We start from the raw sequence: 115,343 nt of genomic DNA, 5'->3' as shown, positions 1-115,343 counted from the left end.
CTCTTTATGAAATAATTATTGTGGATTAAATCATTTTTTTGAAATATTGAAGTGTCGAAATATAAGGAAAAAGCAAATTAAAAAATCACTTACTCAAATATATATTCATATTAAAATATATATATAACAAAGGAGGAGGCAAAATGAATTGTGAATATATTCGTAAGCTTCAAAGAGTATGTGCGTTTATACCGTGTTATCTTAGAAACACAGGAAAAGTTACAAATGTATGCTATAAAGATGGAGGGATTGCACTATAATTAAACAGAGCATTCAGGATAAGGATTATATATAAAAAATACAAATACATGAGCAATCAACTATTTGTATTTTTTATTAGACATTTGTTTCATAGTAAATATAATTAAAGGTGCAATAGTATATTAATAGGGGGAATAAGATGTCACAAAATTTAGCAACATCAAAACAAACATCAAAGAATAAAGCATTGTATGTAATATTACCTGTAGTATTTTTACTTGTAGCAGTTATTGGCCTTTATATAGTAAAATGGAATCCGTATTATTCAAAAGCTTTTAAAGCTGCTTCTGCGCATTCTATTGGAGACTCTATTTTAAGTGGAAAAAAACAAGCAGCGCCAGTACCTTCCTGGGCAGCAGCTTGGGGATATACAGTTACTTATTTTAATGCTGTATGGAAAGCGGTAGTACTTGGATTATTATTAGGTTCTTTAATTCAGGTTGCTATTCCTAGAAAGTGGATAAAAAAGGCACTTGGAGGAGATGGATTTGGAAGTACTGCAGTAGCTGCAGGAGCATCGCTGCCAGGCATGATGTGTTCTTGTTGTGCATCACCAGTTGCAGTAGGACTTAGAAAAAGCTCAGCCTCAATTAGTGCTGCGCTTGCATTTTTGCTTGGAAATCCAACTTTAAATCCAGCAACAATAATTTTTATGGGTTTTGTACTTGGATGGAAGTTTTCTATATTTAGAATTGTAATGGGACTAATTTTGGTATTTGGTATTTCTACATTGGCATCGAAATATGCTAAAGAAGATATAATCAAAGAAGATGTTATAAGCAGCCTAGATGAATCTGACGAAGAAGGAAATATTTTTGTAAGATGGATTAAGGCTTTAATTCAGTTAGTGATAGATACAATTCCGGCTTATATCATTGTTGTTACGCTGCTTGGAGCTGCTAGAGCCTGGTTGTTCCCAGTCATAGGAACTACGTGGTCTAACAGTATTTTAACTATAGTATTGCTTGCTATAACTGGAACGTTATTTGTTATTCCTACTGCTGCAGAGATTCCGATAATTCAGACACTAATGCATTTTGGATTAGGAGTTGGGCCTGCAGGGGCACTGCTTATGACATTACCATCAACAAGCCTGCCTTCATTACTTTTAGTAAAACGAGTTTTCCCAAAGAAGGTTTTGGCATTTGTAGGTTGCTCAGTTGTTGTTTTAGGTATAGTAAGTGGACTTTTAGCAATGATAGTTTTATAAGATAGAATAATTAAAAAGTTGTCGCGATATCTAGATAAGAAGATATCGCGATGGCTTTTTTTCTTAGTTTTAATTTATGTTATTTTTAGAAAAATATAGTATAATAGTAATAAAATAAGACAAACTCTTGGGGGATATAATTATGAAAAAAAGACTAGTGATATTTTTTACAATAATAGTTCTAATTTTGGAGATTTCTATGCATTATGTTATAAATCTTAATGAAATTAAAAAATCTCCTTCAGACTCTTGGGGTAAAGAAGTGCTGCTTGATACAGCAGATATACAATATGTGCCGAAAATAGTAAAATTTAAAAGTAATTATGTTGTTGCATATAATGACGGACAAGCTATAAAGCTAATTACTACAGATAATTATGGCAAAAAGTTAAACGAGAAAAGCTTTCAGATTAAAAATCAAATACCATATAATATAACATTGATTACAGACGATAATAAGATTTATTTAAGCTATATAAAATATGACAATACAAAAAATATAGAAACAATGACATTAGATGATAAGTTTAATATAGAAAAAAATAGTGAAATTAAGAATGTAACTGATTTAATACAAATAGATGAAAAGGTTATGTTAATATCATATGAGGACAGAATAGAAATTAAAGATATAAGAAATAATTCTACAGCCACTATTAAGGAATCAAATACTAAGTTTCTTATGGGAACTAAATATAATGACAAATATGTAGTAGCATATGGGAAGCAGGATGGAAGTTATTTATACTCATTTGTAAGAGATGGGAAGGCAGATGTGCCAAAACTCGCCGGAAAATTAGATGAAACAAGTAAGGTGACTTTTTTCAATGCAGCAATTTCTGTAGATGAGACTACCGGGTATATTCTGGCAGAGTACAGAGTAAGCGGTGAATTTGGTGGGGCAAGAGAAATAAAGTTCTCTCTTTCAGATAAGAGTTATGAAACCGGTGAGTTTATGATTAATGGTGAAAAAACTTTTATATCTAATGTAATTCCATATTCTAATGGAAAAGATGCAGGTATATTGGCAAGTACATACATAAGCAGAGGAAAAAAGAATGAATATTTAAATCTGGCGTCAATAAATTTAAGTGGAGACAGAAAAGTTATACCGGTTTCTAGAGTAAGAGGATCTGTTGTTTATGAAGAGGCTCATGATGATAAAGTAGTATTTTGTCAAGCTATAGAAAAGGGTAAGACAAATCTTTATATGACCTCAAGTAATGCTGAATTTATAAAAGCAAACAATGATTTAAGAAATGATGAGTATAAGGTGGCTTTCTTTGAAACACTGGAAAAAGTGCTTTATGGATTTACCTATATATTTGTTTATGGTATTTTGTGGTTTGTGCCTGCAGTTATTTTTAATGCTTTTTCATTTTTGTTTGCATATAAGTGTAAGCCTATTATATCAAAAATTTGGTTTATATTAAGCTATATAATTGCAATAGGTCTAAAATGTTATTTTATAAGCGATGTATCCTATGGGAAATTTAAAAGTTTTATGCCTAATGCTTTAAGTTTTCCGGTAGGTATGGCATTCTGTGTATTGCTAAGTATAGTATATGGTATCTATGGGTATGTAAGATTTAACAAGGACACAGAGAATAACATGATGATACTTGATTTCTCGGTAGCCTTATTTCTAGATACTATAGTCACATTAATTTTCTTTGTTCCGTTTTTTGTATAAAATAAAAAGTTCAATATAGGTTTTTATAAAATCCTATATTGAACTTTTTATTTGAATTTATAATAATCATTGCAAAGATCAAAAAAAGCCTTAGCTGATGGTGTTAAAGTTCTTCGAGAACTAGTAATTAGATACATATACCTTTTTAAAGATATGTCTTCAATTTTGCTGAATTTTATACTTCCAGAAAGTATATAATCTTCACATACCTTTTTTGACACTATAGAAACGCCCACTCCTCTTTTGACTAGCTGAAGCAGAGCATCTAAGCTATTAACCTCACAGTATATATTTAAGTTTTCAAGATCCAGCTCAGATTCTAAAATGGCTTTTTCAAAATTCTTGCGAGTAGCAGAATTTATTTCCCTAAAAATAAATTTGCAATCTAACAGCTTGTTTATAGAAATTGTATCGGGTAGATTCAAGGAAGGTTTTGATATAAGTACTAGCTCATCTTCAGTAAGCTTATAACAGTCTATTTTTTCATCTTTGATGAAGCTTCCTATTATACCTATTTCACAATTGAATTTTAAAATATCTTCAATAATCTCACCAGAAGGCTGCTCAATTATATTAAAACTTACATCAGGGTATTTTGATGAGAACTTATCAATCAGTAAGGGTACTATAGAATTACAGGGAGTACTGCTTGCCTCTAAAGTAAATCTTCCTGAAATACTGTTATTAAAGCTTGAAAGATGTGAAACAGCAGTGTTTCTTGTATTAATTAAGTCTAAAGCGTATTCTAAAAAAGTCTCACCATAGGAGGTTAAAGAAACTTCTTTAGATGTTCTATCAAAAAGCTGTACATCAAGTTCTTTTTCAAGAGCTGAAATCTGAGCACTTATTGTAGGTTGGGATAAAAATATAGTATTTGCTGCCTTTGAAAAGCTTTTATATTTAGCAACAGTGATAAAGGCTTCAATCTGTTTAAAGTCCATTGTAAACATATCCTCTCTAAAAACTGATATAATATATTATATCAGTTTATGTAATATATCTATAGAGAAATGTTTAAAACATTGCTATAATATATGTAAGTTTGTTTCGTAAAACATAATATATTATAAAATTAACTTACAGGTGGTGGATTTATGGAAAAGTACATAGTCGGTTTAATGTCTGGTACATCTTTAGATGGTATAGACTCTGCTTTAGTAAAAATAAGCGGTTCAGGAGAAAATACAAATGTAGAGCTTATTGATTTTATAAACAAAGAAATACCAGAAGATATTAAAAATGAAATTATGGATTGTTTTAGTGTTACAAAGTCTAACGTTGAACTTATTTGCAGCGTAAATTTTAAACTTGGATATTTATTTGCGCAGGCAGTAAAAGAGGTTTGCAGTAAAGCAAATTTTGATATTAGTAAACTTGATTTAATAGGTTCTCATGGTCAGACAGTTTATCATGTTCCGAAAGGTCATGATAATATTATTGAATCTACACTTCAAATTGGAGAGCCTGCAGTAATAGCTTATGAAACAGGAGTAACCGTAGTTTCTAATTTTAGAACAATGGATATGGCAGCAGGGGGACAGGGAGCGCCTTTAGTTCCTTATACAGAGTACCTTCTATATAGAACTGATAAAAATAGAGCTCTTCAAAATATTGGAGGTATAGGCAACGTAACTGTTATACCTAAAAAATGCAGTATGGAGCAAATGTATGCTTTTGATACCGGTCCAGGAAATATGATTATGGATGAGGTAACTAAAAGACTTCAGGGACAAAAGTATGATAAAGGCGGCTATTTTGCTTCTTTGGGAAAAGTAAACGAGGATATGCTTAAAGAACTTATGAGTATTGAATATATTAATGCAGAGCCGCCGAAGACAACAGGAAGAGAATTTTTTGGCAGCCAATTTGTAGATAGACTTCTTGAAAAGTGGGGTAATCTCGAAGCTAATGATATTATAGCAACAGTTACTATGTTTACTGCCAAGTCTATTGCTTTAAACTACAGGGAGTTTGTGTTTAACGCATATCCTATTGAAGAAGTTATTCTTGGAGGCGGGGGAAGTTATAATAATACGTTAGTTAGTATGATAAAAGAACTTCTTCCGGAGTGTAAGGTTATGATACAGGAGGATTTAGGATATTCCTCTGATGCTAAAGAAGCAATAGCTTTTGCAGTTTTAGCTAATGAAACTATAAATGGTAATGCAGGTAATGTATTAGGGGCTACTGGAGCTAAAGAGAGGGTTATTTTAGGGAATATTACACCTGTTCCATATAAAAGATAGAAAACTCTTATTTATTTAGGAAAGGAATGAAATTATATGAATTATATTATAGGTATTGATGGTGGGGGCACAAAAACAGCACTTAAGCTTGCAGATGTTGATGGAAAACTAATATTATCAAATGAAGGCGGACCTTGCAATATTAATTCTATGGGTAAAGAATATGTTCAAAAAATGCTCAAAGAACTTTTAGAAGATACTTTGAGCAAAGCAGAAATATCCATGGAAGATGTAAAGACACTTTGTATAGGGACAGCCGGAGTTGACAGGCCTGATGATAAAAAGATAATGGAAGATATAATTAGAGGGACAGGCTATAGTGGAAGAACTATAATTACTAATGATGCTGAAACAGCCCTTTATGGAGGAGTTGGAGGAGCTGAAGGAGTTATACTTATTTCAGGAACGGGCTCTATATGCTTTGGAAGAAACAGCGAAGGCGAAACTAAAAGAGCTGGAGGCTGGGGACATATTATTGGTGATGAGGGCAGCGGTTACTATATAGGAATTAATGCAATTAATCGAATTGCTAAAGGTTATGATGGAATAGAAGAAAAAACTGCAATGACAGACTTAATATTAGAACATTTAAACTTAAAAAGTCCTCAAGGCCTAATTGAATTTGTTTATAGAAGCGGTGCTGGAAAAAGTGAAATTGCTTCTTTGGCAAAATTAGTTGATGAGGCCTATAAGCAAGGAGATACTCTTGCAGAAGAAATACTTTTAAGGGCAGCTTTTGAACTTTTCTTAACTGCAAAGGCAGTTATTGATTATTTAAAACTTAACAGAAAAGAAGCTTTTTTAGCGGTTAACGGAAGCGTTATTGAAAAAAACGAATGTGTATCAAATGAGTTTAAGAGACTTATGAATAAAAACTATCCCCTCATAAAGGTTACAAGCATGAAAAATGATGCTGCCTGGGGAGCGGTTTTAATGGGAATGAAGAATTAAGAATGAAAAGTTATGGAAGAAAGCCCTTAGGGGCTTTCTTTAATTTATAAATTTAAAAAACTCCTAAGGGATTTTTATCAATCATTGTACATTTTACATTCTAAACTCTATATTGATCAGCATTTCCACTTAAAAATCAAAATCCCTGCAATCATTATGATTACTCCTATTATCTTGGTTGTTCCAAAGGCTACCTTTGCGGAATCAAATAGTCCGAAGGCATCAATTATTGCAGCAGCTGTGAGTTGTGCTACTAATATAATAGATATGGCGCAAGTTGGTCCAAGAGATTTTATGCCGGTCATAACTGTTATAATTATTATAACACCAAGTGCTCCACCCAATAAGTATAATTTGTTTGCATCCTTTATGTTTTTAAAACTACCACTGCCAGCAATAAAAAGTGCAATTAAGCTTAATATTAAACCTGTAGCCTGCACTATTACATTTGTTTCCCAGGTTCCTATCTTATCTCCAAGTCTTGTATTAAATACACCTTGAAGGCTCATAGCAACTCCTGCCACTATGGATAAAATAACTCCAAGCATAAAAAATCACCTTCCAAGTATAGAATTTATAAAGCTTTATATCTTATTTTTAGCATAAAAATAAAAAATATTTTATGCTATTAAAGCCTTATAATCCATAAATTGAAGGTGGTAGTTACATTAAGCGCTATAAAATTCTTTACTGTTTTTTACAATATCACTTTCACTAAAGCCTAAAGTGAGGCTTAAACTTAGTAAATCCTCCATCAAAGTAATGTAAGAATCCTTAGAGGAATATACCATAAAATCATTCATATCAATAAATAAATTAAGGAATTGCTCTGTTAAGTTATACTCAACCTGTTTAATTTCGAATTCGGTTTCTGTATAGTTTTTCTCAACTCCAATACTTAGAACAAGATATAAACATTCAATATATTTTTCTAAAGTTTTTCTTTTAACTGGTGATTTTTTAGATAACCAAAATTTGAAGCATTGAGTTTCTGTTGCTAATTCTCCGATTTTAGCTTGAAATGCTAAAAGTTTTTTAGGAAGCAGAGATTTTTCGGTATCACTTAACTTGTCCTTAATTTCTCCATCTAGCTTTTTTTGAAACTCATATAATCTTTCTAAATTCATAAAAAAGATCCGCCTTTCTTTTTGCGAGTTTTGTATAACCAGTAAATTTGTCCTATTTTATATTTTACCTAATATTAATGAATTTTAAAAGTTGTGAAAACTATTACAAAAAAATATTTTTTTGAAGTTTTTAAAATTTTTCGATATGTGTGATAATATGGAAAATAGTAATAAAAAAGGAAACTTGTAAAAGTTTCCTTTTTTATTAAGCTTGCGCCTTTTGCTGTCTATATTTTTTGGCTTGTTCTCTTTCTTCCATTAGGTGTTCTACAAGATAGTGAAATTCCCAGTCTATTGAAGTAGGAGTAACTATTGCGAGTATTGGTTTCATATCTTTATTTGTTCTAATAGTTCTTACAGCTTTGTCAAGCTCATAGTCTGCAAAATTATTGAACATGATAATTTTTTCATCCGGAAGCTCTTTATCATAAGTATCCACTTTAAGACCTTGTATTATATCTCGTATTTTCATGTTGGCCATGTTTTTTTCTATTACTCTATAGTGCGGAAGATCAAGCTCTTCAATCATTTTATTTAGAAAATTTGTATCTTCTTCACTAAGACCAAATACAAGCATTAGCTTGTTATTATCCAATACCATACATCTCCCTTCCTTTGAGAATTTACAGTATTACGCCTTTTCAGGTTCGCTATATTCAACTCCGAAGGTATCTACTGTAACTTCTGTCATTACTTGATCCTCATAGGGTTTATCTCTAAAATCTCTTTTTACGCTAACTATTTTTTTTGCAACATCTAGTCCTTCGATTAGTTTTCCAAAGGAGGCATATTGGCCATCTAAGTGAGGAGCATCAGCTACCATTAAAAAGAACTGACTTCCAGCAGAATTTGGACTTGAAGATCTTGCCATAGATAGAACACCTTCAGTATGCTTTAAATTATTTTTGAACTTATTTGAAGTGAATTCTCCTCTAATAGAATATCCAGGTCCTCCTGTTCCATTTCCATCAGGATCTCCTCCTTGAATCATAAAGCCCGGTATTACTCTATGAAATATTACTCCATTGTAAAAACCTTTATTTATAAGACTTACAAAATTTTTAACGGTATTTGGAGCTATCTCTGGATAGAGTTCAGCCTTCATAATTTCGCCATCTTGCATTTTAATAGTAACTATAGGGTTTGTCATTTTTATCTCTCCAATCTAATGTTTAGTTCTTTATACTATTTAGTAGTTATTACCATAGTAAATATTATTATACAATATTTAATTTAAAATATGAACAATCCCAGCAAATAATATTTGCTGGGATCAAAAAATCTATAAGATCAAAAAAGCTAAGTGCTAAATAAATATTAATTGTTTAGCACTATTTAGGAATATTATATGGAATATATTAAAAGTTTTCTAAGTTATAAGTAATGCTTAGATGTGTTTCGTTAACGCTTTCCTGAAAGCTTAGTATAAGAGTACCCCCTGGAACAAGAATAATATAATTATCCTCTAATAAGTTATCTTTATTTATAATAGTACTAAGTTCCATGAATTTAGAATCAATATTATCCTTAAAATCATAACCTATTTTCAAAATATCATTTTTTAGCTCTTTGCTACAATTTATTTTTTGATCATTCATAAGAAGTATAAGTGATTTTTTATCATTAGATTTAAGCTGAAGGCTGTGCAGTGTGCAGATACAGTTGCTGTCACTTGGATTTGTTATTGATAAGTAATTAAAGGGAGATTCTTCTTTTATATCTATTTTAGATACATATTTTATCTCCGTAGATCCTCTGAAAAGAAAAATTTCTCTTTCGTCTATTGACTTTTTTAGCAAAAAAACCTTCAAATTAATCACCTTATTTCTACTGTATAGTTATACTTCAATGTATTCAAGTAATATAAAATCTGTTCATTAAGAAAGTGCTTACAAATAAAAAAAGCCCTTTAAGGGCTAAAGATTTAATAATTTGTAGGAAAGTTCTATTATGCTTTTGTCATTAAGTGAATTTATAATTTCTATTGAACCTTTGTTTGTACTAGAATTCAATGCATTCATATTTTCAAGCTGTCTCTTAAGCTGCTTTGAAGTACCAGCACTGCCGTCAATTATGGTTGTGTCTGTACTTAATATTTTTTCAAGCTCATTTTTTATAAATGGATAATGGGTACAACCTAGTACAATAGAACTTATAGATTCACTCAAATAAGGTTTTAGCTTATCTTTAAGATAAGAATTTACTATATTACCTTCAACTACCCCTCTTTCAATTAACTCAACAAGACCAGCACAAGGTAGAGGAATTATATCTCGGGTATCAGCATAACTTTTCATTAAGTTGTTAAATTTTGATTCTATGAGAGTCATAGGTGTAGCCATTATAATAATTTTTCCATCTTTATCAAGTTCTACAGCCGGCTTTAAAGCAGGCTCTATACCTATTATAGGAATATTTTTATAAAAAGTTCTTAAATCTTCAATGGCTGCACTAGTTGCAGTATTGCAAGCAATAACAATAGATTTAACATTTTTAGATAATAAAAAATCAACTGCATTAAAAGTAAGTTCCTTAACTTCATCAACGGCCTTAGTACCATAAGGTGCGTTTTTAGAATCCCCGAAATATATAAAGTCTTCATTAGGTAAAAGCTTAATAGCTTCTTTAAGTACACTTAATCCGCCAACACCGGAATCAAAAAAACCGATGGGGAGGTTATTTAAGCTTAATGTATCACTCAAGACAAATTCACCTCCAATAAAATAGATAAATATATTTTATATTATACTCCAATAATTTTTCTTTGTGTATTAAAAAAATAATTAATAGATATAAAGATGCAGGATAAAATTCGTTGAAATAAATTTGCGAATGAAATTATTAATTTGTAAACTTTCATTTTTGTTATTGACATAGACATACCCCTATAATAAAATTTTATTTATGATTTAAAAAATATATAAATATTTAAATGGAATTTAACAAATCAAACAATCACAATACCTTGATTTAATTACTATAATATCAGTATTAAGAAAATATGAAAATTAATAATTGGTATAGGAGGAAGATTTATGTACAAAGACTTGGTTTATGTTATTCCAAAGGAAAAGTGTTCAGAAGAAAGTTTAAAAAAAATACTTGCAGAACACCCCGAAATTAAATTTGTCTCTCTGGTAGGTATAGACCTTTCCGGAAATGATACTGACGAAAAAATCCCTGTCAAACTTTTCTTAGAAGATATTAATACATTTCTTAACGGAGCGGTTCAAACCGATGGCTCTTCCGTTGTTCTCCCTGGAATTGCTAGTTTAAATAATGCAAAAGTAGATATAGTTGCTGACCATGAAGTTAATTGGTTTGTTGACTATAATTATGAATTTATAGATCCATTTACAAATAAACCTGTAGGAACATTAAGAATACCAAGCTTCTTATTTCATGAAGGCAGAGCTGTGGATTCAAGATATATATTAAAAAATTCTATAAGACATTTCAAAAATACCCTTTTAGATTTATTTAAGAAGTACCCAGGGTCTTTAGCCGCTTATGGAATTAAATATGAGGATATTGATGATTTGGTTCCAACTTCAGCCACAGAGTTAGAGTTTTGGGTAAAAACCCCGGATGAAAAGGCTGTTGTAGAAGAGCTTTCTACTTCGCAGGTTCTTCAAGAGCAGTATTGGACAAGAACTAAAGGAGCAGTACGTACTGCTATGGAACAAAGCTTATTATTGATGGAAGAATATGATTTAGAGCCTGAAATGGGGCACAAAGAGGTTGGAGGAGTAAAAGCCAAAATGGATGAGTCTGGAAGGCTTACTCATATAATGGAGCAGCTCGAAATAGATTGGAAATATTCAACTTCTATCCAAGCAGCAGATAATGAGCTTTTAGCAAGAACCATAATAAAAGAAACCTTTAGACGAAATGGTCTTGATGTAACATTTCAAGCCAAACCAATAGATGGTGTAGCAGGAAGCGGAGAGCATACTCATATTGGTATGGCTATTAAACTTAAAAATGGTAAGAGAATAAACCTATTCACAGCAACAAAGGAACATTACCTAAGTGTTATTGGATATGCTTCCGTAATGGGCGTACTTAAAAACTATGAGGTTATAAATCCGTTTGTATCTGCAACTAATGATTCCTTAAGAAGATTGAAGCCTGGATTTGAAGCACCAGTATGTATAGTTACATCATTAGGACACAGCGTGGATATGCCTTCAAGAAATAGAACAATATTGATGGGTCTTATAAGAGACTTGGAGAATCCATTAGCAACAAGATTTGAACTTAGAGCACCAAATCCGTATACTAACACTTATTTATGCTTAGCCACTCTCTACATGGCTATGATAGATGGAATTACTTATGCTATAACCAAAGAAAAAGATGAGGATGCTCTTTTAGATGAGCTTTCTAAAAAACCTGGCAAGGAGACGGATTATCTAGAAAAAGATAGAGCGTATAGAACTGAAGAAGATGTATTCGAAGACTTTAATGACGAAGAAAGAGTAAAATATTTTGGTAAAGCTCCTGCAACAGTTTATGAAAATCTTTCAGCTTTTGATAAGTATTCCAATAAACTAAAGATATTTAAAGCTGGAGATGTTTTAAATGATAAGCTTATAGAAAGTTTTAAGCTTGCAGTAACAAAAAGATGGATTACTGAAATAACCGGAAGGATAATACCAAACTACAGTGATGAAATAAGAAGCTATAAAATGCTCCATTCCTTAGATAAGGCTCTAGATTTGGATGTATCAAACTGGATGGCAATTAATAATATAAGATATTATCTAATGAAGGATACCTACACTTCAAAAGGATTATTTACTAGAATAAAAGAAGCTATTGAAGCTAAGGATTACAGTAAGGTTTCTATGCTTCAACTAGAGCTTGATGCCAAAATGAAAGAATTAAGAGAGCTTTATGCTAGTTACAAGAAAAACTTATTAGATATATAACTATAAAGCACAGCACAAGCTGTGCTTTTCAAGTGTTCCAATACTATATCTTCTTCATATACTGAAACTATAACAAGTTATAGAGGTGATTAAGATGCCGCTTAAAGATAACTTATCCAAGATAGGAAAGTATATAGAAGAGGGAGTCTCAAATGTTGCTTATAAGTCAGAGAATTTGATTGAAATCTCTAAGCTTAATATGGCTATTTCTTCAGAGGAGAAGATGATTGAAGATATATATATTAAGATCGGGCAAAGGATTTATAAGGATTTTAGAGAGAACAAGATTACAGATAAAAGCTTAAAAGATAAATGTGAAGAAATAGCTGAAATAGAGAAGGATATAAATTCTATAAGAAAGAAACTATTGAAGCTTAAAGATAAAAAAGCATGTAAAAAGTGCGGTGCAGAAATGGATAGAAATGCAGAGTTTTGTCCTAAATGTGGTAAAGAACAAAAAAACTGAAGCTTTACGCTTCAGTTTTTACTTTGAGGAAGTTTTACGCTTTTTAGTTCTTTCATACTGAGTAGGTCATTTGCTTTTATTGATGAATTTGACACAGTATATAAGGTGTTATTTATATAAAGGATTCTGTTTACCTGTGTTGAAAAGTTGTGTCCTATATTTTTATCAGAGGGCTTATTTTTGCTGACATCATCATGAGTGATTTGTCCTTTTAATATAAATCCTTTTTCCGGATCTATGCTGTAGACGTAAGCACCGCTAAATACTATACTTCCATAAGCGTGAACGTTAGAGTTTTTTACTTTATCTGTTAGCTTTGCCACGTTTACAGGAAAAGCAAGCAGATTTTTTTCTTTTGAGAATAGAAGGGCTTTGTGATTTCTCAGAAGTTCTGAATCCGTTCCTCTATCCCCTATGGTAGTTGAAAATTGCACCGTAGGATTATTTACATCCGATACGTCAAATAATGCAACCTTCATGCCTTGATGATAAGCTGTTCCGTTAGCTTCAACAGCATCTTTTCCAAAACCTATTATATGACTTTCATCATAAGGTTCTAGATAATTACTAAAGCCAGGTATCTTAAGTTCGCCAAGAATTTTAGGGCTGCTAGGAGTTTTTAAATCTATAACAAATAAAGGATCTGTTAGCTTAAAAGTTACCATATAAGCTCTGTCACCCATAAATCTCGTCGAATATATCAATTCACCCTGTGCTAAGTCTTCTATCTTCCCAATTGTGTTCATATTTTTATCTAGTATATAGATATTATTTTTTGGAACTGTATCTTTTTTAGTAGTGGTAATTCTGAAATTTCCATTGTATTCATCCATAGAAAATTGATTTAATATAGTTCCATTTACCTCAGCTTTTCCAAGATATTTTGGGTTACCATTATAGAGTGAGAATTTATATATAGAGGTTTTGTCTCTTCCGATTCCAGATACATAAAGATTATTCTCTGATACATATATATTATTTGCTGATCCCAAGTAGGAGGATACATTAAAGCTGCTTTCAATATTATTTAAGTCTAGAGAGCATATATTTATAAAGCTATCTGACATTGAATCAGGGAAATACTTAATATCTTTTAAGTCTTCGTTGATTATATTATTACTTTTACAATTATTATTATAAAACGGAAAACTATATGGAGTAGTATTATTCCTTAATAATTCTCCATAGATATATTGACTTGATACAAGGTAAAGTCTTGAGTCTATTTTTCTTGCAGAAATATATCTTCCTGAAGCTTCCAAAGTTCTCAGTTCCTTAGCTGTTTTTTTATCTGTAATATCATAAACTATAACCTTAGTAGAAGAAACATCAGGGAGAATTGATTTTTTAGCTGTAGATTGTCTCTTAGTGGCATCTTCCATAGGAAAGTTTTGCTGTACCCGTGAGTTTCCAACTAAAACTAAATGCTTATCATCAACGAACAGTTCTGAAGGATAAAAGTTATTTGGTAAATCTAGATTTTGTATAACTTCCATGTTTTCAGCAGGATATGCTTTAGTAATTATAAGTTTATTTGAATTAATGCTGTAGATATACTGTCCATCTGTTTGAACTATATCGCCTTCAGCAACTCCTTGAACCTGATTGTTAGTTGAAGAATAGGATTTTGAATCATTCTTTACACTAGAAAGCTCTTTGTTTGAATTAAATCTATCACCTGCTGAAAGATTATCATTTCCGTAACCTAAATATTGTGAATTTGAAGAAACAATAAGATTATATAAGTTTTCTATCGAATCAACAGAAGGAAGAGGAGTAATATCTGCAGCTGCTAAAATTTTTTCTTCTACCGCTGAATTTTTTGCTGAACTATTATTGCTCAAGTTTGAATGATTTATAACTGATGAGTTTAAGCCAAGTGTAATTGCAGCTATGCACGCAGCGGCTATAAGAGGCTTAGTAAATCTTAAAACCTTTTTTCTTTCAGCTTTTTCTATAGCTTGATCAATAATACTATCTAAATTTTCAGGTATAGGTATATTTTCATAGTTCTTTTTAAAATCATCCATTACTAATCCTCCTCTTTTAATTCTAATCTTAATTCTTTTAATGCTTTATGAAGATGGTTCTTTACCTTACTTACAGAACAATTTAAAATTTCAGCTATATTATTTATGGTTAAGCCCTCAAAATATTTTAAAATAACAATGGTTTTTGAATTGCCTTTAAGCTTGTCTATGGCATTGTATAAATCAATGAGTTCTTCTTTATTATCAGCATTATATTCGCCGCTGCTAATATTTTCTTCAAGGAATACAAGCTTTTTTCTTTTCCTTATATAGTCAAGAGAACAGTTAATTACTATTCTAGTAACCCAAGTATTAAAATATTTTAAGTCCTTAAGCTTTTCAAAGGATAAATAAGCTTTATATATAGCTTCCTGTACTATCTCTAAAGCATCATCACTGTTTTTAACATGCATATAAGCCATTCTATAGAGGCTTTCTTTTTTTTCATTGATAAGAATACAAAAGGTATTTTTATCTAGACAGTTATCCAACATTAATTCTTCCCCCACATTTAGTGCACCGCCTTTGTTTTATTTTTTATAACTATTAGACGTAAATAAAAGGCAGTTAGTTTTTTGTTTTCGAAAAATAGTAAAAAATCCGGCTGATAATCAGCCGGACTTAAAAGTCTCTAAGAGGGAAGCTTTTTACAAGCATTTCTTTTCTATTGTTAATAGGCTTCCAAAGCTCTATTCTTTCTATTTTTGCTAATCTATAAAAACCTTCCTGTTTCGCAGAATTGCAGGCTGCAACATATTCTCGGCCCGACCATTCTCTTACAGCATAATTTGTATTAGCAAGAGAAACATGAAGATCCCAGTTATCTATATTTTCTCTAACATTAAAACCGTGCAGCTTTAATGTATCATTTATAGTTCTTGCAAGCCTTATAATGTATCCTTTATTTTCAATTTTTAAGTTAACTGATTTATAAGGCGGGTCAAAACAAACGATTCCATTCGTTTCAACTTTAAACTTTTTATATGGTTTTAATATATCTGTTATAACCTTAGATAGTTTTTCAATATCTGGATCATCAATTACTTCTAAAGTTATGTGCAGCATAGGAATGTTTTTATAAGTCTTATACTTTTTGCAGATACTTTTTTGAATAACTTCCATAGCGTTGTAAGATTCTGTATCAAATAAAGCAACTAAATAATACTTCATATAAGTCCCCCGTAAACCCAAAACAAATTAAGAATTTAATTTAAAATTTTATATTAAAAATTTTTATAATTCTTTATTTTACATTTTTTTATTTTTCAGTACCTATTATAGCATATTTATGGCAAGTATAATACATCATATTTCTTCTCATACTAAACTTGTGTACATTGTACGCATAGATAATGTATATGAAGTTTTATAGAAAATAATACAGTTACAGGAGGAAAGAGTATGAAACACAGATTAGAATCAATGGAGCACAACGCAAGCATAGGATGCACAGTTACAGAATGCAAGTATCATTGTAAAGATGATAATTATTGTACACTTGAGCAAATTCAAGTAGTTAAACATGAACCTCAAGCAAGTACAGTTCAATGTACAGACTGTGGAAGTTTTGAAATAAGGTAGAAAAACAAAAATGAAGAATTGAAATGTTATAATTTCAATTCTTCATTTTTATTTTATTGTTATTATTTCCATGGAAAATATATATTACCATAGAAAGTAAACTGTTTTTAATATATAATATATAAATATAAACTGGAAATGTATGTTTTTAGTTGAATGTGGCAAAATATTCCTATGGATACTTTCTATAAAATTTTATGTTAAATTATATATATTGTGTTATAATAAAATTTGTAATTTATTCTGAACATAGCATAAAAATTAAGAAGTTGACATATAAATTAAATTTGGTAAGGATGGGTGCTGGCATGGAAAAGCTAGTTATAAATGGTGGAAGAAAATTATTTGGAAAAATTGATATAAGTGGAGCTAAAAATGCTGCTGTAGCTATACTTCCAGCAGCTGTAATGGCGAGCCAAGGTGTTTCTATAATTGATAATATTCCTGATATTGAAGATGTTCAATGTATAGAAAGAATTATAGAAAGCCTTAATTGTAAGCTTATTAGAGGAAACAATACTGTAACTATAGATAGTACTACTATAAATAATGTTTTTGCAAATACAGATGATGTTAGAAGAATGAGAGCGTCTTATTATTTAATTGGGGCTCTTCTTGGAAGATTTAAAGAAGCCCATGTAGACCTCCCAGGAGGCTGTGCTATAGGGGTAAGACCTATAGATCAGCACATTAAGGGCTTTGAAGCGCTAGGAGCAACAGTTAATATTGAACATGGCGTAGTAACAGCAAAGGCAGAGAGATTAGTTGGAGCTAATATCTTTTTTGATGTAGTCAGTGTTGGGGCTACTATTAACGTAATGCTTGCAGCAACTCTTGCAGAAGGGACGACTACTCTTGAAAATGTAGCAAAGGAACCTCATGTTGTAGATGTTGCCAATTTTATGAACTCAATGGGTGCCAATATAAAGGGTGCCGGAACTGATGTTATTAGAATTACAGGAGTAAAGGAACTTAAGGGTTGTAATTATAGTGTAATTCCTGACCAGATTGAGGCGGGTACATATATGATAGCTACTGCTGCTTGTGGAGGAGAAGTTGTAGTCGGCAACATAATTCCAAAGCATATGGAGTCCATATCAGCAAAGCTTATAGAAATGGGAGTAGAAGTCATTGAAAATGAAGATTCTTTACTTATTAGATCTGATAGAAATTTAAAAGGAGCTAATATAAAGACACTTCCTTATCCTGGTTTTCCAACAGATGTTCAGCAGCCGATGACTACTCTTCTATCGGTATCTAGAGGTAGAAGTATAGTTAATGAAAGTGTTTGGGAAAGCAGATTTAAATTTGTTGATGAACTTAAGAAAATGGGAGCCAGCGTAAAGGTTGAAGGAAGAACTGCAATTATAGATGGAGTTTCAAAGCTTACAGGAGCTGTTTTAAAAGCAACAGATTTAAGAGCTGGAGCAGCAATGATTATCGCGGGTCTTATGGCGGAGGGAACTACAGAGGTAACTTGTATAGATCATGTAGATAGAGGATATCCACATATAGAAGAAAAGTTTAAGATGTTAGGTGCAGATATAAGAAGGATAAAGACAGAAGACTGCTAATTGTTTATAGACTTAGGAGGATTAAAGTATGATATTTTGTTCTTTATATAGTGGCAGCAGTGGTAACAGCATGTTTGTATCCTCCGGAAATGCTAATATACTTATAGATGCAGGAATGGCAGGTAAAAACATTGAGAAAGCTCTTAGTGATATAGGGCAAAATCCTGCTGAATTAGATGGTATTTTTGTAACTCATGAACATTCTGATCATGTAAAAGGTGTTGGAGTTTTATCAAGAAAATACAATGTTCCTGTGTATACTAATGAACTTACTTGGAAAGCTATGCAGAATATTGTTGGAAACATTAAGGAACATAATATAAGATTAATAGATGAAGGTACTGTAACAATTAAGGATTTGGATATATTAAGTTATAAAATACCTCATGATGCTGCAGCACCTCAGGGTTATGCAATATACAATGGAAACAAGAAGATATCTATAGCCACAGATTTGGGGCATTATTCTGAAGAAGTTAGAAAAAATATTGAGGATGCTGATGTGGTGCTGCTGGAAAGTAATCACGATGTTGAGATGCTAAAGTTTGGACCTTATCCATATACTTTAAAGAGAAGAGTTTTAAGTGATGTTGGTCATTTGTCTAATGAAGATTGTGGAAGAGCCATAGCTAACCTTGTAGATGGAACTAGAAGGAAGCGGGTTATACTTGGACACTTAAGTGAAACAAATAACTATCCAGAACTTGCATATCAAACTGTTGTTAATATACTAAGGGAAAGCAAAATAGATTTAACTAAAGATATAGGTTTAACTGTGGCCAGAAGGGACATGCCGAGTAATTATGTTGAGTTTTAATAAAGAGGTGAAAAGTATGAAAAAAGCAGTATTGGCTTTTCTTATTAGCGGAGTTGTTGTTTCAACTTTAGGTTTTACTGGGTGTGAAAAGAAAGATAAACTCAGTATAAATAATAACGAGAAGATAAAAAACCTTGCATTACCAAAAGAAAAAGACAATAGCGTTAATTTAGACTTGTACTTTGATTCATCTCAAAGCAAAGACAAGGTTGAAATGTCTAAGGAAGAAAGGCTTATTAATAAGGAAGAACTCTTAGGCGAAATAATTATGCAGGAACTTTTAAAAGGACCGTCGAAGGCTACGAGTAACTTAAAGCCTATTTTGCCAAAGGAAACAAGACTTATAAGCTTTTCTATAAAGGATGGAATTGCTTATGTGAGCTTAAGTGGTGAAGCAAGAATCACTATGACTCCTTCAAAGGAGGAAGCATGCTTAAGAAGTATTCTTAATTCCTTAACTCAACTGCCTTCTATAACAAAAGTGAAAATCCTGATTGATAATAGTGATGTTAAAACTATTGGTGGAAACTTTGATATTTCAAAGCCTTTTGGAAAAGAAGATTTAGAGCAAATAATTAAAAAGTAACTTGCAGCAGAGATGTAATTTACAAATATTGAAAATGGTTATAATTTCAATTATAATATATATAAAACATTAAGGATTTGAAAAGATTTTACAAAAGGAGATAATAAACATGAGCCTATACAAACAATGGACAGATATGGTTGTAGACTATGTTAAAACAAAGGGAGAAGCTGCTTTCTGGAGAGAATATGGAACTGTAGAAAAAAGCATATATACTAAGCTTTTAGCTAATCATAAAAATGAAGTAAAAGGTACTATAAAGAATTTAGGTGAAGAGTATGGAACAAGCAGTATATTCTTTATGGGATTCTTAGATGGAATAAATGAAAGTCTTATAGCGCCTATTGATCTTGAGAAGTTAGATGAAAATTCAGAAATAGAATTAAAAATAGACTTTGAGAAATTATATTTTAATATGCTCGATGCAAAAGCTGATTATTTATATGAGCTTCCACAATGGGAAGGTATATTCTCAAAGGAAAAGAGAAGAGAGATTCAAGTTAACTGGAGAGAAACCAAAACTATAGTAAATGAAAATAGAGTTGGAAGAAATGATCCATGTCCATGCGGCAGTGGAAAGAAGTATAAAAAGTGTTGCGGAGTAAATGCTTAAATTTTAAATAAAAATCTCAGCTGAAAAATTAGTTTCAGCTGAGATTTTTATTTACAGGGTTCTTCCTAGCATAAAAGCTTTTTTATTTAAGTCTACAGTGCTAGGAGGAACATTTTTTTCTATAACCTTTTCCCAAGTACTTAAACTAAGTGAAAGAAATGTTGAAAGTTTGCCTAATAGCACCAAATTTACTACCTTTATATTGTTTAATCCTTTAGCAGCTTTATTAGCGTTAACTGAAAAAATCTCAAAGCCTTTATTTACTAAGGTTTCATTAATAGACTCCGGATATTCTTCTTTTTCTATTAAAATTCTGTTAGGAAAGGTTTTATGTTCATTCAATATAACTTTTCCTCCTGTTTTTAGTGAACTTGACCAGCGAAGTCCTTCAAGTTCTTCCATAGCAAGCAGTATATCAGCCTCACCATCAGGTATTAGAGCAGAGTAAATTTTTTTGCCAAAACGCACGCTTCCCCAAACCATACCACCCCTTTGAGAAAGGCCGATTACATCGCTGGTTTTTAAATCATAATCTTCTTCAAAGGCTGCTTCTGCTAATATTTTTGTTGTAAGGACTAGTCCTTGACCTCCAACACCGCATATAAGTATATTTGTTGTATCCAAAATAAATTTCTCCTTCCTCGAAATACTGGGCAGCTTATTAGTACTCGTTTCCACTCGCAAGCTGCCCCAAAAGCCCATTTAGGGCTTTTGCCTCCTATTCAGCTCTTTCAGAGCTTCTTTTTATGGCCCCTACAGGACAAACTTGAGAACAAACAGAGCAGCCTACACACATATCAGGATCTATAAAAGAATTCTTTTTATTTTTACCTTCATAAAGCTTCATAGAAATTGGAGGACAGTTTACTTTTATACAGCTTCTGCAGCCTATGCATATATTCTCATCAACATAAAAATAAGGTTCTCTAATTTTATAATTAAGAGCGCAGGGTCTTGTGGCTATTATTACTGATAAACCTTCTCTTTTCATAGAAGCAAGTATAGTTTCTTTTGTTTCTTTATATTTAAACTGATCGATCTCAGTTATGTCTGTTATTCCAAAGGAATGCAGAACTTCAAATATATTTAATGAATATAAGTTTTCTTCTTTAAAGTAGTCCCCTGTTGTCGGAGTTATTTGCCCTCCCGTCATTGCTGTAGTCCTATTATCCAGTACAATCACTGTTATGTTTTCTTTTGACTGTGCAAGCTGCACAAAGCCAGTCATACCGGAATGAAAAAAGGTGCCATCTCCTATGGTTGCAACTATAGGTTTATCTATCCCCATTCTTTTATAAACCTTTGCCATTCCTAGTGCCGAGCCTAAAGAAGCACCCATGCTTATGTTTGTTTTATGAACCTCAAAAGGTTCTTGAACTGCTAGAGAATAACAGCCTATATCTCCCATAACAACAGCCTTAGCGGCTTTAAGTATGCTGTAAATTGGTCTATGGGGACATCCAGCACAAAGCATAGGAGGTCTGGGAATAATTGGTGTTTTCTCTGAGACTTCACCCTTTAAAGGTCTAATAATTCCGGCTTTGCTCAAACCCTCTTCAATTACTTCTACAGTAAATTCTCCTGTAAAAGGAAAATAGGCTTTCCCTTGGGCTGAAATACCATTTATTCTTAAGGCTTCTTCAATTAAAGGCATCATTTCTTCTATAACAAGTACATTTTTGTATTTAGAAACTATATTTTTTATTTTATCAATAGGAAGAGGCCATACCATGGCAAGCTTAAGTATAGATGCTTTAGGACTTAACTCCTTAAGCACTTCGTACGGCATACCACTTGTAATTATAAGAGTATCAGCATCAGCTTCTTCAACGATATTTAAGGAAAAGTCATTATTAAAGTCTTCAAGCTTTTCCATTCTTTCTTTCATGAAATATTGTTGGGCATTTGAATAAGGTGGAAGCATACAGTATTTTTTCTGATCTTCCTTAAAGCCATATGGCTTTACTTCCTTTCTATCAGAAAGTTCAACAACTCCTCTGCAATGGCATAGTCTGCTTGTAAGCCTTAAAAGTACTGGTGTATGAAATCTTTCACTTAGCTCAAGACCTATTTTTGTAAAGTCTTTTACCTCTTGAGGTGTGGACGGATCAAGAACCGGAACATTAGCAAACTTCCCCCAAAATCTGCTATCCTGCTCGTTTTGTGAACTTGTTAGGCCGGGATCATCACCAACAACAAGAAGAAAACCCCCGTTAGTTTCAGTTTCAGTAAATGTCATAAAGGGATCTGAAGCTATATTAACTCCAACATGCTTCATTGAAACTAATGTTCTTGCACCTGCAAAGCTTGCCCCCATACCAATTTCGAAAGCTACTTTTTCATTAGTCGCCCATTCGCTGTCTATTTCTTCATATTTCTTCAGTGATTCTAAGATGTCAACTGTAGGAGAGCCAGGATAACTTGAGGCTATAATTCCTCCATGTTCCCAAAAGCCTCTGCTTACGGCTTCATTGCCTGTAAGTACAGCTTTATTGTTCAAAGTAACACCCCCATGTTAATTTAATAGTTCATAAGCATAGTTTTAATTTTAATTAAAATAAGCTAAAATAATTTTATGATTTAAAAATAAAATTAAGAACTAGAGTATATGGTATTTCCTGGGTAATAATTACTATTAACTAATCTTTTAAAAGGAGAAATAAATGAACATTACACTTATAACTGTTGGAAAAATTAAAGAAAAGTACCTAAAAGATGCAATAGATGAGTATTCAAAAAGGTTAAAAAGATATTGTAAATTAGATATAGTAGAGGTTTCTGATGAAAAAACCCCTGACAATGCTTCCGAAAAAGAGGAAATTCAAATTAAAACTAAAGAGGGGGAAGCTATTTTAAAGTATATTAAAGACAATATGTATGTAATAGTACTAGCTATAGAAGGAAAAATGCTTTCTTCAGAAGAACTTGCTTATCTTATAAAGGACTTGGGAGTAAAAGGTGATAGTAATATTGCTTTTGTAATTGGGGGCTCTTTAGGAATATCAAAGGAAGTTCTAAATAGAGCTGACTATAAGCTGTCTTTTTCAAAGATGACTTTTCCTCATCAGATGATGAGAGTTATACTTCTTGAGCAGATATATAGAGGATTTAGGATTAATTACGGAGAACCGTATCATAAGTAATGGAGGTTTTTGATAAAGTTAAGGAATGTAAGTAAATAGTTAGATATTTCCATATTATTGTAATATAATTATATGTATAAATATTTAATATTTGGGTTCTTTGGGGGGATAGGGTTGTATAAGAGAATATTAAGCTTGTTTGTTTTGTTTTTTGTAGTGGTTAGCAACTTTACTAATGTATCTGCAGCTGCTGACGTAACACCACCTATAATAAAGAATATGACGTGGTCAGCTACCGAATTGCAGGTAGGTGATAAGCTGTTGGTGGAAATAGATGCAACTGATATAGAGTCTGGAATAAATTTTGGTAGCTTTGACACAAGTGTTTATATAAAGCATAAGATAACGGGTGCGTATAAGGCACAGCAATTAGCTTATGATGAATCCAGTAAGAAATTAAAAGCAACATTTAATATAACTACAGATATGCAAGCCGGAGAATGGGCATTATACTTTGTTAGCTTAAAAGATAATGCAGGTAATCAAAAATATTATCATCAATCTGATTTCAGCCAGGAATATAAAGTTAATATAATTAGTAGTGTTACTGATATAACTCCACCAAGCATATCAGGTATGACATGGTTGTCTAATGAATTACAGGCAGGCGATAAGATGTTGGTGGAAATAGATGCAACTGATACAGAGTCTGGAATAAATTTTGGGAGCTTAGACACAAGTATTTATATAAAGCATAAGATAACGGGTGTGTATAAGGCACAGCAATTAGCTTATGATGAATCCAGTAAGAAATTAAAAGCAACATTTAATATAACTACAGATATGCAAGCCGGAGAATGGGTATTATACTTTGTTAGCTTAAAAGATAATGCAGGTAATCAAAAATATTATCATCAATCTGATTTCAGCCAGGAATACAAATTTGATCTGAAATCAGTTTTTCAGGGGACTGAAAATTTGTCCATTGAAAAAGGAGCACAATTTAGCCCTCTTAACGGGGTAAAAGCTATATGTTCATTTGAAGGTGATTTTACAGACAAAATCACCTTCACAGGGATAGTAGATTCCAATGCTGAAGGCATATATCTTCTTAAATATGAGGCAATAGGTAAAAATGGAGATGTATATAGAGATTATCGTTGGGTATCGGTAGTTAGTAATCTAGCGTATAATGAAAATGGTGAAATGGAAGGAACCTTCTTTAATAAGGAGATATCATTAAATTTGTCTAATCTAGTTAATTTAAATTCAATAAATTTAACAAGGAACGGTAATAGTTATGTTCTTAGTGATAATAGTACTATCTCTGAGGAAGGAAAATATATATTATCATTCAATAGTAACGTAAATCAGGTAAATCCTATGAAACGCTCATTAAAAGCATCTTCAGCTGTCTTAAGTGAGAGTCCAACGAATATCCAACCATCTAATTTTGAATTTATGATAGATAAAACAAGTCCTGAGGTGTTGGAATGCTACCCTCAAACAATAGATGAAGGTGCACAAATTAGTCCAAATAAATTTGTAAAAGTTTCAGATAATAATAAGCTAAGCTATGAGTATTTAACCGAACCTATATGGACTAAGATAGGTGAACAAAGTGTTGAAGTTTTAGTTAAGGACTTAGCTGGAAATCAGGTTACTCAAGAGGCTAAGCTAACTATCATAGATAAATGTGATATTGACAGAGATGGTAAGATAAGTATAATAGATTTAGCATCTGTAGCCCAAAATTATAATGTTAAAAGTACTCAGGTAAACTGGAACCTACGATTTGATTTTAATAAGGATAATATCATTGATATATTTGATTTGGTAACCTGTTCAAGAAGATTAAATTAGATTGATCTTAGGTCCTCCATTAATGTTTTGGAGGACTTTTTTCTAGCATTATAATATATAAAAAACCTCCCTTATACCTGATACGGTTCACCGTATCAGGTATAAGGGAGGTTTTTTAATAAACTTATGTTTATCGGTAGTAAAAAAGAAATTAAAGAAATAAATGAAAAATACGATTATAGTAATAGCTTTATCTAATAATAGAAAAAATAAAAGTATTTTTATTTTTGATAGGAGAATGTAGATGAAAAACAGAAAAAGGAAGATGATTTCTTTAATACTTGTGTTGATAAGTTTATATGTAGGCTTTAGAGTCATGCCTATTTTTGCAACTACAACAGGTGCAGATGCAAATGGTTTTACTTGGAAGTCTGATGATGGAGTAACATATTCCATAACAGGTTATAATGGTAGTGATACAAATATTACAATACCAAGTACCATAGATGGACATACTGTTACGAGTATAGGAACTAATGCCTTTAATGGAAATAATGCTATAAAATACAAATCATTAACCAGTGTAACTATTCCGAATACTGTTACAAGTATAGGCAGTTTTGCATTTTATTATTGCTCAGCTCTTGTAAACATATCAATACCAGATAGTGTAACAAGCATAGGTGAGAGTGCATTTGCATATTGTATATCGCTTCCGAATATAACACTTCCAGCTAATCTTATTAGTGTAGAAAACTTTACCTTTCAAGATTGTAAAGCATTAACAGGAATAACAATTCCCAATAGTGTAACAAGTATTGGAAGTTATGCATTTTTCGAGTGCATTTCTCTTACGAGTATAACAATTCCTAATAGTGTCACAAGCATCGGAGACAGTGCTTTTCAAGAGTGTAAGGTGCTTAATAATGTGGAAATGCCTGATAGCATTATAAGTGTAGGAGATTATTTGTTTTATGATTGTTGGGATTTAACAAATGTAAGATTATCAAATAATATAACAAAAATTAGCGATTTTATGTTTTACCGATGTTGGAAACTTGCTGGTATAGCACTTCCAAATGGTATTACAAGTATTGGGTATCGTGCTTTTGAAGAGTGTGAAGTTCTATCAAACATTACAATTCCAAGTAGTGTCACAGAAATTAAAGGTCGTGCTTTTCTGATGTGCAAAGTTCTGTCAAACATAACAATTCCAAACAGTGTTAAAAGCATAGATTTTAATGCATTTGCCCATTGTTATGCTTTTACAAATATAATAATTCCAGACAGTGTTACAAGTATTGGTGATTATGCATTTTATTATTGTACATCTTTAACAGAAATAACCATTCCCAAAAGTGTTACTGATATTGGCTTTTTAACATTCAGTAGTTGTAATTCAAATTTTCAAATTAATGGATTTGGAGGTTCTTACGCACAGATTTATGCAGGTAATAACTCTATAACATTCAAAGAACTGCCTACAATAAATTATACAGTAACATTTAACAGTGAAGGTGGAAGTACAGTAGATAGTGTACAAACAGATAATGATACTTTAATAACAGCACCGATAGAACCTACAAAAGCAGGATACACTTTTGAGGGATGGTACAAAGAAGCAGATTGCATAAATGTATGGAACTTTACAACAGATAAAGTAACAACACATACAGTATTGTATGCAAAATGGACAGATATTTATGACCTTGATAGAGATGGAGCTGTCAGTATATTAGATTTAACATCAGTTGCAAAGAATTATAATACAAAGCATACAGACGGGAAATGGAATTCAAACTTTGACTTTAATAAAGATGGTATAGTTGATATATTTGATTTGGTACTAATATCTAAAAAGTTATAACTACAGTTGTCTATAAGAAACGGTTATCTTAGATTCCTTTTGTAATCTAAGATATTCGTTGTACAGAGTATATGAATGTTCATGTTCCATATCTTTAATATATCCAATCTCATGAATAATACAAAACAATAGAATCTCCTCAGGAACGCATCCTAGCATAGGTTCTATAATCCATGCGTTTAGGCATGTACACTTTAAGTTCATTAGTAATAGGAGCATACTTAAAAGGTATAAATGATAGTTTGATTAGGTTTGAAGGTTAATATATTGTGATTAAGGTATAAAAGGCTATTACTTAACAAAAGTAATAGCCTTTGAAAAACCTCCGATAGACTAGTTACAGTGAACCGTATCATAGTTAACTAATGAAGAACTTAATTTATATTTAAAAGAGAATTTAAGCGACCTTTTAGCTTTTATATAGTCTACAGTCTTATCTTTTATATAACCTATATCTCCTCCCAATGCAGCTTATGCTCTTTCAGTAAATATAAACTTTCTATTATTCTTTTCTAAATACCCTTCATCAACTAAATCATTTTGTATTACTAACAACAATAATTACCAAATGACATTAGAGAAATTTCAGTTTTCTTATCAGCAAATTTATTCATGGGTAAAAAATATGAAAAGTGATCTTTTATAATTGAATAGTAACTATTCAGGCATAGACAATTTGCATTGAGTTTTCCGATATATATTCAATTTAATCATTGTTATAAACACCATTTCATTATTTTTTTGAGATTTTTTCTATAAGTAACACCTTTCTTCATAGAAGAGATGAGTGATACTAGTATACCAAGACAAATATTAAAGTGTACTTTAGACTTATACCATAATTATGTAGTATATATACACAAAAATAAAATGGGAAGACCTCACTTGCAATAATTACGGTGAACCGTATCATAAATGAAGTAGACTTTATTAAAACGGAAAAAATGTGCAATCTATATAATAATAAACTGCAGCAGAAAAAGGCAAGCCCACCTTGTATTTAGGTGGGCTTAAATTTACTATGTTTATACTATGTTGTCAATAATTGAAGAATCAATTAATATCGTTAGTCCGATATATTACATCCACTATCTAAGTGAGAATAATATTTAATAGACCAAGCCTCAATTTCCTTAATGATTTTAGTAAGATCTCTTCCCTTTTCAGTAAGGTAATATTCAACTCTTGGTGGAATTTCAGGATAAATCTGCTTATTTATTAAATCTTCATTTTCTAGTTCTTTAAGCTTCTCATTTAATACTTTTTGACTTATTCCTATAGTTATTCGTTGAAGCTCTAAAAATCTTCTGGGTTCATCATATAAATGACATAATAAGACTGCTTTCCATTTACCTCTGATAAAATCCATTGCAAAATCTAATAAACATATATAGTGTCTACCATTATAATTTATCATTTGCTTACCTGCCTTTAATCTTTTATATTTAACAAAACTTGATTAACTATGCATTAGAATTACAGTATATACCAAGTAACTTTATAATATCAAATCCAGAGATTAAAATAAATAAATATATATTATTATCAAGAAAAATTTTTTATATCTGCCAGTAGATATTACAATAAATCTTACCTAGAGGTAAGTAAGCTTACGAAAAAGTGCGTACTTGTAACTTGCATTTTCGAGCCATATAATGAACTCATATTTGAAACTAAATTATACGGAGGTATATATGAAAGTAGTTGCTTTTAATGGAAGTCCTAAAAAGAATGGAAACACTTATGAGGCAATAAAGGCTGTAGCAGCAGAGCTCGAGAAAGAAAATATAGAGGTAGAGATTGTTCATGTGGGAAATAAGGTAATACGCGGATGTATGGATTGCGGTGGATGCAGCAGAAACATGAATGAAAGATGCGTTATGCAGAATGATGAAGTTAATGAATGGATTCAAAAGATGAAGGAAGCTGACGGAATTATTTTAGGTTCTCCAGTGCATTATTCAGCTATTGGAGGAACAATGAAATCATTTTTGGATCGTGCATTTTTAGTTACATCTGTGAATAATGGAATGCTTAGACATAAGGTAGGGGCTAGTGTGGTGGCAGTAAGAAGATCCGGTGGCGTTCCAACATTTGAACAATTGAATAACTATATCAATTATTCAGAGATGGTAATGCCATCATCAAATTATTGGAATGTAATTCATGGTACAACACCTGGAGAGGCTATGCAAGATGAAGAAGGAATGCAAATTATGAGTGTTCTAGGAAAGAATATGGCATGGTTATTGAAGGTTATTGATTCTGGCAAAAACAATGTAAAGGAAAATGAAAGAGAAGATAAAATATTTACCAACTTTATAAGATAGGCTTTGAAGGTAAAGGTATTAAAATAAATTATAAGGAGAGAAATAATATGATAAACAATTTAAAAAACACAGTAACTTTAAACAATGGTGTAAAAATGCCATGGCTAGGGCTTGGCGTTTTTAGAGTAGAGGATAGCCAAAATTTAGTTGATGCAGTAAAGGCTGCAATAAAAAATGGTTATAGAAGCATAGATGGAGCAGCTATTTATGGTAATGAAGTAAGTATGGGAAAGGGTATAGCTGAAGGAATAAAGGCAGCAGGTATTTCAAGAGAAGATCTATTTATAACATCTAAGGTTTGGAATGCTGACTTAGGATACGAATCTACAATAAAGGCTTATGAAACAAGTTTAAAGAAACTTGGACTTGATTATTTAGATTTATATCTTGTACATTGGCCTGTAGAAGGTAAGTATAAAGATGCTTGGAGAGCATTGGAGTATTTATATAAACAAGGCCGTGTAAAAGCAATCGGAGTAAGTAATTTTCAAGTACATCATCTTGAAAATTTAATGAAGGATGCAGAGATTAAGCCAATGATAAACCAAGTAGAATTTCATCCACGTTTAACACAGGGGAAGGTTAGAGCATTCTGTAAACAAAATGATATTCAAGTTGAAGCATGGTCACCACTTATGGTTGGTCAATTATTTGATAATGAAATATTGAAGGAAATTGCTCATAATCATAATAAATCTATTGCTCAAATTATATTACGCTGGGATATACAAAATGGAGTGATAACTATTCCTAAGTCCACAAATGAAGGCAGAATAATAGAAAATTCACAGATATTTGATTTTGAATTAACTAATGAAGAAGTAGAGAAGATAAATTCTTTAAATCAAGATTTGAGAGTAGGACCTGATCCAGATAATTTTGATTTTTAATTAATGTTTAAACTCATTAAATGACGTATTATTCTATATTTTAAACCTTGTTAAGTATATTTAATTAAGGCAGATAAAGCACATAATAAGTTGTTCTTGAGGATAATTTATAAATAACAGTGAAGATAAAACAAAGGCTTACATGGTATGTTGTAAGTCTTAGTTTTATGCTCTTATATTCAACTAATTTTCTTCTTTAGTTATAATCGTAGTCTTTTCTATGGCTTCAGCACTTAAAAAATCAATTTTGTCTTCTTTATTCATGACAGTACCACACATGGTTATATAACCAGCTATACTAGCAGTTATATAGTATGCCAAAATTAATCGATGGGCAAAAGCTAATGACACTATGAAGCTTATCAAATCAAATTATCTAAACCATTAACTGTAGTTTGCTCATTCTCGTCAATGGGAATAACTATGCATTTTTGTCCATCAATTATTTGAGATTTTATTTGAGATATTTTTTCGGGTTTTACTTGAAGTATAATATCATATTGGGTATCAATGCTACTATCTTCTGAATCTATATCTTGAACTTTCTTCAAATCAGTTTCTGAAGTTTCTTCTAAAACTATATCATCATCTGCGGCTTCTTCAGGTTGGATTGCATCGTTATCTACAGCAACCTCTTGCTTGATTTGCTCAAGCCTGGTTTGAAGGAATTCTACCTGTCTCTGAAGATGTTCCTCCTTTTTTCTTTGGATATTTGCCTTAAGTGCTTTTGAGTCAATTAAGTTTTCTGCTAAGGGAAGATCATCAGCAAAGTTGTCCACATAAGACTCTTCAATCTTAGTAATAATTTCTTCAGGAACTTCGCTTTCGATTAAAAGATTTTGTATAACCTTTTTTGTTAAGGTTATAGGTTCACAATCCGTATCCTCATAGGTAGCATTGTATTCCTCTATCATATTATTCAGGTTGTCCTGTATTTCCATAAAGGTTTTATCAGCTGTGTCTTCATCAGCACCTAGAGAATCTTTAATAATAGATTCAAAGGTTTCCTTTTGCACGGCTGCAGTTTGCCTTGAATAACAGCCTAAAGCATTTTCCATTAACTCAGGATGTGTATCCTTTGGATTTTTAGTGTAATACATAATAGAGTTCACATTTGTACTTCGATCAATGAAAGCGGGAAAAACAAAGCCATTAGCAGGTGCTTCAACCACCCAGTCTCTAATGCGCGCCTTTATTGCATTTTCCTCTTCAAAGTATCGAAGACCAGGCTCTGAAAGTGAAACAGGGCATATTGCACATAGCACATATTCATATACTTCTTCAGACTCGTCTATTTTTGAATTATCAGTAGTCTTGGTAATAACATCATAAGCATCATGGAAAAGGAGTATTAAAAAATTGCCAGTAAAATTATAATTATCTATAATGGATTGATAAAAACTATCTAAAAGAGCGTCATCCTTTAAACCACTGCTTTTAAGCTGCATAAGGGAAATTTGGCTTTCATTTATAAGCTCATCATTAAGTGGAAAGTTAAGCTCTAAAATATTATTACCAATAGTTCCAGACAGTACTTTTTTAGCTATTTCCATGAACTTAAAATATTCTTCCTCCTCTAGATTAAGGAAGGTTTCTCTAAATTTTAAAATAATATGTTTTTCTCCGTTAACGTAGCAGCCACACATCTTGGTGAAGGTGCAATAATCTTTCTTTAAACGCTTTTTTAATTCAAGTATATCTTTTTTTCTCATATATAAACTCCTCAACTTAATTGTTTGTATTTGCAGATATTAATCAATAATTATCATTATTAAGTATATTATTTTTTTTATATTAATTAAAGACTTTATTGAGTGAACTTAAGACTGGCAATATAAAAATGAACATATTTATAAGAGATAAAGACATAAAAGAGAAATATTATAATAGACAATAAAAAATCCGCTGAAATATCATTCGGATATTTCAGCGGATTTTTTAAATTAATTTCTTATTAAATAATCAAATGCACCTAAGGCTGCACTAGCACCTGAACCCATAGAGATGATAATTTGTTTAAATGGGCTATTTGTACAGTCTCCTGCAGCAAATACTCCAGGTATATTTGTAGCACCGCGGTTATCTACTATGATCTCACCCATGCGGTTACGCTCAATAGTGTCTTCCAGCCATTCTGTATTTGGTACAAGTCCTATTTGAACGAATACACCCTGAAGTTCAATATGCTTAACTTCACCGTTACTACGATCAATATAGGAAATCCCATTTACTTTATCAGTACCTGTAATCTCTTTTGTTTGAACATTTTTCAATACAGTTACGTTAGGAAGGCTGTAAAGACGTTTTTGAAGTACTGCGTCAGCCTTAAGCTCAGGCATAAATTCAAGAACAGTTACATGCTTTACAATACCTGCAAGATCAATAGCTGCCTCGATTCCGGAATTGCCGCCTCCAATAACAGCCACATCTTTTCCTTTAAATAAAGGACCATCGCAGTGAGGACAGTAAGCTACACCTTTAGTTTTTAATTCAGCTTCACCGGGTACACCTACATTTCTCCAGCGAGCACCTGTTGAAAGTATTACAGTTTTACTCTTTAAAATAGCTCCATTTTCAAGTTCAACTTCAATTAAATCTTTTTTCTCTAAGCGTTTTACACGCTGAGAACTCATAATATCAACATTATAATTTCTAACATGCTCTTCAAGACTAGCTGCAAGCTTAGGACCTTCAGTATATTTTACGCTGATAAAGTTTTCTATACCCATAGTATCCATTACCTGGCCACCAAAACGTTCCGCAACTATTCCTGTTCGAATACCCTTACGTGCTGCGTAGACAGCTGCACTTGATCCAGCTGGGCCGCCTCCAATAACAAGCACATCAAAAGGTTCTTTATCGTTAAACTCTGATATATCTGCTGAGCTCCCCAGCTTTGTAAGAATTTCTTCCAAAGTCATACGACCGCTGGCAAAAAATTCTCCATTTAAATAAACTGTAGGCACTGCCATAATATTTTTGCTTTCAACTTCTTCTTTAAATGCTGCACCGTCAATCATTGTATGAGTAATACCAGGATTAAGAATACTCATTAAGTTAAGCGACTGAACAACTTCAGGACAGTTATGGCAGCTTAGGCTTATATAAGATTCAAAATGATATTCACCTTTAATATTCTTTATTTGGTCAATTAGCTTTTGTTCAACCTTTGGGGCTCTTCCGCTTACCTGCAATAGAGCTAATACCAAGGAAGTGAACTCGTGACCTAAAGGTATTCCAGCAAAGGTTACTCCTGTATCTTCACCAATACGATTTACACTAAAGCTTGGAGTTCTGGATAATTGACTGTTTTGTATTTTTATTTTAGAGGACATGGCAGCTATTTCATCCACTAGAGCTACCATGTCCTTAGATATATCATCAGATTCAGCACTAAGTTTTATTAATATATCACCCTCCATCAATTGAAGATATTGGGCTAACTGTTGTTTTATATCTGTATCTAGTAGCATAATTTTCTCCTTTCACTCGAAACACTGGGTAGTTTAGAGCGCTCATTCCCACTCGCAAACTACCCGTACAAGGTCATTTAGACCTTGTACCTCCTTTCATTCGAAACACTGAGCAGTTTAGAGCACTCACTTTTTTACTTAAAGCAATGGGTAGCTTAGAGCTTCTGTTAACACTCGTAAACTACCCGCTGTAAGTTGTTTAGATATTCAACCTATTAAATTTTTCCTACAAGGTCAAGACTTGGCTTTAATGTAGCTGAGCCTTCTTTCCATTTAGCTGGGCAAACTTCACCAGGATTATTTCTAACATATTGAGCTGCTTTAATCTTATTTATAAGAATGCTTGCATCACGTCCGATACCACCAGCATTGATTTCAACTGCTTGAACTACACCGTCCGGGTCGATAATGAATGTACCACGATCTGCAGCACCTTCTGACTCGATTAAAACATCAAAATTTCTTGATAGTGTGTGTGAAGGATCACCGATCATAACATAAGTAATTTTGCTTATTGCTTCTGAGCTATCGTGCCATGCTTTATGAGTATAATGAGTATCTGTTGAAACAGAGTAAACTTCAACTCCAAGCTTCTTTAATTCTTCATAGTTGTTTTGTAGATCTTCTAATTCAGTTGGGCATACAAATGTGAAGTCTGCTGGATAAAAGCAAACTACACTCCACTTACCTTTGAAATCTGCTTCTGTAACTTCAATAAACTTTCCGTTTTGATAAGCCTCAGCCTTAAATGGTTTTACTTCACTTCCGATTAATGACATAATAAAATTACCTCCTAAGATTTGTTTTTTAATTTTTTATAACGATTAGCTTTTTAGAATATGTATATCAGATACAAGCCAATTAATAATTATTATTATCTAATACCTATTATATAACAGTTATATTATTTGTCAATAAGTTTATGTTAAATTTCCATAATTTATTTATGTAATTTAATATGGCTGCCATAATTTCTATATAAAATAAGCAGCCTTGAATTATGCATGAGTGCTATGGTAGAATTTAGAAAAGAATAGAGATAAAGACAAGCTTTTAATGAGGGAGAAATTTATGAAGCACAATGCTAAAACTGAAATAATTGATTCATTTAAAGAGTTATTAAATAAAAAATCTATAGATAAGATTACGGTCAAGGGTATTTGTGAGCATTGCGATGTAAATAGGCAAACTTTTTATAATCATTTTACAGATATTATGGATGTATTTAAATTTGTATTTTATGATGAATTATCGAAAGATATTGCACAAAATAGAACCTTTCAAACTTGGACTGGCGGTTTTTTAGCTACTATGAATTATCTCAAAAAAAATTCAAAGATGATTCTGCATGTATATAATTCTTCTTACTGGCCTGAAGTAAACAGATATCTTACAAATCTTTCTACTATATTGTTAGAAGATGTGGTTGATGAATGTATTAAAAGAACAAATTCTTCTATAAACGATAAAGATAAAAATTTTATAGTCAATTTTTATAGGCATGTATTTAATGGACTCATAATAGATTGGGTAAGTGAAGGAATGGAGGAGGAACCGGAATATATTCTTAATAAACTTTTAATTATGATAACAGGAAGTATTCCACGTTCTGTAGATGCTTTTATCAAGGAAGAAACAAGAGAATAGCTTTAAAATTATGTGAAAGTGTCTAAAATAGACACTTTCATTTTTCTGTCTATTGAAAAAAGTTTGATAAAAATTATACAATATATATATAACTAAAAATGTATTTTAGGGGGTATATTATGTTTGTTTTCAATTATGCAGGCGGAGCATCAGCATTGAGCGTATGGGGTGTTTGGATAATTATTTTCGCAGCACTCTTTGGCTTTAATGAAGTGGCTCGCAGATGGAAGTATGTTGGCTTTTTTAGTTTTGTTGTTTTACCTATAGTATTGTCTATATTATGGTTTACTGTATTAAGAGATACAACTTATACAGATTGGTTCCATTTAGCAAAAGTATATTCTTCTACTGCCGGATGTATAGGCTTTTGGTGTATTAGACATGTTACATGGAAGAATAAGTCCACCGGAAAAGTATGGAGGCTGTCAGATAAAAAATGGGCACTTTGCTTTCCACCATTAATTCTTGCCATAAATATTTTAGAGGCAGTAACTCGTGATTTTCAAGTTGGTATTCAATACGCTGGCGGAGGAACTTTAGCTGATGAAGCTATGTATGTGCTTGGCGGTCCATGGAATTTTATGAATGGTATTGCAGGTATATTAAATATTATAACTATAACTGGATGGCTTGGAATTTGTATTAAAAAGCAGACAAATAAAGATGGCAGCAAAGATATGCTGTGGCCTGATATGTTATGGTTTTGGATTATAGCATATGATTTATGGAATTTCACTTATACCTATAACTGTCTTCCAGGTCATTCCTGGTACTGCGGTTTTGCACTATTATTAGCACCAACACTTTGCGCATTTACAGTAGGAAAGGGAGCATGGCTTCAGCATCGCGCGCAAACTTTGGCTATATGGTGTATGTTTGCTCAGACCTTCCCGTCATTTATTGATAAAGGAGCCTTTGCAGTTGCTTCATCCTATAATAAGGTACCGCTATTTATATTTGGTCTAGCATCATTATTAGCAAATATAGCAGTTCTTGTTTATATGATTTATAAGGTTGTTAAAACTAAGAGAAATCCTTATCTTGGTGAACTTTATACAGATTTAAAGGAATATAAAGAAATTAAAGCGCTTTCAGATCAAGTGTCATTACACCAAGGTAAAGGTTATAGTATATCAAATTAAAAAGAATTAAGTAGGGCTTTCAACTTAACTAGTAACTTATACATGCTCAAAAAATACTCTATATGTATTATTTTGAGTCATGTATAAGTTAAGTTTTGTAATAAGAAGCTTGTAGTTTATTTAAGTAATAAGAATGTTTAAAGGATACAATTTAATATAATATAACAATAATAACGGAGATGAGGATAATATGGATAAATTTAAAGTTCTGGAGATTAAGCAAAGTGTTTTTGAAGATAACGATAGACAAGCCGAGTTATTGAGAGAGGAATTGAAAAGGGATAAAACCTTCTTACTTAATCTGATGTCCTCACCGGGCTCAGGTAAAACTACAACAATAGTAAAAACTATTGAGGCTCTAAAAAATGAAATGAGTATTGGAGTTATGGAAGCTGATATTGATTCTGATGTGGATGCAGACACCGTTTCTAAAACCGGTGCAAAGGTAATTCAGCTGCATACAGGCGGTATGTGTCATTTGGATTCAGATATGACTAAGCAAGGACTTATGGGACTAGGAACAACGGGAATTGACTTAGTAATATTAGAGAATGTAGGCAATTTAGTGTGTCCAGCAGAGTTTGATACCGGAGCATCAAAAAATGCTATGATTTTAAGTGTACCGGAGGGAGACGATAAACCTCTAAAGTATCCTTTAATATTCTCAATAGTAGATGTTGTATTAATTAATAAGATTGATGCAATAGCTAATTTTGATTTTAATTTTGATAAGTTTAAAGAACGTGTAAAAAAAATAAATCCTAATATTAAAGTTATTCCTATATCGGCTAAAACTGGTGAGGGAATTGATGAGTGGGTTGAATGGATACGTACTGAAGTTAAAGAATGGAAGGCTCAATAATACCTTAATAAGTTTTGTAGGGGGATAACAAATATGGTTAAGAAAAAAGTACTTGAATTAGCGAATAAAATTGCTGCCGGTATTACTGGAGGAATAGTAAAGGTAAAGCCAACAGACCCAGAATATAGAATCCTAGAGCCGGTTGTTACGGATGAAATGGCTGAAGTTGCACTTTGCCTCGAAATTCGAAAACTAGAAAGTGCAGATGTAGTTGCAAAACGCTGTGGCAAATCGGTTGAAGAAGTAGTAAGAATCTTAGATCAGATGGCAGACGATGGAGTTATAAAATCAGAAAAAGAGCATGGGGTCATCAAATATTGTCTTGAACTTTATGTTCCTGGTGTTATGGAATATATGGTTGATAATAAGGCTAATTTAGAAAAGTATCCTGTAATTGGTGAGTGCTTTGAAGAATATACAAGAAAATTAGGCGCATTAATGGCAGGAAACATTCCAATTGGACTAGGTGTAATGAGAGTTATTCCTGTTCAAGCTGCTATTGACGGAGATACAAGAAAGGCTTCCTATGAGGAAATAGAATACCTCCTTAATAAACATGATCTTTTTGCTGTTACAGATTGTGCATGCCGTGCATCAATGAGAATTATCGGAGAGGGCTGTGGACATAGAGTTGAGGATATATGTCTTAGACTTGGATCAGCCGCTGAATACTATATTCGTACAGGAAAAGGCAGACAAGTTACAAGGGAAGAAGCAAGAGAGATTTGTATTCAGGCTGAAAAAGAAGGACTTATGCATCAAATACCTAATTTATCTGGACCAGGAAATGCTCTTGCTATCTGTAACTGCTGTGGATGTTCCTGTTTTGGACTAAGAAATGCAAATCTTTATAGAAATCCTGATTGGTCTAGATCAAATTATGTTTCACAAGTGGATAAAGATAAATGTGTTGCTTGCGGAGAGTGTGTTGAGAATTGTCCATCAAATGCGTTAACATTGGGGCAAAAATTATGTTCAAAGAAACCTGTTGAAACTCCTAAAGAGAAAGACACTCCATATGATACTAAATGGGGAAAAGATAAATGGAACTTTGACTATCGTCACCGTAAGGTTGTAGACGAGAGTGGAACAAGTCCTTGCAAATCTGAATGTCCTGCTCATATAGCAGTTCAAGGATATATAAAGCTGGCTTCTCAAGGAAGATATAGAGAGGCACTGGAGCTTATAAAGAAAGAAAATCCATTACCAGCAATTTGTGGTCGTATATGTCCAAGAAAGTGTGAAGATGCCTGCACAAGAGGAGATATGGATGAACCATTAGCTGTTGATGAAGTTAAAAAATTTATTGCTGATCAAGATATGAAAGCTAAGCATCGCTATGTGCCAGAAAAGATGGTAAAAAGATCAGGTAAGATTGCTGTAATTGGTGCTGGCCCTGCAGGACTTTCTTGTGCTTATTTCTTAGCTGTTGATGGTTATGAGGTAACAGTATTTGAAAAGCAAAAGAGGCTTGGAGGTATGTTAACACTTGGGATTCCTTCTTTTAGGCTTGAAAAAGACGTAGTAGAGTCAGAAATAGATGTACTTAAAGAATTAGGAGTAGAATTTAAAACAGGAGTCGAGGTTGGCAAGGATGTAACAATTCCTAAACTTAGAGAGCAGGGTTATAATGCGTTCTATATAGCAATAGGCGCTCAAGCTGGTAGAGGACTAGGACTTGAAGGTGAAAATTCTGAAGGTGTAATAACAGGTGTAGAATTCTTGCGCAGGGTAAACCTAGGTGAAAACTTGAAATTAGAAGGACCAGCAGTTGTTATTGGTGGAGGAAATGTTGCAATAGATGTTGCTAGAACTGCTGAGAGAATAGGCGCTTCAGCAGTAGATATGTTCTGCTTAGAAAGTAGAGAAGAAATGCCTGCCCTTGATGAGGAAATTGAAGAAGCAGAGGCAGAAGGAATTGTTATAAACAATTCATGGGGCCCGAAGAGAATTATAGTAGAAGATGGTCATGTTGTAGGAGTAGAATTTAAAAAGTGTATTTCTGTTTTTGATGAAAATAAGAGATTTAGTCCTAAATTCGATGAAAATGAAACAAAGATAGTAAAAGCGAGCCATGTACTCATATCAGTTGGTCAAGGAATAGATTGGGGTAAATTATTAGAAGGCTCAAAGATTGAATTAAATCCAAATAAGACAATAAAAGCTGACCCATTAACTTATCAAACAGGCGAAGAAGATGTATTTGCAGGTGGAGATGCTTTAACTGGACCAAAGTTTGCTATCGATGCAATTGCACTTGGAAAGCAAGGGTATATTTCAATTCATCGATATGTTCATGGAGACAGTTTGACATTAGTAAGAGAAAGAGAATACCATGCTCTTGATAAAGAAAACTTAAGTCTGGCTGGATATGATCGCTTACCTAGACAAAGAGCGCTTCATGTAGAAGGAAATACATCAAAAGAAACATTTAAGGATACGCGTGTTACATTTACTGAAGAACAAGTTAAGAAGGAAACTCAGCGTTGCCTTGGTTGTGGTGCTACAGTTGTGGATCAATACCAATGTGTAGGCTGCGGAGTTTGTACTACTAAATGTAAATTTGATGCAATTTCATTGGTTAGAAAATATGATGCAGCTGGTACAGATATCGACCATATGAAACCTATAGTTATAAAACACGTTATTAAACGTCAAGGAAGAATTGCGATGAAAAATGTAAAGAGACTTTTTGTAAAGTAATGATTAAGCAATACGGGGGAGCAGAAGTTCTCCCGTTCTTTGATAAGTGAGGTGATTTAATTTGCATGAAGTGGGAGTTATGATTGAGGTCGTTAAAATAGTTGAAAATTTTGCGAGAGATAATGGAGTAAGCAAAATTCAAAAGGTAGTTCTTCAAATAGGTGAATTATCATCTATGATTCCAAGATATATTGAGGCCTGCTATCCAGCTGCGATAGATGGAACTATGCTGCAGGATACGAAACTAGAAATTGAGGTTATGCCAGGCAATGGTTTGTGTAAAAAATGTAAGAAGGTTTTTAATGTTATTGAAAATAATAGTACTTGTCCTAAGTGTGAAAGTAAGGATTGGGAATTATTATGTGGAAGAGAATTTATGATTAAGGAAATTGTTGCTTGTTAAAATAACTATTATTTATATTAGCAATTAATTTTTTTAAAGCAGCATAAAAACGTATTTTAAGGAGCATTAAGTCTCGAAGGTAAAGAATTTTATAAGCAGGTGAAAATTGTGTGCAAAGTTTATCATATCTGTTGGCTGTACAACTTAGTATGATAAACTTTGCATTTTTATTTTGTATGCAAGTTTTAAAGGCTACAAAAATATTCAAATATAAACCTATAAAAATATTTAAATATATAAATATTTACTGCAACTATGCTGGTTTGCAGTAGATTTGCTTTATATAATATCAAAGAACATATTTATATCAACACTATTATTAAACAGGGACGAAATAAAATGGAATGCAAGGAAAGTTTGAAACTTAGAATGAGTATATTGACAACCAGTATATAAAGTGGTAATATTTTATAAAACCTTTAAGAATAGTCCTGTGAGGCTAGGAAGGATATAAAGACAATAGTTTTGTATTTTTTTTAGGGTACAACTATGCCTTCCTGCTTAAAGGAAGGCATTTTTTAATGCGCGGAGATTTTACTAAGAAATAATACTCCGTGTTCACAATGTTTATAAAATGAAAATCAAATATCTCTACTTTAAATTTAACCCTGAGAGGTTAAGAAGGAGGAAATTTTTATGTTAAAGGGAAAACACCTAATTGACCCAATGGATTTCTCTGTGGAGGAATTCGATAAAATTTTTGAGCTTGCAGATCAAATCATTTCAGATCCAGGAGCTTTTTCACATGTTTGTGAAGGTAAGCTTTTAGCCACTCTATTCTATGAACCTAGTACAAGAACTCGATTCAGCTTTGAAGCAGCTATGCTTAGACTTGGCGGCAAGGTATTAGGATTTTCAGAACCAAATTCCAGTTCAGCGGCAAAGGGAGAAAGTGTTGCAGATACTATAAGAACAGTTGCCTGCTATTCAGATATTGCAGTTATAAGACACCCAATGGAAGGAGCACCTAAGGTTGCCTCCATGTATTCTTCAATTCCTGTCATAAATGCAGGTGACGGAGGTCATCAGCATCCTACTCAAACCCTAACTGATCTTTTAACTATCAAAAATCTTAAAAAAAGCTTTGAAAACCATACAATAGGCTTGTGCGGCGACTTAAAGTTTGGAAGGACTACACACTCGCTTGTCAAAGCTTTATCCAGATATAAAGGTAATAAATTCATATTAATTTCCCCAGAAGAATTAAGAATTCCTGATTATATAAAAAAAGAAATATTAGAAAAGCATAATATTGAGTTTGAAGAAGCTGAAAGACTAGAAGATGTTATTGATAAGCTTGATATACTTTATATGACTAGAGTGCAAAGAGAGAGATTCGCAAATGTAGAAGATTATTTGAGGCTTAAGGACAGCTACATTTTAGATTCAGATAAACTAAGAAATGCAAATAAAGACATGATAATACTTCATCCTCTTCCAAGAGTAAATGAAATAGCTTATGAAGTTGATGAAGATGTAAGAGCACATTACTTTGATCAAGCAAAATACGGTATGTTTGTAAGAATGGCATTAATAGTTAATCTTCTAGGACTAAACCTTTCGGAAGCAGCCTTTGATAAGGATGAAGATACAGTTAAAAGAACTGGTACAAAGATTAAAGCAATTAAGAATGAATTTAGAAAATGCACTAACTCAAAATGTATAACCTCCATTGAAGAAAATATTCCTCAGAGCTTTTATACCTCAAATGGTGAAAAGAACACATGCAGATGTTCATATTGTGACCATGAATATAAAATACAATCTGGAGGGGATTTTGATGGAACTATTGATAAAGAATGCGAGAATAATAGACTCATCTCAGGATTTTAAAGGAGATGTTTATATAAAGTTTGGAGTTATAGAGGAGCTTGGATTAAACCTAAATAAAGACTGTGAAGCCATAGATGCAGAAGGATTAGTTCTTATGCCTTCCTTCATAGATTTGCACAGCCATTTTAGAGATCCGGGTTTAACTTATAAGGAAGATATATATACAGGAAGCCTAGCTGCAGTGAGAGGCGGCTATACAGCGGTTAATCTTATGGCAAATACAGTGCCTATTTGCAGCGACATGGAAACAGTTAATTATGTTTTAAATAAATGTGAAACAGTTAATCTTATTGATATACACCAATCAGTATCTATAACTAAGGATTTAAGGGGTGAAGATATATCACATTTAGATAAATTAGACTCTTCTGTAAAGATGATTTCAGATGATGGCAGGGGAGTTTCAAACAGCAAGGTAATGCTTGAGGCTATGTTTAAGGCAAAAGAAAAAAACCTCATGGTTATAAGCCATGCTGAAAGTGAAGAATTATCATCATTTGATACGAGACTGGCAGAAAACACAATGACATGGCGAGATATAGCTCTCTCTAAGTTTACAGGATGCCATTTGCATGTAGCACATGTAAGTACTAAAGAAGCTATGAAAGATATTATAAGAGCTAAAAAAGAAGGAGTTAGTGTAACCTGCGAAGTAGCTCCTCATCATTTAACTTTAACAAGCAAAGTTCAATATAAAGTTAACCCGCCTTTAAGAGAGACTGAGGATATAAATTATCTAGTTAATGCGATTAAAGAAGGATGGGTAGATGCAATAGCTACTGATCATGCACCTCACAGCAGCGAAGATAAGCTTAAAGGCGCAAATGGAATTTCAGGATTGGAAACAGCCTTTTCATTGTGCTATACAAAACTTGTTGATGAAGGGCATATAAGTATAAACAAATTGTCTGAGCTTATGTCTAAAAAACCAGCAAATCTTATGAAGCTTAAAAAGGGTGAAATAAAAATAGGCTATGATGGGGATTTGGTGCTTATTGATTTAGATAAAGAATATAAAATTGATGCAGAAAACTTTAGATCAAAGGGAAGGAATTCTCCTTTCGATGGCTTAAGTACTAAAGGTATGATTGTGAATACCATTAAAGCCGGAAGAGTTGTCTATAGTTTATAAGAAAAGGTAGGGATTGAAATGATTATAGATAAATTATATGAAAGTGTAGATAAAAAGGGACCGGTTTGCATAGGACTTGATACTGCAATGGAGTATATACCAAAACAACTTTTAGATAAATATAGTTTTGAAGACCAGGCACTGTTTAGATTTAATCAAAAAATTATAGATGCTACCTTTGATACAGCAGCCTGCTACAAACTTCAGATAGCTTATTATGAAGCATTAGGTATTAGCGGACTAAATGTTTATAAAAGAACTTTAGAATATATTAAAAGTTTAGGCGGTATTGCCATAGGAGACATAAAAAGAGGTGATATTGCCAAGACCGCTGAAATGTACGCCAAGGCTCATTTTACAGGAGATTTTGAATGTGATTTTGTAACTTTAAATCCTTATATGGGCATGGACAGCATAGAGCCTTATTTAAAATATGTCAGCAGCGGGGAAAAGGGATTATTTATCCTAATGAGAACCTCTAACTCCGGAGCAAAGGATATACAGTATATCGGAGACCATAAAGGCAGAAAAGTGTACGAAACAGTAGCAGAGAAGATAGAAAAATCAGGAAGAGAATATGTAGGAAACTGTGGATACAGCAGCATAGGTGCGGTAGTAGGCTGTACACATGTAGAAGAAGGAAAACAAATAAGAGATAAATTTAATAAAATGTTCTTCCTTATTCCGGGCTACGGTGCCCAAGGCGGAACAGCTAAAGATGTAGCACTTTACTTAAACAATGGAAATGGCGGTATAGTGAACTCTTCTAGAGGAATTCTTTTAGCATATAAGGGTCAGGAAGGAAGAGAAGCTGAATTTGATCTTTGTGCAAGAGAAGAGGCTTTAGCTATAAGGAGAGATATCGATGAATTTAAATTATCTATCAGCAAAAGTGCTTAGTAACAAGGAGATAAAAAGCGGAATATATAGGCTTCATATAGAAGGAAATTATAAGGCTAAGCCTGGACAATTTTTTATGCTAAGTGCCTGGGAGGGGCAGACTCTCCTTCCAAGGCCTATAAGCATAGAGGATATAGACGATAAAGGAATATATTTTTTATATCAGGTTAAAGGCAAGGGAACAAAAATATTAAGCAGGTTAAATGAAGGCGAAAACATAAAGCTATTAGGGCCTTTAGGGAATGGTTTTGATACAGAATGTATTAAGGGAAGAGTAGCCATAGTAGCAGGAGGCATAGGAATTGCGCCTATGAAATACCTCGTGAAAAATTTAAGCAGCAGTGCAGATATCTATTGCGGTTTTAGAGATGAAGTTTACGGTATAGACAGCATGGAAGAATATATAGGCAAAGTTTATATATCCACAGATGATGGAAGTCACGGACATAAAGGCTTTATAACAGATATTTTTGAGGCGGATAAATATGATACTGTTATTTGCTGCGGGCCGGAAGTTATGATGAACAAGGTCGTTAAAAAATGCAGAGAAGCTTCAGTGTCTGTGTATGTGTCTACGGAAAAATATATGGCTTGCGGCTTAGGTGCATGCCTTGTATGCACCTGTAATACTATAAAAGGAAATAAGAGAGCTTGTACTGATGGGCCGGTATTTCTAGGAGAGGAACTGATTTTAGATGCTTAGCGTAAATTTCTGCGGATTAGATTTTAAGAATCCTATAATAGCTGCTTCAGGAACCTTTGGATTTGGACAAGAGTTTAATAAGTTATATGACGTAGGAATACTTGGAGGAATATGCTCAAAAGGACTAACTCTTAATAAAAGAGAAGGAAATAGCGGAATAAGAGTATATGAAACAGACTCAGGCATGATGAACAGCGTAGGTCTTCAAAATCCAGGAGTTGATAGCTTTATTAAAGAAGAGCTGCCTAAGATGCAGGAGTTTGATACAAATATAATTGCCAATATAGGAGGAAGCACTTTAGAGGAATATTTAGAAGCCATAGAAAAGGTTAACCTCACAAACATAGACATGGTTGAGCTAAATATATCATGTCCTAATGTAAAATGCGGTGGGATGGCTTTTGGAATTAAGTCAAATATTGCTTACGGTATAGTTAAAGAAGTAAAGGCAATTTGTAAAAAGCCTTTAATAGTCAAGCTTTCACCTAATGCAGAAGACATAGTTGATATGGCATATAAGTGTACAGAGGCTGGGGCAGATGCACTTTCGCTTATAAATACTCTAAAGGGAATGGCAATTGACATAAATAAAAGAAAACCTGTTTTTAATAATATATTTGCAGGGTTATCAGGTCCTGCAGTAAAGCCTATTGCTCTTAGAATGGTGTACGAGGTTTGCAAATCAGTTGATATACCTGTTGTAGGAATAGGCGGGATTATGAGTGCTGAAGATGTACTGGAATTTATAATGGCTGGGGCGCATGCAGTGCAAATAGGTACTGTCAATTTTATAAAGCCTGATGCTGCTGTAGAAATTATACAAGGATTAGAAAAGTTTATGAAAAGAAACGGGATTAATAGCTTGGATGAAATTAGAGGAATTCTATAGGAATATAGAATGTAAAATGAAGGGAGAAACTTATATGGAGAATAGAGTTTTAAATATATTAAGAGAAGTTGGAGCACTTTTAGAAGGACATTTTCTTTTATCATCAGGGAAGCACAGCAATAGGTATTGTCAATGTGCAAAGCTTTTAATGTATCCGGATAAAGCAGAAGAAGTTTTAAAGGAAGCTGCTGATAAAATTAAAGATTTAGATTTTGATATAGCCGTTGGACCTGCTATGGGAGGGATTGTAGCAGCATACGAGTTAGCAAGGCAGCTTAAAAAGCCTGCAATATTCACTGAAAGAGTAGATGGCGAAATGATGCTTAGAAGGGGTTTTGAGATATTGCCCGGGCAAAAGGTGCTGATAGTAGAAGATGTAGTAACAACAGCAAAGTCTTCCTTAGAAGTAGCAGAAGTTATAAAAAGTCTAGGTGGAGAAGTGGTCGGAATTGCTTGTATAGTTGATAGAAGCAGCAGCAAAATAGATTACCCTATTTACAGTTCCATAAAGCTTCAAATTGAAACTTATGAAAAAGAAGAATGTCCATTATGCAAAGAAGAATTGCCTTGTGTAAAGCCAGGAAGCAGAAACATAAAATAGCTAAATAAATGTTTATTACTTGTGAGGTGGGACGGATGAGAGCAAAACTTATTTTAGAAAATGGAATAGTATTTGAAGGGAAGGCTTTTGGATATGTAAAGGAAACAGTTGGAGAGGTTGTTTTTAATACAGGAATGACCGGATATCAACAAGTCCTAACAGATCCATCCTATTATGGTCAAATCGTGACCATGACCTATCCTCTTATAGGAAACTATGGCATTAATCTTGAGGATGGAGAATCGGAGTGCCCAAAGGTTAAGGGCTTTATAGTTAGAGAAGCTGCAAGCATGCCTAATAATTTCAGATGCGAGATTAAGCTAAGTGATTATTTAAAAAGTCATAAGATAATAGCTTTAGAAGGAATTGATACAAGAGCGCTTACAAAGGTTCTAAGAAACAACGGAACAATGAGAGGAATAATAACAACTGAGGAGCTTAGTGAAGGCTATATAAATAAAAGGCTTAATGAGTTCAGTAATGTAGAAGCGGTTAAAAATGTTACTACTGATAAGGTCTATAATATAGAGGGAAATGGACAGCATATAGCGGTTTTAGATTTTGGAACTAAGTCTAATATACTTAGGTCCTTTAAAAATAGAGGCTGCAAGCTAACAGTATTTCCGGCTCATACATCTTACGAGGATATTTTAAAGGTTAATCCTGATAAGATATTTTTATCAAATGGGCCCGGAGACCCAGAGGATTTGCCTGAGGTAATAGAAAATATAAAAAAGCTTATAAACAAAAAACCTATAGTTGGAATATGTCTTGGACATCAGCTTCTGGCACTAGCTTTAGGAGGCATTACTGCAAAGCTTAAATTTGGACACAGGGGCTGTAATCATCCGGTAAAGGACCTTGAGGAGAATAGAGTTTTCATAACTTCTCAAAACCATGGATATTACGTTAAAGAGCTTCCAAAGGATGTTGTAGCTACACATATAAGCATGAATGATGGAACTATAGAGGGAATGAGACATAAAACACTTCCAATATACAGCGTTCAATATCATCCAGAGGCATGTCCAGGACCAAAGGATGCAGATTATATATTTGATAAATTCTTACAAGTATAAGGACTAGGTGGTAAAAATCCTAAATGAACTTTTACGGGTAACTTGTGAGCGGAAGCGAACATCTTAAGTTACCCAGTGCCCGAAGGGGAGCGAGTATGATAGACTGTCCAGGTTTCCGACTAAAAGGAGGTTAAAGCCCTAAATGGGCTTTAACGGGTAGCCTGTGAACGTGAGCGAACAAGTCTAGGATACCCAGTGTTTCGACTAATAAGGAGGAATTTCATAATGCCAAAGAATAATGACATAAAAAAAGTTTTAGTAATAGGTTCTGGTCCTATAGTTATTGGCCAAGCAGCTGAATTTGATTATTCTGGTACACAAGCTTGTGAAGCGCTTAAAGAAGAAGGCGTAGAGGTTGTACTTGTAAACAGCAACCCGGCAACTATTATGACTGATAAGGATACGGCAGATAAAATATATATTGAGCCCTTAACTGTAGATTTTCTTGAAAAAATAATAGCTAAAGAAAGGCCGGACAGCATAATTGCTGGAATGGGCGGGCAAACAGGTCTTAATCTTTCAGTAGAGCTTTATGAAAAAGGTATTCTAGATAAATACAATGTAAAAGTTATTGGAACATCAATAGAAGCTATTAAAAAGGGAGAAGACAGAGAACTTTTTAGGAATGAGATGCAAAATATAGGCCAGCCGTGTATAGCAAGTGAAATAATTACGGATATGGAAAGCGGCAAAAAATTTAGCGGAAAAATTGGGTATCCTGTAATAGTAAGACCTGCTTATACTCTTGGAGGAAGCGGCGGAGGAATAGCAGAAAATGAAGAAGAACTTGAAGTAATTTTAGCTCAAGGATTGCAATTAAGTACTATTGGACAGGTACTTGTTGAAAAGAGCATTAAGGGTTGGAAGGAAATTGAGTACGAGGTTATAAGGGACAGTTTTGGAAACTGTATTACTGTGTGCAATATGGAAAATATAGATCCGGTAGGCATACATACAGGCGATAGTATAGTAGTTGCCCCTAGCCAGACATTGTCAGATAGTGAATACCAGATGCTAAGAAGTGCATCAATAGACATAATAAATACAATAGGTATTGAAGGAGGCTGCAATGTACAATTAGCACTAAATCCAAATAGCTTTGAATATGCAGTAATAGAAATAAACCCTAGGGTTAGCCGTTCTTCAGCACTTGCATCTAAAGCCACTGGGTATCCAATAGCCAAGGTTGCCGCTAAAATAGCACTAGGCTATGGCTTGGACGAAATAAAAAATGCAGTTACGGAGAAGACCTTTGCCTGCTTCGAACCATCACTTGACTATGTAGTAGTTAAGATTCCAAAATGGCCTTTTGATAAGTTTTATGACGCAAACAGGCAGCTTGGCACCAAGATGATGGCTACCGGAGAAGTTATGGCTATTGGCAATACCTTTGAGGCAGCATTTTTAAAGGCAATACGTTCATTAGAGCTTGGAAAGTTTACTTTAGAGCATAAGAAAATGAAAAAGTTAAGCCTAGAAGAACTTAAACATAGAGTAATGTCTCCTGATGATGAACGAATTTTTGCTTTAGCTGAAATGATAAGAAGAAATTATAGAATCGAAATGATATCTCAGATAACAGGCATAGACAGCTTCTTCGTAAACAAAATTAAAGGCATTGTTGATAAAGAGGAAGAACTAAAGCAATTAGATTTAAATGATGTATCAAGAGAACTACTAATTGAGTTAAAGAAAAAAGGTTTTTCAGATAAAGGAATAGGAAATCTTTTAAAGGTGAGTCCTGATGAAATTTATAAGCTAAGATTAAAGTGGGATATAACACCGGTATACAAGATGGTTGATACTTGTGCCGGAGAATTTGAAGCATTGTCACCATATTATTATTCAACTTATGATACATATGACGAGGTACAGGTTTGCAAAAAAAAGAAAGTAGTTGTTATTGGCTCAGGTCCTATAAGAATTGGGCAGGGAATTGAATTTGACTATGCTTCTGTGCATGCTGTTAAGGCTTTAAGAAAAATGGGTATAGAAACAATAATTATAAATAACAATCCTGAAACAGTAAGTACAGATTTTGATATATCGGATAAGCTCTATTTTGAACCTCTCACAGAAGAGGATGTTTTAAGTATAATAGATAAGGAAAAGCCATACGGAGTAATACTGCAATTTGGTGGACAGACAGCTATTAAGCTTGCTAAATTCTTAAAAGAAAAAGATATATACATTTTAGGAACTACTTCTGAACAAATTGATGCTGCAGAGGATAGAGAAAAGTTTGATGCTATTCTTGAAGAGCTTGATATTAAAAGGCCTAAGGGAAAAGCTGTATGGAGTTTAAAAGAAGGCTTAAAGGAAGCTGAAATTTTAGGCTATCCTGTACTAGTAAGGCCTTCCTTCGTTCTAGGTGGACAGGGCATGGAGATAACTTATAGTGAAGAAGAACTTAAATATTATCTTGAAAATGCCTTTGAAAAAGACAAGAAAAATCCTATACTAATTGATAAGTACCTTATGGGAAGAGAAATAGAAGTTGATGCTATATGTGACGGGGAAAATGTGCTTATCCCCGGAGTTATGGAGCACCTTGAAAGGGCTGGAATTCATTCTGGAGACAGTATAACATTGTATCCAACACAAAATGTATCAGCTGATATAAAGGCCAAGATACTTGATTACACTAAAAAACTTGCCTCTTATATAGGCATAAAGGGCATGATTAATATTCAATTTATTGAATATCGGGGTGAACTTTATGTAATAGAAGTTAATCCAAGAGCCAGCAGAACAGTACCATATATAAGTAAAGTAAGCAAAGTACCTATAGTTGAGCTTGCGACAAGAATTATGATGGGAGAAAAAATAGAAAACCTAGGCTACGGCATATACATATATAAAGAGCCGGATATTGTAGCTGTAAAGGTACCAGTTTTCTCAACACAAAAGCTTCCTAATGTGGAGGTATCCTTAGGACCTGAGATGAAATCAACAGGTGAGGTTTTGGGGGTAGGAAAAAATGTATACGAAGCAATTTATAAAGGCTTTGTTGCGGCAGGCATGCAGTTTAAAAATGAAAAGAAAACCGTACTTGTTACATTAAACAATCATGATAAAAAAGAATTCTCTGATATTGCAAAGAAGCTTAGTGAAATGGGATATGCTTTTATAGCTACAGGTGGTACCGCTGAATTTTTAAGGAATGAAGGCTTAGAAGTTAAAGAAGTCATGAAGCTAAAAGAAGGAGAGCCCAATATACTGGATGTAATAAAGAATAGAGAAATAGATATTGTTATAAATACTCCAACTAAAGGTAATGATTCTCATAGGGATGGATTTGTTATAAGAAGAACTGCCATTGAAAATAATATTGAAATATTAACCTCTATTGATACAGTCAGGGCATTGGTTGAGGTAAGCAGCAGAGTTAATATAAATAATGGTCAAGATTGTATGAATGTTTACAATATGGGTCATAATCTAAATTAAAATGAACTAAGGGATGTGAGTAAAAGTGAATTGGATAAATTCTATAAAAAACTACAAACCCTATAATGAGCAGGAAAAAAAGGATAAAGAAATAATCTTAAACTGCATTAATATTTTTGATGATGTGCTAACTAGAAATAATGAAATAGCACATATTACAAGCTCAGCTTTCGTTGTAAATAAAAATAAAGATAAAGTTCTAATGGTACATCATAATATATATAACTCATGGTCGTGGACAGGAGGACATGCTGATGGAGAAGAAGACCTTTTAACTGTAGCAATTAGAGAAGTTAGAGAAGAAACCGGAGTTAAAAGTGTATATCCTGTAACTAAAGACATATTTTCTATAGATATACTAACTGTGGTGGGTCATATAAAAAAGGGCAACTATGTAGCACCGCATCTTCACTTATCTATAGCTTATTTGCTTGAAGCTGATGAACAAGAAGCTTTAACTATAAAAGAAGATGAAAACAGCGGTGTAAGATGGGTTCCTATTGATAAAGTCAATGAATACAGTAATGAGGCACATATGCAGAAAGTATACGAAAAGCTTATTAGTAAGATTAAAGAATTATAAAAATAGCGCAAATATATTTGGAGAAGTCTAAATATATTTGCGCTATTTTTATAGAGCTTTAGAGTCAATAAAATAATATTTTAAAATACATATAAAAGAATTAATCACATTCATGTCATAAAAGAAGTATATAATATAAGAGTGGTTTAAAAAAGGGAGATGTTATAATGGAAGAAAAGTTCGACTTGTCAGAATATATGAGCAGCGGAATTGAAAATATAGTAAAAAATATAGTGAAAGCATCATTAAAAAACCCTAAGGAAACAGCTTTTGTCATGAAATATATGCTTGCAAGCAAAGAAGCCCAAAGAAAAAGGACCTTGCTTTCAAACAAAGGACAAGATATACCGCCATTTTTAATCTCAAGTATAACCAGCAGGTGCAATTTATTTTGTAAAGGCTGTTATGCAAGAGCAAATAAGTCCTGTGGAGAAAACTTAGATATAAATCAATTATCAACAGAAAGATGGGGAGAAATTTTTAGAGAGTCTGGGGATTTAGGAGTTTCATTTATACTGCTTGCTGGAGGAGAGCCATTAATGAGAAAAGATGTAATGGAGGAGGCGGCAAAAGTAAAAGAAGTTATATTTCCTATCTTTACAAATGGGACAATTATTGATAATAATTATGTAAAATTATTTGATTCCAATAGAAATCTTATACCGATGATTAGTATAGAAGGAAATGAAGAGCAAACGGACAAAAGGAGAGGAAAGGGTACTTATAATTCTATAATTAAAGTTATGAAGACTTTAAAAGAAAAAGGGATATTATTTGGAGCGTCTATAACAGTTACAACTGAAAATACTGAGATAGTTACAAGCAAGACATTTTTTGATGAGCTGTATCGTTTGGGCTGTAAGGGTATAATATTTGTAGAGTATGTTCCGGTAACTGAGGTAACTAAAGAACTTGCACCTACTGATAAAGAACGTGTAATACTTGAAAATAACCAAGAGCAGCTTAGGAAAGAATATGAAGATGCTATTTTTCTATCATTTCCTGGAGATGAAAAATATACAGGAGGATGTCTTGCTGCTGGAAGAGGCTTTTTCCATATTAGTGTAAACGGTGGGGCAGAGCCATGCCCGTTCTCGCCATATTCAGATACTAATATAAAAGACTGCACTCTCCTTGAAGCTCTTCAATCACCTTTATTCAAAAGGTTGAAGGAAACGGGAATGCTATTAGGGGAACATGCTGGAGGTTGTTTGCTATTTGAGAAAGAGCTTCAGGTTAAGGGACTCTTAGATAATTGTTCATAAAGGATGAAGGGCTTCATGGAAGGCTTATGAGAAAGATGATACAATGATTGTTTTAAATATAAAAGACAGTAAACAAAGCTTTAGAACTTTGCTTGCTGTCTTTTTTGCTCTTATTCCATTCTAGATTTTAAGGCCTCAGCCATGGAAATCCTATTTACTTTCTTTCTACTCAAAAGTTTTGATAGTTCATAGGTTAAAAATATTATTATAAACCCTGCAATAAGATAGCCATAACCAATAGTTACAGGAAAGGAGATACTCATATCTTTTGTTACTGATGCAAACATTGCTTTTAAGGATACTAGAAGAAGAGGTACCCCTAAAATGTAGCCAGCTATAACTATGAAAGAAGAGCTGTTCAAAATGAGGGAATATACTTCATTTTTCCTATAACCTAATACCTTCATAAGTGATATATTTTCCTTATTTTCCTCTATTGTAAGTGAAGTAACAACATATATCACTATGAGCCCGATTATAAAGGACATAAAGGCTATAGTTCCTATAGAAGCTTGAAGAGGCTGTGTCATAGTATCGAAGGCTTTCCTCATGTCATCAACTGTCACAGAAGCTAAAAGCTTGTTTTCAGGAATGTCAAGCTTTTCTGTGCTCCATAGTCCCATGTAGCTTCCGGCTGGGTAATCAAACATATCATTTAGTTTATCAAGAGGTATATAAACATACTGACCTACGTAGGTTTCGGCGATACTATCCACCGTTACGTTATATGCTTTTGAGTCAAGCCTGTTAACAAATTGAATAATATCTCCCTGTTTTATATTTAGTTTATCAGCAAGTGGTCTTGTAATAATAATTTTATCTGATTTTAAAGTAGTGCCTGATTTATCTTTGAAGGTAATATATTTAGAATCAGGGGTTACTCCGTATATTGTAAAGGTTGCTTTGTTATCTGACTTTAATGCTGCCGGTATTTCAGAAAAAGCTTCACCACCATTTGAAACTCCATTCTGAATAGAATTAAACACGTATTGATAGTTGTACTTAAAGGCTTCACTAAAGGAATCCTTCATTAGATAATCAATAGAGCTTTTTGCTGCAAAGCCCATTAATAGCATCATGGTAGCTATTATAATACCAAGCAAAAGGAATAAACTTCTTGGTATGCTTCTTAGCTGCTCCCTTATTTTAAACTTAGTATTAAATTTTAACTTATCAAGCTTTATCTTTCTCTCTAAGAATCCAACTTTATTGTTTTCTTTACCGCCTCTCATAAGCTCAACAGGTGAGCTTTTAAGCGCTTTATTTACTACAAAGTAACTGCAAATTACTAAAAATATTAATGGAAGAAGAACGCTTATTATAATATAGTTTATATTGAAACTTACTGAGCCAACGGGCATATTAAAGTATGACACCATAAAGTTAAGCATAGGCTTTAGTGTTAATGCACCTAGAATTGTACCAACAATACCTCCAAGCAAAGCAATTGAGAGAGGATACATAAGATAATGCTTCACAATCTCTCTTTTTTTATAGCCTAAAGCATAGAGAGTTCCTATAATAACTGCTTCTCTTTTTAGCATTCTCCACATCACTATACCTGTCAGTATACAGGTAAGAATAAGTATAGCTATTGGCGCAGAAGAACTCATTTGATCGATTCCTTTAAGCTTAGCAGTGACATAAGTAACTCTAACATTATCAGTAATATTCATCCATCCGAGGATAATAAAATTATTACTTCTTAAGAAGTCTTTAAATTGAGTGATACTATTATCAATATTGCTTCTATCACCATTAAATCTAATAGTATAAAAACTATTTCCCTTGTTAAGTGCATTAAAGTCTTCTTTTCCTATTACGGCTATTCCAAAATTATTAGGATCATTCATCAAATCTGATTCTGTTCTTAGTGGGTATATATAATTTGGAAGAGACATAAATCCGGATATTTTAAAGTTTTTATCATATAACTTTATGCTATCTCCAACTTTTAACTTATTTGCTTTAGCATAGCTTGGATCAATAATAATGTTACCAGCGCTTAAGGAAGTTCCTTCGATTATCGCAGGTACATTAACTTTGGTATTTTCACTGAATATCCTTAGGGTCTTATCTTTTGATATAGAATAATCAACTGATTTGCTCTCTTCTATACTCATATTGAAATTTTGTTCTAAAGCGGATATGTTATTGAGTTTTTTATCCAGTATAAAGTTTGCGTCTTCCTGCTTATAATTTTTTTCAAAGGAAGAAGACAATCCAGCCATATTAGTTGAAAGCAAATTAAACATAGTATAAAGAAGGCAGCTTAAGATAATGAGTACTAAGGAACCAAGATATTGAGACTTGCTTTCCAGCATGGTACACTTTATTTTTTTATTAATAATCATTACCATTCAATCCTTTCTGCAGGCATAATTGTGCTATTAATTATGCTCTCAACAATTTCTCCGCTTCTAACCTTATAAACTCTATTAGCCATAGCGCTAATTGCACTATTATGAGTTATCATTAATATAGTTGTACCAAAATCCTTATTAATCTGCTGAAGAAGCTTTAATATTTCTCTGGAGGTTACAAAGTCAAGAGCCCCTGTTGGTTCATCACAAAGTAAAAGCTTTGGATTTTTTACTATGGCTCTTGCAATGGAAACTCTTTGCTGCTCTCCTCCGCTTAACTCTTTAGGAAATCTGTGTTTCTTATCAAGCATTCCTACAGCCTTTAAAACTTCATCAGTATTTAAAGGGGTTTTGCTTATATTCGAAACAACTTCAATATTTTCTCCCACTGTTAAATTAGGAATTAAGTTATAAAACTGAAATATGAAGCCTATATTTTCTCTTCTATAGTCAGTAAGCTTATTGTCATTTAATTTTGTAATTTCAATATTGTCTACTAAAACAGTGCCTGAATCGCATCTGTCAATTCCTCCTATTATATTGAGAAGAGTAGATTTTCCAGAACCTGAAGGCCCGAGTATAACTCCAATTTCCCCTTTGCTTAAATCCATACCAACGCCTTTTAGAACTTGTGTAGTAATATCTCCGGTTTTATAACTCTTTTTTAAATTTTCTACTTTTAAAAACATTATTTTGTTCCTCCCATACCGTTTTTGATTAATTCAATCATAGCTTTTAATTCCTTTTCAACACGTTCAAAAGGCTCATCTATAATATCTTCTCCTAGGATTCTTGCTCTGTTCATCATGTATTCTTTAAATTTTAGGGATGTTCCTGTAATATAAAGAGATAGAAGATTATCATCTATGTCCTTTCTAATATGACCATTATCTTTACCTTGACGTATAAGCTGAAGAGTATATTCATTCGAAACTTTCATCATATATGACATAGATTCATCCGTTAAAGTGTTATATTTACCTAGGAATACATCTTGAATGAAGATAATAGACTCTCTTTCTTCTCTCATTTGTATCCAAAGTTCTTTTGAACTTTCATACAAAAAATCAAAAATATTAATATCTTTATTAGTAACCACCATGTATTTGCCGTATTTTTTCATAAGCAATTCAACACACCATTGTTCGGAATATAAAAAGAGCTCTCTTTTGTTCTCGAAATACTGATACATACTTCCTTTTGCAACTCCTGCATTCTTAGCAATATCTCCAATATTTCCTTTTTCAAAACCGTGCTTTACAAATTCACTTATGGCTGCTCTCATTATCTTCTCTTGTTTTTCTTCATTAAGATTTAAAAAAGTTTCTTTTGGCATTTCTATAGTTCCTTTCTGTAATGCTTGCTGGTTTTATAAAAATTTGAAGTTAAGTTAGTATAGATATAATTGGTATTAAAATTCTTAATACGTGTGACTTTTGGGTCATATGACTTTATAGTCATATTATATGACTGGTGAGTCACAAAGTCAAGATGTATTTTAATAAGTTTTGAATAATTTTAGACTCAATTTTATAAAGGGTATACTTATGATTGGACTCTAAAAAACTAAGCGAAGGAGATTGTATCCATCGCTTAGTTAGGACTTATGATATATAAAGATAATTATTAAAAACCACAAAAATCTGCAGCTTTCAAAACTTAATTGCAAGCAGGTTCCACACTTGATAAAGTACAGTCATTATCATGTGGTCGAACACCATATGAATATCTTCAGTAATTTGCATATTATTAATCGGTACATGAAGTGAGACATCAACTATCTGTTTTACTTTCCCGCCATTAAATCCAGTTATGCCGAGAGTTCTAATTCCTTCTTGTTTTGCATATTCAATAGCATTTACCACATTCTTGCTATTTCCGCTCCCACTAATTCCTATTACTAAATCCTCATGCTTTAACTTTCCAAGCAGTTGGAATCTAAATATCTCATCATAGCTAATATCATTGGCTACAGCCATAACAGTAGGCACATTGTCATTCAAACAGATAAATCTAAACTTTTTCTTAGTATATTCTGAAATACCCTTATTAAAATCATTTGCAAAATGTGAAGCTGTAGCTGCACTTCCGCCATTCCCAAAAATATAGATATTACCTTCTCTCTCGAATGCAGCTACAATTTCATTTATTGCTAAATTGATGGTATCAATGTCCAGCATATTGAGAACTTCAATTTCCTTGGCAATATAAGCTTTAATATTTTTGCTGTAATCCATTTTATTCCTCCTTCCAGTCGTCACACTGGGTAATTTAGAGTACTCACTCCGTTCGCAAATTACCCGTTAAAGTCCATTTAGGACTTTAACCTCCTAATAAACACCGTACATAATTTTTTTGCTGCTCCAATCCAATTTTGCCTTTTCATAATTTTCTAGCGTACCGATATCTATGAGATAGTCCTGTATCTCCCAGCCATACATATGCCCAGCAAGCTGCGGCAATATATCATTACCAAAATCAATAAACTTCCTATTGGGGAAAAAATCAAATATTTCTTTCCTTGCCGCATATATGCCGGCATTGGCTAAATTGCTTGTTGGATTTTGTGGTTTTTCAATAAATTCAACTATCTTTCTATTTTTATCAACTTGTGCGATGCCGCACTGCTTGGGGTTATTTGCATGAAAAAGTGCCATTGTTAATATTCCATCATGAGAATTGTGAAACTCAATCATGGAGCCTATATTGACATCAGTTAGATTATCAGCATAGCAAATCAAAAAGCTTTCTTCCTTTGATACAAAACTTTTGTTTGCTGCTACTGTCCCGCCGCTTCCTAAAAGAACTGGTTCATAAAATTCGTGGACATATAGTTTCCCTTTTTTATTGTAATAATTGATATACTGGCGAACTTGTCCAAATAAATAATGCGTATTGATTAGTACTTCAGTTACTCCATGACGTTCTAAGAGCTGAAACCACCAAAACAGCAAAGGCTGCCCGGCTATAGGCACCAAACATTTTGGTGTAATATCCGTTAGCGGCTTCAGTCGTGTTCCAAAGCCTGCTGCTAATAGAAAAGCTTTCAATTTATCACCTCAAATTCTTCTGCCTCAAGCACTAATATCGTTTATTGGTTTGCCATTTCCAAGCATCTCTTATTATTGCTGATATATCATTCTTAGGTTCCCAGCCAAGTATCTTTTTTGCTTTTTCATTCGAAGCTACGAGACTTGCAGGATCCCCTGGACGCCTTCCGACAACTTTGTATTTTATTTTTTTTCCTGTAATCTTTTCACATTCATTGATTATCTCCAATACCGTAAATCCGTTATTGCTTCCTAAGTTAAAGGCTTCAGATACATTATGCTGTATTATATGCATAAGACCTCTATAGTGAGCGTCAGCTAAATCATCCACATGAATATAGTCTCTTAGACAACTTCCATCTCGTGTAGGGTAGTCACTTCCAAACACTTTCAATTCAGCTGCCCCATCCATGGCTGCATGGAGTATCAAAGGAATAATATGATGTTCAGGATTGTGAGCTTCGCCTATCATTCCATCCTTAGAATCACCAGCTGCATTGAAATATCTGAACGCGCAAAACTTTATACCATATGCATGGTCATAGTCCTCTAGAATCTTTTCTCCGATTAATTTAGTCAATCCATATGGGTTAATTGGCTGCTGCTGATGCTTTTCATCAATGGGCAAATATTGCGGCTCTCCAAAAGTAGCTGCTGAAGATGAAAAAACAAAATACTTAACATTATTGGCCACTGCGGCGTCAAGCAATGTAATCATTTTTGACACATTGTTTTCATAGTACTTTGCCGGATTTGCAACGGAATCCGCTACATCAGCAAAAGCGGCAAAGTGAACTATGGCATCAAAATCACCAGAAGATAATATATTATTGATTAGTAATTTATCGCCGAAATCTCCCTCTACAAGCTTTCCAGAAGTAACAGCTTCTTTGTGACCATTAATTAAATTATCGATAATAACCGTTTCAATCCCTTTTTGGTTGAAATAACGATTAGTATGACTTCCAATATAACCTGCTCCACCAGTAATCAAGACTTTCATTTTAAACACATCTCCCTATTCCTAAAATTATCTGAACAGCTTCGTATAGGCTTTTGCAACATATATCCGCTAAATTGTTATAGTCGCCGATAAATATTGTTTTTACTCCAAAATTATGACCGGCAGCAATATCGCTATCACTATCGCCTATCATATATGAATGTGACTTATCAACATTAAATAATTTCTCTGCTGCCAGGAATAAGCCTATTCCTGGTTTTCTACAATTGCATTCACCAATTTCATGGGGACAATAAAGAAACAAATCAATGTTCGTATCTTTGCTATTTAGGTATTCATTGACTCTTTTATGAAGTTCATCAACTTCATTCTTAGTCATAACACCTCTTGCAATTCCTCGTTGATTGCTTATAACAACAATCTTGTATTTTGCATCGGTAAGCAATTTTATTGCTTTTGGAACATTTTCAAGGAACTCAAAGTTTTCCCACTGGGTAATATATTCGTGTTCTTTTGCGCATTTATTAATTACACCGTCACGGTCTAAAAAAATAACCTTTACCATATAAATTCCCTCTATACATGCTTAAGTTTCTGAAAAATAAACAACTCTACTGCCATGACAAGTAATTTTAAAAGGCATTTTAGTTAATCCAAGAGCAGCACTTAAATTATCATGCTTTTCAGCATCGCAATACAGAAGAAGAAATCCGCCGCCACCTGCCCCTAAGATTTTGCCGCCTTTGGCTCCGTTTAAAAGAGCAATCTCGTATAAATTATCAATATTGTTATTACTGATTGATTTTGTTATTGACTTTTTCTTTATCCAACCTTCATGAAGCACTTTTGCCAATGATTCAGTAAAACCGTGTTTATTCAAGTTCTCTGCCAGATCGTCAGCTTGATTTCTCATAAAATCAAGTACATCAAGCTTTTTTAAGGTATCATTATTCTGCTGGTTTAAAATACTATCTGCACTTCTGCTTATTCCCGTATACCACATGGAAAGTTTGCTATTCATAGCTTCTAAATCCTTTAAAGATAAATTAATTGGCTTGTAGGTCACGCTGCCATCTGCATTAAATCTGAAGTAATTCGTTCCGCCGTATGCAGCAGCAAATTGGTCCTGCTTCCCGATTGGATGTTTAAGCATATCTATTTCTAAATAACATGCCTTTTGTGCAAGTTCATGTGCTGAACACTGTTTACCTATATACATATAAAGAGCATTTAGCAATCCAACAGTGAAACTGCTGGATGATCCAAGTCCTGTGCCTGCTGGTATATCGGAAATGGAGGTTATCTCAATACCTTTTGAAATACCTACCATCCTTAAGGCGGCTTTTACAATATCATGCTGTAGTTCATCAAGATTATCTACAATTTCAGTCTTTGAATAGCTAACCCTAATGCTGTCATCAAAGCGTTTGTTGATAGTTATATACATATACTTATCAATGGTTGTGCTGACTACCGCTCCATATCCTGTTTTATAGTAACTCGCGAGATCTGTACCGCCACCGGCGAAGCTTATTCTAAAAGGTGTTCTTGTAATAATCATTTCATTTTTATACCCTCACTTTTTAATAATTAATAGGTTATAAATATAGGCTCTATGGCTAAACCTTATATTAAGTGTAATAACAAAAAAGATGGACTAGCCTCATACCTGGTTTATAATATGCAAGTAATCTAAAGAGGTTACAAAAGAAACTAAAAGGTCTGACACCTATGAATATAGTTGTCAGACCTACAATAATGGTTTAACTGGGACGAAACCATTCACCTACAGATGCATTTTTACCGTGGATGTGCCAGATGATATTATTGGAATTATCAACATTATCGTCTTTTAATCCGCAGTTGCTCCAAGCAGTCCTCCATTGTAAATCATCATGATCATAATTATCTTTAATGCCAAGTATAATTTCATAGGCTTTATGACTGAAGGCAAAAGTCATAGGCATCAGATAATTATTATTGGGATAATCACCACCAAGACTTCTATAATTACCTTTTGATAGAAAATAGTTATTTAGCTGACTGCTAATATGCGAGCTTAAGATATCACATTCATGTGTTTCAAAATATTCCACAATTGTTTTTACATAATCTTTTTTATGAATGTCATCGTCATCGATTTTTATATATATATCATAGGGCTCCGGACTTTGCGATAATGCAGCAATATATCTTCCAAATGAACTGTTATTTTTATTGAACCCTATAATAAACCTGTCATCAATTATATCGTCAAACAAGTATTGGTAATTTTCAATTTCAGATTTATCGTCATACATAATGCTGATAGTATGGGTGAAATCCGTATATGACTGGTTTTTTATATTCAGTATGCATTCACGCAGCATATACGGACGTCTATAGGTCGGTGTAAATAATAGAACTTTCATTTCGGCTATCCTCCTCTATCGTTAAGCTGATTGATTTAATATAGCATTAAGATACAATTTATGAAGCTTTAACTGCATAACTTTTTAGCTGGGACGAAACCAGTGAGGTATCGACGTATTTCTACCGTGAATATGCCAGATTATATTATTAGCGTTGTCTACATTTTGAGATTCTAATCCAGCTGCGGGCCAGGCAGCCATCCACTGACGGCTTTCATCATCATAGTTATCTATAATATCAAACAAAACTTGATATGCTTTGTGACTAAATGCGAAAGTCGGAGCCATCAGAAAATTATTTACAGGAGGATCCCCACAAAAGGTGTAATGATAACCTTTGGATAGAAAATAATTATTTAGATCATAGCCAACCGGCGAGCTTAGAACATCACACTCATGAGTCTCGAAATATTCCACGATTGTCTTCACATAATCTTTTTTATATATATCATCATCATCGATTTTAATATATATATCATAGGGTTGTGAACTTTGTGATAGTGTAGTCATATACCTTTCATGAGAGGTACCATTTTTATTGAATCCGATTATAAATCTGTCATCAAGGATGTCATCAAACAGGCATTCATAATTTGCAATTTCAGACTTATCATCATACATAATGCTAATTGTATGGGTGAAATCTGTATAGGATTGGTTTTTTATATTTAGTATACATTGTCGAAGCATGTATGGCCGTTTGTAAGAAGGTGTAAATAATAGAACTTTCATTGCCTTGTTCCTCCACTATTATAAAACTATATTAATTTCATATAGGTTGTCCCAGTTGCATTATATGTTAACAATAGGAGATATGTTACTTTTATAAAAAAATATTCAAGGGCAAAATGAAAAGCTCGGATATTAGATATGAAATCTTCAATGCTGGAAAGGGTCAAACAAAATTTTATAATTTTCGTTCATTTGTTTAACTCTGCAAGTGCGAAGAGCCTGACATATTAAATGTCAGGCTCTTCATTAGAGGTATATTTTAACAAGGATCTGATTGTATAATAGTACCAGCATCACCTACGGCAACAAAGGTATCAACTCCAAATGCTACTGAGGTAAGCTCATTCATTGTAGGTGAGGTTTGGGGAGTCCAATTAACTCCGTCAGGTGAGGTCACAATAGCACCTCCATCTCCTACTGCAACAAATAAGTTATTAGCAAAGGTAACACCTCTAAGATTTGACGCTGCAGGTACAGTAGTCACAAATTGCGCTGTCCAGACTATCCCGTCAGTCGAGTTAAGAACCTCTCCGAAAAAACCTACTGCAACAAACAAGTTATTTCCAAAGGTTACGTCTATGATATTGACATTAGTAAATGGAGCATTAAGAGGAGGCTGTACCGTCCAGGTAATGCCATCAGGTGAGGTTAGTCTTGTTCCGTTGAATCCCACAGCAACGAATTGAGCATTACCAAAGGTCACTGAGGACAACTGCTGCGTAGTATTTGAGGTTTGCGGAGTCCATGTCACTCCGTCTGGTGATGTGAAAATAGAACCATTAGATCCTACAGCCACGAATTTATTATCGGCAAACACTAATCTTATTAGATTCTGGTTTGTTGGAGGTGGCTGCACAGTCCAAGTAATTCCGTCAGGTGAAGTAGCAACGGTTCCTAAATCACCCACTGCTACAAACTTATTAGCACCAAATGTTACACCTTCAAAATTATTCGTTGTCATCACAGATTGCACAGTCCATGATACCCCATCAGGTGAAGCAACAATCCTACCTACACTTCCAACTGCAACGAATTTGCTGTCTCCAAATGTTACAGTATTGAGCAGGTTCGCAGTATTTGAAGTCCTCACATTCCAATGACTGGCACATCTGCCTGTGGTCGTACTGGCAGTTGATGTTCTACTTGTTGTGGTACTAGTTGTTGATGCACTTGAAGTTGTCCTGGTGGTTGTAGTTGATAAAGTTGTAGTACTTCTTGTTGCAGTTGTTGTAGTCGTAGTCGATGCCGTAGTTGTTGTAGTAGTACTGCTTGAGCTGCTTAAGAAATCAAGTATATCCTCCAATTCAAATTCTAATATAATCTCTTCCTTAATTATTGCTCTTAATATCCTTTCAACAGCCTTATCAATTCTTACAAGTTCATCAACACTTGGGTTTTTTATGGTTTGACCAGGTAAGATACCTAAAACAGACTTGATTTTATTGGATTCACTACCTATTAGGTCAGCTAGACTTAGTTCTTCAGCTGCTATAGCAGCGAGAAGTAGTCTGAATACTTCATCTGTACTTGGTATTTGTTGTGAATTTATCACAGTATCACCTCATTATTATATTTTAGTAAATTTAAGTTCATCATGATAATGCTTTTTTCGGTATATACTATGAAGGGTTGTCCATATGGTGAATATTTCAAATAAAATGTAAATTAAATTTCTAGTAAATAAACATATAAGTGTATTAATGAAAGTAAGTGTAAAAGTGTTGATGCCTAGATGGGAAAAGTTACCTTTGCTAAAATTACAGATAATGAGAATAGGAGGCAATCTGTAATGGTAAAGATTTTTAATGATAAACTTTGATGTCTGTAGTAGCATTTTAACCTATTCGAGCATAGTATTTAATGACCACTAAGTAACGGAGGTACAAAAATATGAAAGTAGCCATATTGACTATGTTTAACGGTCTAGAAAGGACTTATTCTCTTGTAAATGTTGTTGCAGAACACTTAAGAATGCTTCTTGATAATAATATTCCTGTAAAAATGCTGGTATGTGAAAACTGCCCAGATGAACAAAGAAGTGGAATATTTTTAGATGAACGAATTGAATGGGTTAAAGTTAGGAATACACTAAATGGAAAACAGATACACTGGCACGACTATTCTCAGCCAGAAGGAAAAGTACATGACACATTTTTTGAAGAGGCAGAAGCAATAGCAGAAGATTTAATAGATAAACTCTCGGATGTTGATATATGCATGATGCATGATATTCACTATCAAGGATGGCATCTAGTTCATAATGTGGCAGTTAGAAAAGCTCAAGAAAAGCTTCCTAATGTAAGATTTATTGCTGTTACTCATTCGGCTCCAAACAACAAAGCAATAAATTCAAAGTGGCCTTTCTCTGCACGATATACACCAATGCCAAACACAATCTATGTTTATCCTACAGCTTCGGGAATACCTGCTTTGGCAAAGCAATACAATGTACCGGAAGGGAAATGCAGAGTAATAAATAACAGCCTTGATTTGACTGCAAACTTTGGGGAAGACGTAAGGTCCATCTGTAAAAAGATTGACTTATTTTCTCCAGATATACTTATGGTATATCCAGGCAGGTTAACTCAGGGAAAGAAGTTTGAAAAAGTTGCAGCCTTTGCCGGTGCAATTAAGAAGAAAACTGAAAGAACAGTGAAAATTATTTTTTGCGACTTTGCATCAATGGATATAGATCCTAATATATATAAGGCTATTATAAGAAGAATTGGGTGTAAGTTTGGACTTGATGATGGAGATATGTATTTTACATCAGATTTAGGATATCCAAACGGTTTTCCAAGAGAAGGAGTTTTAGAGTTATTTATATTATCTAATCTTTTTGTTTGTCCATCATTCTCAGAATCTTTTGGACTAACTGTACTTGAAGCCGCAAGTAGAGGAAATTTTATAATATTGAATGAGGCAGTTCCAGCTCTAGAGGAACTGGGAAAACAGATTGGAGCATATTTTATGCGCTGGGATGCCAGAAACTTTGGTTATGATACAAAAGAAAATTATAATCCATCTGAGAAGGTTTACCTTGAAAATAATGCAGATATGGTTGTAAACATGATGAGGGAAAATCAAGTTATATTATCAAAAACTCTGGTGAGACAAAGATATAGTCCTCAATGGATATGCGAAAATCAGCTTCTTCCACTTCTGGATAAGTAATCCAGAATAAAGTTAAAAGAACTTTAACAAACCTTTTATTAAGGCGTTAAAGTTCTTTACCTTTAGCAGCATTTTTATAGCTTATAAATAAATTTAGCACTTAGATTTTGTATAGCGTAAGTCATTTTTACAGGGATCATTTTTGCCGCAATTACTTTTGTGGTAGTGATCTTCTTCACAATTCTCATGATGGCAGCAATCGTGATTACAATCATTTTTACTTGCTATACAAATCAATAAAAGCATAATTTTTCCTACGGTCAACCATTTACACCTACTGTGCTTTGTTGTTGTAAAGGATGTACAGGTTCGTGAAGTAGTTGTGGAAGTTGAAGTTGTAGTAGTGGTAGACCTAGTAGTGGTTGTTGCAGTTGAAGTGGTAGTGGTAGTTGTTGTTGAAGTAGTCGAGCTTGTACTTGTTTTAGGGATAAAATCAATAAGATCATCAAGTTCAAACTCAAGAAGCATTTCTTTTTTTATTATCGCCTTTAATACCTTAAATGCACTGTCATTAATTTCTCTAACTTCATCAAGCGTTGCCAAACCTCTTTCGCTTAAGGAAACAGCATGGTTAATCTTATCTGCTTCTGCATCAATTATATTTCCTAGCGCATATTGTTCATGAGCTATTGAGGCAAGGAGCAGTTCAATTGCCTTGTCTGTAGTAAGATTTTTGGGTAATAGATTTTTAAAGTCCTCAGAAAACTCCATAAGTTAACACCCCTAATTATTAATATAGGTATATTTTTGTAATACATTATATTAATGCATGTCCAGGTTTGACACTTATATTTACAAGGAAGTAATAATATTATTTCCATATATAAATGTAGCATATGGTTTAGGAAATTAGAGTTAGTATTGATAGTATGCACTTTTTAATTTTATTTATCATAAAAAATTAATTTATTATTTATCTAAAGTATTCACCATATGGATAATACTTCATACTATATATCGAGAAAAGTACCACCATGAGTGGTACAAGCCTTCTCAAAAAATATTATTGAGGTGATACTATGCTTTATTCAAACAACAGTAATTTAATCCCGCAACAAATACCAAGCACAGATGAAATAGTTAGACTTCTTCTTGCCGCTATAGCAGCTGAAGAACTAAGTCTAGCTGACTTAATAAATAGTGAAGCTAATAAAATCAAATCTATTCTAGGGATTTTACCTGGACAAGCAGTAAAAAACCCAGGTATTGATGAATTAGAGAGAATTGATAGAGCTGTCGAAAAGGTTTTAAGAGCAATAATCAAGAAAGAGATTATACTAGAATTTGAACTGGAGGATATACTTGACTTCTTAAGTACCTCAAGCAGCACTACTACAACTACAGCATCAACTACTACAACTACAACATCTACAACTACAACTACTAGATCAACAACCACAAGCACTGCATCTACGACTACAACCACAAGATCAACTACTACAACTACAAGGTCAACAACCACAAGCACTGCATCAACAACCACAACTACTAGATCAACTACTACAACCACAAGGTCAACTACTAGCACAACTCGCACATCGACAACTACAACAGAAGATATACGTTGAGCAGGATTATGTGGTGTAACTGGTTCAGCTACCATAATACAAGGTAATAGTATATTTAATCTAATTGCTAACGTATGTGCAAACTGTGGGTTTATTGAAGATAGTAATATAAGTTTTAGTGAGACTGCAATGCAATCACAGAATTCAATAACTATTGATGGCATACCATCTTCATTCCAAATTATTTGTGACACTGATAGAATAGTAATATCTGGAGATGCTACTATTACAGATACTGATGGTACTGGCACAGGAACATTTGCGCTAGAAATAAGAGACAACCAGCCTAATGGTAATGATGCTTTTCAAATAAAGGCAAGAAGACCTGTTCCATTTAGAGAGTATAGCAGTCCTCTGTTAAATGTTTCTAACGACTCCTTTATTATTAATCAATGTCAATTATAAATAACATCTAGAAAATAAAGGTCTGGAGCTCAAGAGTTTCAGGCCTTTTATACTTTAAGAATTAAATATAAAAGGAATATAGTGTAATGATGAGAAGCTTTAGGAAGTATGTGCTTTGTAGTGAATAATTCCGTTTATTGAAATTTAGAAAGACAATGATATGGACATATGATAATATAATTTATAATAAGATACGATAATAAATACAATAATGGAGAGAAGAAAATGAAAAGTCTATTTTTTTATCAAACTGATATTGGAGAAATAGGAATAGCAGAAAATGGACAGGCGATTACAAATATATATTTTCAGGGAGAAAGTGTCCCAAAGGATATGGTTTTAAATGAAACAAATCTTATTAAAGAAGCTGCAAAGCAGCTAAATAGTTATTTTGCAGGAGAATTAAGGACATTTGAACTTCCGCTTGCGCTTGAAGGAACAGAGTTTATGAGAAGTGTTTGGAAGGCTTTATGTGAAATTCCTTATGGAAAGACATTCAGTTATAAAGATGTTGCGCAGAGCATTGGAAACCCAAAGGCTGTCAGGGCTGTAGGAAATGCAAACAATAGAAATCCTATTCCTATTATTATTCCTTGTCACAGGGTTATTGGTTCAAATGGAAAGCTAGTCGGATATGGCGGAGGCCTTGAGATTAAAAAATATCTTTTAGAATTGGAGAAAGGACTAAGCTGACATAGGGATTTGAACTGTTGTTGAATATGCTGCTGTAAATAAGTAAAGATGAAAAAACGATTAGGTTTGACCAATCGTTTTTTTATTTTTTATAATCAATTACTAATTAATAGCAAAACTTAAGATAATCTTAAGATATTTCTAATGGGTTTTTAAACTTTAAAATGTATAATGAATATTATAATAAAAATGTAGAACGGAAGTGATTATTATATGATAAATTATCTTCAAAATATTGATATAAAAATGCTAAATATGATAAATAAAAAATTTCACTACAGAATTCTTGATAAAATTATGCCTTTAGTTACCGCACTGGGTAATGGTGGCATAGTTTGGCTTGCAATATCTATATATTTAATGGGCAGTGAGAATCATAGAACTGAAGGGTATATGGTACTTGTCTCAATTGTTATTGCTGCAGTCATAGGGGAAGGTATAATAAAGCATTTAATAAAGAGAACGCGTCCTTTTGTCAATATGTTGGAATGCAAACTTTTAATATCAAAGCCTATAACGTATTCCTTTCCCTCAGGGCATACGGCATCTTCTTTTGCAGCAGCTGGCATATTTGCTGCGTATGGTAGTAAATATAGTGTTTTAATGCTTATACTGGCTTCGTTAATTGCCTTTTCCAGGATTTATTTAAGCGTTCATTATCCGACGGATGTTTTAATGGGAATTATTTTAGGACTTATATGTTCTAGAATAGCTATATTATTATTTCACAGCAAAATTATAAGCTGTTTAGGATTATACAGCTACTAGGTTCACAATAAAAAGGCTTATCTTACAGCTTTGTAAGATAAGCCTTTTTATTGTAAGACTTCTGACATGGAGTGGCAGAGAATATGTGGCTATAATGAAAATATAGTAATCACGAAGATAAAGGAGATAGAGTGTATGGAAATATTAAAGGTTGAAAATTTAAATAAAACTTATGGAAAAGGAGATAACAAGGTAGAAGCACTTAAAGACGTAAATATATCAATAAACAAAGGAGAGTTTGTGGCTATAGTAGGGGCATCCGGTTCAGGGAAAAGTACACTTCTTCATTTACTAGGAGGATTAGATAGACCGACAAACGGTAAGGTAGTTATTGATGGAGAGAGCATCTATAACTATAAAGAAGAAAAGCTTGCTATTTTTAGGAGAAGAAAAATAGGATTTATATTTCAGTTTTTTAACTTGATACCTGTTCTTGATGTAGAGGAAAATATAGCTTTGCCTGCATTATTAGATAACGATAAAGTAGATAAAGCTTATTTAGAAGAGATAATTGAAATATTAGGACTTAAAGAAAGAAAAAATCATCTTCCTTCTGAGCTTTCAGGGGGACAGCAGCAAAGGGTATCAATTGGAAGAGCTCTTCTAAACAAGCCATCAATAATACTTGCAGACGAGCCTACTGGAAACCTTGACAGCAAGAATTCAAAAGAGGTAATTGAACTTTTAAAGTATACTGCAAGAAAGTACAATCAGACACTTATACTTATTACACATGATGTTAATATTGCTTCTATGGCAGATAGAGTAATTACTATAGAAGATGGAGAGATAGTTTCGGATAAGCATATGAAGAATAGTTAAGATTAATGGAGAATGGAGGTGCAAAAATGATAAGTAGTTACAAACAGCTTACAGGAAGATATTTGAAATCAAACAAAAAGAGAAGTGCATTAACTATAATAGGAATAATACTATCAGTAGCGCTTATATCCTCTATAGGACTTTTCTTTAAAGGAATACAAGTTGCTGAAATAGATCAGGCAAAAAATGATTATGGTGCTTGGCACGTAATGTACAAGAAGGTAGATAGTGGTTTATTATCTAAAGTAGCAAATAATCCTAAGGTCTCCCGATATGGATTTTATACTAGAGGAAAAGAAGTTCAACTTTCAGGAAAGCTTTCTGCGTTTGAAGAGATTGCAACGGATAAAGCTATAGATTTATTTCCATATAGAGTTAAGACAGGAAGACTTCCTCAAAATGAGAATGAAGTTTCTATAGAAAAGTGGGCGCTAAAATATATAGATAGCAATGCAAAAGTTGGAGATAAAATTAACTTCGATAATAAGCAGTACACACTTGTAGGAATCTTAGAAGATATAATAGAAAATCAAATTGATAATAAAGTTATGCTGTTAACTAAAAACAATAATGTCAATAAAGAAAACTCAATATTATTAGTAGAAGTTAGTTCCAAAACAAAGCTGGGAACAGCAGTAACTGAGCTAAAGCAGTTAACTTCACAAGATAACGTACAGGAAAATACAAGCCTACTTTTTGCACAAGGAGTAAGCGGAAATAACGATGGATTAAGAGGTTTGCTTGTAACTATTGGAATAATAGTGGGCATAGTTATGGTAGCAACTATAGCAGTAATATATAACTCTTTCCAGATAAGTGTTGTTGAAAGAATCAAACAGTTTGGACTTTTAAGAGCTGTGGGAACAACTCCAAAACAAATTAGAAAAATAGTATTGAGAGAGGCTTCGGTTTTAGCCGCTATAGCAGTGCCTTTAGGATTATTATTTGGCGTTGTTGCCATTTACGGAATAAGTTTTGTTTTTAAATTAATTGGTGGAGATACAGTTATACCTATGAGGGCATCAGTAGATTTTCAAATACTTGGTATAAGTGCTGTGGTAGGTCTTATATCAATATATTTATCTGCATTAATTCCGGCCTTCTTTGCAGGAAGAATATCCCCATTAGTTGCTATAAGCAGCAGAACCTCAATAACTAAAGAAAAAATAAAGAGAAGAAAAAATAGAATTGTACAAAAGTTGTTTGGATTTGAAGGAGCTATGGCTGCTAAAAATATAAAAAGAAACAGAAAGAGATACAGGATAACCGTTTTCTCTATAGTAATAAGCGTAGTACTTTTTGTAACTTTCAAATCTTTTATGGATATGTCACTAACTGTAACTACTGCTCCTAACGAGTCAAAAAATATGCATTTTTCAATTGTAAGAGATAACCAAGCTACGGAGCAAAACTTAGCAATTGGAGATAATGTTATAAATAATATAAAGTCCTTAAAGTCAGTAGATAAAGTATACAAAATATATGATCCTTATTTCTTTGATACTGCTATTAATCCAAATAAAGAAGTTAAAGAAGTGCAGGATATAGGAAATATATATAATAGGGCAAAAGTAAGTGGGAACGATAAAACTATTATTGAAAGCTCAATGGTAATTTATGATGATTCAGCTATGGGGGCAGCTAAAAAGTATATAGAGTCAGGAAACATAAATGTTGAAGATTTAAATAAAGAAAATGGAATTATCCTTATAAGAAAAAATAGAATTTTTGATCAAAAAACAAAAAAAGAATATTTTGGACAGATTGCTGATCTAAAGGTAGGAGATGAAATAGAGCTTCAATATAAAGAAACCTCAGATCAAGAAAAGCCAAAGCTAGAGTTTGGAAAAGGAAAAGTTAACAAGGTTAAGATTATGGCTATAGTTGATAATGAACCATTTAACTTTAGAGGCAGCAGCAGAGGAATAAAAATGATTACTACTGAACAGGTAGTTAAAAATATATCAGGAAAATCTGAAGTAAAGCCTGTTAATCTAAATGTATCAATTAAAGATGTAAAAAATGAAGATGCCGCAAAATCAGAGATTGAAGGAGTTATAAAATCGGATCCATCTTTAGAGCTTATAAATAATATAGATCAAAATAGAAGATCAAAAACTTCTATGCTTATGGTTCAGATATTAATGTACGGTTTTGTTGTAGTTGTATCCTTAATAGGAAGTGTTAATATTATAAATACATTAACAACAAACATTATATTGAGAAAAAGAGAGTTTGCAGCATTAAAATCCATAGGGTTAACTCAAAAGGGCTTAAGGAAGATGATAGTGCTTGAAGGGCTTTTATATGGAATAATGGGAACTATTTATGGCTCAATCATAGGCTGCGGATTATCCTATGTTATCTATGGAGGCATAAACGGAGTAAGAGGACTTGGCTATAAAATACCTTGGGATGCAGTGGCAATAGCCGGAGCTGCAGCATTAATAATTGGATATTTATCTGTACTTTCACCTCTTTCAAGAATTAAAAAGGAAAACTTAATTGAAGCTATAAGAGAAGATTTTTAAGAATTACTTAAGAAAATATTTAATTAGTTGTAAGAGTATTATGATACACTTGTCTTATTAATAATGTAAGGCAAGTGTTTTTTTGTAGAAATTTAAATTTTGATTGTTAAAAAGTATACAATTATACTATGCTTGAATAAACTTAGCGGGTATAATATTGTTGTAGTATTTAAAAATGTGAATTGGGGGTTAACGAAAGATGAGTAAGCTAGGAGCGAAAATATTAAAGGTAATTGGCTCAATATCTGTTGGTTCTATGATTATACTGGTAGCTTTAAATATTGTTATTTTCAACAGGCAATTTTCTAAATTGCAAATAGATGCCCAAAAATCGGTAGTTGATGCGGCTAAAGCTGTTGACGGAGATAAGCTTGAGAAGATTATAAACAGTAAATCAATGGATTCGAGTGATTATAAAGAAATTCAAGATGCAATGATTAAGTTTAAAAATGATAAAGATATAAGATATGTTTATACTTTGGCTAAGGAGAATGATAGTAAAGCATATTTTGTGGTGGATGGATCTTTGATTAATGAGAGCAAAATTGGTGACCCCTATAATCTTGAGAAAGAGATGAAAGATGCTTTTGATGGTCAGACTAAATATACTGATAAACCTGTTACCGACGAGGATGGGACGTTTATTTCAGCCTATGCACCAATAAAAAATTCTTCAGGCAAGATAATATCTATTGTTGGAGTAGACAAGGATGTTGCTGCATTTGTTAATATCAGAAGTGAGCTTTTAATGTCTATGGCTGTAGCTTCAGTTATTATTATAATATTATCAGTGCTGAGCAGTATTGCATTTTCAAAAAGAATAACCTTTAATGTGGGAAAAATTAAAGAAGTCTTAAAAAATATGTCAGAAGGAAATTTAGCTATTGATTTAAAAATAAAAAGCAAAGATGAATTTGAAGATATAGCTGATTCAATTAATAATTTCAATAAAAAGCTAAAAGGCGCTATAGAAATTATAAAAGATAATTCTAATGCTGTAATGATAGATTCAAATTGTTTAGCTTCTGTATCAGAAGAAATGGCGTCATCTTCAGAAGTAGTTGCAAGTTCTATACAAGACTTAGCTAGAAGCTCTGCCAGCCAGACTGAGGAAATTGAAAGCATAAGCAGTATATTAAAAGGCTTTGGAGAAAAGCTGGATAATGCCACAGATTCTATTAAAAATGTCAATTCAAAAATAGATTTAATTAAATCTAAGGCTAATGCAAGTAATGAGGATATGGTAGCTTTAGATAATACTATTAGAGAGACAGTCTTAGCTTTTTATAATGTAAGTGAAAAAATAAAGGGGCTTGGTATACAATTATCTCAAGTCAATGTAATTACTAATTTGATAAATGATATATCAGATCAAACAAACCTTCTTGCGCTTAATGCAGCTATTGAGGCAGCTAGTGCAGGGGAAGCTGGCAGGGGCTTTTCTGTTGTAGCTGAAGAGATAAGAAAGCTTGCAGAACAATCAAAAGAATCATCTTTAAGTATTAATAATCTGATTCAAAATATTTCAAAAGAAAGCAATTTGGTTGTAGAGACATCCAACAATATGAATAATGTACTAAACAATCAGACTGCAACAATTGAGAATTCACTAGATTCTTTTAAGGATATCATTACCTACATTGAAGAGATTTTCCCAAGAATAAGCAGAATTAGTGATAGTATTGTTATTATAGATAAGGAAAAGGAAAGCATACTAAGGAGTGTGGGCAGTGTTGAACAGATGTCCGAAGAAGTTTTAGCCTCAACTGAGGAGATTTCAGCATCTATACAAGAATTGAGTGCTTCTTCACAGGAGGTTGCTGCCTCATCAGAAGGTCTAAATGGAAAAGCTGAAAAGATGATAGAGTCAACTAATATGTTTAAAATATAATGCTTTGTATGGGTTCAATAGGTATAATACTTATTGAACCCATAATAATATAGGTGAAAAAGGTGATAAATATGAGTAGATTATTATTGGTAGAAGATGATGAAGCTCTAGCTTTAGGTATAGAATTTACATTAAAAGATGAAGGATACGATGTTATAAAAGCTAATACAATAGAAAAGGGAAAAGAAGCCTTTCAAGCAGAAAGCATTGATCTTGTAATATTAGATATAAATTTGCCGGACGGAAGCGGATATGAGCTTTGTAAATATATAAGAGAGAAAAGCGATGTTCCTGTTATGTTCTTAACAGCTCTTGATGAAGAAGTTAATGTAGTGCTTGGACTTGAAATTGGAGGAGACGATTATATTACAAAGCCTTTTAGAGTAAGAGAATTACTATCAAGGATTAAAGCATTGTTAAGGCGTAACTTAAGGAACACTTCTGCAGGAAATAAGCTGAAAAGTGGAGATATAACAGTAGATATATCAGCTGCGTCAGTAAAGAAAAATGATAGAGATATCATCCTTACTGCTCAAGAATACAAGCTGCTATTAATATTTATGAAAAAGCCTTGTGAAATCGTAAAAAGGGATGAAATATTGAAGGAACTTATTGAAGCTGAAGAGGTGTTCTTTGATGAAAACACCCTGTCAGTTTATATAAAGAGGATAAGAGAAAAGCTAGAGGATAATCCAAGGGAACCTGAATACATAATTACACAAAGAGGACTTGGATACAAGTGGAATAAGGAGGTCGCTTCACAGTGATTTCAAAGAAATATTTTAGTAATCCTGAATTAAAGATAAGCTCATTCACTCTTTTATTTACTGTTGCTTTATTTCTAGCTATTACATCTACTGTCCTAAAGTCATACACTGATGGCTTAAAAAGAGATTATACAAGAAGTTTAGGAGCTGTTACAGCAAGAATTATAGAAAAAAATCCTGAATTAGAGGGAGAAATAGTTCCTTTAATTACAAAAGAGATTTCTAAAGAGGAAGCTGCAAAAGGAGAAGATACATTAAAACAATATGGAATAACAAAGGATCTGGAAAATGAACTTTTCCCATATATTAATACAATCAGCTTTCAAAATAAAACCTTTATTATTTGTATCTTTACAATATTGGCATTTATACTTTTTATGTTTAATTATATTCAGTATGGATATTTTTATAGCAGAATAAGAAGATTAACGTTAGCTGCGAAAAAGGTTGTTGATGGGAATTATGATATAGTGATTAATGAAAATAAAGAGGGGGACTTTTCAAAGCTTGCGGTTTCCTTTAATTCTATGAGAGAGATAATAAGAAATAATATAAGCCAGCTTAAAAAGGAAAAACAGTTTTTAGTTGATTTATTATCCGATATATCTCATCAGCTAAAGACTCCTTTATCTTCCATGATTGTGTACAATGATATTATGCTTACTAAGGAATTAGATAAAGAGCAAAGACAAACTTTTTTGTTAAGTAATCAAAATCAGCTCAGTAGAATGAATTGGCTTATACAAAGTATGTTAAAACTTGCAAAGCTTGATGCTAAGGCAATAGAACTGCACAAAGAGAATCAGAGTTTAAATGAAACTGTTGAAGAGGCTGTAGATGCATTAGACAGCAGAGCATCAAAAAATAATGTTAAAATAATTTGTAAAGGTAATTATGATATATATTTAGAACATGATAGATTATGGCTTGAAGAAGCTCTTATAAATATTATTAAAAATGGTATTGAGCATACTTCTAGCGGAGGGATAATAACTATAGACCTAATAGAAAATCCTGTCTATAGAAGAGTAATAATAGAGGACACTGGAGAAGGCATAGATGAAAGAGATCTGCCTAATATATTTAAGAGATTTTATAAAGCTAAAACCTCAAGAAAAACAGATTCGGTTGGAATTGGATTAGCTTTAGCTAAATCTATTGTAGAAGCACACAATGGTTTGATTGAAGCGCAAAGCAAGGTAGGTTTAGGGACTAAGTTTATAATTACTTTTCTTAGGTATTAAACATATATTGATTATAATAGTAAATTATGGTACGATGATTGAGATATATAAATTTAGTTTAGTAAGGAGGTTAAGTAAATGTCAGTTGTTATCAGGTTAAGCATGCTTGAATATATGGCTAATGCTCATGCTATTACAGGTAATTTTGGGACACATGGGGAAAGTGCGTCCAAAATTAAATATAATTAGCCTGATAATGTAGAAATTTACTTTCAAACCTATATTTTTAGATAATATTCACCTCTAAGTAAAATTCTGCTTAGGGGTATTTTTATGCCTTTTGAACGCGCTGTGGTGGGTGGGAGCTTTATCAAAAATCACAGTTTAAAAGGAGAATAGTTATGGAAAATAATATTAGATTGAAGAGAAATGTTTATAAAAATTATATATTCACACTGCTGCAAAGCTTAGACTTTACAAGAGGAATTTGGATGATATACCTTGCAAGTAAAGGTATGAGCCTCACGCAGCTTGGCCTTTTAGAAACCATATTTCATACAACATCTTTCTTAATGGAAGTACCAACGGGAGCTGTTGCAGATTTGTTTGGCAGAAAAATCAGCAGAATAATGGGAAGAGTTTTTTCCTTGATAAGCGTTATATTACTTCTATCTGCAAATAGTTTTTTATGGTTTGCAATATCTTTTGTGTTTACGGCGTTATCATATAATCTTGAATCTGGTGCAGGAGATGCTTTGATTTATGATTCTTTAAAGGAGATAGGTGAGGAAGAAACCTACATGAAGGTAAATGGCAAAAAGGAACTTTTTTATCAAGCTGCAGGTATTATATCCTTCTTTGTTGGTGGATACCTTGCAACAAAGAGCTATAATATTGCCTTTCTTCTTACAGTTGTTATCGGAATAATAACTATAGTTCAGTCTTTAACTTTTAAAGAGCCAAATATAGGAAGGATTAATTCTAAAGAAGAGAAAGAAAATATTTTTGTAAACCAATTAAAGGAAAGCATAAAGGTTGTTATAAGCAAGCCTAAAGTAGGGTTTTTGATTTTGTTTACTCAGGTTATTATGGCCTTTTGTACATGTATTTTCTTTTATCTTCAGAATTATCTTAAAGGAAATGGATATACCGAATGGACAATAGGAATAATCTATGCGATCTCTTCATTGACTGTTGCTTTGTTGGCAACCCAGGTCCATAGCATAGAAAAAAAGATCAAAGAGCAGGGACTGCTTCTTATAGTTCCATTTTTGACTGTTGCATGTATATGGGGAGTAGCACTAAGTAAATATAGTTATGTGTTTTTTATACTCTTGATGATCACAGAAGAAATTATATATGTTTCCATGAGTGACTATATAAATAAGATGATTCCAAGCGAGAATCGAGCGACTATACTTTCTTTTGCAAGCATGGTGTTCAGCTTTTTTATGATAACTTTATTTCCTTTCATTGGGCTTATCGGGGATAAATTTAACTTAACTACAGCCTTCAAGTGCTTAGCAATGCTCGGAAGTATATTAGTAATTGCAAATGCAGCTTTATTGATTTCCAGAAAAAGAACTCATACTAAATAATTTAAAGTAGCTTACAAAATATATAAAAGCAATATAAAGTATTACTATAATGAAACGATAAATTAGTAAAATACTAATTAACATACTTTAACAATTAGGGGGGCATCATGAATCAAAATTTTATTAAATCTGCAAATAGAAACCTGTTAGTACTTTGTTCTGTACTTTGTGCATTTTCTGCTTTTACGGCTTTTACTGTAAAGAATGTGCCATACATAGTATATATCTTTATAGCCATTTCAGTAGTAACTCTTATATTTTCAATAATACAATACAAAAAAAATCCCTATGATACAAAGATTAAATATTTTTTAGCAGCTACATTTATGGCTACTAACTTTTTTACAACCATATCAACTGAGGATTCACTTGCTTTTACTTTCGCATTCCCTCTCTTGGTTATGTTTGGCATTTATGGAGAGATTAAGCTTACTACCTTTACTGTTGCAGTTGTTCTAGCGTCTAATAGCATCAATGTTATAAATGGAAAGCTCCATGATTCACAGTTAGTAGTAACTATAGTAGTAGTTTTAATTACCTCTATAGTTCAGTATATAAATACCTATATTATTGGAAGATCAAATAAAGAAAATAGTGATTATATAAGTAAAATAAAAGCAAACGAAGAAAGCAGCAGAAAGCTCTTAGAGGCTTTAGTAAAAACTGCAGAGGAGTTGGCTGGTTCTGCTGTTATCCTTAATGAAGCAACAAAAGAGGTGGCTGTTTCTTCAGAAGAAGTTTCAAATGTAATTGAAGAAATAGCAAAGGGTGCTTCTGTTCAGGCAGAGGATACAGAGTCAGGTGCTAGAGATTCTGAGGAGATTGCAAAAGATATAGAAGTAATGGTTCAATCCTCAGCAGAATTGAGAACTGTTACCGACAAAACTGAAGAGCTGAAAAATAAGGGAGTCAATATACTTTCAGATTTAATGCATAATACCAACGAAAGTAATGAGGCTATAAAATCACTTGAAAATATAATAGAGAATACAAATGTTAGTGCCGGAGAAATAAACGCTGCTAGTAATGTTATTGTTTCTATAGCAGAGCAGACAAATTTATTAGCATTAAATGCAGCCATAGAAGCTGCAAGAGCTGGCGAATCAGGAAAAGGATTTGCTGTAGTAGCAGATGAAATCAGAAAGCTTGCAGAACAATCATCTTTATCATCAAAAAAAATAAATGAAATAATTGAAGAGCTTCAAAACAATATGAAATCTGCTTTTAATAGTATGGAAAATACAACTAGGATTATAGAATCTCAAACTGACTCTATACAGAGTACACAAAGCATATTTGACAGCCTTGCAATGGCCGTTGAAGATATACGTATAAAGGTTGGGGACCTAAATAAATCCGGGGAAGTTATGAATAAGAAAAAAGATAATATTATCAATATTCTTCAGAGCCTGTCAGCATCCGCTCAGGAAAGTGCTGCAAGCACGGAGCAGGTTGCAGCCTCAGTTGAACAACAGACTTCTTCTATGAATAACATTTCTTCTATAAACAATAACTTGCTTAATTTGGCCGAAAAGCTTAAAGACATGGCAAAAAATTTATAAAATAAAAAAACCTCAGCTTTGAGGTTTTTTTTATTTTATTCAAGTGCCTTATCAAAAACATTTTTAATTATTTCTTTTGTAGGAACTCCTTCATGAACCTTTGTTTCACCAACATAATATGTAGGTACATAATAGTAGTCATATTTTTTAGCTGCTTCAGGTTCTTTCTCCTCGTCGATTACTCTGATTTCAACTTTAGAGTATTCAGGATTTTCTTTAATTAATTCCTCCATCCAGGAGTCAGCTTTTTTGCAGTATGGTCACCAATCAGTAATAAGCATAACTACAGTTTTCATTAATATCACTCTCCTATAATTTATATATAATATATTGTATCCTAATAATACAAATTTCATAGTAACTAATTGTAAAATATTATATAATTTTCATATAATGCTTAATTGGGGGTGTAATATATGGGGATTTACAAGCTTTCACTTAAGATGCTTAAGTTGGATTTTAGAAAGTGTATTTTCTTTATAGCAGCAATAGTTTTTTCAACTGCTATAGTATTTAATTTTTTTAACGTTACCTTTAGTAAAAACTTTACTTCATCGCAAAATGATGATGCTGTTATATACGAAATTATAGCGTTGGTAGTAATCGTAATAGCGGCATTGTTTGTATTCTTTGCTAACACATATTTTATTATGTCAAAAACTAAAGAGATAGCTATTGCAGCATTAGGTGGAATAAATGTGTATAAGCTTTCACAGTATTTGTTCTATCAAACTTTAATGATCATATTAATAGCATTTCCAATAGGGTTGGTATTGGGTACAGCTATAATGCCGATTTTTACAGCTATAATGCATAAGGCTTTAGATATGAAAGGAAGCTTATGGGAGTTTTCCGGGATGGGCTTTGTTTGTACTGTATGCGTCATAGCTATACAGTTTATATTTTTACTGCTTGTAAACACCGGTTATGCCTATAGAAAAGAAATTAAAGAACTGCTGACTATAGAAAAACAAGTTTATGAACCGGATAGGAGAACAATGAAAATCCCAAGGGTTATATATCTAATTATCTACTTATTACCTATACTTCTAATCTTTTTAGATTTAGGTAAAGATAATCCTTCCTTCACGGTTTGTTATGCCATAATCTTGTCTACTTATGGAACTCAGGGAGTTATAAGATATTTCTTACCTAATTTAGTGCTTAAACTGAAAAAGAAAAGATATATACACAATAAAATAAAGTTAGTAGCTCTAAGTAATCTGCATTATTCTCTTAGAAAGGCTAATTATTTGATAGTTCTGTTAGCAGTTTCTATAGTAATTCTTATATCATTTATTTGCGGATACAGTTCCTCTCCTAGAGTAAAGTTGGTTTGTATATTTTCATATGTTGTTATACTGTTTTTAATATCTATGAGTATGATATACAAGGTTTTAATTGAGGCTTTTAATAGAAAAACTAGCTTTAAACAGCTAAAGCTGATTGGATATACTTCAGATCAAATTGTAAAGATTATAAAACAAGAGAATTTTATGTTTTTTTCTGTTGTTTTAGGAGTGCCTCTTATTCATGTGATTATTCTGCTTTTTACTCATTTAAAGATAGGGGCTATAGGAATTACATTAGCTTTATTCCTAGCAGGAGCATTTGTAATTGTATTACTTATTACGTCACTAGCTTCTTATAAAATCTATAAAAATATGATTTTTAAATTTATTTGATAGGGGGAGAACTAATTTGAGCGAAGTAGTAGCTGCTAAAAATTTGATAAAGTTTTATGGAGATAAAAACAAATTTAAGGCCTTAGATGGTATAAATTTATCTATAAATGAAGGGGATTATATATGCATTATGGGTCCTTCAGGCTCCGGAAAAACAACTCTTTTAAACAACCTATCAACAATTGATATGCCTACCTCCGGAACAGTTAAAATAAACAATATTAATGTGCGATCTATGAATGAGTTTGATTTAGGAAAGTTCAGATATGAAAACTTAGGTTTTATATTCCAGGAGTTTAATCTTATTGATTCACTTACCATAAGAGAAAACATAGGAATACCTTTGGCTTTAGCAGAAAAGCCTGAAAGAGAGATAAATGAAAGGGTTGCTGTTATAGCTGAGAAACTTGGCATTTCTGATATCTTGGATAAGTTCCCAGTTGAATGCTCAGGTGGCCAAAGACAGAGGGCTGCTTCTGCTAGGGCATTAGTTGCAGAGCCTAAGATGGTAGTAGCAGATGAGCCTACAGGAAACCTTGATACAAAGAACTCACATGAGTTGTTAAAGATATTAAGGGAGCTTAACGAAAATGAGGGAATAACAATATTGATGGTTACTCATGATGCGATGATAGCTAGCTATGCTAAAAAACTTATACTATTAAGAGACGGGAAGATTGAAGAGACAATTGAAAGAGAAGGTTTAACTCAAAGAGAATTTTTTTATAGAATAGTTGAAGCTGCTACAAAAGAGTCTCAAGACTTATTTGAAGCTATGAAGGGGTAGGCCGTATTTGTATACGGCCTATCATTTATATATTCCCAAGAGAAACCCTGTTAAGATATTTTTTAGCTGTTTCTTCAGCCTTATACATAAAGTCTATGTCTGTAGGCGGACTCTTCATCTTATATCTAGGAAAGTATCTTGTAAGATGAAGAGGGATATCTTTATTTATATTGCTCAGAAAGCTTGATAATTCTCCTATTTCATCTATGTTGTCATTTTCACCGCTTACAACTAAGGTTGTTATCTCTACATGACAGGACTTTGCAGAAAGCTCTATGGTCTTAAGGACAGGCTTTAGGCTGCCGCCGCATATATCATTATAATACCTGTTACTGAAAGCTTTAAGGTCTATATTCATAGCATCTACATAGGGAAGAAGCGCCTTCAAAGGTTCTTCACTTATATATCCATTTGTGACTAAGACTACAGATTTATTTTTATCAGTTTCCTTTAATAATTTTGCAGTATCATAGACATATTCATACCATATACTGGGCTCATTATAGGTAAAAGCTATTCCTATATTATCCTCTGCATTAAGTATAGTTTCTACTAAGTCTTCTTTAGACATAAACTGGCTCGGAGGGATATATTGTGAAATAGTATAGTTTTGGCAGAAGCTGCAGGTGAAGTTGCAGCCAAAGCTTCCAACAGACAATATATAGCTGTTTGGCTTAAAATAATGCAAGGGCTTTTTCTCAATGGGATCTAGCGCCATTGAAGTAATCATACCGTAGTTTATACTGAACAGTTCTCCGTTTTCATGCAGTCTGACTTGACACTTTCCAACATGACCATCTTCAATTACACAATTATGAGGGCAAAGATAACAATGTATTTTATCTTTTAGTTTTTCAAAAAACATAGCTTTTTCTTTCATAAATATCACATCCTTAAGCCTTAGTCTTCTTTGTGTCTTATAACTCTGAATTTTTCCAGAGTATAATCATCATAAAGGTCTATACCTGCCTTACTAAGGGCAATGGAAATTTGCTCATCTACAGAGTCTACTCCTTCCAAGTCCGGAAGTAAAAGTCCTGAGCGGCCTCTGCTTCTTACTATAACTCCATATTCCTTTGGATTAAGCTCTTCTTTTTTTGCTGGTTCAGGCTCTGTCAAAACATCTACAGAAAAGTCTATATCTAAAAGTTCATCTTCTTCAACCTCACTGAATCTTGGGTCATTTACTCCAGCCTCAATAGCATTTCTTATTATTTCTTCTGCAACAGAATTTGTTGTTGGCAGGATTGTTCCTATACATCCTCTAAGCTCGCCATACTTTTTTAGAGAGACAAAAACTCCTCTTCTTATATTCTTCATTTCCTCGGGAATATAGTCAGGAATAGTTTTAAGCTCTATGCCCTTAGTTAAATAAGTTGTAAGGCTTTCACGTGCAAGTCTTACATAGGGATCAGTCTGTTGAAGCTTTTTCTTATGGTTAAGTTTTCTTAGATTTTCTATATCTTTAAGCTTTGAGGAATCTTCTGATAGAACATTAAATTTCATTACGCCGTAGCCTACTCCAAAGGTTCCTTCATAGCTTAATAAGTTGCCGTTAAACCTCTTTCCTTCCAGAGCTCCAAGCATTATGAATACAGAACGCCTTCCGCATTCTCCCGAATTACATACCGTTTCTCTATCCATGCCAAATAGTTTTAATATATCACCTTTTTCTAAAAGCTCAAGAAACTCCTTATCAAATTTTTCTCCATAAGGGCTGTAAGCATAAGGACCTTCTTCTTTTAACCTATGAGACAAATCACCACTTGCTATAAATACTACTTTTTCATTTACTTCCTCTACAGCTTTAGTTATCATCATACCAAATTTGTATAGCTCAATATCGCTAAAAGGAGCGTAGGTAATGTGAACAAGCTTAAAATCTTTATAATGCTCATTAATAAAATATAAAGGAACTAAAGCTCCATGGTCTATTGTAACTGAAGTTTCATACATCTCTAACAGTTCATTATTAGCCATAACAACAGGAATATTATTTTCAGCTGCTATTTGATGAATTTTGTTAGTAAGCTTCTTATCTAAAGAGAGTTCTAGTGTGACATTAGGCACTCCAAAATTTATAAGGCTTCCACGAAGCTTCTCTTCGTAAGCAAGTGCTATGGCGTCTTGAAACATTGTACCGTGAGGTGTAACAACAATAATTGTATCTGGAGCTATTTCTTTGATTTCTTTTCCGAGCTCGTGCATGCTTTGACCTGTAGCAGATATTTTTTCTTCTTCTCCTTTGCCTACTTCAGGAACAACAATTGGTGGATGAGGCATTAAATAAAATCCTTCTATACTCATAAGTTTTCTCCTTCGTAATATTATTTACCAATCTTATTTTTACCTATTTTTTTAATAAAATTAACTTATATAAAAATAGAGTGTCTTACTAAAAAGACACTCAAATATTTAGAACTATTTATTTATTGTTTTACCGCTTGTATTTACTGTATTACCCTTAAGAAATTTAAATCCTCCATTTTTAGAGTAAAGCACTGAAACAATTACTATTACAGAACAGATAACTAAGGTAGTTATCATTCCCCAATCCGAAGCTTTATACTGCACAAGCACTGGAGCAGCAAGCAAGGATACAAGGTTCATAACCTTTATCATAGGGTTTAGTGCAGGACCAGCAGTATCTTTGAGAGGATCGCCTACTGTGTCGCCTACAACGGCAGCCTTATGAGCTTCTGAGCCTTTGCCTCCATAAAGTCCATCCTCTATAGTCTTTTTAGCATTATCCCAAGAGCCGCCTGTATTAGCCATAAATACTGCAAGTAGCTGTCCTGAAACTATAACTCCAGCTAAGAAGCCGCCTAGAGATTCAACGCCAAGCAAAATTCCCACTACAAGAGGGCTTAATATACCTATTAGAGCAAGCCCTATAAGCTCTCTTTGAGCTGAAACTGTGCATATATCAACTGCATTTTGATAATCTGGCTTAACCTTGCCTTCCATAAGGCCTGGTATTTTAAATTGTCTTCTGACTTCCTCAACAATTTTTGAAGCAGCACGGGTTACTGCATTAATTATCAAGGAAGAGAAAAGCCAAGGTATACAAGCTCCGATTAATACTCCTATAAAAACTATGGGCTCGGATACACGAATTCCTGTAGATGCAAGCCTTAAGGCTTCACTAACCTTCATCTGACCTTGTATTTTAGTTACATCAGTTAAGAAAGAGCCAAACAAGGAAACAGCGGCAATAACAGCTGAACCTATAGCTACACCTTTAGTAATAGCTTTTGTTGTATTTCCTGTTGCATCGAGATGATCCATAACCTTTCTTGCTTTTTTATCAAGTCCGGCAAGTTCACCTATCCCATTTGCATTGTCAGAAATCGGCCCAAAAGAGTCCATGGCTACATTGTTTCCTGTAAGAGTAAGCATACCTATACCGGTCATAGCAACACCATATAAGACATAAGTTATTCCCATTCCATTATATATAAGCAGTGAAGTTAGTATTGTAATAGCGATAACTATTGTCTGCCAAACAGCACTTTCAAAGCCTTCAGCAAGACCTCTTAAGATAAGCGTTGCTGAACCTGTTTTTGAAGCAGCTGCAATATCTTTAACTGGTCTATAGTGAGTATCAGTAAAGTATTTTGTGATTTCATCAAGTACTAGTGCAAGTACAATACCTACACCAACTGAGAAGAAAGCTTTCCATTCATTCATGTAGAAGTGTGCCAGTAAAGCAAAAGAAGCTAAGCTAATTATTGCAGACACATGAAAGCCTTTATTTATAGAATCCATTGCATTATTATTTTTTAAGTCCTTAGAACCTTTTACAATATAAGTACCAATTATTGAAGAAAGAACACCGATACCTCTAACTAGTAGAGGGAAAACAATCCATTTTAACTCACCATGATTAAGGTTCATAAGTGCTAGACCTAGTATAAGACCTGAAACTATTGTTACCTCATAAGATTCAAAAATGTCTGCTGCCATACCGGCACAGTCGCCAACGTTATCACCAACAAGGTCAGCTATAACGGCTGCATTTCTTTCATCATCCTCTGGAATACCAGCTTCAACCTTTCCAACAAGATCCGCACCTACGTCAGCAGCTTTTGTATAAATACCCCCGCCTACTCTCATGAAAAGAGCCAGGAGGGTTCCGCCAAAGCCAAAGCCTAAGAGAGCGTCAGGAGCAGAAACACCAAATACCATAAATATTAAGGTTCCACCAAGAAGTCCAAGACCATCTGTAAGCATCCCTGTAATAGTGCCAGTTCTATAAGCAATTTTAAGAGCTTCACCAAAATTTCTGGTGGAAGCAGAAGCAACACGTACATTTCCCTCAACAGCCATTCTCATACCGAACTGTCCAACCATTAGTGAGAAACAGGCACCCATAACAAAAGCGATTGCACGCCCAACACCTATAATGATTTTTACAGAAGCTTCAGATTTGCCGGCAAAGCGGGTCATAGCTTCTTCTGAAGGAGGAACTACATAAACAGAAAGAAATAAAATGAAAGTAAGTACAATAATTAGAGGCACAATAGTTCTTAACTGTCTTTTAAGATAAGCATCAGCACCTTCCTTAATTGCGCCCCAAACTTCCTGCATTTTAGCGGTACCTTTATCATACTTGAGAATCTGACTTCTAAGCATTAAAGCGTAACCTAAGCCTAAAAATGCTATAAGTAAAACACACCAAATAGCAACTATCTCAAAGGTAGTCGCGTTAGTAAGACTAAACATTAAGACCAACTCCTTCGTCAAAAATATAAAAATTTTTCCCACTATATTATTATGTAAACGATTGTTAAAATCCTCTAAAAAATTACAATTTTGTATAATCATACAACAATGCTGTATAAATTTATAAAAAGTTTTGAAAAGCATTAAATAGTATATTATATTGAAGGTATGTGATATATTTTTGCAGCCAATTATGGAGGTTTTAAATGAAAAAGGATATAACTATTGTTTTAGCTCCGGATTCCTTCAAAGAGAGTATGACAGCAAAGCAGGCTTGTGAAGCTATGGAAAGAGGCATAAAAAAGGCTTCGGATAAAATAAATTGTGTTCATGTTCCAATGGCCGATGGTGGTGAAGGTACAATGCAGGCATTAGTTGATGCAACTAATGGAAAAGCATATTCCATTAAGGTAATTGGTCCTCTAGGTAATGAAGTTGAAGCACGATATGGTATTCTAGGAGATGAAGAAACGGGTGTATTTGAGATGGCAAGTTCAAGTGGAATTCAGCTGGTACCTTTAGAAAAAAGAAATCCGCTTATTACAACAACCTATGGAACAGGCCAGCTAATTAAAGCTTGTTTAGATAAAGGAGTAAAAAAGCTTTTAATCGGAATAGGAGGAAGTGCTACGAATGACGGTGGAGCTGGGATGATTCAGGCATTAGGAGGAAGGCTTCTAGATAGGGCTGGTAATGAAATAGGGTATGGAGGCGGAGAACTTGGGAAGCTTTCAAAAATAGATTTATCGAATTTTGATATTAGACTAAGTGAAATCTTAATTGATGTAGCTTGCGATGTTACAAACCCTTTGTGCGGACAAAGAGGAGCAGCTAACATATTTGGAATGCAGAAGGGGGCTGACCATGAAATGATTAAAATTCTGGATAATAATCTATATCATTATTCTCGTATAATAAAAGAACAGCTGGGAAAAGATGTACTAGAAGTGCCGGGAGCAGGAGCGGCTGGAGGTCTCGGAGCAGGACTTATGGCCTTTTTAAATGGAAATTTGAAAAAGGGAATAGATATGGTAATAGAGTATTCACATCTCGAAGAAAAAATTAAAGAGGCTGATATGGTTTGGACTGGCGAAGGAAGTATTGACTTTCAAACTCACTATGGAAAGGTACCAATAGGTGTAGCAGCTACTGCAAAAAAATATAATAAACCAGTAATAGCTTTAGCAGGCAGAGTTTCAGATGACATAGATATTCTCTATGAAAAAGGTATTGATGCTGTATTTGGGATAATGAAAGGTGTAACCTCTTTAGAAGAAGCTTTAATGAAAGGGCAAGAAAATCTAGAAAAAACTTCAGAAAATATTATCAGAGTGTTTAATTTGTTATAATATATATACAATGCAATAAAGTAATATTAATTTAATTTTAATAAAAGCGAGGGAAAAAATATGAATAATATGTTTGATAAAGTTATGGAATCAGTTAAATACATAGAAAGTAAAGTAAGTTTAAAGCCAGAGATAGCTGTTATACTTGGCTCAGGGCTTGGAAACTTAGTTGATGTAGTAGAAAACAAGCAATACATAGATTATAAGGATATACCAAATTTTCCACAGTCAACAGTAGCAGGTCATGAAGGAAGATTAGTTTTTGGAGATATTAAAGGGAAAACAGTACTTATAATGCAGGGAAGATTTCACTATTACGAGGGCTATACAATGAAGGAAGTTACTTATCCTGTTTATGTAATGCAGAAGCTTGGTATTAAAAAGCTTGTCGTAACAAATGCCTGCGGTGGTATAAATACAAGCTTTAAGCCAGGCACATTAATGCTTATTAAAGATTTTATAAACTTAATGGGAGATAATCCTTTGATGGGAGCTAATGATGAAAGATTTGGAGTAAGATTCCCTGACATGTCAGAGCCTTATAAGCTTAACTTTATAGACAAGGCAAAAGGTATAGCTGAAGAGCTAAATATTGAGCACGCTGTAGGTGTTTATGCAGGATTCTCAGGACCATATTATGAGACAGCTTCTGAAATAACCATGATTGGAAGAATGGGAGCTGATGCGGTAGGAATGTCTACTGTTCCGGAAACTATTGCAGCTAATTATTTAGGTATAGATGTACTTGGAATAGCCTGTATAACAAATATGGCAACAGGGATACAGAAAGTAAAACATTCACATGAAAGAGTAGTAGAAACAGCAAATAGAATTGCAACAGATTTATGTAGATGGGTACAAGAGATAATTAATGCATTATAATTTGTTTATAATAGCAGCTCAAGTGTATTGTAGGTGATAAAAGTGGAATACAACATTCTAGATATAATAAAAGCTGAAGATAAGAAAAATCCATTAACTGATGAAGAGATAGCAAATAAACTTGGTGTCTTAAGAGAAACTGTAACGGAATATAGAAAGGAATATGATATTCCAGATTCAAGACAGAGAAGAAAAGAATTTATAGTTAAAGATGCTTTAGAGATCTTACGAAAAGATATCAAGCTTTCTGATAGGGCATTTGCAAAAGAGTTAAATGAAAAAGGATATAATTTAGCAAGATATGCAGCAGCAAGTGTTAAAAAGGAAGTTATAGATATTTTAGAAAAAGAAAATATAAATAAAAGCTCAGATGTTAGTGAACTTCAGACAGAGCAAGTGATTGAATCAAAAAATTCTGATGATCCTTTTTCGGTTATAATAGGCCATGAGGGCAGTTTAAAGCTTCAGATTAATCAGGCGAAAGCTGCAATTTTATACCCTCCTCATGGTCTTCATACATTATTATTAGGACCTTCTGGAGTAGGAAAGAGTTACATGGCTGAAGTTATGTATGAGTTTGCCAAAACTACTAAAAACTTTTCAGAGGATGCTCCTTTTATGTTATTTAATTGTGCTGATTATGCAGATAATCCTCAGCTGCTTTTATCTCAGCTTTTTGGTTATGCAAAAGGAGCTTTTACAGGAGCAAATGAAAATAAAAAGGGAATTGTTGAGCTTTGTAATGGGGGAATACTATTTTTAGATGAAATCCACAGACTTCCTTCTGAAGGGCAGGAAATCCTTTTCTATCTAATAGATAGAGGAAAATTTAGAAGACTTGGAGAAACAGAAGTAACTAGAGAAAGCAAACTAATGATTATAGCAGCAACCACTGAGAGTCCGGAGAGCTCACTTCTTTTAACCTTCAGAAGAAGAATTCCTATGGTTATTGAAATACCTTCTGTAAAAGATAGGGCTTATGATGAAAGATTTCATATAGTGAAAAATTTCTTTTTAAATGAAAGTGTACGGCTTGGCAAAGATATCTTTGTAGGAAGAGATGTTATTAAAGCATTTATGACCTATGACTGTCCCGGAAATATAGGACAGCTCAAAAGTGATATTCAGGTTTGCTGTGCTAGAGGTTTCTTGCATTCTACTTTAAATAATAAAGAAAATGTAAGAGTAAACTTTCAGCATGTGCCTGATCATGTAAAAGAACAGGTCTTAACTGCCACCATAAATAGTAAAGAGCTTGAGCGATTTACTAAAGAGAATATTATAGTATCTTCTAAAGGTGTAGAGATTTTATATAAAGACCAGTATAGCTCGGTTGAAAGGGATAATATATATCAGTTTATTGAAGATAAATACAAGGAGCTTAAATCTGATGGCTATAGTGATAAGGATATTAATAAGGTAATAGGTCAACAAGTAGAGGATGAACTTATGAGATTTGCATCTTCTATTAATTTAGCAGCTTCAAATACCCAAGAAATTGTGAATATTATTGGCGAAGATATGCTTAAAATTACTGAGGATGTTTATAAGTTAGCTAAAAAATATATAAATGGCCTACAAAGAAAAGTTATTTATCCTCTTGCAATCCATTTAAGTTCAACCTATGACAGGATATTGAATAGGAGAGAAATAGTAAATCCTAATTTAAATATGGTTAAAGATAAGTACAGCAATGAGTATAAAGCTTCTGAGAAGGCTGGAGAACTGATCAACAATAGACTAAAGATAGAACTGCCAGAAGATGAAATTGGCTTTATTGCAATGTATCTAAAGCATTTTCAGGAAGAAAGCAAGCTAGAGGAAGGGCGAGTTGGAGTAATAGTTTTATCTCATGGAAGGGTAGCCTGTGGAATGGCAGAGGTAGCTAACAGACTGCTTGGGGTTAATCATGCTGTGGGGCTTGAAATGGACCTTAGTGATTCACCAAATATAATGCTTGAGAGAACTACTAAGCTTGTTCAAAAGATTAACCAAGGTAAAGGATGCATTATACTTGTAGATATGGGTTCCTTAACAACTTTTGGAGACATAATAACTGCCAAAACAGGAATTCCAACCAGAGTAATTGGACGAGTAGATACTCTGATGGTATTAGAATGTGTAAGGAGAGCCATTCTTCCTGAGGATACTTTAGACAGTATCGCAGATGAAATAGATAATAAAGATAATCCTTATAGGTATTCTAAAGTTGATATGCAGGATAAAGGCAAGGCTATAATTACCTTATGTATAACGGGTGAAGGTTCAGCAGCGAAGGTTAAGGAATATATTGAGAATTCTTTAGGTGAAAGTGTCAGAGATGTTGATATAATACCTTTAGGATATATGAATAATGATGATATTGCAGCTACTATTGATAGAATTTCGAGAACAAAGCAGGTGCTTGCAATAGTAGGAACTATAAATCCAGAACTTAAGGATATTCCTTTTATATCTGTTGAGGGACTAATAACAGGTAAGTTGATTGGCAGGCTTAAAAAAGTAATAAGAAATGAAAACATATTTATCAACAGATTATCAGAGGTAATACCACCAGATGTTATTCTTCCTGAAGAAAATTATAAATATAAGGATGAAGTTATAGATAAGATAGCAGAGAATTTAATCACAGAAGGTTATGTAGAAGAAGGTTTTCTTTTAAGTGTCTACAGAAGAGAGGCTTTAGGCACTACCTATCTAAAAGGGGGTATAGCTATCCCGCATGGAGATAGCAAGTATGTTACAAAACCAACCATTGCTATTACAAAACTGGCCAATCCTATAAATTGGGATGGGGTTAATAATGTGGATTTAATTTTTATGATTGCTCTAAAAGAAGATTCTAAAGATTATTTTGAGCAGTTATACAGGATAATATCTAGTGTTGACGCACTCAAAAGGATAAGGGAAGCAAAAGATAAAGAGGAAATATCAAATATTTTATTTAAAAATACAATACCAGCCAAATAAGTTGGCATCATAATTGCTATTTATAATAGTGACAATAAGGAGGTTGATAAAATGGATATCAAAAACTTCCCAAAGGTCACTATTATTTTGCGTGGATACAATTATAATCAAGCAAGAACAGTTATGAAAGCATTAGTTCAAAGTAATATCAGAGCTGTAGAGATAACAATGAATACTGAAGGCGCAGTAGAAACAATTAGTAAGCTTTCAAAAGAATTTGGAGACACTATGTATGTTGGTGCGGGAACTGTAACAACAGTTAAACAGGCAGAAGCAGCAATAAATGCAGGTGCAAAATTCATTCTTTCTCCAGTAATGCTTTCTAAAGAAATAATAGACCTTTGCAGGGAAAATTCAGTTATATCAGTACCAGGAGCAATGACTCCTACGGAAATATATAAATCTTTTGAATATGGAGCAGATATAGTTAAGGTGTTTCCAGCAATAAGCTGTGGAACAAAATTTTTTAAAGATGTAAAAGCTCCACTCGGAGAACTTTCATTGATGGCTGTGGGCGGTGTCTCAAAGGAAAATGCAAAAGATTTCTTTAGAGACGGAGCAGATTTCTTAGGAATAGGCTCAGGTGTCTTTAATAAAGAAGATATTGAAAATGAAAACCTTGAAGGATTAATTAATTCCCTTAAAGAGTTTGAAGAAAAAATAAACTAGGAGATATAGACATGAGCGCAGGAATAGATTTTGCAAAAGATTTAGTTTTTAAGGATTTAGAGTTTTCAAGTAATACAGAAGTATTAAAGTTTTTATCCTCAAAACTTCAAGAAAAAGGATATGTTAAGGAAGGGTATCAAAAAGCTATTTTAGATAGAGAAGAAGAATATCCAACAGGACTTCCATCAGCAGATATAAAAATAGCAATACCTCATGCGGATCACAATTTAGTAAACAAGGCGACCTTGGCCATTGGAGTTTTAAGGAAGCCGGTAGAATTTAAATCCATGGAGGATCCAGATAAATCTTTAGATGTTAGTGTAATTATAATGCTTGCATTAAGTGAACCTCATGGGCACATTGAAATGCTTCAAAGGGTTGTTAAATTAATTCAAAATCCAGAAGTACTAAGGGAAATTGTTGAAGCACCTTCAACAGATGAAGTAATAAATAAGCTGGAACCTTATTTAATAGCTTAAGAAGATAAGAAGATAAGAAGAAAAGAATATAAAAATATAAATATACGGAGGTTAAAGTCCTAAATGGACTTTAACGAGTAATTTGCGAGCGGGAGCGAGTGATTTAAACTACTCAGTGCTTCCGACTATAAGGAGGAAATAAAAAATGAAAAAAGTATTAGTAGCATGTGGAAACGGAATCGCAACATCAACAGTTGTGGCAATGAAAATCAGAGAGGCTTGTGAAGAGAATGGAATAAACGTAAACGTTAACCAGTGTAAGCTTTTAGAAGTATCATCAAAGGTTTCAGACTATGATCTTTTAGTTACTACAGGAAAGTTTACAGGAGCAGAAGTTAATATTCCTGTAATAGGAGCTATATCATTATTAACTGGTATAGGTGAAGAGGAAACAATAAAAGAAATTATTAATGCCTTAAAATAATAATATTTTAATAATAAAAGGGGGATTTACAAATGCAGGAACTTTATAAAATATTTCAGGTAGTGCTAAATGACGCAGGCCCTACTGTAATGCTTCCAGTAATCATATTAATTATAGGACTTATCTTCAGAGTTAAGCCAGGAAAGGCTTTTAGATCCGGTTTATTAGTTGGAATAGGTTTTGCAGGTATCAAACTTGTTATAAATTTACTTTCCTCAAACCTTGGACCAGCTGCTCAGGCAATGGTTAAAAACTTCGGTATAAAACTAGATACACTTGATATAGGCTGGGGAGCTATAGCAGCAGTAACTTGGTCATCACCAATAATACCAATATTAATATTTGCAATATTACTTACTAACATCGTAATGCTTGTTCTTAAGAAGACAAACACACTAGACGTTGATATTTGGAATTATCACCATATGGCTATAGTTGGTATAATGACTTACTTTGTAACAAAGAACGTTATTCTTGGTATAGCTGCAGCAATAACAATGGCAGTTATAGCATTTAAAATGTCAGACTGGTCAGAAAACCTTGTTAGTGACTACTTTGGACTTCCTGGAGTATCACTTCCAACAATGTCTGCACTTTCATCTTTAGTAATTGCAGCACCATTAAACTGGTTATTAGATAGAATTCCAGGAATAAATAAATTAAACTTCAGCGTTAAAGATGCTAAGAAGTATTTAGGATTATTCGGAGAACCAATGATGATGGGACTTATCCTTGGAGGAGTTATTGGAGCTCTAGCTAAATACAACACTACAAAAGTTCTTAATATAGCAGTTAACATGGCAGCAGTAATGGTTCTTATACCAAAAATGACTTCCTTATTCATGGAAGGTTTAATGCCAATATCAGAAGCAGCTAAGAAGTTTACAAAAGAAAAATTCAAGGGAAGAAAATTCTTAATAGGATTAGACGCAGCAGTTGTAGTTGGAAATCCAGAAGTTATAACAACTTCTTTAATAGTAATACCTTTAACAATAGCTATGGCAGTTATCCTTCCAGGAAACAGAATGCTTCCATTTGCTGACTTGGCAGTTGTTCCATTCAGAGTAGCAATGGTAGTTGCATTAACAGAAGGAAATCTTGTAAAGAACATTATCATAGGTCTTGCATGTACAGGAGCAATACTTCTTGCGGGTACTAACACAGCACCAGTATTAACAAATCTTGCAAAATCTACAGGTATAGATTTAGGAATGGCAGGAGGAGCGCTTATTTCTTCCTTCGCAGCAACAAGCTTAACAGTAAGCTTTATAGTTTATAAGGTGTTTACAGGAAACTTAATTATAACCCTACCAGTATTCTTTGCAGCATTTATAGCAATTTGGGTTTACATTGAAGTTATAAAGAAGAAAAAACAAGCTAAAAACGAAGTAGTAGAAGAAGCAGTATAAGATAAATTCGAGGTGATATAAGTGAAAATAACAGCAGTTAAAGTATACAAAATAAAACCAAGATGGATATTTATAAAAATTAGTACAGACGAAGGAATAGATGGATGGGGCGAGCTTATATCAGGAACAAAGACAGAAACAGTTGTTGCTGGTGCCAATGAAATGGGTAAATACCTTATAGGAAGAAATCCTTTTGAAATAGAAAGACTCTGGCAGGAGCTTTACCGCTCCTTCTTCAGAGGCGGCCCAATCAACATGACTGTAATCTCCGGAATTGAAATGGCACTTTGGGATATAAAAGGAAAGGCCTTCAATATTCCTGTGTATGAATTTCTAGGGGGAGCAGCTAGAGACAGGATAATGGTTTATTCCTGGATTGGCGGAGACAGACCTTCAGAGGTTGTTAAAGAAGCTCTTGATAGAAAAGAAAGAGGTTTCCAGGCAATTAAAATGAATGCAACTGAAGAGCTTCACTATATAGATTCCTTCAAGAAGGTTCAGGCAGTTGTAGATAGAGTTGCATCAATTAGAGAAGCAGTAGGTTATGACTTAAATATAGGTGTAGACTTCCATGGAAGAGTTCATAAGCCAATGGCAAAGGTTCTTGCAAAAGAACTTGATCCATATAAATTAATGTTCCTTGAAGAGGTTGTACTTCCAGAAAATGAAGAAGCTTTTGCTGAAGTAGCAAAATATACTTCGACACCTCTTGCAACAGGTGAAAGACTGTACACTAGATGGGAGTTTAAAAATATTCTTAAGAATGGTGTTATAGATATAATTCAGCCAGACTTAGCTTTAACAGGCGGTATACTTGAAGGAAGAAAAATTGCAGCAATGGCCGAAGCTTTTGATATTGCGGTAGCACCTCATGCACCATACGGGCCAATAGCTCTTGCAGCAACACTGCAAATGGATGTATGTACTCCAAACGTATTTATTCAAGAGCAAAGCTTAGGGATACACTATAATAAAGGTTTCGATCTTCTAGACTTTGTTAAGAATAAAGAGATATTTGAATACAAGGATGGTTATGTAAATATCCCAACTAAGCCAGGCCTTGGACTAGAAATTGATGAAGATTTCGTTGAAAAAGTTGCACTTGAAGGTCTTAACTGGACTAATCCTAAGTGGAAAAACTACGACGGAACTATTGCGGAATGGTAACATTTTGCTTCGCAAAATAATGTAGAATGTAAAATGTAGAATTTAGAATGAAGGAAGCTTTGCAAGCAAAGCTTAATTAAATATCGGTGCGAAGCACCTTCTGATTTGAAAATCCCTGTAAAGGGATTTTCTTCATTCATTCTATATTCTTAATTCTACATTCTACATTAAATTTAGGGGGTGTTTTTTTGAACTATAAGCTAATCTGCATTGATTTAGACGGAACTTTATTGGATAATGATTGTCAGATATCAGAAAAAAACAAGGCAGCTCTAAAAGCAGCAGTAGATAAAGGTATTCGCATAGCTTTCACAACCGGAAGAATGTTTACTTCCGCAAGGCTTCACGCCAGTAAAGCTGGGATTAATGTGTCTATTATCGGCTCTAATGGAGCATATATTAGAGAAATAGATGGAGAAAAAGCAATTTTTGAGCGTCCATTAGATAGACAAGGCTTTGATAAGATTTGCGATGTTATTGAAAGATATAAATTAGATATAAATTTTAATACTTTTGACAGAGTTATTACAGATTATGAGCTTCCTCCAACGAATAATCATGTTTTGGCAAATAAAACCGTTTCTGAGGAACTTAAGATTAAGTTTGGAGTTCATAAAAATCTTAGGGAAATTTATGATATCTATGAGGAAGGTTTGCTTAAAGTTTTAATGTTTTCTAAAAATGGTAAAGAAACAATTAAAAAAGCCAGAAAGGAGCTTGAGGAATTTGACGGACTTGAGATATCAAGCTCAAAGGCAGATAACCTTGAAGTAATGACTAAAGGAATGACAAAGGGAACTGGTATTAGAGCTCTTGCCAGAATATTAGGAATAAGTCAGGAAGAGATAATGTGTATTGGGGACAGCGAAAATGATATCTCCATGTTTAACGCGGCAGGACTGAAGGTAGCGATGGGAAATGCAACGGAAGAATTAAAAGCTATGGCTGATTATGTAACTGATACCAATATTAACTCAGGAGTCGGCAAGGCTATTGAAAAGTTTATATTATAATTAAAGACTCAGTGAAAAAGGTGTTGTCTATTAGAAGACAGCACCTTTAATAATTACAATAAAAATTTTATACATACAGGACTTGGCATTGAAATTGAATGTCCAGTTTTGTTGAGCCTTCCTGTATTTTTATCTATCCTGAATACTACGATATTATTTGTATTCATATTTGCAGCAAGTAGGAAGTTTCCGCTTGGATCTATTTCAAAGTCGCGAGGATGATCTCCTTCTGTAGGAACATGTTCAATCAGTGAAAGTTTTCCCGAACCGGCATCTATTTTAAATATTGCAATACTGTTGTGCCCTCTATTTGAGGCATATAGATAATTTCCATCAGGAGATATATGGATTGCAGCTCCGATACTTTCTCCGCTAAAATCCTCTGGTAAAGCATTAAAATATCCAATTTCTTTAAAGTTTCCATTGGAAGAATTATATTGAAGAGCTAAAACTTCAGAACTAAGCTCAGTTAAGACATAGGCAAATTTTCCATTAGGATGAAATGACATATGTCTTGGGCCAGAGCCAGGTTTGAAGATTATTTCATTAGACTTTGTTAAAGTTCCTTTATTAAAATCATAAATGACAACTTTATCAATCCCGAGATCTACTACACACAAATATTTGTCATCAGGTGTGAGCTGTGCAAAATGAGCATGTGCCTTTTCTTGTCTGTCTTTATTTGGACCTGATCCTTCATGCTGAACTTTACAAGAATAAGATTGTATACTTCCGTCCTCATTAATTGGAAAAGCTTCTGCAGTTCCCATATGATAGTTTGCTGATAAAACATAGTTATCCTTGCTGTCTAAGCTTACATAGCAAGGTGAGCTGCCTAGCTCTATTTCATAGTTTAAGAAATTAAGTTTTCCTGTATTATCATCAATAGAATATGCAGCTGTACCGCCCTTATCATTTACTTTGATAACAGAATATAAATATTTGTTATTCTTAGAAATGTTTAAGTATGTAGGATTAGAAGCTTCCGCTGCTAATGATATATTATCAATTTTTCCGGTATTAGAATCAAATGAAAAGGTATAAATGCCTTTACTCTCTCCTTTAGTATAAGTTCCGATGTAGGCTCTAAATTTTTTATTATTCATATGAAATTCCTCCTTTTAGTGGGAAACACTGAGTAATTTAAAACTCTCGCTCCCGCTCGAAAATTGGTCGTTAAAGTTCATTTAGACCTTCAACCTCTGTATGACTTTCGTTATTATAGTTAAAATATATCATAAAACAATACAAATAACTTAGTTTAATAAATGTTTTCACAAAATATTTATTATTTATAAGTTGAGTTCATTTTCTGTATATTACTTATTAAATACTGTGCAGTAATTTCCCTCAGGGGTTCTGCATCTTGAACAACTTACACATATGGCTCTTTTTCTATCCCCTGTTTTCCACCTTTTGATTAAGTCAGGTTCAGCAAGCAATGGTCTTGATAAAGCAAAATATGTAATATTAGTTTCATTTAGAACTTTTTCTATAGAATTAATATCTCTAAAGCCACCAACTGTGATTATAGGTATTTTAAGCTCATCACTTATTATTTTTGCATATTCAGTAAAATAGCCTTCCTTTTGTATGGCGTAATTATCATAAACTTCTCCTGCCATATTTCTTGCTTTACCATGCACATTTCCTGAAAGCTCTATTGCATCAACTCCGGCCTCTTCAAGCTTTCTGCAAATTTCCTTGGTTTCTTCAAAGTTTAGTCCGCCTTCAAAAAATTCAGTTGCAGTAAGCTTAACTAAAATAGTGAAATCCTTCCCTACCTTTTCTCTCATTTTATAATAAATTTCTAATAAAAATCTCATTCTATTTTCTAAGCTGCCGCCATATTCATCAGTTCGTCTATTATAATAAGGACTTAAAAATTGATTTATAAGATAAGTATGAGCACCATGTATCTCTACCCCGTCAAAACCAGATTCTTTTGCACGTCTTCCTGCTTCTGCAAAAGCATTAACTATATAGTCTATTTCTTCCTTAGTCATAGTTTTGCCTGTGACCTTTGTTCCTATTTCAGGTACCTCACTTGGAGCATAAATAATTCTTTCACCTACATTATAGGTAGTTTTTGTTCCGCCATAAGCAATTTGAAGAACTATTTTTGAACCGCCCGTATGAACGATATTTGTAAGCTTTTTATATTCAGAAATAAAGGAATCATTATAGATGCCCATCATTCCAGGATTAGGCTGTTCTTCCTTTACGATATTAGCATATCCTGTAATAATAAGACCAAGCTCATTGCAAGCTAAGACTTTATAAGTATCATAAAGCTTCTCTGTAAGATGGCCGTCTTTATCAGCCATGTTCTCCCATGTAGCACTTCTGATAAATCTATTTTTTATTGCTATGTTTCCTAACTTGGTTTCCTCAAATAATCTTTTCATTTATTAAGTCCTTTCTGTATAATTATTGTGGTTAACACAACAATAATTATATAAAAATATAAATGAATGAACAATAAGACAAATAAATTTAGCTGGCTAACAAAATATTTTCTTGATCAAAATATTCATGTAAACGAATAACTAGGATGTAATAAATTTAAAGAATGTAGTGATATCAATACTTATACTTATTTTATTAACAAATATTAAATATAATTAGACAACTATTGACTAAAAAATATAGTGGTGATAATATAATAACATGTTTAGGCGACTAACTAAATTGAGGAGAGATTGATAAATGATTTCATGGGATAAGGATTCACTGTTTGCATTGTTTTTTCAAGTAATCAAGTTACAGCACAAAAGAATGCATACATATCTTGAAAAAATAAATATTTACCCAGGTCAGCCGCCGCTTCTTATGGCTCTGAATTTTAAAGACGGTCAAAGTCAGAAAGAGTTAGCAGAAAAGCTGGCTATAAAGCCTGCAACAATTACAGTTATGATTGGAAGAATGGAGAAGGCTGAACTTATTACCAGAAAACAGGATTCTGAGGATCAACGTATTTCCAGGGTCTACATAACTGAAAAAGGCAGAGAGATTTGCAAGCAGTCAATGGAGATTGTAAACAGTATAAGTGATGAATGCTTCAGCAACTTTACAGAAGAAGAAAAGGCACTACTTCGAAGAATGTTCATGCAGATGCGTGATAATCTTATTGAAGCGAGCAATAAAAAAGAAAATGTATAACTAGATATTAAGGACAAGGAGATGATTATTTGTGGCTAAACTATTTAGATTTTTAAAGCCGTACTCAAGTTATATCGGCGCTATTTTAGTGCTTTTGTTTTTTCAAGCAATGGCAGATTTATACTTACCTACATTAATGTCTGATATCATTAATAACGGTGTAGTTAATGGTGACTCAGTCTATATTATGAAAATAGGTGGTTTTATGCTTCTTGTAGCACTTGGAGGGGCGGTATGCATGATTTCAGCAAGCTATCTTTCTTCTAGAACAGCTACTGGTTTTGCAAATGATTTGAGGAAGAATATTTTTACAAGAGCAGAAAGCTTTTCGCTACATGAGTTTGATAAAGTAGGAACTTCATCAATGATAACAAGAACCACAAACGATGTTACTCAAATTCAGCAGGTAACAGTAATGGCGCTCAGAATGATGATTTATGCCCCTATAATGGCAATTGGTGGTATTATAATGGCTATAACAAAGGATAAGCAATTAACGTGGGTGCTCGCTGTTGCTATTCCTCTTTTAGGGCTTGTAATATTTTTTGTAGCTAAAACAGCAATACCTTTATTTAAGTTAATGCAGAAGAAAATTGATAAAATAAATCTTGTTTTACGTGAAAATCTTACAGGTATTAGAGTAATACGTGCTTTTAATAGACAAGAGGATGAAAAAGTACGCTTTGAGGAAGCAAGTATTGATTTAACTAACACAGCTATTAAGGTTAACAAAATGATGGCTGTTGTTATGCCAATTATGATGCTTATTATGAACCTTACAAGTGTATCTATTATTTGGTTCGGGGGCATTCGTATAGACAATGGCGATATGCAGGTTGGAGATATGATGGCTTTTATACAATATGCTATGCAGATTATGTTCTCATTCCTAATGCTTGCTATGATGTTTGTACTAATTCCTCGTGCTGAAGCTTCAGCTGAAAGAATTAATGAAGTACTTGATATGGAACCAGAAATCGTTGATCCTAAGAGTGCTGATAAAGCAGATAAAGAAAGAGGCTATATAGAATTTAAGAATGTTAACTTTAGTTATCCTGGTGCAGAGCAGCCAGCTATAGAGGATATAACCTTTAGCGCAAGGCCGGGAGAAACAACCGCTATAATTGGCGGTACTGGTTCAGGTAAATCTACTCTTATAAGTTTAATACCACGCTTTTATGATGTTCAAAGCGGAAGTATTTTAGTTGATGGGGTAGATATTCGTGAGATGACACAAGAGAATTTAAGAAGCAAGATAGGTTTTGTGCCTCAAAAGGCCGTACTTTTTACAGGAACCATAGCCGAAAATATTAAGTATGGTAAAGAAGATGCTACAGATGAAGAAGTAAAACATGCATCAGAAGTTGCTCAAGCAGCAGACTTTGTTTCTAAAATAAAAGAAGGCTACGAATCGGTTATTGCTCAAGGTGGTAATAATGTTTCTGGAGGACAAAAGCAGAGACTTTCAATAGCAAGAGCACTTGTTAGAAAACCGGAAATATATATCTTTGACGATAGCTTCTCAGCTCTAGATTTTAAAACGGATGCAAAGCTTAGAAGAGCGCTAAAGGATGAAACTAAAGACGCTACAGTTATAATAGTTGCACAAAGAGTAAGTACAGTAATGGATGCAGATAGAATTATAGTTTTAGATGAAGGTAAGATTGCAGGAATCGGAAATCATAAAGAACTTTTAGCCAGCAATGAAATTTATCGTGAAATTGTATCTTCACAGCTTAGTGAAGAGGAATTAGCTTAAGAGCAGAAGGGAGGCTAAAATATGAGTGAGAATAATAAGCAAAGACCAGCAGGCAGAGGTCCTATGGGCGGTGGACCACCAATGGGCCGAGCAGTTGAAAAAGCGAAGGACTTTAAAGGGACAATAAGAAGACTTATGAAATACTTGCTGCCTCGTAAGTTTAACCTTATAGCGGTATTTATTACTGCTATTATAAGTACAGTATTCAGTATAGTAAGCCCTAAGGTTATGGGTAAAGCGACAACAAAGCTTTTTGAGGGCCTAATGGGAAGATATATGTATTATGCTCAGATATCAAAGGCGGCAGAAGCAGTAAAAAAAGGAGCAGACCCAAGCATATTAAACAAGCTAAAGCAAATGGAAGTTCCTAAGGTGGATTTTGATTATATAGGGAAAATAGTAGTTATATTAATAGGATTATATTTAATAAGCTCGTTATTTAATTATATTCAGCAGTACATTATGTCTAGTGTTGCGCAAAATACCGTATTTGATATGCGTAAGGATGTTAATGACAAGCTAAATAAACTTCCTCTTAAATATTTCGATGCCCGTACTCATGGTGAAATATTAAGTCGTGTTACTAATGACTTAGATACGGTTGCTTCAACTCTTCAGCAGAGTTTAACTCAGCTTATAACTTCTGTAGTAACAATAGTAGGTATAATAGTAATGATGCTTACAATAAGTCCAGTACTCACACTTGTTACTATAACTACACTGCCGATATCTGTTTTAATAACAATAACTATAGCCAAGAATTCACAAAAGTTTTTTGCAGAGCAGCAAAAAATTATTGGAGAATTAAATGGCCATGTTGAAGAAATGTATACTGGGCATAAAATTGTAAAGGCCTTTGGTCATGAAGATAAGGCTATTAAAGAATTTGATGATATAAATGATAGATTGTTTAATGTAGGCTGGAAGGCACAGTTTGTTTCGGGTATTATAATGCCTATGATGAACTTTGTTAACAACATTGGATATGTACTTGTAGCAGTAGTTGGTGGTATATATGTAACCAAAGGTAAAATTACCGTTGGTGATATTCAAGCATTTATTCAATATTCAAGACAGTTTGGTCAGCCTATAGTTCAAACTGCAAATATAGCTAATATCCTTCAATCAACAGTTGCAGCTGCTGAACGTGTTTTTGAAGTTTTAGATGAAATTGAAGAAGTTCCCGAAAAGGAAAATTCTAAATTAATTAAAGCTCCAAAGGGTGAAGTTAGATTTGAGCATGTTAAATTTGGTTACAAAGAGACAGTTACTCTTATGGAAGATATGAATATAGAAGTTAAACCTGGTCAAACTGTTGCTATTGTTGGGCCAACTGGAGCAGGTAAAACTACAATGGTAAATCTTCTTATGCGTTTCTATGAAATTCAAGGCGGAAGGATTACTATTGATGGATTAGATATAAGAGATATGAAGCGTGGTGACCTACGTACAATGTTTGGTATGGTACTTCAGGATACTTGGTCCTTTAATGGAACTATTAAAGATAATATAGCTTATGGACGTAAGGGTGCTAGCTTTGAAGATGTTGTTAAAGCAGCTAAGGCAGCTCATGCAGACCACTTTATAAGAACTCTTCCTGAAGGCTATAATACAGTATTAGATGAAGAGGCTTCCAATATATCACAAGGTCAGAAGCAGCTTTTAACAATAGCTCGTGCAATACTTGCAGACCCTGCTATATTAATACTTGATGAAGCTACCTCTTCAGTTGATACAAGAACAGAAGTTCAAATACAAAAGGCTATGAATAACCTAATGCAAGGAAGAACTTCCTTTGTTATAGCACATAGACTTTCAACTATTCGTGATGCTGATTTAATCCTTGTTATGAATAATGGAACAATTATTGAGCAGGGAAATCACCATGAGCTTCTTGAAAAAGGCGGATTTTACGCTGATTTATATAACAGTCAGTTTACTGGTGCTAATTTAGATAGCGAAGCAGTATAATAAATAATAGTAATAATAGTGGAACTTTCGGCAGAAAATAGCTGAGAGTTCCATTTTATAATATTTTTTATAAAACCTGAGAGGAGAAAGTAAAAATGATAAATTTCAATTACTCAATTCCAACTAAAATTTTCTTTGGAAAGGATCAAGTAAAGGTACTTCCAGAACAAATAAAGAATTATGGCTCCAAAGTACTTATTGCTTACGGCGGAGGAAGCATAAAGAAGATGGGTTTATACGATAAGGTTATTGAGCTATTAAAGAGCAACAATATAAGTTACTGGGAGCTTCCAGGCATAGAGCCAAATCCAAGAGTAACAAGCGTTAGAAAAGGTGCTGAGCTTTGTAAGGAGCATAATATAGACTTGGTTCTTGCGGTAGGGGGAGGTAGCTCTATTGACTGCGCAAAGGTTATAGCGGCAGCAGCTAACTATGAGGGTGATGCATGGGATTTAGTGCTTGACCCTAGAAAGATAACTAAAGTAACTCCAGTTGCAAGTATATTAACACTTTCAGCAACAGGCTCAGAAATGGATGCCGGAGCAGTAATTACAAACTTGGAAACTAATGAAAAATTAGGAACAGGACATCCTGATATGGCACCAAAATTTTCCATATTAGATCCTACATATACTTTTACAGTTCCTAAAAATCAAACAGCAGCAGGAACAGCAGATATAATGAGTCATATTTTTGAAGTTTATTTTAATCTTACAGAAGGTGCTTACCTTCAAAATAGAATGGCTGAAGCAATGCTTAAGACTTGCATTAACTATGGAAGAAAAGCAATGGATGAGCCGGAAAACTATGAAGCAAGAGCAAATCTTATGTGGACTTCAAGTCTTGCAATAAATGGACTTTTAACTTATGGTAAAGCAACAAGCTGGAGTGTTCATCCAATGGAGCATGAATTAAGTGCTTACTATGATATTACTCATGGAGTTGGGCTTGCAATATTGACACCGGCTTGGATGGAATATGTTTTAAGTGATAAGACTGTAGATAAATTTGTTGAATACGGAGTTAATGTTTGGAACATCGATTCAAGCAAAGATAAATATGAAATAGCTAAAGAAGCTATAAACAAAACAAGAGAATTCTTTAAATCTTTGGATATTCCTATGACACTTAGAGAAGTAGGAATAGGTGAGGAAAAGCTTGAAGAAATGGCAAAGCAGGCTGTTAGAAGAGGCACTCTTGGAAACTTTAGGCCATTAGAAGCTGAAGACGTACTAAAGATATTTAAAGCTGCTTTTTAATAAAAATGCTGGGCATAGGAGATACATATGCTCAGCATTTTTTATACTAATAATTGAAAAATAATTGGCACATATTATAATCAGATAAAATTGTAATGGAGGCTAAATAAGTGGAACTTGAATATTTGATTAAAGCTATTGTGCCTTATATAATTCATTCACTTGAGTTGATCGGAATTTTTATAATAGTTGTGGCAACTATTAAGGCGTTTTATATTTATCTTAAAACTATAACTAATCCCAATAAAAATCAGATAAAGATTGATTTTGCAGAATCTGTAGCTCTTGCAATAGAATTTAAGCTTGCAAGCGAAATCATAAAGACTGTAATTATTCATACTATGAATGATTTATATATCCTTGGAGCTGTAGTACTAATAAGAATTGTATTAACTTTTGTTATTGATTGGGAAATTAAACAATTTCAAAACAAGAATCATAATGCAAATACAAAGCAATAATTACTGGAAAAATTTAAGTATTAGTGTTTTAATATATCTATGATTTATATAAATTATGGGTGGGGTTAGATATGAACTATTACTATATATTTTACTCTTTTTTAGTATATTCCTTTCTAGGCTGGACATTAGAGGTTATTTATCACATATATACTGAAAAAAGATTTGTGAATAGAGGCTTTTTATATGGACCTGTTTGTCCTATTTATGGAGCTACATCGGTACTTTTAATTTTAACTTTAACATCAATAAGCAGCAATATATTTTATGTGTATATGGGTGGTGCTGTTGCAGCCACTCTAATAGAGCTGATAACTGGATTTTTAATGGAGCTGTTTTTTCATACAAAATGGTGGGACTACTCAACAGAAAAGTTTAATTTTAAGGGATATATATGCTTAAGATTTTCACTTTTTTGGGGGCTGTTAGCTATTTTCTTCATGAAAATTATCAATCCTATAATTTCTAATTTTACATATTGGATTTTAAATAATTTTGGACAAGTATTATATAATATATTATTAATTATTATAATAGTTGATATAGCCCTAACTATAAATAGCTTAATCACCTTTAGAAGGTTATTTATTGAAATTCAGGATGTAATATCAGAAACAAAAATAAATATAGATAAATTAATAGAAGCAAGATTAAGTAAGGAAACTATTTTAACAATCCAGCAGAGAATAAATTATCTTGGAGATATTAAGGACAGGCTTGCAAAGAGAGTAAGCTTAAGACATAGAGAACTGTTACGAGCATATCCTCATTTAACTTCTAAGAGATTTGAAGGAGCTATAGAGGAAATTAAGAAGAGAATAGATAAGATAAATATAAAAAAATGATATTTTTATTTAAGGTAGAGTTCTATATTTTGTAGGGCTCTATTTATTTTTGTTAGATTTTAGGTACATATAATTTATTAAGCCTGGCAAGCATATAAAGTGAAATTAAAAAATGAATTAAGGTGAGAATATGAGAAAGTTGGCAGCATTATTAGTTTCAGTTTTTTTCATTTCAAACAATGTATGCGCTGTTAAGGCAGCAAATAATAAAATTGAAAATCAAAACTATATTGCAACGATGAAGCAGGATTTATTGGCTTTAATGATGGCATATCCTGAATATGTGCAGGGAGTTCAAAAAGATAACAAGGAACATGTATATCTTGTGATGAAGTCAGGCAGAAAAATACTTTATGATGATAAAAGGCAGAAAAGCTTTGATGAAAAGCTGAATAATCCAGACCTGCAGGATATGCTTGAACAGGTTTATCCATTAGGTTCTGTTACAAAGCTTATGGATAAAAATTTTGATCCTGGCCGTTCAAGGGATTATGAACTTATTAATGATGTTTATGGGAGTTCCAGGCAGCAGATAGAAAAAAATATGATGTCAGTTAATACAGGTTATGGAGTATATAGATTCAATAAAAATAATAAAGCGGCAGAAAACTTAAAAGCTGCTTCTAAAGAGCTTTTAGAACTTGCAAAAACAAATAAGAAAATAGGAGGATTTTTAGCCCCATGCCAAGGTACTTATAATTATAGGTTAATATCAGGAACGGGAAGATTAAGCCCTCATTCTTATGGTATTGCAATAGATTTAGCAAGTGATAAGAGAGATTATTGGAAGTGGGCATCTCCAGAGCAAGGGCAGCAAAGGCTATTATCTTACTCTAAGGAAGTTGTTGAGGTTTTTGAAAAAAACAATTTTGTTTGGGGCGGAAAGTGGGGGCATTTTGATATACTTCATTTTGAATACAGACCGGAGATAATAATGAAGGCAAGGTATTTTAAAAATGAAGTGGGAAGTAATTGGTATGAAGGTTTTCCTAAGGAAGATGAAAAAATAAAAATTTATATAAGGAATATTGAAGAAGCTTTAAAATAGCTGCCCAATTGGGCAGCTATTTTAATAATAAATTACCTTAAATTGACACAAGTGATTTAGGATAATGAGGGAATAATAAAAGCATTATAATAGCATTATTATAATTAATTTCAAATCTATGGGAAAAGGAGTATTAATATATGAACTTTTCTAAGCATAATAAGTTTAAAAAAATCACTACAGGTTTGATTATAATAGCTATCATTTTACCATTGACCACTATGTGGGCAAAATATCAGGTTTTTGCAAAGGCATCAGATAAGGAAGAAGCTAAAAAGGCAATAGAAGACATCTTTCAAAAGAAAAGCAAGGCTATAATTGATGGAGACTTAGAATTTATTCAATCTATGTATAACACTAATACTAAATATGGGACCTGGGCGTATGAATATGAGCAGAGAAAGGTTAAATACGTAAGAAACTGGGCAGAAAAGCAAGGTGTTAAATTTATTGAAATAAATCCTAAAGTAGTATTTAAAAAAATCAGTGGGAGCGGAAGCAGGTTTTCATCATATTTAATTTGTTCTACTGAGTATAAATACGTTTATGAAAATCAGCCGGAAGTTATCAACACATCAAGAATTGGAACATACCATACTATAAATCTTCAGAATAAGGATGGAGCATGGATTATAGAAAAAGAGTGGTATAATGATCCGTTTGCCGATTCCTTAAATTTAGATAATATTAAAGCAGATAACATAAAGCAGCATATTTTATCTCAGGGAAGCAGAGACTCAGAGCAATTAAATGAAAGAAGAATAAGGGCTGTAGATTATGCTAGGCAATTTTGTGGCGCAGCAAGCGAGGAACAGTATGGATTTAAGTATAATCCAAAGTATAGAAATTATAATCCTCAGGGAGGAGATTGTGCTAATTTTGCCTCTCAAATTTTATTTGAAGGGGCTAAGTTTAAAAAGAATGGCGCTTGGAATTATGACGGAAGAGGTGCCACAAGAGCTTGGTTAAATGCAGATGGTTTTAAGAGGTATATGCTATACAGCGGAAGAGCCTCGCTAATTGCTTACGGAGATTATGATAAGGTTTATAAAGCTTCCTACAAACTTTTGCCCGGAGATTTTGTTGCTTATGAAAAGAAGGGTGATATAACTCATATTTCTATGGTAACAGGCTCTGATTCCAGAGGTTATACCTTAGTTACTTGTCATAATACAGATAGATATAATGTGCCTTGGGACTTAGGCTGGAGTGATAAAAAAATAAAATTCTGGCTTGTACGTGTACACTATTAAAATAGCAGTTATGCTAAAGTAAACTTTTAGCATAACTGCTGTTTTGTTATATAATAGAAGATAATTATAACCGGTTAGGAGGAAAATATATGCATAAAACAGATGGTTCGGAAGTTGTATTTATAAAGAATTTTGAATCTAGAATTATGAATAATAAAAGAGATATAGCAGTCTATCTTCCTGAATCTTATAAAGAAGATGATAACAGAAGCTATCCTGTACTTTATATGCATGATGGACAAAATCTTTTTACAGGTATAGATGATGGAAGCGATATTAAGTGGAGGGTTAAAGAAACTACAGACAGGCTTATTAAGGAAAATAAAATACAAGATATTATTATTGTTGGAATTTATAATAATGAGCGAAGAATAAATGAGTATACGACAAGTTACGTAGAAAAGTTTAAAAGCGGCGGCAGAGGGGGAGATTATGCAAGCTTTATTATTCAAGAGATTAAGCCATATATAGACAGCAACTATAGGACATTAAAGGATAGATATAATACTGCTATAGCTGGTTCTTCTTTAGGTGGTCTGATTTCATTTTATATAGGCTGGAATTATAGTGACGTTTTCAAAAAGATAGGAGCGATTTCACCATCATTTTGGTGGAACTCCTGTGAAATTATAAAGGAAATAGAAAAATATAATGGTGATAAGAAGGATTTAAAAATATGGATTGATGCAGGTACGGCAGAGGAAACAAGTGATAGGAATAATAATGGAGTAATTGATATGGTTGATGATGCAAGAGATATGGTATCAGTGCTTAATAAAAAGGGCCTTAAGCCGAATGAAGAAATTATGTATTTAGAAGTTAACGAAGGAAAGCACAATGAGAAAGATTGGGCAGAGCGGTTTGACAAGTTTTTAATATATATGTTTTCTAAATAAAAATATTTAGTAATTTATGATGATTTCAAGAGATAGCGTGAGATAATTAAAGTCTTAACAAGATAATAATAAATAAATTTATTATTAGGAGAATTCATTGTTTAAATTCAACATAATTAGTCTTTCAAGAATTTGCTAATTATGTAACATATGTTATAATAAATTATAACATATAAAAAGTTATTAATAACTATATAATGCAATGTTGTATATTACAAAACCTTTGATAACCCTATTTGAAAGTAGCAATATACTTTGTGAAGGTTTAAACTTTTATGATAATTTTATAAAAATTACCTAATAAAGTATGTTATACTAAAATAGAGAAGACTTACAATTTTTTTAATTAATTGAAGAAGAAAGGGGTGCTTATGAATTTATGAGTCAATTGTATACTATTGTTTTTTGGGTAGGAGTTATTTATACCGTAGTTACTTCCTTAATGGGCGGACTTTTTGGGCTGCTTCATATCGACGGCCATGTAGATACAAATATGCATACGCATTTTGATGCTCATTTTGGAGGACATGGACATTTAGATACTCATGTAGAAGGAAGCGGGACTCCCCCTACTTTTGCAGTGTTTCCTTTAAAGCCTATAACTATAGTTTCTTTCCTTACCGTTTTTGGCGGAATTGGAATGATAGGTACTCATTATAATTTAAATGCGTTAATATTATGTGTCATGGCTATTGTTTCTGGATTAATAGTAGCATTTATTCTTTATAAATTTATAGTTGTACCTCTTTATAAAGCACAAAATACAAGCGCCTTCTCTAGAAAACAGCTTATTGGGATGCAGGCAAAGGTTATATCGCCGATACTTGAAGAAGGGTACGGTACTATAGCCTATGTAGTAAATGGCAAGAAGTACAATGCTCCTGCTCAGCATATAGCTAAAAAAGAAGTCTTACAAGGTGAAGATGTAATAATATACGAAATAAAAAATAACTTATTTTATGTTGAACCATTAAATTATAAAAATTAATTATAAAAAGGGGAGATTTAAAAATGGATTTAACAAATCTTATTATTCCAGGAATAATAGTGGGGGTCATAATACTATTAATCCTAAGCGTATTTTCAATGTGGAAGAGAGTTCCGCAGGACAAAGCCTTAGTTGTTACAGGACTTAGAAAAAGAGTTATAACAGGCGGTGGTGGATTTGTTGTTCCGCTGCTTGAAAGAACAGATAAGATTTCACTTGAAAACATGCAAATAGAAACTCGTATTGATGGTGCATTAACCAGTCAAGGTGTTGGCATAATAGCTGATGGTGTTGCTGTTGTTAAGGTAAAGTCGGACACTGAATCTATTTTGTCAGCTGCTGAACAGTTTAATACTTCAAATGGACTTCAGCATACTCTTCAAGTAATTGAGCATACAACGAAAAATGTACTTGAAGGTAAGCTTAGAGAAATAGTTTCTAAGATGACAGTTGAAGAAATATATATGGACAGAGAAAAGTTTGCTTCTCATGCACAGGAAGTTGCAGCTCTTGATTTAGCTCAAATGGGGCTTGAACTTAAGGTATTAACTATTAAAGATATAGCAGATAAAAATGGATATTTAGAAGCACTTGGTAAGCCAAGAATAGCAGCAGTTAAAAGAGATGCTTTGATTGCTGAAGCAGAAGCGAACAAAGAAACAAAAATTAAAACTGCAGAAGCTGTAAGACTTGGAGAGGCTGCTAAGATTTTATCAGAAACTCAAATTGCTGAGTCAAATAAGGAAAAAGAATTAAAGGTTCAGGCTTATAGAAAAGATCAGGAAATAGCAAAGGCTACTTCTGACCTTGCTTACGAAATTGAATCTAACAAAGTTAAAAGAGAAGTTACTGAAACTCAAATGCAGGTTGAAATCACTAGAAAGCTTAAAGAAAAGGAACTTGCTGACGCCGCAGTACAAGTTGAAATAACAAAGAAGGAAAGAGAAATAGAACTTGCTGAAAAAGAAGCTTTAAGAAAAGAAAGAGAACTTGAAGCTACAGTTAAAAAGCAGGCAGAAGCTGATAAGTTTAGACAAGTACAAGTTGCAGACTCTGTAAAGTATAAGGAAATTGCTGATGCAGAAGCAAGAGCAAGATCTATAGAACTTGAAGGTAAAGCAAAATCCGAAGCTTTAAGACTTCAAGGTATGGCAGAGGTTGATATAATAAGAGAAAAAGGTAAGGCTGAAGCTGAGGCTATGGCTAAGAAAGCAGAAGCATTTAAGCTTTACAACGATGCTGCTATGACTCAAATGATCATTGAAAAGCTTCCTGAAATTGCAAAAGCTGTTGCAGAGCCATTATCTAAAACTGAAAAAATTGTTATTCTTGACAGCGGAAACGGTGAAGGAAAAGGGGCTTCCAAGGTTACAGGCTATGTTACTGATATAATGGCACAGCTTCCAGAAACTGTTGAGGCATTAACAGGAGTTAATATCATGAATCTATTAAATAAAAAGATAGAAAATATGGATACTAAAAAAGAAGAAAAATAATTGAATAAGAAATGATAAAATGCGTGACGCATATGTCACGCATTTTAAAAGTAAAAGTTTATTGAAGGAGAGATGTTCTATGTGCAATATTTATATATATAATTCAATTAGAAGCTATAATGATAGCAATCCAGAGGTGACTTTAAAGGGAGATATAATAAAGGTTACAGGCCATAATCTTGTTGTAAAAGACCATGAGGGCTATGAACATATTATACCAATGACTAATGTGGTTTCTATAGTTTATGATGGAGATTATGCTGGAGGCTATCATATGCTTAAGCCTGTGTATATATACTATTCAGAAAAGGCTTATAATAGTTCAAGCCCTGAAATTGAATTTAATGGAGTGGTAAAAGCTATTAACGAGCATAACATAATAGTTTCCGGGGAAGAAGGGCTGACTCATATAGTATCTACTTTTCCTGTAATTGCTTTTGTTCATGAGGGCGGAACACACTATGAGATTAAGTAATGTAGAATGGTACCTAATATATAAAAAGTGGACTGCTAATTCTTGTGAGTTTGAATATTTGTTTAAGTCTTCACCCTTTGTTACGGCAAAATATATGGAGGACTTTGAGTTAAACTTAAATAAGGATTTTAAAATAAAAGATGAGCTTAGAAAGGCTTTAAAGGAAAATATTGAGGAAGATAGAATATTAATAGCAGATGTAGACAGCATGCTTGGTATTAATACGGCAGTAGTATTAAACAATGAATTTAGGGTTTGTCCTATACTGTCTTATAACTTCCTTTTTCATCCTTATGGCATAGTCGGAGATAATAGACTTATTGAAACACTCGTTGGAGCAGCGGATGTAATTGAGCCTATAAAACCAATAAGCTGGGCTTTTATACTTGATAAGAACAGATATATAAATGGTATGGATATAAATAATCCTATGGTTTTTAATAATCAGTATGAAATAACTGAAGAAGAGATGCCGGATATCGATATGCTAAGGAAACTAAACAAAAGATCAGTTAGTTTTTTATATGATAAAGATATAAAAGAAGATATAAAGTGCTATTTAGATTATCTAAAAGAAAATGATTTTACTGTAAACATGATTGATATAGGGGAGATATTAAATGAGCGAAAAAGAGAATAAAGGAAAGTCCAAGGCAGTAGCTCTTGCTATGGTAGTATCTATGGTACTAGCAAATCCTCTTTTTGAAACAGGCTGTGAAAAAAAGCCGCCTAAGGTAGTAGTTGATGAAGAGGAAATGCAAAAGCAGGAACAGCAAAATAGCGGAAGTCCAATAATAATGTCTGGTGGAGGGGGATTCCATACTCCATTCATATTCCACAGCTACTCAATAAATAATTCCAATGAATCCATATCAAATGGAGGATGGAAAAGTTGGACTGCTTCAACCGGTTCAAAGAGTGGATACTCAGGAGTACACCTATCAAGTTCTTCAAGTTAAGAAGGGGTTAAATTATGTACGGAAAACTATCAGACAAGTTATTGTTTGATTATTATATGATTCATTCAACTAGAAAAGAAGATATCTATTGTACTGTTCCTTTTTATATCTCAAAGGAAGAGTACAAGGAATTTAAAGACAGTTCTGAAATACTAAATAAGCTTGTATATAGGATTATGTCTAATATAACCGATGAATTTAAGGATTTTCAGAGCTTTATACCTGACTTTCAATATAAGGATAAAATACTAAATTTAAAAAGACCTTTAGGAGATACTTTTTGGGTAAGATATGACAGCTTTATTAGAGCTAAAGGCGGAGTTTTCTACAGTGAATTCAATTATGACAAGCCTTGTGCTCAAAGAGAAATATTAGCTACAGGAGAAATGGAGGCTAATAATAATATAAATCTTGAATATAGAGATAGGTTTAAAAAGGCCTTTGAAAAACTTCTAAAAGCACAGCCTCATAAAGAAAACTATACCATAGCTCTTCTATCAGATCCTTGTCATGCTGAAGAGGCACATATAATGTATCTTTTGGAAAAGGAGCTCAAGAGAGAAAATGTAGAGTTCATAAGAGTAGGACCTAAAAATCTTTATGTAGAAAATGAGCAGGTATATGGTTTTAAAAGACAGATAGATATTATTTTAAGACTCTTTCCTACAGAGTTTTCTTATGAAATAAATGACTTTGATAAGATACTTGAGGTCTTTGAAAAAGGCAGAGTAGATATAGCTAATGATGCTAGAGTTATAATTGGACAGTGCAAAAATCTTTACACATATCTTTGGCAGCTGACTAAGGCAAAGGATAAAAGGCTGACTGAGCTTGAAATGGAAATTATAGCGGCAACCTTACCTCATACAGAACTATTTGATAAGTCCAAGATAAATTATATATTAGAGCACAAAAACGAGCTTGTACTTAAACCGGTGTATGGAAGATACAGTATAGATGTTTTTATAGGCTCTCTTCATACAGAAGAAGAATGGAAGAAAAGTGTTCAATATGTTTTAGAAAGTGGCAAGGATTTTATAATACAAGAGTTTTGTGAAATTAAGCCAAGTGATTCCTACTACACTCCCGATGGGAAATTTGTTATTCCTACAAAAGCCTTTGCCAATATAGGCTGCTTTATATTTGATAATGAACTTTCAGGCTGCTGTATACGCTGGAGCGGTGATTATTTGACTACGGACGACTATACCTGGATTACTCCTATAGGCATAAAGAGTGATGCAGTTAAAATAAACTCTGCTGCTTTAGACGAAAAACAGCGAAAAAAGCTTTGGAATAAGATTACTGAAAGGGCTATGTTTGAGGCTGATTTTACAGGAAGATATGTAAAGAATTTTGAATATGTAGGACTTGACTATATTACTTTAGAAAAGAATAAGTATGAGGAGCTTAAAGAGGCAACTAGCAAAATGGCTTCTATAATGCATAAGACACAATCTCTTTTATACAACAATATAGATTATTTTGCAGATATATTAGGTATAGAGAATCTAAAGGAAATATTAAAGTATAAGTTTACAGAGGAATTTGTGTTTTTAGCTAGAATGGATTGGGCAATAGATTTCTCCGGAAATTTAAAGCTTCTTGAGATAAACTCAGAAACTCCAGCAGGACTTATTGAAAGCCTTTATATTGATAATATTATGAAAGCTGAACTTAATATAAATAAGTCCAGTGCAAATGAGGAGCTTAAAAGCAAAATAATAAAGCAATTTACAAAGATAATGGAGGATTATTCAAAGGTACACAGCATAAAAACCATAGGTATTTTATCAAGTACTTACTACGAAGACTGGTATACTACGAATACCCTGTACAAAACTTTAAAAGAGCTGCCTTTTGAATTTGTTGTTGGCACTATATATGACTGCACCGTGTCTGATAGCGGGAAGATATCATTGTTTAATAAAGAGCTGGATGCAGTTTATAGATATTATCCGCTGGATTGGTTTGATTTAGAAGGGATGACAGATTTAAAAGA

At 33.2% G+C, this 115,343-nt stretch carries 102 protein-coding genes and 2 pseudogenes (1 of these 104 running past the window's edge); 70 read left to right on the top strand and 34 right to left on the bottom strand.

Annotated features, from left to right (window positions below; translation table 11 throughout):
• Positions 1–400 precede the first annotated feature (400 nt).
• Positions 401–1,471, top strand: a complete 1,071-nt coding sequence (locus JK636_RS03035) for a permease (RefSeq protein WP_202747353.1) — start codon at positions 401–403, stop codon at positions 1,469–1,471.
• 142 nt (positions 1,472–1,613) lie between these two features.
• Complete coding sequence (locus tag JK636_RS03030; protein WP_202747352.1) at positions 1,614–3,164, top strand: hypothetical protein; 1,551 nt, start codon at positions 1,614–1,616, stop codon at positions 3,162–3,164.
• 47 nt (positions 3,165–3,211) lie between these two features.
• On the opposite strand, the gene JK636_RS03025 is transcribed toward JK636_RS03030, so the two are convergent.
• Positions 3,212–4,105: a selenium metabolism-associated LysR family transcriptional regulator gene (locus JK636_RS03025; protein WP_202747351.1), complete on the bottom strand. Its 894-nt coding sequence runs from the start codon at positions 4,103–4,105 to the stop codon at positions 3,212–3,214.
• 153 nt (positions 4,106–4,258) lie between these two features.
• On the opposite strand from JK636_RS03025, the gene anmK reads away from it, so the two are divergent.
• Both anmK and JK636_RS03015 read left to right on the top strand, forming a co-directional pair.
• On the top strand, positions 4,259–5,410 hold the full coding sequence (anmK, locus tag JK636_RS03020) for an anhydro-N-acetylmuramic acid kinase AnmK (RefSeq protein WP_202747350.1): 1,152 nt from the start codon (positions 4,259–4,261) through the stop codon (positions 5,408–5,410).
• Positions 5,411–5,446: 36 nt separating this feature from the next.
• Positions 5,447–6,361, top strand: a complete 915-nt coding sequence (locus tag JK636_RS03015; protein WP_202747349.1) for a BadF/BadG/BcrA/BcrD ATPase family protein — start codon at positions 5,447–5,449, stop codon at positions 6,359–6,361.
• A 116-nt stretch (positions 6,362–6,477) separates the two neighbouring features.
• Here the strand turns inward: JK636_RS03015 and JK636_RS03010 are convergent, their stop codons facing one another.
• The 6 genes from JK636_RS03010 to murI all read right to left on the bottom strand — a co-directional run bounded on the left by JK636_RS03010 (position 6,478) and on the right by murI (position 10,190).
• Positions 6,478–6,909: a DMT family transporter gene (locus JK636_RS03010; protein ID WP_202747348.1), complete on the bottom strand. Its 432-nt coding sequence runs from the start codon at positions 6,907–6,909 to the stop codon at positions 6,478–6,480.
• 120 nt (positions 6,910–7,029) lie between these two features.
• On the bottom strand, positions 7,030–7,488 hold the full coding sequence (locus JK636_RS03005) for a dUTP diphosphatase (RefSeq protein WP_202747347.1): 459 nt from the start codon (positions 7,486–7,488) through the stop codon (positions 7,030–7,032).
• Positions 7,489–7,693: 205 nt separating this feature from the next.
• Positions 7,694–8,083: a DUF3783 domain-containing protein gene (locus JK636_RS03000; protein WP_202747346.1), complete on the bottom strand. Its 390-nt coding sequence runs from the start codon at positions 8,081–8,083 to the stop codon at positions 7,694–7,696.
• A gap of 36 nt (positions 8,084–8,119) precedes the next feature.
• Positions 8,120–8,638, bottom strand: a complete 519-nt coding sequence (locus JK636_RS02995) for a peptidylprolyl isomerase (RefSeq protein ID WP_202747345.1) — start codon at positions 8,636–8,638, stop codon at positions 8,120–8,122.
• 208 nt (positions 8,639–8,846) lie between these two features.
• The gene (locus JK636_RS02990; RefSeq protein ID WP_202747344.1) at positions 8,847–9,299 is read right to left on the bottom strand and encodes a hypothetical protein; all 453 of its coding nucleotides are present in this window, start codon (positions 9,297–9,299) and stop codon (positions 8,847–8,849) included.
• A gap of 105 nt (positions 9,300–9,404) precedes the next feature.
• On the bottom strand, positions 9,405–10,190 hold the full coding sequence (murI, locus tag JK636_RS02985) for a glutamate racemase (protein ID WP_202747343.1): 786 nt from the start codon (positions 10,188–10,190) through the stop codon (positions 9,405–9,407).
• 333 nt (positions 10,191–10,523) lie between these two features.
• Here murI and JK636_RS02980 point away from each other — a divergent pair, with 333 nt between their 5' ends.
• Positions 10,524–12,422: a type I glutamate--ammonia ligase gene (locus tag JK636_RS02980; protein ID WP_202747342.1), complete on the top strand. Its 1,899-nt coding sequence runs from the start codon at positions 10,524–10,526 to the stop codon at positions 12,420–12,422.
• A 94-nt stretch (positions 12,423–12,516) separates the two neighbouring features.
• The gene (locus JK636_RS02975) at positions 12,517–12,888 is read left to right on the top strand and encodes a zinc-ribbon domain-containing protein (protein ID WP_202747341.1); all 372 of its coding nucleotides are present in this window, start codon (positions 12,517–12,519) and stop codon (positions 12,886–12,888) included.
• Positions 12,889–12,899: 11 nt separating this feature from the next.
• Here JK636_RS02975 and JK636_RS02970 read toward each other — a convergent pair whose 3' ends face one another.
• The 3 genes from JK636_RS02970 to JK636_RS02960 form a co-directional block, all read right to left on the bottom strand.
• The gene (locus JK636_RS02970) at positions 12,900–14,918 is read right to left on the bottom strand and encodes a beta-propeller domain-containing protein (protein ID WP_202747340.1); all 2,019 of its coding nucleotides are present in this window, start codon (positions 14,916–14,918) and stop codon (positions 12,900–12,902) included.
• Between the two features lie 2 nt (positions 14,919–14,920).
• The gene (locus JK636_RS02965; RefSeq protein WP_202747339.1) at positions 14,921–15,412 is read right to left on the bottom strand and encodes a sigma-70 family RNA polymerase sigma factor; all 492 of its coding nucleotides are present in this window, start codon (positions 15,410–15,412) and stop codon (positions 14,921–14,923) included.
• A 127-nt stretch (positions 15,413–15,539) separates the two neighbouring features.
• Positions 15,540–16,088 (bottom strand): 2'-5' RNA ligase family protein, encoded by a 549-nt coding sequence (locus JK636_RS02960; RefSeq protein ID WP_202747338.1) that lies wholly within the window; start codon positions 16,086–16,088, stop codon positions 15,540–15,542.
• 252 nt (positions 16,089–16,340) lie between these two features.
• Here JK636_RS02960 and JK636_RS02955 point away from each other — a divergent pair, with 252 nt between their 5' ends.
• The 5 genes from JK636_RS02955 (at position 16,341) to JK636_RS02935 (ending at position 20,089) form a co-directional block, all read left to right on the top strand.
• Positions 16,341–16,499, top strand: a complete 159-nt coding sequence (locus JK636_RS02955; RefSeq protein ID WP_202747404.1) for a DUF1540 domain-containing protein — start codon at positions 16,341–16,343, stop codon at positions 16,497–16,499.
• A gap of 308 nt (positions 16,500–16,807) precedes the next feature.
• Complete coding sequence (locus JK636_RS02950) at positions 16,808–18,073, top strand: UDP-N-acetylglucosamine 1-carboxyvinyltransferase (RefSeq protein WP_202747337.1); 1,266 nt, start codon at positions 16,808–16,810, stop codon at positions 18,071–18,073.
• A gap of 28 nt (positions 18,074–18,101) precedes the next feature.
• Entirely contained in the window at positions 18,102–18,890 is a 789-nt protein-coding gene (locus JK636_RS02945) for an MBL fold metallo-hydrolase (protein WP_202747336.1), read from the top strand.
• A 16-nt stretch (positions 18,891–18,906) separates the two neighbouring features.
• Positions 18,907–19,476: a GerMN domain-containing protein gene (locus JK636_RS02940; RefSeq protein ID WP_202747335.1), complete on the top strand. Its 570-nt coding sequence runs from the start codon at positions 18,907–18,909 to the stop codon at positions 19,474–19,476.
• A 109-nt stretch (positions 19,477–19,585) separates the two neighbouring features.
• Positions 19,586–20,089 (top strand): SEC-C metal-binding domain-containing protein, encoded by a 504-nt coding sequence (locus JK636_RS02935; protein ID WP_202747334.1) that lies wholly within the window; start codon positions 19,586–19,588, stop codon positions 20,087–20,089.
• Between the two features lie 51 nt (positions 20,090–20,140).
• Here JK636_RS02935 and JK636_RS02930 read toward each other — a convergent pair whose 3' ends face one another.
• Both JK636_RS02930 and JK636_RS02925 read right to left on the bottom strand, forming a co-directional pair.
• Complete coding sequence (locus JK636_RS02930; RefSeq protein ID WP_243428091.1) at positions 20,141–20,713, bottom strand: indolepyruvate oxidoreductase subunit beta; 573 nt, start codon at positions 20,711–20,713, stop codon at positions 20,141–20,143.
• Between the two features lie 94 nt (positions 20,714–20,807).
• Entirely contained in the window at positions 20,808–22,589 is a 1,782-nt protein-coding gene (locus tag JK636_RS02925) for a thiamine pyrophosphate-dependent enzyme (RefSeq protein ID WP_202747332.1), read from the bottom strand.
• Between the two features lie 163 nt (positions 22,590–22,752).
• On the opposite strand from JK636_RS02925, the gene rlmH reads away from it, so the two are divergent.
• From rlmH to JK636_RS02910, 3 genes are all read left to right on the top strand, one after another.
• A complete protein-coding gene (gene rlmH / locus JK636_RS02920) occupies positions 22,753–23,232 on the top strand; it encodes a 23S rRNA (pseudouridine(1915)-N(3))-methyltransferase RlmH (protein ID WP_202747331.1) in 480 nt (159 codons plus the stop codon).
• 114 nt (positions 23,233–23,346) lie between these two features.
• On the top strand, positions 23,347–25,035 hold the full coding sequence (locus JK636_RS02915) for an immunoglobulin-like domain-containing protein (protein ID WP_202747330.1): 1,689 nt from the start codon (positions 23,347–23,349) through the stop codon (positions 25,033–25,035).
• Between the two features lie 244 nt (positions 25,036–25,279).
• Entirely contained in the window at positions 25,280–26,842 is a 1,563-nt protein-coding gene (locus JK636_RS02910; RefSeq protein ID WP_202747329.1) for a leucine-rich repeat protein, read from the top strand.
• A gap of 1,066 nt (positions 26,843–27,908) precedes the next feature.
• On the opposite strand, the gene JK636_RS02905 is transcribed toward JK636_RS02910, so the two are convergent.
• On the bottom strand, positions 27,909–28,259 hold the full coding sequence (locus JK636_RS02905; protein ID WP_202747328.1) for a winged helix-turn-helix transcriptional regulator: 351 nt from the start codon (positions 28,257–28,259) through the stop codon (positions 27,909–27,911).
• A gap of 277 nt (positions 28,260–28,536) precedes the next feature.
• On the opposite strand from JK636_RS02905, the gene JK636_RS02900 reads away from it, so the two are divergent.
• On the top strand, positions 28,537–29,172 hold the full coding sequence (locus JK636_RS02900) for a flavodoxin family protein (RefSeq protein WP_202747327.1): 636 nt from the start codon (positions 28,537–28,539) through the stop codon (positions 29,170–29,172).
• Between the two features lie 50 nt (positions 29,173–29,222).
• On the top strand, positions 29,223–30,062 hold the full coding sequence (locus JK636_RS02895; protein ID WP_420839258.1) for an aldo/keto reductase: 840 nt from the start codon (positions 29,223–29,225) through the stop codon (positions 30,060–30,062).
• Positions 30,063–30,424: 362 nt separating this feature from the next.
• On the opposite strand, the gene JK636_RS02890 is transcribed toward JK636_RS02895, so the two are convergent.
• The 3 genes from JK636_RS02890 to ahpC form a co-directional block, all read right to left on the bottom strand.
• Positions 30,425–31,774 carry a DUF4317 domain-containing protein gene (locus JK636_RS02890; protein WP_202747325.1) on the bottom strand — a complete coding sequence of 450 codons (1,350 nt, stop codon included), beginning with the start codon at positions 31,772–31,774 and terminating at the stop codon, positions 30,425–30,427.
• Between the two features lie 231 nt (positions 31,775–32,005).
• On the bottom strand, positions 32,006–33,535 hold the full coding sequence (ahpF, locus tag JK636_RS02885) for an alkyl hydroperoxide reductase subunit F (RefSeq protein WP_202747324.1): 1,530 nt from the start codon (positions 33,533–33,535) through the stop codon (positions 32,006–32,008).
• Positions 33,536–33,750: 215 nt separating this feature from the next.
• Positions 33,751–34,314: an alkyl hydroperoxide reductase subunit C gene (ahpC, locus tag JK636_RS02880; RefSeq protein WP_202747323.1), complete on the bottom strand. Its 564-nt coding sequence runs from the start codon at positions 34,312–34,314 to the stop codon at positions 33,751–33,753.
• Positions 34,315–34,606: 292 nt separating this feature from the next.
• On the opposite strand from ahpC, the gene JK636_RS02875 reads away from it, so the two are divergent.
• The 16 genes and pseudogenes from JK636_RS02875 (at position 34,607) to JK636_RS02805 (ending at position 52,727) form a co-directional block, all read left to right on the top strand.
• Positions 34,607–35,182 carry a TetR/AcrR family transcriptional regulator gene (locus tag JK636_RS02875; RefSeq protein ID WP_202747322.1) on the top strand — a complete coding sequence of 192 codons (576 nt, stop codon included), beginning with the start codon at positions 34,607–34,609 and terminating at the stop codon, positions 35,180–35,182.
• A 119-nt stretch (positions 35,183–35,301) separates the two neighbouring features.
• On the top strand, positions 35,302–36,324 hold the full coding sequence (locus JK636_RS02870; RefSeq protein ID WP_202747321.1) for a DUF5692 family protein: 1,023 nt from the start codon (positions 35,302–35,304) through the stop codon (positions 36,322–36,324).
• A gap of 190 nt (positions 36,325–36,514) precedes the next feature.
• Complete coding sequence (gene hypB, locus JK636_RS02865; protein ID WP_202747320.1) at positions 36,515–37,186, top strand: hydrogenase nickel incorporation protein HypB; 672 nt, start codon at positions 36,515–36,517, stop codon at positions 37,184–37,186.
• Between the two features lie 33 nt (positions 37,187–37,219).
• Positions 37,220–39,889: an FAD-dependent oxidoreductase gene (locus tag JK636_RS02860; RefSeq protein ID WP_202747319.1), complete on the top strand. Its 2,670-nt coding sequence runs from the start codon at positions 37,220–37,222 to the stop codon at positions 39,887–39,889.
• A gap of 61 nt (positions 39,890–39,950) precedes the next feature.
• Positions 39,951–40,292, top strand: a complete 342-nt coding sequence (locus tag JK636_RS02855; RefSeq protein WP_202747318.1) for a hydrogenase maturation nickel metallochaperone HypA/HybF — start codon at positions 39,951–39,953, stop codon at positions 40,290–40,292.
• A gap of 636 nt (positions 40,293–40,928) precedes the next feature.
• Positions 40,929–41,846: pseudogene (gene pyrB, locus JK636_RS02850) on the top strand (aspartate carbamoyltransferase); the annotation flags it as partial.
• On the top strand, positions 41,826–42,125 hold the full coding sequence (locus JK636_RS23985; RefSeq protein WP_338025722.1) for a hypothetical protein: 300 nt from the start codon (positions 41,826–41,828) through the stop codon (positions 42,123–42,125). The pseudogene pyrB and the gene JK636_RS23985, both read left to right, overlap by 21 nt.
• The gene (locus JK636_RS02845; protein WP_202747316.1) at positions 42,070–43,257 is read left to right on the top strand and encodes a dihydroorotase; all 1,188 of its coding nucleotides are present in this window, start codon (positions 42,070–42,072) and stop codon (positions 43,255–43,257) included. The genes JK636_RS23985 and JK636_RS02845 overlap by 56 nt, the downstream gene beginning before the upstream one ends.
• Before the next feature lie 18 nt (positions 43,258–43,275).
• Positions 43,276–44,157, top strand: a complete 882-nt coding sequence (pyrF, locus tag JK636_RS02840) for an orotidine-5'-phosphate decarboxylase (RefSeq protein ID WP_202747315.1) — start codon at positions 43,276–43,278, stop codon at positions 44,155–44,157.
• Entirely contained in the window at positions 44,123–44,860 is a 738-nt protein-coding gene (locus JK636_RS02835; RefSeq protein WP_202747314.1) for a dihydroorotate dehydrogenase electron transfer subunit, read from the top strand. The genes pyrF and JK636_RS02835 overlap by 35 nt, the downstream gene beginning before the upstream one ends.
• The gene (locus JK636_RS02830) at positions 44,853–45,749 is read left to right on the top strand and encodes a dihydroorotate dehydrogenase (protein WP_202747313.1); all 897 of its coding nucleotides are present in this window, start codon (positions 44,853–44,855) and stop codon (positions 45,747–45,749) included. The genes JK636_RS02835 and JK636_RS02830 overlap by 8 nt, the downstream gene beginning before the upstream one ends.
• Positions 45,750–45,783: 34 nt before the next feature.
• Positions 45,784–46,350: an orotate phosphoribosyltransferase gene (gene pyrE / locus JK636_RS02825; RefSeq protein WP_202747312.1), complete on the top strand. Its 567-nt coding sequence runs from the start codon at positions 45,784–45,786 to the stop codon at positions 46,348–46,350.
• 35 nt (positions 46,351–46,385) lie between these two features.
• Entirely contained in the window at positions 46,386–47,429 is a 1,044-nt protein-coding gene (gene carA, locus JK636_RS02820) for a glutamine-hydrolyzing carbamoyl-phosphate synthase small subunit (protein WP_202747311.1), read from the top strand.
• Positions 47,430–47,654: 225 nt separating this feature from the next.
• Positions 47,655–50,879: a carbamoyl-phosphate synthase large subunit gene (gene carB / locus JK636_RS02815; protein WP_202747310.1), complete on the top strand. Its 3,225-nt coding sequence runs from the start codon at positions 47,655–47,657 to the stop codon at positions 50,877–50,879.
• A 25-nt stretch (positions 50,880–50,904) separates the two neighbouring features.
• Positions 50,905–51,462 carry an NUDIX domain-containing protein gene (locus JK636_RS02810; protein WP_202747309.1) on the top strand — a complete coding sequence of 186 codons (558 nt, stop codon included), beginning with the start codon at positions 50,905–50,907 and terminating at the stop codon, positions 51,460–51,462.
• 167 nt (positions 51,463–51,629) lie between these two features.
• The gene (locus JK636_RS02805) at positions 51,630–52,727 is read left to right on the top strand and encodes a radical SAM/SPASM domain-containing protein (RefSeq protein ID WP_202747308.1); all 1,098 of its coding nucleotides are present in this window, start codon (positions 51,630–51,632) and stop codon (positions 52,725–52,727) included.
• A 110-nt stretch (positions 52,728–52,837) separates the two neighbouring features.
• On the opposite strand, the gene JK636_RS02800 is transcribed toward JK636_RS02805, so the two are convergent.
• The 11 genes from JK636_RS02800 to JK636_RS02750 form a co-directional block, all read right to left on the bottom strand.
• Positions 52,838–55,081, bottom strand: coding sequence for an ABC transporter permease (locus tag JK636_RS02800; protein WP_202747307.1), 2,244 nt, complete (start codon positions 55,079–55,081; stop codon positions 52,838–52,840).
• Positions 55,081–55,779 (bottom strand): ABC transporter ATP-binding protein, encoded by a 699-nt coding sequence (locus JK636_RS02795; protein ID WP_202747306.1) that lies wholly within the window; start codon positions 55,777–55,779, stop codon positions 55,081–55,083. Before JK636_RS02795 ends, JK636_RS02800 begins: the two co-directional genes overlap by 1 nt.
• The gene (locus JK636_RS02790) at positions 55,779–56,426 is read right to left on the bottom strand and encodes a TetR/AcrR family transcriptional regulator (RefSeq protein WP_202747305.1); all 648 of its coding nucleotides are present in this window, start codon (positions 56,424–56,426) and stop codon (positions 55,779–55,781) included. The genes JK636_RS02795 and JK636_RS02790 overlap by 1 nt, the downstream gene beginning before the upstream one ends.
• A gap of 316 nt (positions 56,427–56,742) precedes the next feature.
• Entirely contained in the window at positions 56,743–57,327 is a 585-nt protein-coding gene (locus JK636_RS02785) for a D-sedoheptulose-7-phosphate isomerase (RefSeq protein WP_202747304.1), read from the bottom strand.
• A 93-nt stretch (positions 57,328–57,420) separates the two neighbouring features.
• The gene (locus tag JK636_RS02780) at positions 57,421–58,140 is read right to left on the bottom strand and encodes a nucleotidyltransferase family protein (protein ID WP_202747303.1); all 720 of its coding nucleotides are present in this window, start codon (positions 58,138–58,140) and stop codon (positions 57,421–57,423) included.
• Positions 58,141–58,171: 31 nt separating this feature from the next.
• Complete coding sequence (gene galE, locus JK636_RS02775; protein ID WP_202747302.1) at positions 58,172–59,143, bottom strand: UDP-glucose 4-epimerase GalE; 972 nt, start codon at positions 59,141–59,143, stop codon at positions 58,172–58,174.
• Position 59,144: 1 nt separating this feature from the next.
• Positions 59,145–59,669, bottom strand: coding sequence for a D-glycero-alpha-D-manno-heptose-1,7-bisphosphate 7-phosphatase (locus JK636_RS02770; RefSeq protein ID WP_202747301.1), 525 nt, complete (start codon positions 59,667–59,669; stop codon positions 59,145–59,147).
• 21 nt (positions 59,670–59,690) lie between these two features.
• Entirely contained in the window at positions 59,691–60,665 is a 975-nt protein-coding gene (locus JK636_RS02765) for a GHMP family kinase ATP-binding protein (RefSeq protein WP_202747300.1), read from the bottom strand.
• Between the two features lie 202 nt (positions 60,666–60,867).
• The gene (locus JK636_RS02760; protein WP_202747299.1) at positions 60,868–61,515 is read right to left on the bottom strand and encodes a glycosyltransferase; all 648 of its coding nucleotides are present in this window, start codon (positions 61,513–61,515) and stop codon (positions 60,868–60,870) included.
• Between the two features lie 84 nt (positions 61,516–61,599).
• Positions 61,600–62,247, bottom strand: coding sequence for a glycosyltransferase (locus JK636_RS02755; RefSeq protein WP_274601582.1), 648 nt, complete (start codon positions 62,245–62,247; stop codon positions 61,600–61,602).
• 259 nt (positions 62,248–62,506) lie between these two features.
• Positions 62,507–63,799: an alpha-helical endospore appendage domain-containing protein gene (locus tag JK636_RS02750; protein ID WP_202747297.1), complete on the bottom strand. Its 1,293-nt coding sequence runs from the start codon at positions 63,797–63,799 to the stop codon at positions 62,507–62,509.
• 338 nt (positions 63,800–64,137) lie between these two features.
• On the opposite strand from JK636_RS02750, the gene JK636_RS02745 reads away from it, so the two are divergent.
• Complete coding sequence (locus JK636_RS02745) at positions 64,138–65,421, top strand: glycosyltransferase family protein (protein ID WP_202747296.1); 1,284 nt, start codon at positions 64,138–64,140, stop codon at positions 65,419–65,421.
• Positions 65,422–65,514: 93 nt separating this feature from the next.
• On the opposite strand, the gene JK636_RS02740 is transcribed toward JK636_RS02745, so the two are convergent.
• On the bottom strand, positions 65,515–66,132 hold the full coding sequence (locus JK636_RS02740; protein WP_202747295.1) for an alpha-helical endospore appendage domain-containing protein: 618 nt from the start codon (positions 66,130–66,132) through the stop codon (positions 65,515–65,517).
• 308 nt (positions 66,133–66,440) lie between these two features.
• Here JK636_RS02740 and JK636_RS24205 point away from each other — a divergent pair, with 308 nt between their 5' ends.
• From JK636_RS24205 to JK636_RS02685, 11 genes are all read left to right on the top strand, one after another.
• Positions 66,441–66,989 (top strand): alpha-helical endospore appendage domain-containing protein, encoded by a 549-nt coding sequence (locus JK636_RS24205; protein WP_476727377.1) that lies wholly within the window; start codon positions 66,441–66,443, stop codon positions 66,987–66,989.
• A 129-nt stretch (positions 66,990–67,118) separates the two neighbouring features.
• Positions 67,119–67,394, top strand: coding sequence for a hypothetical protein (locus JK636_RS02730; RefSeq protein ID WP_202747293.1), 276 nt, complete (start codon positions 67,119–67,121; stop codon positions 67,392–67,394).
• 225 nt (positions 67,395–67,619) lie between these two features.
• Entirely contained in the window at positions 67,620–68,087 is a 468-nt protein-coding gene (locus JK636_RS02725; protein ID WP_202747292.1) for a methylated-DNA--[protein]-cysteine S-methyltransferase, read from the top strand.
• 213 nt (positions 68,088–68,300) lie between these two features.
• Positions 68,301–68,855: a phosphatase PAP2 family protein gene (locus JK636_RS02720; RefSeq protein WP_202747291.1), complete on the top strand. Its 555-nt coding sequence runs from the start codon at positions 68,301–68,303 to the stop codon at positions 68,853–68,855.
• Between the two features lie 135 nt (positions 68,856–68,990).
• Positions 68,991–69,677 carry an ABC transporter ATP-binding protein gene (locus JK636_RS02715; protein WP_202747290.1) on the top strand — a complete coding sequence of 229 codons (687 nt, stop codon included), beginning with the start codon at positions 68,991–68,993 and terminating at the stop codon, positions 69,675–69,677.
• A gap of 26 nt (positions 69,678–69,703) precedes the next feature.
• On the top strand, positions 69,704–72,208 hold the full coding sequence (locus JK636_RS02710; protein WP_202747289.1) for an FtsX-like permease family protein: 2,505 nt from the start codon (positions 69,704–69,706) through the stop codon (positions 72,206–72,208).
• A gap of 199 nt (positions 72,209–72,407) precedes the next feature.
• Positions 72,408–74,099: a methyl-accepting chemotaxis protein gene (locus JK636_RS02705; RefSeq protein WP_202747288.1), complete on the top strand. Its 1,692-nt coding sequence runs from the start codon at positions 72,408–72,410 to the stop codon at positions 74,097–74,099.
• Positions 74,100–74,170: 71 nt separating this feature from the next.
• The gene (locus JK636_RS02700) at positions 74,171–74,866 is read left to right on the top strand and encodes a response regulator transcription factor (protein WP_202747287.1); all 696 of its coding nucleotides are present in this window, start codon (positions 74,171–74,173) and stop codon (positions 74,864–74,866) included.
• Positions 74,863–76,110, top strand: a complete 1,248-nt coding sequence (locus tag JK636_RS23980; RefSeq protein ID WP_338025715.1) for a HAMP domain-containing sensor histidine kinase — start codon at positions 74,863–74,865, stop codon at positions 76,108–76,110. Before JK636_RS02700 ends, JK636_RS23980 begins: the two co-directional genes overlap by 4 nt.
• 341 nt (positions 76,111–76,451) lie before the next feature.
• Positions 76,452–77,648 (top strand): MFS transporter, encoded by a 1,197-nt coding sequence (locus JK636_RS02690; protein WP_202747286.1) that lies wholly within the window; start codon positions 76,452–76,454, stop codon positions 77,646–77,648.
• 107 nt (positions 77,649–77,755) lie between these two features.
• Positions 77,756–79,210 (top strand): methyl-accepting chemotaxis protein, encoded by a 1,455-nt coding sequence (locus JK636_RS02685; protein WP_202747285.1) that lies wholly within the window; start codon positions 77,756–77,758, stop codon positions 79,208–79,210.
• A gap of 35 nt (positions 79,211–79,245) precedes the next feature.
• Here JK636_RS02685 and JK636_RS02680 read toward each other — a convergent pair.
• Positions 79,246–79,458: pseudogene (locus tag JK636_RS02680) on the bottom strand (glutaredoxin); the annotation flags it as partial.
• 168 nt (positions 79,459–79,626) lie between these two features.
• Between JK636_RS02680 and JK636_RS02675 the strand changes: the two are divergent.
• Both JK636_RS02675 and JK636_RS02670 read left to right on the top strand, forming a co-directional pair.
• A complete protein-coding gene (locus JK636_RS02675; RefSeq protein WP_202747284.1) occupies positions 79,627–80,895 on the top strand; it encodes an FtsX-like permease family protein in 1,269 nt (422 codons plus the stop codon).
• Between the two features lie 16 nt (positions 80,896–80,911).
• Positions 80,912–81,682 (top strand): ABC transporter ATP-binding protein, encoded by a 771-nt coding sequence (locus tag JK636_RS02670; protein ID WP_202747283.1) that lies wholly within the window; start codon positions 80,912–80,914, stop codon positions 81,680–81,682.
• Between the two features lie 25 nt (positions 81,683–81,707).
• Here JK636_RS02670 and amrS read toward each other — a convergent pair whose 3' ends face one another.
• The 3 genes from amrS to JK636_RS02655 form a co-directional block, all read right to left on the bottom strand.
• On the bottom strand, positions 81,708–82,562 hold the full coding sequence (gene amrS / locus JK636_RS02665; RefSeq protein WP_202747282.1) for an AmmeMemoRadiSam system radical SAM enzyme: 855 nt from the start codon (positions 82,560–82,562) through the stop codon (positions 81,708–81,710).
• Positions 82,563–82,582: 20 nt separating this feature from the next.
• Positions 82,583–83,989 carry an AmmeMemoRadiSam system protein A gene (gene amrA / locus JK636_RS02660; RefSeq protein ID WP_202747281.1) on the bottom strand — a complete coding sequence of 469 codons (1,407 nt, stop codon included), beginning with the start codon at positions 83,987–83,989 and terminating at the stop codon, positions 82,583–82,585.
• A gap of 114 nt (positions 83,990–84,103) precedes the next feature.
• Complete coding sequence (locus tag JK636_RS02655; RefSeq protein ID WP_202747280.1) at positions 84,104–86,407, bottom strand: sodium-translocating pyrophosphatase; 2,304 nt, start codon at positions 86,405–86,407, stop codon at positions 84,104–84,106.
• Positions 86,408–86,613: 206 nt separating this feature from the next.
• On the opposite strand from JK636_RS02655, the gene JK636_RS02650 reads away from it, so the two are divergent.
• The 9 genes from JK636_RS02650 to JK636_RS02610 all read left to right on the top strand — a co-directional run bounded on the left by JK636_RS02650 (position 86,614) and on the right by JK636_RS02610 (position 96,769).
• Entirely contained in the window at positions 86,614–87,756 is a 1,143-nt protein-coding gene (locus JK636_RS02650) for a glycerate kinase family protein (RefSeq protein ID WP_202747279.1), read from the top strand.
• 69 nt (positions 87,757–87,825) lie between these two features.
• Entirely contained in the window at positions 87,826–88,638 is an 813-nt protein-coding gene (locus tag JK636_RS02645) for a purine-nucleoside phosphorylase (RefSeq protein WP_202747402.1), read from the top strand.
• A gap of 42 nt (positions 88,639–88,680) precedes the next feature.
• The gene (locus tag JK636_RS23975) at positions 88,681–91,608 is read left to right on the top strand and encodes a sigma 54-interacting transcriptional regulator (RefSeq protein ID WP_202747278.1); all 2,928 of its coding nucleotides are present in this window, start codon (positions 88,681–88,683) and stop codon (positions 91,606–91,608) included.
• Between the two features lie 51 nt (positions 91,609–91,659).
• Positions 91,660–92,277: a bifunctional 4-hydroxy-2-oxoglutarate aldolase/2-dehydro-3-deoxy-phosphogluconate aldolase gene (locus JK636_RS02635; RefSeq protein ID WP_202747277.1), complete on the top strand. Its 618-nt coding sequence runs from the start codon at positions 91,660–91,662 to the stop codon at positions 92,275–92,277.
• An 11-nt stretch (positions 92,278–92,288) separates the two neighbouring features.
• A complete protein-coding gene (locus JK636_RS02630) occupies positions 92,289–92,756 on the top strand; it encodes a PTS sugar transporter subunit IIA (protein WP_034570902.1) in 468 nt (155 codons plus the stop codon).
• A 145-nt stretch (positions 92,757–92,901) separates the two neighbouring features.
• Positions 92,902–93,180, top strand: coding sequence for a PTS sugar transporter subunit IIB (locus tag JK636_RS02625; RefSeq protein ID WP_202747276.1), 279 nt, complete (start codon positions 92,902–92,904; stop codon positions 93,178–93,180).
• 32 nt (positions 93,181–93,212) lie between these two features.
• A complete protein-coding gene (locus JK636_RS02620) occupies positions 93,213–94,589 on the top strand; it encodes a PTS galactitol transporter subunit IIC (RefSeq protein ID WP_202747275.1) in 1,377 nt (458 codons plus the stop codon).
• Between the two features lie 21 nt (positions 94,590–94,610).
• Complete coding sequence (dgoD, locus tag JK636_RS02615; protein WP_202747274.1) at positions 94,611–95,756, top strand: galactonate dehydratase; 1,146 nt, start codon at positions 94,611–94,613, stop codon at positions 95,754–95,756.
• Between the two features lie 188 nt (positions 95,757–95,944).
• Positions 95,945–96,769 (top strand): Cof-type HAD-IIB family hydrolase, encoded by an 825-nt coding sequence (locus JK636_RS02610; RefSeq protein ID WP_202747273.1) that lies wholly within the window; start codon positions 95,945–95,947, stop codon positions 96,767–96,769.
• Positions 96,770–96,822: 53 nt separating this feature from the next.
• On the opposite strand, the gene JK636_RS02605 is transcribed toward JK636_RS02610, so the two are convergent.
• Positions 96,823–97,875 (bottom strand): lactonase family protein, encoded by a 1,053-nt coding sequence (locus JK636_RS02605; RefSeq protein ID WP_202747272.1) that lies wholly within the window; start codon positions 97,873–97,875, stop codon positions 96,823–96,825.
• Positions 97,876–98,088: 213 nt separating this feature from the next.
• Positions 98,089–99,177: an NADH:flavin oxidoreductase gene (locus JK636_RS02600; protein WP_202747271.1), complete on the bottom strand. Its 1,089-nt coding sequence runs from the start codon at positions 99,175–99,177 to the stop codon at positions 98,089–98,091.
• Positions 99,178–99,478: 301 nt separating this feature from the next.
• Here JK636_RS02600 and JK636_RS02595 point away from each other — a divergent pair, with 301 nt between their 5' ends.
• The 15 genes from JK636_RS02595 to JK636_RS02525 all read left to right on the top strand — a co-directional run.
• Complete coding sequence (locus tag JK636_RS02595) at positions 99,479–99,931, top strand: MarR family winged helix-turn-helix transcriptional regulator (protein ID WP_202747270.1); 453 nt, start codon at positions 99,479–99,481, stop codon at positions 99,929–99,931.
• Positions 99,932–99,962: 31 nt separating this feature from the next.
• Positions 99,963–101,690, top strand: coding sequence for an ABC transporter transmembrane domain-containing protein (locus JK636_RS02590; RefSeq protein ID WP_202747269.1), 1,728 nt, complete (start codon positions 99,963–99,965; stop codon positions 101,688–101,690).
• A gap of 21 nt (positions 101,691–101,711) precedes the next feature.
• The gene (locus JK636_RS02585) at positions 101,712–103,661 is read left to right on the top strand and encodes an ABC transporter ATP-binding protein (protein ID WP_202747268.1); all 1,950 of its coding nucleotides are present in this window, start codon (positions 101,712–101,714) and stop codon (positions 103,659–103,661) included.
• A 95-nt stretch (positions 103,662–103,756) separates the two neighbouring features.
• Positions 103,757–104,920 (top strand): iron-containing alcohol dehydrogenase, encoded by a 1,164-nt coding sequence (locus JK636_RS02580; protein ID WP_202747267.1) that lies wholly within the window; start codon positions 103,757–103,759, stop codon positions 104,918–104,920.
• 110 nt (positions 104,921–105,030) lie between these two features.
• Positions 105,031–105,381 carry a DUF1622 domain-containing protein gene (locus JK636_RS02575; RefSeq protein WP_338025714.1) on the top strand — a complete coding sequence of 117 codons (351 nt, stop codon included), beginning with the start codon at positions 105,031–105,033 and terminating at the stop codon, positions 105,379–105,381.
• 71 nt (positions 105,382–105,452) lie between these two features.
• Positions 105,453–106,226, top strand: a complete 774-nt coding sequence (locus JK636_RS02570; protein WP_202747266.1) for a putative ABC transporter permease — start codon at positions 105,453–105,455, stop codon at positions 106,224–106,226.
• Between the two features lie 130 nt (positions 106,227–106,356).
• Positions 106,357–107,274: a M15 family metallopeptidase gene (locus JK636_RS02565; RefSeq protein WP_202747265.1), complete on the top strand. Its 918-nt coding sequence runs from the start codon at positions 106,357–106,359 to the stop codon at positions 107,272–107,274.
• A 140-nt stretch (positions 107,275–107,414) separates the two neighbouring features.
• The gene (locus JK636_RS02560; protein WP_202747264.1) at positions 107,415–108,527 is read left to right on the top strand and encodes an amidase domain-containing protein; all 1,113 of its coding nucleotides are present in this window, start codon (positions 107,415–107,417) and stop codon (positions 108,525–108,527) included.
• An 89-nt stretch (positions 108,528–108,616) separates the two neighbouring features.
• The gene (locus JK636_RS02555; protein WP_202747263.1) at positions 108,617–109,423 is read left to right on the top strand and encodes an alpha/beta hydrolase; all 807 of its coding nucleotides are present in this window, start codon (positions 108,617–108,619) and stop codon (positions 109,421–109,423) included.
• Positions 109,424–109,802: 379 nt separating this feature from the next.
• On the top strand, positions 109,803–110,411 hold the full coding sequence (locus tag JK636_RS02550; RefSeq protein WP_202747262.1) for an NfeD family protein: 609 nt from the start codon (positions 109,803–109,805) through the stop codon (positions 110,409–110,411).
• A gap of 23 nt (positions 110,412–110,434) precedes the next feature.
• Positions 110,435–111,907, top strand: coding sequence for a flotillin family protein (locus tag JK636_RS02545; RefSeq protein ID WP_202747261.1), 1,473 nt, complete (start codon positions 110,435–110,437; stop codon positions 111,905–111,907).
• Positions 111,908–111,986: 79 nt separating this feature from the next.
• A complete protein-coding gene (locus JK636_RS02540) occupies positions 111,987–112,382 on the top strand; it encodes a hypothetical protein (RefSeq protein WP_202747260.1) in 396 nt (131 codons plus the stop codon).
• On the top strand, positions 112,369–113,022 hold the full coding sequence (locus JK636_RS02535; RefSeq protein WP_202747259.1) for a hypothetical protein: 654 nt from the start codon (positions 112,369–112,371) through the stop codon (positions 113,020–113,022). The genes JK636_RS02540 and JK636_RS02535 overlap by 14 nt, the downstream gene beginning before the upstream one ends.
• Entirely contained in the window at positions 113,003–113,341 is a 339-nt protein-coding gene (locus JK636_RS02530; RefSeq protein ID WP_202747258.1) for a hypothetical protein, read from the top strand. The genes JK636_RS02535 and JK636_RS02530 overlap by 20 nt, the downstream gene beginning before the upstream one ends.
• A gap of 14 nt (positions 113,342–113,355) precedes the next feature.
• Positions 113,356–115,343, top strand: partial view of a glutathionylspermidine synthase family protein gene (locus JK636_RS02525; RefSeq protein WP_202747257.1) — the 5' portion only. 457 nt of this gene lie beyond the right edge of the window; the window shows 1,988 of its 2,445 coding nt (coding positions 1–1,988); it begins with the start codon at positions 113,356–113,358; the stop codon falls past the right edge of the window.

This window comes from Clostridium rhizosphaerae (genome assembly GCF_016765585.1).
Taxonomy (GTDB): domain Bacteria; phylum Bacillota; class Clostridia; order Clostridiales; family Clostridiaceae; genus Clostridium_AT; species Clostridium_AT rhizosphaerae.
This window is presented reverse-complemented; position numbering and strand designations above follow the sequence as displayed.

Bases quoted from the DNA above. Each gene is read 5' to 3' on its own strand.
- JK636_RS02565 (WP_202747265.1), top strand. From the start codon at position 106,357: ATGAGAAAGTTGGCAGCATTATTAGTTTCAGTTTTTTTCATTTCAAAC.
- JK636_RS02625 (WP_202747276.1), top strand. From the start codon at position 92,902: ATGAAAAAAGTATTAGTAGCATGTGGAAACGGAATCGCAACATCAACA.
- rlmH (WP_202747331.1), top strand. From the start codon at position 22,753: ATGAACATTACACTTATAACTGTTGGAAAAATTAAAGAAAAGTACCTA.
- JK636_RS24205 (WP_476727377.1), top strand. From the start codon at position 66,441: ATGCTTTATTCAAACAACAGTAATTTAATCCCGCAACAAATACCAAGC.
- carA (WP_202747311.1), top strand. From the start codon at position 46,386: ATGAGAGCAAAACTTATTTTAGAAAATGGAATAGTATTTGAAGGGAAG.
- ahpC (WP_202747323.1), bottom strand. From the start codon at position 34,314: ATGTCATTAATCGGAAGTGAAGTAAAACCATTTAAGGCTGAGGCTTAT.
- JK636_RS02980 (WP_202747342.1), top strand. From the start codon at position 10,524: ATGTACAAAGACTTGGTTTATGTTATTCCAAAGGAAAAGTGTTCAGAA.
- JK636_RS02795 (WP_202747306.1), bottom strand. From the start codon at position 55,779: ATGTTTTTAAAAGTAGAAAATTTAAAAAAGAGTTATAAAACCGGAGAT.
- JK636_RS02595 (WP_202747270.1), top strand. From the start codon at position 99,479: ATGATTTCATGGGATAAGGATTCACTGTTTGCATTGTTTTTTCAAGTA.
- hypB (WP_202747320.1), top strand. From the start codon at position 36,515: ATGGATAAATTTAAAGTTCTGGAGATTAAGCAAAGTGTTTTTGAAGAT.
- JK636_RS03005 (WP_202747347.1), bottom strand. From the start codon at position 7,488: ATGAATTTAGAAAGATTATATGAGTTTCAAAAAAAGCTAGATGGAGAA.
- JK636_RS02580 (WP_202747267.1), top strand. From the start codon at position 103,757: ATGATAAATTTCAATTACTCAATTCCAACTAAAATTTTCTTTGGAAAG.
- JK636_RS02935 (WP_202747334.1), top strand. From the start codon at position 19,586: ATGAGCCTATACAAACAATGGACAGATATGGTTGTAGACTATGTTAAA.
- JK636_RS02975 (WP_202747341.1), top strand. From the start codon at position 12,517: ATGCCGCTTAAAGATAACTTATCCAAGATAGGAAAGTATATAGAAGAG.
- JK636_RS02765 (WP_202747300.1), bottom strand. From the start codon at position 60,665: ATGATTATTACAAGAACACCTTTTAGAATAAGCTTCGCCGGTGGCGGT.
- JK636_RS02890 (WP_202747325.1), bottom strand. From the start codon at position 31,774: ATGAGAAAAAAAGATATACTTGAATTAAAAAAGCGTTTAAAGAAAGAT.
- JK636_RS02785 (WP_202747304.1), bottom strand. From the start codon at position 57,327: ATGGATTACAGCAAAAATATTAAAGCTTATATTGCCAAGGAAATTGAA.
- JK636_RS02700 (WP_202747287.1), top strand. From the start codon at position 74,171: ATGAGTAGATTATTATTGGTAGAAGATGATGAAGCTCTAGCTTTAGGT.
- JK636_RS02570 (WP_202747266.1), top strand. From the start codon at position 105,453: ATGAACTATTACTATATATTTTACTCTTTTTTAGTATATTCCTTTCTA.
- JK636_RS02720 (WP_202747291.1), top strand. From the start codon at position 68,301: ATGATAAATTATCTTCAAAATATTGATATAAAAATGCTAAATATGATA.
- JK636_RS02715 (WP_202747290.1), top strand. From the start codon at position 68,991: ATGGAAATATTAAAGGTTGAAAATTTAAATAAAACTTATGGAAAAGGA.
- JK636_RS02740 (WP_202747295.1), bottom strand. From the start codon at position 66,132: ATGGAGTTTTCTGAGGACTTTAAAAATCTATTACCCAAAAATCTTACT.
- JK636_RS02960 (WP_202747338.1), bottom strand. From the start codon at position 16,088: ATGAAGTATTATTTAGTTGCTTTATTTGATACAGAATCTTACAACGCT.
- JK636_RS02630 (WP_034570902.1), top strand. From the start codon at position 92,289: ATGAGCGCAGGAATAGATTTTGCAAAAGATTTAGTTTTTAAGGATTTA.
- JK636_RS02745 (WP_202747296.1), top strand. From the start codon at position 64,138: ATGAAAGTAGCCATATTGACTATGTTTAACGGTCTAGAAAGGACTTAT.
- JK636_RS02800 (WP_202747307.1), bottom strand. From the start codon at position 55,081: ATGATTATTAATAAAAAAATAAAGTGTACCATGCTGGAAAGCAAGTCT.
- JK636_RS02945 (WP_202747336.1), top strand. From the start codon at position 18,102: ATGATATTTTGTTCTTTATATAGTGGCAGCAGTGGTAACAGCATGTTT.
- JK636_RS02560 (WP_202747264.1), top strand. From the start codon at position 107,415: ATGAACTTTTCTAAGCATAATAAGTTTAAAAAAATCACTACAGGTTTG.
- JK636_RS02555 (WP_202747263.1), top strand. From the start codon at position 108,617: ATGCATAAAACAGATGGTTCGGAAGTTGTATTTATAAAGAATTTTGAA.
- JK636_RS03010 (WP_202747348.1), bottom strand. From the start codon at position 6,909: ATGCTTGGAGTTATTTTATCCATAGTGGCAGGAGTTGCTATGAGCCTT.
- JK636_RS02550 (WP_202747262.1), top strand. From the start codon at position 109,803: ATGAGTCAATTGTATACTATTGTTTTTTGGGTAGGAGTTATTTATACC.
- JK636_RS02545 (WP_202747261.1), top strand. From the start codon at position 110,435: ATGGATTTAACAAATCTTATTATTCCAGGAATAATAGTGGGGGTCATA.
- JK636_RS02910 (WP_202747329.1), top strand. From the start codon at position 25,280: ATGAAAAACAGAAAAAGGAAGATGATTTCTTTAATACTTGTGTTGATA.
- JK636_RS02805 (WP_202747308.1), top strand. From the start codon at position 51,630: ATGGAAGAAAAGTTCGACTTGTCAGAATATATGAGCAGCGGAATTGAA.
- pyrF (WP_202747315.1), top strand. From the start codon at position 43,276: ATGATTATAGATAAATTATATGAAAGTGTAGATAAAAAGGGACCGGTT.
- JK636_RS02835 (WP_202747314.1), top strand. From the start codon at position 44,123: ATGAATTTAAATTATCTATCAGCAAAAGTGCTTAGTAACAAGGAGATA.
- JK636_RS02905 (WP_202747328.1), bottom strand. From the start codon at position 28,259: ATGATAAATTATAATGGTAGACACTATATATGTTTATTAGATTTTGCA.
- JK636_RS03030 (WP_202747352.1), top strand. From the start codon at position 1,614: ATGAAAAAAAGACTAGTGATATTTTTTACAATAATAGTTCTAATTTTG.
- JK636_RS02710 (WP_202747289.1), top strand. From the start codon at position 69,704: ATGATAAGTAGTTACAAACAGCTTACAGGAAGATATTTGAAATCAAAC.
- JK636_RS02620 (WP_202747275.1), top strand. From the start codon at position 93,213: ATGCAGGAACTTTATAAAATATTTCAGGTAGTGCTAAATGACGCAGGC.
- galE (WP_202747302.1), bottom strand. From the start codon at position 59,143: ATGAAAGTCTTGATTACTGGTGGAGCAGGTTATATTGGAAGTCATACT.
- carB (WP_202747310.1), top strand. From the start codon at position 47,655: ATGCCAAAGAATAATGACATAAAAAAAGTTTTAGTAATAGGTTCTGGT.
- JK636_RS02875 (WP_202747322.1), top strand. From the start codon at position 34,607: ATGAAGCACAATGCTAAAACTGAAATAATTGATTCATTTAAAGAGTTA.
- JK636_RS02690 (WP_202747286.1), top strand. From the start codon at position 76,452: ATGGAAAATAATATTAGATTGAAGAGAAATGTTTATAAAAATTATATA.
- JK636_RS02585 (WP_202747268.1), top strand. From the start codon at position 101,712: ATGAGTGAGAATAATAAGCAAAGACCAGCAGGCAGAGGTCCTATGGGC.
- JK636_RS02965 (WP_202747339.1), bottom strand. From the start codon at position 15,412: ATGTTGGATAACTGTCTAGATAAAAATACCTTTTGTATTCTTATCAAT.
- amrA (WP_202747281.1), bottom strand. From the start codon at position 83,989: ATGAGTATAGAAGGATTTTATTTAATGCCTCATCCACCAATTGTTGTT.
- JK636_RS02900 (WP_202747327.1), top strand. From the start codon at position 28,537: ATGAAAGTAGTTGCTTTTAATGGAAGTCCTAAAAAGAATGGAAACACT.
- JK636_RS02535 (WP_202747259.1), top strand. From the start codon at position 112,369: ATGAGATTAAGTAATGTAGAATGGTACCTAATATATAAAAAGTGGACT.
- JK636_RS02530 (WP_202747258.1), top strand. From the start codon at position 113,003: ATGAGCGAAAAAGAGAATAAAGGAAAGTCCAAGGCAGTAGCTCTTGCT.
- JK636_RS02685 (WP_202747285.1), top strand. From the start codon at position 77,756: ATGAATCAAAATTTTATTAAATCTGCAAATAGAAACCTGTTAGTACTT.
- JK636_RS02705 (WP_202747288.1), top strand. From the start codon at position 72,408: ATGAGTAAGCTAGGAGCGAAAATATTAAAGGTAATTGGCTCAATATCT.
- JK636_RS03015 (WP_202747349.1), top strand. From the start codon at position 5,447: ATGAATTATATTATAGGTATTGATGGTGGGGGCACAAAAACAGCACTT.
- JK636_RS02940 (WP_202747335.1), top strand. From the start codon at position 18,907: ATGAAAAAAGCAGTATTGGCTTTTCTTATTAGCGGAGTTGTTGTTTCA.
- anmK (WP_202747350.1), top strand. From the start codon at position 4,259: ATGGAAAAGTACATAGTCGGTTTAATGTCTGGTACATCTTTAGATGGT.
- amrS (WP_202747282.1), bottom strand. From the start codon at position 82,562: ATGAAAGAAAAAGCTATGTTTTTTGAAAAACTAAAAGATAAAATACAT.
- pyrE (WP_202747312.1), top strand. From the start codon at position 45,784: ATGGAGAATAGAGTTTTAAATATATTAAGAGAAGTTGGAGCACTTTTA.
- JK636_RS02870 (WP_202747321.1), top strand. From the start codon at position 35,302: ATGTTTGTTTTCAATTATGCAGGCGGAGCATCAGCATTGAGCGTATGG.
- JK636_RS03035 (WP_202747353.1), top strand. From the start codon at position 401: ATGTCACAAAATTTAGCAACATCAAAACAAACATCAAAGAATAAAGCA.
- JK636_RS02790 (WP_202747305.1), bottom strand. From the start codon at position 56,426: ATGCCAAAAGAAACTTTTTTAAATCTTAATGAAGAAAAACAAGAGAAG.
- JK636_RS02650 (WP_202747279.1), top strand. From the start codon at position 86,614: ATGAAAAAGGATATAACTATTGTTTTAGCTCCGGATTCCTTCAAAGAG.
- JK636_RS02970 (WP_202747340.1), bottom strand. From the start codon at position 14,918: ATGGATGATTTTAAAAAGAACTATGAAAATATACCTATACCTGAAAAT.
- JK636_RS02950 (WP_202747337.1), top strand. From the start codon at position 16,808: ATGGAAAAGCTAGTTATAAATGGTGGAAGAAAATTATTTGGAAAAATT.
- JK636_RS02635 (WP_202747277.1), top strand. From the start codon at position 91,660: ATGGATATCAAAAACTTCCCAAAGGTCACTATTATTTTGCGTGGATAC.
- JK636_RS02730 (WP_202747293.1), top strand. From the start codon at position 67,119: ATGCAATCACAGAATTCAATAACTATTGATGGCATACCATCTTCATTC.
- JK636_RS02755 (WP_274601582.1), bottom strand. From the start codon at position 62,247: ATGAAAGTTCTATTATTTACACCTTCTTACAAACGGCCATACATGCTT.
- JK636_RS03025 (WP_202747351.1), bottom strand. From the start codon at position 4,105: ATGGACTTTAAACAGATTGAAGCCTTTATCACTGTTGCTAAATATAAA.
- JK636_RS02830 (WP_202747313.1), top strand. From the start codon at position 44,853: ATGCTTAGCGTAAATTTCTGCGGATTAGATTTTAAGAATCCTATAATA.
- ahpF (WP_202747324.1), bottom strand. From the start codon at position 33,535: ATGCTACTAGATACAGATATAAAACAACAGTTAGCCCAATATCTTCAA.
- JK636_RS02645 (WP_202747402.1), top strand. From the start codon at position 87,826: ATGTTTGATAAAGTTATGGAATCAGTTAAATACATAGAAAGTAAAGTA.
- JK636_RS02600 (WP_202747271.1), bottom strand. From the start codon at position 99,177: ATGAAAAGATTATTTGAGGAAACCAAGTTAGGAAACATAGCAATAAAA.
- JK636_RS02995 (WP_202747345.1), bottom strand. From the start codon at position 8,638: ATGACAAACCCTATAGTTACTATTAAAATGCAAGATGGCGAAATTATG.
- JK636_RS02605 (WP_202747272.1), bottom strand. From the start codon at position 97,875: ATGAATAATAAAAAATTTAGAGCCTACATCGGAACTTATACTAAAGGA.
- JK636_RS02860 (WP_202747319.1), top strand. From the start codon at position 37,220: ATGGTTAAGAAAAAAGTACTTGAATTAGCGAATAAAATTGCTGCCGGT.
- JK636_RS02770 (WP_202747301.1), bottom strand. From the start codon at position 59,669: ATGGTAAAGGTTATTTTTTTAGACCGTGACGGTGTAATTAATAAATGC.
- JK636_RS02655 (WP_202747280.1), bottom strand. From the start codon at position 86,407: ATGTTTAGTCTTACTAACGCGACTACCTTTGAGATAGTTGCTATTTGG.
- JK636_RS02540 (WP_202747260.1), top strand. From the start codon at position 111,987: ATGTGCAATATTTATATATATAATTCAATTAGAAGCTATAATGATAGC.
- JK636_RS02675 (WP_202747284.1), top strand. From the start codon at position 79,627: ATGGGGATTTACAAGCTTTCACTTAAGATGCTTAAGTTGGATTTTAGA.
- JK636_RS02955 (WP_202747404.1), top strand. From the start codon at position 16,341: ATGGAGCACAACGCAAGCATAGGATGCACAGTTACAGAATGCAAGTAT.
- JK636_RS02725 (WP_202747292.1), top strand. From the start codon at position 67,620: ATGAAAAGTCTATTTTTTTATCAAACTGATATTGGAGAAATAGGAATA.
- JK636_RS02760 (WP_202747299.1), bottom strand. From the start codon at position 61,515: ATGAAAGTTCTATTATTTACACCGACCTATAGACGTCCGTATATGCTG.